This window comes from Pseudomonas sp. PvP100, from assembly GCF_017833055.1.
GTDB classification, from domain to species: Bacteria; Pseudomonadota; Gammaproteobacteria; order Pseudomonadales; family Pseudomonadaceae; genus Aquipseudomonas; species Aquipseudomonas syringae.
Genome location: NZ_JAFIBO010000001.1, coordinates 519,044 through 634,386, shown reverse-complemented (window position 1 = coordinate 634,386; position 115,343 = coordinate 519,044). Strand labels below are relative to the sequence as shown.

Annotated in this window: 81 protein-coding genes, 1 other RNA gene and 1 pseudogene (2 of these 83 running past the window's edge); 41 read left to right on the top strand and 42 right to left on the bottom strand. The window is 60.7% G+C overall.

Going from position 1 to position 115,343, the window contains the following annotated elements; translation table 11 throughout:
• Both eat and JOE39_RS02785 read left to right on the top strand, forming a co-directional pair.
• Positions 1 to 392, top strand: the final stretch of a protein-coding gene (gene eat / locus JOE39_RS02790; RefSeq protein ID WP_003423452.1) for an ethanolamine permease. 973 nt of this gene lie to the left of the window's left edge; 392 of the gene's 1,365 nt are visible here — the last part of the coding sequence; its start codon lies beyond the left edge, outside the window; the stop codon is at positions 390 to 392.
• A gap of 118 nt (positions 393 to 510) precedes the next feature.
• Positions 511 to 678: a DUF2897 family protein gene (locus JOE39_RS02785; RefSeq protein WP_003315162.1), complete on the top strand. Its 168-nt coding sequence runs from the start codon at positions 511 to 513 to the stop codon at positions 676 to 678.
• A gap of 37 nt (positions 679 to 715) precedes the next feature.
• On the opposite strand, the gene JOE39_RS02780 is transcribed toward JOE39_RS02785, so the two are convergent.
• Positions 716 to 1,555 carry a transporter substrate-binding domain-containing protein gene (locus tag JOE39_RS02780; RefSeq protein ID WP_004418445.1) on the bottom strand — a complete coding sequence of 280 codons (840 nt, stop codon included), beginning with the start codon at positions 1,553 to 1,555 and terminating at the stop codon, positions 716 to 718.
• A 252-nt stretch (positions 1,556 to 1,807) separates the two neighbouring features.
• On the opposite strand from JOE39_RS02780, the gene JOE39_RS02775 reads away from it, so the two are divergent.
• Positions 1,808 to 2,350 carry an exonuclease domain-containing protein gene (locus JOE39_RS02775; RefSeq protein ID WP_003315164.1) on the top strand — a complete coding sequence of 181 codons (543 nt, stop codon included), beginning with the start codon at positions 1,808 to 1,810 and terminating at the stop codon, positions 2,348 to 2,350.
• 112 nt (positions 2,351 to 2,462) lie between these two features.
• Positions 2,463 to 2,744, top strand: coding sequence for a pyrimidine/purine nucleoside phosphorylase (locus tag JOE39_RS02770; RefSeq protein WP_003343080.1), 282 nt, complete (start codon positions 2,463 to 2,465; stop codon positions 2,742 to 2,744).
• Between the two features lie 59 nt (positions 2,745 to 2,803).
• On the opposite strand, the gene JOE39_RS02765 is transcribed toward JOE39_RS02770, so the two are convergent.
• Positions 2,804 to 4,573: an ABC transporter transmembrane domain-containing protein gene (locus JOE39_RS02765; RefSeq protein ID WP_003423432.1), complete on the bottom strand. Its 1,770-nt coding sequence runs from the start codon at positions 4,571 to 4,573 to the stop codon at positions 2,804 to 2,806.
• Between the two features lie 287 nt (positions 4,574 to 4,860).
• Here JOE39_RS02765 and JOE39_RS02760 point away from each other — a divergent pair, with 287 nt between their 5' ends.
• The gene (locus JOE39_RS02760) at positions 4,861 to 5,031 is read left to right on the top strand and encodes a PA1571 family protein (protein ID WP_003315168.1); all 171 of its coding nucleotides are present in this window, start codon (positions 4,861 to 4,863) and stop codon (positions 5,029 to 5,031) included.
• 74 nt (positions 5,032 to 5,105) lie between these two features.
• Here JOE39_RS02760 and pdxB read toward each other — a convergent pair whose 3' ends face one another.
• The 4 genes from pdxB to dnaX all read right to left on the bottom strand — a co-directional run bounded on the left by pdxB (position 5,106) and on the right by dnaX (position 9,351).
• On the bottom strand, positions 5,106 to 6,248 hold the full coding sequence (gene pdxB, locus JOE39_RS02755) for a 4-phosphoerythronate dehydrogenase PdxB (protein ID WP_210077927.1): 1,143 nt from the start codon (positions 6,246 to 6,248) through the stop codon (positions 5,106 to 5,108).
• A gap of 89 nt (positions 6,249 to 6,337) precedes the next feature.
• Positions 6,338 to 6,592 (bottom strand): sulfurtransferase TusA, encoded by a 255-nt coding sequence (gene tusA, locus JOE39_RS02750; RefSeq protein WP_003315171.1) that lies wholly within the window; start codon positions 6,590 to 6,592, stop codon positions 6,338 to 6,340.
• A 148-nt stretch (positions 6,593 to 6,740) separates the two neighbouring features.
• Positions 6,741 to 7,067 (bottom strand): YbaB/EbfC family nucleoid-associated protein, encoded by a 327-nt coding sequence (locus JOE39_RS02745; protein ID WP_002552818.1) that lies wholly within the window; start codon positions 7,065 to 7,067, stop codon positions 6,741 to 6,743.
• 61 nt (positions 7,068 to 7,128) lie between these two features.
• Positions 7,129 to 9,351: a DNA polymerase III subunit gamma/tau gene (gene dnaX, locus JOE39_RS02740; protein WP_122335384.1), complete on the bottom strand. Its 2,223-nt coding sequence runs from the start codon at positions 9,349 to 9,351 to the stop codon at positions 7,129 to 7,131.
• A 100-nt stretch (positions 9,352 to 9,451) separates the two neighbouring features.
• On the opposite strand from dnaX, the gene JOE39_RS02735 reads away from it, so the two are divergent.
• On the top strand, positions 9,452 to 10,246 hold the full coding sequence (locus tag JOE39_RS02735; protein ID WP_122335385.1) for an ABC transporter substrate-binding protein: 795 nt from the start codon (positions 9,452 to 9,454) through the stop codon (positions 10,244 to 10,246).
• A gap of 93 nt (positions 10,247 to 10,339) precedes the next feature.
• A complete protein-coding gene (gene acpA, locus JOE39_RS02730) occupies positions 10,340 to 12,025 on the top strand; it encodes an acid phosphatase (protein WP_122335386.1) in 1,686 nt (561 codons plus the stop codon).
• A gap of 5 nt (positions 12,026 to 12,030) precedes the next feature.
• Here acpA and JOE39_RS02725 read toward each other — a convergent pair whose 3' ends face one another.
• The gene (locus tag JOE39_RS02725; protein WP_003343055.1) at positions 12,031 to 13,155 is read right to left on the bottom strand and encodes a mechanosensitive ion channel family protein; all 1,125 of its coding nucleotides are present in this window, start codon (positions 13,153 to 13,155) and stop codon (positions 12,031 to 12,033) included.
• A gap of 321 nt (positions 13,156 to 13,476) precedes the next feature.
• Between JOE39_RS02725 and JOE39_RS02720 the strand changes: the two genes are divergently transcribed.
• Positions 13,477 to 14,142, top strand: coding sequence for a DUF1826 domain-containing protein (locus JOE39_RS02720; protein ID WP_003396356.1), 666 nt, complete (start codon positions 13,477 to 13,479; stop codon positions 14,140 to 14,142).
• A 181-nt stretch (positions 14,143 to 14,323) separates the two neighbouring features.
• Here the strand turns inward: JOE39_RS02720 and ffs are convergent.
• Both ffs and JOE39_RS02710 read right to left on the bottom strand, forming a co-directional pair.
• An RNA gene (gene ffs, locus JOE39_RS02715) (signal recognition particle sRNA small type) lies at positions 14,324 to 14,420 on the bottom strand.
• Positions 14,421 to 14,482: 62 nt separating this feature from the next.
• Positions 14,483 to 14,647, bottom strand: a complete 165-nt coding sequence (locus JOE39_RS02710; RefSeq protein ID WP_154232056.1) for a hypothetical protein — start codon at positions 14,645 to 14,647, stop codon at positions 14,483 to 14,485.
• Here JOE39_RS02710 and JOE39_RS02705 point away from each other — a divergent pair.
• A complete protein-coding gene (locus JOE39_RS02705) occupies positions 14,646 to 15,134 on the top strand; it encodes a GNAT family N-acetyltransferase (RefSeq protein ID WP_003423397.1) in 489 nt (162 codons plus the stop codon). The two genes, JOE39_RS02710 and JOE39_RS02705, sit on opposite strands and share 2 nt — an antisense overlap.
• A gap of 56 nt (positions 15,135 to 15,190) precedes the next feature.
• Here the strand turns inward: JOE39_RS02705 and JOE39_RS02700 are convergent, their stop codons facing one another.
• From JOE39_RS02700 to JOE39_RS02680, 5 genes are all read right to left on the bottom strand, one after another.
• Positions 15,191 to 16,357, bottom strand: coding sequence for a putative zinc-binding metallopeptidase (locus JOE39_RS02700; protein WP_003423396.1), 1,167 nt, complete (start codon positions 16,355 to 16,357; stop codon positions 15,191 to 15,193).
• A 296-nt stretch (positions 16,358 to 16,653) separates the two neighbouring features.
• The gene (gene ligA, locus JOE39_RS02695; protein WP_122335387.1) at positions 16,654 to 19,017 is read right to left on the bottom strand and encodes an NAD-dependent DNA ligase LigA; all 2,364 of its coding nucleotides are present in this window, start codon (positions 19,015 to 19,017) and stop codon (positions 16,654 to 16,656) included.
• Positions 19,018 to 19,146: 129 nt separating this feature from the next.
• Positions 19,147 to 20,010, bottom strand: coding sequence for a cell division protein ZipA (gene zipA / locus JOE39_RS02690; protein WP_003343047.1), 864 nt, complete (start codon positions 20,008 to 20,010; stop codon positions 19,147 to 19,149).
• Positions 20,011 to 20,260: 250 nt separating this feature from the next.
• Positions 20,261 to 23,749, bottom strand: coding sequence for a chromosome segregation protein SMC (gene smc, locus JOE39_RS02685; RefSeq protein WP_003423392.1), 3,489 nt, complete (start codon positions 23,747 to 23,749; stop codon positions 20,261 to 20,263).
• 4 nt (positions 23,750 to 23,753) lie between these two features.
• Positions 23,754 to 24,413 carry a GntR family transcriptional regulator gene (locus tag JOE39_RS02680; RefSeq protein WP_029573233.1) on the bottom strand — a complete coding sequence of 220 codons (660 nt, stop codon included), beginning with the start codon at positions 24,411 to 24,413 and terminating at the stop codon, positions 23,754 to 23,756.
• A gap of 276 nt (positions 24,414 to 24,689) precedes the next feature.
• Between JOE39_RS02680 and xdhA the strand changes: the two genes are divergently transcribed.
• The 4 genes from xdhA to guaD are packed head-to-tail and all read left to right on the top strand — an operon-like array spanning position 24,690 to position 30,823.
• A complete protein-coding gene (xdhA, locus tag JOE39_RS02675) occupies positions 24,690 to 26,144 on the top strand; it encodes a xanthine dehydrogenase small subunit (protein ID WP_122335388.1) in 1,455 nt (484 codons plus the stop codon).
• Positions 26,137 to 28,656, top strand: a complete 2,520-nt coding sequence (xdhB, locus tag JOE39_RS02670) for a xanthine dehydrogenase molybdopterin binding subunit (RefSeq protein ID WP_122335389.1) — start codon at positions 26,137 to 26,139, stop codon at positions 28,654 to 28,656. Before xdhA ends, xdhB begins: the two co-directional genes overlap by 8 nt.
• Positions 28,653 to 29,492 (top strand): xanthine dehydrogenase accessory protein XdhC, encoded by an 840-nt coding sequence (xdhC, locus tag JOE39_RS02665; RefSeq protein ID WP_003415822.1) that lies wholly within the window; start codon positions 28,653 to 28,655, stop codon positions 29,490 to 29,492. The genes xdhB and xdhC overlap by 4 nt, the downstream gene beginning before the upstream one ends.
• A 17-nt stretch (positions 29,493 to 29,509) precedes the next feature.
• On the top strand, positions 29,510 to 30,823 hold the full coding sequence (gene guaD / locus JOE39_RS02660; protein WP_210077929.1) for a guanine deaminase: 1,314 nt from the start codon (positions 29,510 to 29,512) through the stop codon (positions 30,821 to 30,823).
• A 101-nt stretch (positions 30,824 to 30,924) separates the two neighbouring features.
• Here the strand turns inward: guaD and JOE39_RS02655 are convergent, their stop codons facing one another.
• A complete protein-coding gene (locus JOE39_RS02655) occupies positions 30,925 to 31,674 on the bottom strand; it encodes a GntR family transcriptional regulator (RefSeq protein WP_024693061.1) in 750 nt (249 codons plus the stop codon).
• A gap of 111 nt (positions 31,675 to 31,785) precedes the next feature.
• The gene (gene uraH / locus JOE39_RS02650) at positions 31,786 to 32,139 is read right to left on the bottom strand and encodes a hydroxyisourate hydrolase (protein ID WP_024661484.1); all 354 of its coding nucleotides are present in this window, start codon (positions 32,137 to 32,139) and stop codon (positions 31,786 to 31,788) included.
• Between the two features lie 398 nt (positions 32,140 to 32,537).
• On the opposite strand from uraH, the gene puuE reads away from it, so the two are divergent.
• From puuE to JOE39_RS02620, 6 genes are all read left to right on the top strand, one after another.
• The gene (puuE, locus tag JOE39_RS02645) at positions 32,538 to 33,467 is read left to right on the top strand and encodes an allantoinase PuuE (protein ID WP_003343034.1); all 930 of its coding nucleotides are present in this window, start codon (positions 32,538 to 32,540) and stop codon (positions 33,465 to 33,467) included.
• Positions 33,464 to 33,979 (top strand): 2-oxo-4-hydroxy-4-carboxy-5-ureidoimidazoline decarboxylase, encoded by a 516-nt coding sequence (gene uraD / locus JOE39_RS02640; protein WP_065093733.1) that lies wholly within the window; start codon positions 33,464 to 33,466, stop codon positions 33,977 to 33,979. The genes puuE and uraD overlap by 4 nt, the downstream gene beginning before the upstream one ends.
• A gap of 41 nt (positions 33,980 to 34,020) precedes the next feature.
• On the top strand, positions 34,021 to 35,016 hold the full coding sequence (alc, locus tag JOE39_RS02635) for an allantoicase (RefSeq protein WP_003423375.1): 996 nt from the start codon (positions 34,021 to 34,023) through the stop codon (positions 35,014 to 35,016).
• Between the two features lie 201 nt (positions 35,017 to 35,217).
• The gene (locus JOE39_RS02630; RefSeq protein ID WP_003396316.1) at positions 35,218 to 35,730 is read left to right on the top strand and encodes an ureidoglycolate lyase; all 513 of its coding nucleotides are present in this window, start codon (positions 35,218 to 35,220) and stop codon (positions 35,728 to 35,730) included.
• A gap of 5 nt (positions 35,731 to 35,735) precedes the next feature.
• A complete protein-coding gene (locus tag JOE39_RS02625) occupies positions 35,736 to 37,028 on the top strand; it encodes a urate hydroxylase PuuD (RefSeq protein WP_003423374.1) in 1,293 nt (430 codons plus the stop codon).
• A gap of 365 nt (positions 37,029 to 37,393) precedes the next feature.
• The gene (locus tag JOE39_RS02620; protein ID WP_074908245.1) at positions 37,394 to 38,179 is read left to right on the top strand and encodes an outer membrane protein OmpK; all 786 of its coding nucleotides are present in this window, start codon (positions 37,394 to 37,396) and stop codon (positions 38,177 to 38,179) included.
• A gap of 179 nt (positions 38,180 to 38,358) precedes the next feature.
• Here JOE39_RS02620 and JOE39_RS02615 read toward each other — a convergent pair whose 3' ends face one another.
• Together JOE39_RS02615 and JOE39_RS02610 are read right to left on the bottom strand one after the other, a co-directional pair.
• Positions 38,359 to 39,267: a DUF808 domain-containing protein gene (locus JOE39_RS02615; RefSeq protein WP_024662002.1), complete on the bottom strand. Its 909-nt coding sequence runs from the start codon at positions 39,265 to 39,267 to the stop codon at positions 38,359 to 38,361.
• Between the two features lie 146 nt (positions 39,268 to 39,413).
• Positions 39,414 to 39,920 carry an Lrp/AsnC family transcriptional regulator gene (locus JOE39_RS02610; RefSeq protein WP_003315203.1) on the bottom strand — a complete coding sequence of 169 codons (507 nt, stop codon included), beginning with the start codon at positions 39,918 to 39,920 and terminating at the stop codon, positions 39,414 to 39,416.
• A gap of 186 nt (positions 39,921 to 40,106) precedes the next feature.
• On the opposite strand from JOE39_RS02610, the gene JOE39_RS02605 reads away from it, so the two are divergent.
• The 3 genes from JOE39_RS02605 to JOE39_RS02595 all read left to right on the top strand — a co-directional run bounded on the left by JOE39_RS02605 (position 40,107) and on the right by JOE39_RS02595 (position 41,795).
• Positions 40,107 to 41,123: a 1-aminocyclopropane-1-carboxylate deaminase gene (locus JOE39_RS02605; RefSeq protein ID WP_003423368.1), complete on the top strand. Its 1,017-nt coding sequence runs from the start codon at positions 40,107 to 40,109 to the stop codon at positions 41,121 to 41,123.
• 158 nt (positions 41,124 to 41,281) lie between these two features.
• Positions 41,282 to 41,521 carry a CopG family ribbon-helix-helix protein gene (locus JOE39_RS02600; protein ID WP_004418474.1) on the top strand — a complete coding sequence of 80 codons (240 nt, stop codon included), beginning with the start codon at positions 41,282 to 41,284 and terminating at the stop codon, positions 41,519 to 41,521.
• A complete protein-coding gene (locus JOE39_RS02595) occupies positions 41,511 to 41,795 on the top strand; it encodes a type II toxin-antitoxin system RelE/ParE family toxin (RefSeq protein ID WP_122220095.1) in 285 nt (94 codons plus the stop codon). Before JOE39_RS02600 ends, JOE39_RS02595 begins: the two co-directional genes overlap by 11 nt.
• Before the next feature lie 34 nt (positions 41,796 to 41,829).
• Here JOE39_RS02595 and JOE39_RS02590 read toward each other — a convergent pair whose 3' ends face one another.
• Complete coding sequence (locus tag JOE39_RS02590) at positions 41,830 to 42,684, bottom strand: LysR family transcriptional regulator (protein ID WP_122220096.1); 855 nt, start codon at positions 42,682 to 42,684, stop codon at positions 41,830 to 41,832.
• 74 nt (positions 42,685 to 42,758) lie between these two features.
• Here JOE39_RS02590 and JOE39_RS02585 point away from each other — a divergent pair, with 74 nt between their 5' ends.
• A complete protein-coding gene (locus tag JOE39_RS02585; protein WP_122220097.1) occupies positions 42,759 to 43,691 on the top strand; it encodes a DMT family transporter in 933 nt (310 codons plus the stop codon).
• A 33-nt stretch (positions 43,692 to 43,724) separates the two neighbouring features.
• Here JOE39_RS02585 and JOE39_RS02580 read toward each other — a convergent pair whose 3' ends face one another.
• Both JOE39_RS02580 and JOE39_RS02575 read right to left on the bottom strand, forming a co-directional pair.
• The gene (locus JOE39_RS02580) at positions 43,725 to 45,653 is read right to left on the bottom strand and encodes a methyl-accepting chemotaxis protein (protein WP_024665697.1); all 1,929 of its coding nucleotides are present in this window, start codon (positions 45,651 to 45,653) and stop codon (positions 43,725 to 43,727) included.
• A gap of 268 nt (positions 45,654 to 45,921) precedes the next feature.
• Positions 45,922 to 47,049, bottom strand: a complete 1,128-nt coding sequence (locus JOE39_RS02575; protein ID WP_210077931.1) for a saccharopine dehydrogenase NADP-binding domain-containing protein — start codon at positions 47,047 to 47,049, stop codon at positions 45,922 to 45,924.
• Between the two features lie 153 nt (positions 47,050 to 47,202).
• On the opposite strand from JOE39_RS02575, the gene JOE39_RS02570 reads away from it, so the two are divergent.
• The gene (locus JOE39_RS02570) at positions 47,203 to 47,718 is read left to right on the top strand and encodes a GNAT family N-acetyltransferase (RefSeq protein WP_210077933.1); all 516 of its coding nucleotides are present in this window, start codon (positions 47,203 to 47,205) and stop codon (positions 47,716 to 47,718) included.
• A gap of 42 nt (positions 47,719 to 47,760) precedes the next feature.
• Here the strand turns inward: JOE39_RS02570 and JOE39_RS02565 are convergent, their stop codons facing one another.
• From JOE39_RS02565 to JOE39_RS02550, 4 genes are all read right to left on the bottom strand, one after another.
• Positions 47,761 to 48,630, bottom strand: a complete 870-nt coding sequence (locus JOE39_RS02565; protein WP_024665695.1) for a TauD/TfdA family dioxygenase — start codon at positions 48,628 to 48,630, stop codon at positions 47,761 to 47,763.
• Positions 48,631 to 48,725: 95 nt separating this feature from the next.
• Positions 48,726 to 57,908, bottom strand: a complete 9,183-nt coding sequence (locus JOE39_RS02560; protein WP_210077935.1) for a non-ribosomal peptide synthetase — start codon at positions 57,906 to 57,908, stop codon at positions 48,726 to 48,728.
• Entirely contained in the window at positions 57,905 to 62,017 is a 4,113-nt protein-coding gene (locus JOE39_RS02555; protein ID WP_057445511.1) for a non-ribosomal peptide synthetase, read from the bottom strand. The genes JOE39_RS02560 and JOE39_RS02555 overlap by 4 nt, the downstream gene beginning before the upstream one ends.
• On the bottom strand, positions 62,014 to 71,079 hold the full coding sequence (locus JOE39_RS02550) for a non-ribosomal peptide synthetase (protein WP_210077937.1): 9,066 nt from the start codon (positions 71,077 to 71,079) through the stop codon (positions 62,014 to 62,016). Before JOE39_RS02550 ends, JOE39_RS02555 begins: the two co-directional genes overlap by 4 nt.
• Before the next feature lie 624 nt (positions 71,080 to 71,703).
• Between JOE39_RS02550 and JOE39_RS02545 the strand changes: the two genes are divergently transcribed.
• Positions 71,704 to 72,222, top strand: coding sequence for a GNAT family N-acetyltransferase (locus JOE39_RS02545; RefSeq protein WP_032660379.1), 519 nt, complete (start codon positions 71,704 to 71,706; stop codon positions 72,220 to 72,222).
• A gap of 24 nt (positions 72,223 to 72,246) precedes the next feature.
• Here the strand turns inward: JOE39_RS02545 and JOE39_RS02540 are convergent, their stop codons facing one another.
• Complete coding sequence (locus tag JOE39_RS02540) at positions 72,247 to 72,969, bottom strand: haloacid dehalogenase type II (RefSeq protein WP_210077939.1); 723 nt, start codon at positions 72,967 to 72,969, stop codon at positions 72,247 to 72,249.
• 169 nt (positions 72,970 to 73,138) lie between these two features.
• Between JOE39_RS02540 and JOE39_RS02535 the strand changes: the two genes are divergently transcribed.
• Positions 73,139 to 74,134 carry an aldo/keto reductase gene (locus JOE39_RS02535; RefSeq protein ID WP_003315226.1) on the top strand — a complete coding sequence of 332 codons (996 nt, stop codon included), beginning with the start codon at positions 73,139 to 73,141 and terminating at the stop codon, positions 74,132 to 74,134.
• A gap of 266 nt (positions 74,135 to 74,400) precedes the next feature.
• Positions 74,401 to 76,041, top strand: a complete 1,641-nt coding sequence (locus JOE39_RS02530) for a methyl-accepting chemotaxis protein (RefSeq protein WP_210077941.1) — start codon at positions 74,401 to 74,403, stop codon at positions 76,039 to 76,041.
• A gap of 62 nt (positions 76,042 to 76,103) precedes the next feature.
• Here the strand turns inward: JOE39_RS02530 and JOE39_RS02525 are convergent, their stop codons facing one another.
• From JOE39_RS02525 to JOE39_RS02505, 5 genes are all read right to left on the bottom strand, one after another.
• The gene (locus tag JOE39_RS02525; RefSeq protein ID WP_210077943.1) at positions 76,104 to 77,303 is read right to left on the bottom strand and encodes an MFS transporter; all 1,200 of its coding nucleotides are present in this window, start codon (positions 77,301 to 77,303) and stop codon (positions 76,104 to 76,106) included.
• 329 nt (positions 77,304 to 77,632) lie between these two features.
• On the bottom strand, positions 77,633 to 78,925 hold the full coding sequence (locus tag JOE39_RS02520; protein ID WP_024648157.1) for a sorbosone dehydrogenase family protein: 1,293 nt from the start codon (positions 78,923 to 78,925) through the stop codon (positions 77,633 to 77,635).
• The gene (locus JOE39_RS02515) at positions 78,922 to 79,350 is read right to left on the bottom strand and encodes a DUF2231 domain-containing protein (RefSeq protein ID WP_003342934.1); all 429 of its coding nucleotides are present in this window, start codon (positions 79,348 to 79,350) and stop codon (positions 78,922 to 78,924) included. The genes JOE39_RS02520 and JOE39_RS02515 overlap by 4 nt, the downstream gene beginning before the upstream one ends.
• 146 nt (positions 79,351 to 79,496) lie before the next feature.
• Positions 79,497 to 79,640, bottom strand: coding sequence for a DUF2256 domain-containing protein (locus tag JOE39_RS02510; protein WP_003423312.1), 144 nt, complete (start codon positions 79,638 to 79,640; stop codon positions 79,497 to 79,499).
• Complete coding sequence (locus JOE39_RS02505) at positions 79,637 to 81,196, bottom strand: cryptochrome/photolyase family protein (protein ID WP_210077945.1); 1,560 nt, start codon at positions 81,194 to 81,196, stop codon at positions 79,637 to 79,639. Before JOE39_RS02505 ends, JOE39_RS02510 begins: the two co-directional genes overlap by 4 nt.
• 234 nt (positions 81,197 to 81,430) lie before the next feature.
• Here JOE39_RS02505 and JOE39_RS02500 point away from each other — a divergent pair, with 234 nt between their 5' ends.
• Complete coding sequence (locus JOE39_RS02500; protein ID WP_210077947.1) at positions 81,431 to 83,584, top strand: TonB-dependent siderophore receptor; 2,154 nt, start codon at positions 81,431 to 81,433, stop codon at positions 83,582 to 83,584.
• Between the two features lie 55 nt (positions 83,585 to 83,639).
• On the opposite strand, the pseudogene JOE39_RS02495 reads toward JOE39_RS02500, so the two are convergent.
• A pseudogene (locus JOE39_RS02495) lies at positions 83,640 to 83,810 on the bottom strand (ArsR family transcriptional regulator); the annotation flags it as partial.
• 75 nt (positions 83,811 to 83,885) lie between these two features.
• Positions 83,886 to 84,269, bottom strand: coding sequence for a hypothetical protein (locus JOE39_RS02490; RefSeq protein ID WP_210077949.1), 384 nt, complete (start codon positions 84,267 to 84,269; stop codon positions 83,886 to 83,888).
• Here JOE39_RS02490 and JOE39_RS02485 point away from each other — a divergent pair.
• A complete protein-coding gene (locus JOE39_RS02485; RefSeq protein ID WP_002552767.1) occupies positions 84,238 to 84,486 on the top strand; it encodes a hypothetical protein in 249 nt (82 codons plus the stop codon). The two genes, JOE39_RS02490 and JOE39_RS02485, sit on opposite strands and share 32 nt — an antisense overlap.
• Before the next feature lie 59 nt (positions 84,487 to 84,545).
• Entirely contained in the window at positions 84,546 to 87,236 is a 2,691-nt protein-coding gene (locus tag JOE39_RS02480; protein ID WP_057407151.1) for a glycoside hydrolase family 3 C-terminal domain-containing protein, read from the top strand.
• A gap of 90 nt (positions 87,237 to 87,326) precedes the next feature.
• Here the strand turns inward: JOE39_RS02480 and JOE39_RS02475 are convergent, their stop codons facing one another.
• A complete protein-coding gene (locus tag JOE39_RS02475) occupies positions 87,327 to 87,980 on the bottom strand; it encodes a TetR/AcrR family transcriptional regulator (RefSeq protein WP_024684515.1) in 654 nt (217 codons plus the stop codon).
• 560 nt (positions 87,981 to 88,540) lie between these two features.
• Here JOE39_RS02475 and JOE39_RS02470 point away from each other — a divergent pair.
• The 6 genes from JOE39_RS02470 (at position 88,541) to JOE39_RS02445 (ending at position 97,956) form a co-directional block, all read left to right on the top strand.
• Positions 88,541 to 91,396, top strand: coding sequence for a PAS domain-containing protein (locus JOE39_RS02470; RefSeq protein WP_232924166.1), 2,856 nt, complete (start codon positions 88,541 to 88,543; stop codon positions 91,394 to 91,396).
• Positions 91,397 to 91,501: 105 nt separating this feature from the next.
• Complete coding sequence (locus JOE39_RS02465) at positions 91,502 to 92,110, top strand: TetR/AcrR family transcriptional regulator (protein ID WP_003319640.1); 609 nt, start codon at positions 91,502 to 91,504, stop codon at positions 92,108 to 92,110.
• A gap of 351 nt (positions 92,111 to 92,461) precedes the next feature.
• The gene (locus tag JOE39_RS02460; RefSeq protein WP_024648150.1) at positions 92,462 to 94,093 is read left to right on the top strand and encodes a methyl-accepting chemotaxis protein; all 1,632 of its coding nucleotides are present in this window, start codon (positions 92,462 to 92,464) and stop codon (positions 94,091 to 94,093) included.
• A gap of 109 nt (positions 94,094 to 94,202) precedes the next feature.
• Positions 94,203 to 95,024 carry an aldo/keto reductase gene (locus tag JOE39_RS02455; protein WP_003315245.1) on the top strand — a complete coding sequence of 274 codons (822 nt, stop codon included), beginning with the start codon at positions 94,203 to 94,205 and terminating at the stop codon, positions 95,022 to 95,024.
• A gap of 171 nt (positions 95,025 to 95,195) precedes the next feature.
• The gene (locus tag JOE39_RS02450) at positions 95,196 to 96,215 is read left to right on the top strand and encodes a transporter (protein WP_046266049.1); all 1,020 of its coding nucleotides are present in this window, start codon (positions 95,196 to 95,198) and stop codon (positions 96,213 to 96,215) included.
• Between the two features lie 124 nt (positions 96,216 to 96,339).
• On the top strand, positions 96,340 to 97,956 hold the full coding sequence (locus JOE39_RS02445; protein WP_010429677.1) for an inorganic phosphate transporter: 1,617 nt from the start codon (positions 96,340 to 96,342) through the stop codon (positions 97,954 to 97,956).
• Between the two features lie 663 nt (positions 97,957 to 98,619).
• Here JOE39_RS02445 and JOE39_RS02440 read toward each other — a convergent pair.
• Together JOE39_RS02440 and JOE39_RS02435 are read right to left on the bottom strand one after the other, a co-directional pair.
• Positions 98,620 to 99,777 carry an HlyD family secretion protein gene (locus JOE39_RS02440; protein WP_210077951.1) on the bottom strand — a complete coding sequence of 386 codons (1,158 nt, stop codon included), beginning with the start codon at positions 99,775 to 99,777 and terminating at the stop codon, positions 98,620 to 98,622.
• Entirely contained in the window at positions 99,774 to 101,453 is a 1,680-nt protein-coding gene (locus JOE39_RS02435) for an MFS transporter (protein WP_210077953.1), read from the bottom strand. Before JOE39_RS02435 ends, JOE39_RS02440 begins: the two co-directional genes overlap by 4 nt.
• 268 nt (positions 101,454 to 101,721) lie before the next feature.
• Between JOE39_RS02435 and JOE39_RS02430 the strand changes: the two genes are divergently transcribed.
• Both JOE39_RS02430 and JOE39_RS02425 read left to right on the top strand, forming a co-directional pair.
• A complete protein-coding gene (locus JOE39_RS02430) occupies positions 101,722 to 102,819 on the top strand; it encodes an enoyl-CoA hydratase/isomerase family protein (RefSeq protein ID WP_003390608.1) in 1,098 nt (365 codons plus the stop codon).
• Positions 102,820 to 102,822: 3 nt separating this feature from the next.
• Complete coding sequence (locus JOE39_RS02425; protein ID WP_017278086.1) at positions 102,823 to 103,974, top strand: acyl-CoA dehydrogenase family protein; 1,152 nt, start codon at positions 102,823 to 102,825, stop codon at positions 103,972 to 103,974.
• 45 nt (positions 103,975 to 104,019) lie between these two features.
• On the opposite strand, the gene JOE39_RS02420 is transcribed toward JOE39_RS02425, so the two are convergent.
• Positions 104,020 to 109,233, bottom strand: a complete 5,214-nt coding sequence (locus JOE39_RS02420) for a DUF6543 domain-containing protein (protein ID WP_210077955.1) — start codon at positions 109,231 to 109,233, stop codon at positions 104,020 to 104,022.
• A gap of 138 nt (positions 109,234 to 109,371) precedes the next feature.
• The gene (locus JOE39_RS02415) at positions 109,372 to 109,941 is read right to left on the bottom strand and encodes an NADPH-dependent FMN reductase (protein ID WP_010425750.1); all 570 of its coding nucleotides are present in this window, start codon (positions 109,939 to 109,941) and stop codon (positions 109,372 to 109,374) included.
• A 210-nt stretch (positions 109,942 to 110,151) separates the two neighbouring features.
• Between JOE39_RS02415 and JOE39_RS02410 the strand changes: the two genes are divergently transcribed.
• Positions 110,152 to 110,367 carry a hypothetical protein gene (locus JOE39_RS02410; RefSeq protein WP_003342876.1) on the top strand — a complete coding sequence of 72 codons (216 nt, stop codon included), beginning with the start codon at positions 110,152 to 110,154 and terminating at the stop codon, positions 110,365 to 110,367.
• A gap of 45 nt (positions 110,368 to 110,412) precedes the next feature.
• Here JOE39_RS02410 and JOE39_RS02405 read toward each other — a convergent pair whose 3' ends face one another.
• The 4 genes from JOE39_RS02405 to JOE39_RS02390 form a co-directional block, all read right to left on the bottom strand.
• Positions 110,413 to 110,967, bottom strand: coding sequence for a GNAT family N-acetyltransferase (locus tag JOE39_RS02405; protein ID WP_003304334.1), 555 nt, complete (start codon positions 110,965 to 110,967; stop codon positions 110,413 to 110,415).
• Positions 110,968 to 110,987: 20 nt separating this feature from the next.
• A complete protein-coding gene (gene dnaQ, locus JOE39_RS02400) occupies positions 110,988 to 111,767 on the bottom strand; it encodes a DNA polymerase III subunit epsilon (RefSeq protein ID WP_003390621.1) in 780 nt (259 codons plus the stop codon).
• 65 nt (positions 111,768 to 111,832) lie between these two features.
• Positions 111,833 to 112,285 carry a ribonuclease HI gene (rnhA, locus tag JOE39_RS02395; RefSeq protein WP_003390623.1) on the bottom strand — a complete coding sequence of 151 codons (453 nt, stop codon included), beginning with the start codon at positions 112,283 to 112,285 and terminating at the stop codon, positions 111,833 to 111,835.
• 46 nt (positions 112,286 to 112,331) lie between these two features.
• Entirely contained in the window at positions 112,332 to 113,093 is a 762-nt protein-coding gene (locus tag JOE39_RS02390) for a methyltransferase domain-containing protein (RefSeq protein WP_003315257.1), read from the bottom strand.
• Positions 113,094 to 113,174: 81 nt separating this feature from the next.
• Between JOE39_RS02390 and gloB the strand changes: the two genes are divergently transcribed.
• Together gloB and JOE39_RS02380 are read left to right on the top strand one after the other, a co-directional pair.
• A complete protein-coding gene (gene gloB, locus JOE39_RS02385) occupies positions 113,175 to 113,954 on the top strand; it encodes a hydroxyacylglutathione hydrolase (RefSeq protein ID WP_024662021.1) in 780 nt (259 codons plus the stop codon).
• A 99-nt stretch (positions 113,955 to 114,053) separates the two neighbouring features.
• On the top strand, positions 114,054 to 115,343 hold the 5' portion of the coding sequence (locus tag JOE39_RS02380; protein ID WP_024662022.1) for a LysM peptidoglycan-binding domain-containing protein. Its footprint extends 315 nt past the window's final position; 1,290 of the gene's 1,605 nt are visible here — the first part of the coding sequence; its start codon is at positions 114,054 to 114,056; the stop codon falls past the right edge of the window.

Below are 115,343 nucleotides of genomic sequence, written 5' to 3'. Positions count from 1 at the left end.
CACACCGGGCAATCATCGCCGGCGGCCTGATCGGCATCGCCGCGATCTACAGCGACGGGCTGATCAACCTGAGCGGCATGACACTGACCGCTGCAATGATCACCATGGCCGTGTTCGGCGCCATCGTCATGTACATCATGAGCATGCTCAGCCTGTTCAAACTGCGCAAGACCGAGCCTGACCTGGAACGCACGTTCCGCGCCCCCGGTTATCCGGTAGTGCCCGGCATCGCGCTGGCGCTGGCCGTCGTGTGCCTGGTGGCAATGGCCTGGTTCAACGCACTGATCGGTCTGATTTTCCTAGGCCTGATGGCCATCGGCTTCATCTATTTCAGCCTGACTGCCAAATCGCGCGCCGACGCGCCGACCGACGCGATGCTGACCGGGAAGTAGTTGGCAGAATCTTAGGGTTGCGGGCGAATGCTTTCGTACGCACCCGCTTCAGGGCGCATACACTTGAACCATTGGGCAGCTTTGCTGCTCCAACCGGTATCACAACAAGGAGAGCGCTATGCCCTGGTATGCCTGGTTAATTCTGCTCGTAGCCATTGGCTCGGTCGTCGGCGGTCTGATGATGCTGCGCGACACAGCCAAGAAACTGCCCCTCACTGAAGAACAGCTCAAGCGCGTCCATGAGCGCAACGCAGAAATGGATGCCAAGGACGCCAACGACCGTTGAGTGCCTCTGGGTGGCAGGCGCAACACCTGCCCCCCTGCTATTTACCGGGCATCTCGGCATTGACCGCAAGCACCTTGATGTGAAGCGGCTCGAAAATCTTCGCCAACTGCCCATCTGCACGCAACCGCTCCAGTAGCTGTTTGAAGTGCGCCACATCGATGCTGCCATTCGGACGCAACAACGCATATTGACGGTAGGTCTGATCGATACGGTCGGACACCATCAGCTGCGCCGCTTCATCCTTGTTATGCGCCATGAAATCAATCAGGTACGAACGGGTAACAGGTGCAATATCGGCGCGGCCGCGCACCACCATCAGCAAGTTACTGTCGTGGGAGTACGTGGAGGTAATACTGAAGTGCTCGCTCAGGTATTTCTGATCGGTGTTGAAGTTGGCAAATCCATAATGATAGCCACTGAACAATGCCAGACGCTTGTCAGCAAAGGTGTCGAAGTAATCCTGCCCGCGTCCTTCCACCCGGCGCGCCACATAGACCTCGGCATCCTCGAGCCCCATATCGATCTGTTCGTGGGGAATGTCCTTCCAGCCCCAGTCGGGGTTTTCGAAAACTGCAAGATCGAAACGCCCTTCCGTGAAATCACGAAAACGCCGAGGCACCGATGTCGGAATCATCACGAATTCATATTCGTCCTGCTCGCCATTCAGGGCATCGACCAGCTTGGGTAAAAGGCCAGCGTCCTCACCTTTTTCAGGGCGCACCATGTAAGGGGGGAAATGCACTGCGGCCACCCGCACGATCTGCGCGGCAAAGACCTGCGGCGCTGCCATCAACGGAATGAAGAGCATAACGCCGGTCACAAGCTTGCGCGCCACACCGTCAATTAACACTGCAAGTCTTTTCATAAAACACGACATCAATCAAAGCCGTCCAAACTATGCGGTTTCCGTGATTTAAACAACTGTCAAATCGACGGCGTCAGCGCTCTGCGGTGCGCTTGCAGTATTCATCCAGGCACGTGACAGCCGCCTGCGAGGCACCAATGCAATCACCTGTGGTCACTGTAGAGGCCGTTGTAACAACAAGCATGCCGATGCAAAGCCCAGAGTGTGCGCAACGGGTTAATCTGGCTACGCTGAAGCCATTGACTATCGTAAGGAAGCTTGATGATGCCGCACTGGCTGGTGATTGATCTTGAGGCCACGACCGAAGAAGGTGGATGGCCAGTCGCAGAAATGGAAGTCATCGAGATAGGCGCGACACTGGTCAATCAGGACGGACGCGAGCTTGACCATTTCGAGCGCTTCGTGCGCCCGGCACGCAGACCGCTGCTGACCCATTTCTGCCGCGAGCTGACCCACATCAACCAGAGCAGCATCGACAGCGCTGCGCCGCTGACGACGGTGTGGCCGCAATTCGAGCGCTGGTTGAGCCATCACCGTGCACGCATCGTGGGCTGGGCCAGTTGGGGGGACTACGATCGTCAGCAACTGGAAGAGGAATGGCGCCACCATCACCTCGACAGTGCGCTGTCCAGCATGCCGCACGTCAATCTCAAACAGCGTTTCGCCCAGGCCCGTCACTTGCAGAAACCGATGGGACTGAACAGTGCCTTGCAACTGGCAGGCATGCAGTTCAGCGGGCAACAGCACCGCGCCCTGGTCGATGCGCGCAATACTGCCAGGCTGCTGCCGTTGATCCTGCCCAATTGAATGCCGCTGCAGGTCGACGTTTCGTCAGCGTTCACGTGCAAGGGGCGTGACGAGTTTTACCGTGTTGGGCATACTGGCGAGCCATTTTCAGCCCTTTCAAAAGGAACCGCCCATGTTCAAGGTCAACGAGTACTTCGACGGCACCGTCAAATCCATCGCCTTCACCCAGGCCGATGGTGAGGCAACCATCGGTGTCATGGCAGCGGGCGAATATGAGTTCGGTACGGCGCAACGGGAAATCATGCATGTGATCTCCGGCGAGTTGAGCGTGAAGCTTCCGGACAGCACTGACTGGGAAACCTTTGCCACCGGCAACCAGTTCAACGTACCGGCCAACAGCAAGTTCCAGATCAAGGTCAAAGTCGATACCGCCTACCTGTGCGAATATCGCTGAGGCTGAGCGAGTGGGAGGCTTGACCTCCCACGTTCCCCACAAGCCCTTCTCGCCCTCTCCTACTCAACCCCGGCATTGAACTGCAACGCCGCCAGTCGCGCATAAAGCGGGTTGCTGGCGATCAACTGCTGATGGGTGCCCACGGCCACCAACCGCCCCTGATCCATGACGGCAATCCGGTCGGCATTCTGCACCGTGGCCAGCCGGTGGGCGATGACCAGCGTGGTACGCCCCTGCATCAGGCTCGGCAGGGCCTGTTGAATCAAGTGCTCACTCTGCGCGTCCAGCGCACTGGTCGCCTCGTCCAGCAACAGGATCGGCGCATCGACCAGCAAAGCGCGGGCAATCGCCAGACGCTGCCGCTGTCCGCCGGATAAGCCCACACCGCCCTCACCCAGATGCGTACGATAGCCGTCGGCCATGTCGAGAATGAACTCATGCGCATGGGCGATGCGCGCCGCCGCCTCTACCTGCTCAAGGCTCGCGGTGGCGTTACCGTAACGAATGTTGTCTTCGACACTGCCGAAAAACAGTGCGGGCGATTGTGAAACCAGCGCGAAGCAGCGGCGCAGATCATGGGGGTCGAGCTGCGCGATCGGCACGCCCTCGATCAGGATGCGCCCTTTAATCGGGTCGTAGAAGCGCAACAGCAGATCGAGGATGGTCGACTTGCCCGCGCCGGAGGGCCCGACCAGCGCCAGGGTTTCACCGGGCTCGATACTCAGGGTCAGGTCATCCAGCGCGTTGCGCTCGGGACGCGACGGGTAGGCGAAGGTGACATTCTCCAGCGCCAGACGCCCACTGATGCGCTGCGGCAGGCTCTGCAGGTCCGTGGTCGGCACGCTGATCTCACTGCGCGCCTGAAGCAGCTCGCCGATCCTCTCCGCCGCACCGGCGGCGCGCTGCAGATCGCCAATCACCTCGCTCAACGTACCGAACGCCATACCGACCATCAGCGCGTAAAACACGAACGCTGCCAGCTCACCGCTGGAGATGCGACCGCTGATCACGTCCATGCCGCCCACCCACAGCATCACGGCCACCGCACCCAACACCAGGACGATTACCAGCGTGATCAGCCAGGAGCGCTGCAGGATGCGTTTACGAGCGGTCTCGAACGCCTGCTCCACCGTATGCGAAAAGCGCTGCTTGTCCTGCTGCTGATGATTGTAGGCTTGCACCGTCTTGATCTGCCCCAAGGCCTCAGCCACGTAGCTGCCGACATTGGCGACGCGGTCCTGACTCTCGCGCGACAGGTTTCGTACCCGCCGCCCGAACATGAGAATGGGCGCGATGATCAGCGGCAACGCCACCACCACGATACTGGTGAGTTTGGGGTTGGTGATAAACAGCAGCACGATGCCGCCGATGACCATCAGCGCATTGCGCAGGAACATCGACAGCGACGAGCCGATCACCGACTGCAACAGCGTGGTGTCGGCGGTCAGTCGCGACTGGATTTCCGAACTGCGATTGTTCTCGTAGAAGCCCGGATGCAGTTCGATCAGGTGATCGAATACTTTCTTGCGCAAGTCGGCAACCACACGCTCGCCGATCCACGACACCAGATAGAAACGGGCGAAGGTTCCGACGGCGAGGCCGACCGTCAGCAGCATGAAAAACCCGATCGAGCGCTCGAGCAACTGGGGTGAACGGGTCATGAAACCCTGATCGACCATCAGTTTGATGCCCTGCCCGATCGACAGAGTAATGCCCGCAGTAATGACCAGTGCCAGCAATGCGCCGAGCGCCTGCCAGCGATACGGCGCGATGAAACTCGCAGCCAGACGCAAGGCCTGGCGATGACGTCGGGTAATCCGTGAAATCATGAACGATGAACCTGCCTGTCTGCCCGATCTGTCTGAATTGCAAAGCCTACACCGGTGTTGCCGGGCGCGCCGAACATCATTTCGAATGAACTTGCGGCTGGCTTCAAGAGTCAGGTTATGACTGCTTTACAGAGGCCGCTATAAGACATCGATCTAAGCGCCTGCTGGCAGATTTGCATCATATCTGTTGCACTTGGAGCGCGTTTGAGCGGCTGACAGTACCTGTCACGGACCGGTCATCAAGCGCGGTTAACTTAACGCCGTTACCTGATGAAAGGAGAAACACCATGAACCCGCAAGAGCGCAGCAACGAAGTTCAAGTCGTTCGAGCCACGCCCAATCTGCCGGTTGGCGGTGCCGTTCTCGACCAGCACGGGGAAGAAGTCCTGATCACCGAAGAAATGGTTCAGGCTGCCTGCCAGGAATGCGATAAGAACTGGGTAACCCCGGAAAAATAATACCGAGCCGTACCAGACACTTGAAACCCGACCACTTGGTCGGGTTTTTTATTGCCCGATAGCCCGCCTGGCGATCAGACCAGCACCGCACCCAGCGCCCGCACCAATTGCGCCAACGCCTCGGACTCGCCCTCCAGATGCACCTTCAGCCCTTCGATTTCCCGGCGTGGCGGGTACTGCTTGCGCAGTGCATCGAAGGCCAGACGCTGACTGGCGGTGTCACCGGTCAGGCTGCGGCGAAAATCCGCATCGTCACGACGCGGGTCATACACGCCACGGCACAGCATGTTAAGCGCCCAGACCGGGTCGCAGGCCGCGTCGAGACTGACCTGCGCCAGCCAGGGTCTTGGCAGCAGATCGTCCAGCTCGATCGTCGCAGGCTGATCAAGAAGGCCACACAGCGCCTGATAGATCTGTGCCGTACCGCGCTGCCTGCCATCCAGGCTGTAACCGGCGATATGCGGTGTACCCAGAACGCACAAGTCAGCCAGTGCGACGTTGACCTGCGGCTCGCCCTCCCACACGTCCAGCACCGCTTGCAGGTCTTCCCGCTCAAGCAGCACGTCGTGCAGCGCTGCGTTATCCACCACAGCGCCACGGCTGGCATTGATCAGCCAGGCACCCTGCCGGAGCTGACGCAGACGCGCGTCGTCGAGCAGGTGCCAGGTCGGTGACGTCCCGGTTTTGCTCAGCGGCGTGTGCAGGCTGATAACGTCACAGCGCTGCAGGATCTCGTCGAGGCTGACGAAGTCACCGCCTTCGGCAGCCTGGCGCGGCGGATCGCAGACCAGCACGTTCCAGCCCAGAGCTTTCAATACGCTGATCAGCCGGCCACCCACCTGCCCTGCACCGACCACACCGTAGGTGCGTTGCGCAAGGTCAACACCCTCGATTTCAGCCAGGGTCAACAGGCTGCCGAGCACGTAGTCCACCACGCCGCGCGCATTGCAGCCCGGAGCGCTGGCCCACTGGATACCAGCTTGCTGAAACCAGTCCAGATCGAGGTGATCAGTGCCAATGGTGCAGGTCCCGACAAAACGCACCGAGCTGCCTTCAAGCAGTTCGCGGGTCACTGCGGTGACCGAGCGAACCAGCAGGATGTCTGCATCAGCCACGGCGGCTCGGTCCATGGCGCGGCCCGGCAAACGATGAATCTCACCGAAATGAGCAAAAAAGGCGTCGAGCAGGGGAATATTTTCGTCAGCAACAATGCGCATGGAGGACTCTCTGGGTCTGGCGAACAGGGACCTGCTCGAATCGGGAACAGGTGCGTCGTGAACAGGCGCGGGTTGCAGCGATGTGGCGATCAGTCGGACTTCTTGCGGATCCAGTAGAGGAACGTGCCCTCTTCGGCTTGCTCCGCAACCAGCTCATGGCCAAGAAATACACAGAATTTCGGGATATCGCGACGCGTGGACGGATCGGTTGCAGTGACCTTGAGCAGACCGCCCGCAGGCAGATCACGCACCTTCTGGTGCAACATCATCACCGGTTCCGGACAGAACAGCCCGACGGCATCCAGCTCGGCGTCGACAGTGAGGTTTTCAATGGGCTCAGACATGGGGCACTCCAGAGACGGGGGAAGATTGTCGCTCAATTCAGTCGATCAGGCCAAATGCTGATGGTTGTACTGTGGTCGAGTGGCGGCGCATGGCAGACAGAAAAATGCCAGGCACAGGGCCTGGCATTGTTCATAAGCCGGGCGACCGTCAGAACGGCAGCTTCATACCGGGCGGCAACTGCATGCCAGCGGTCATGGAAGCCGTCTTGTCCTGGCTGGCCTGCTCGATCTTGCGCACAGCGTCGTTGACGGCGGCGGCGATCAGGTCTTCCAGCACTTCCTTGTCTTCCTGCATCAGGCTGTCATCCAGATTGATGCGCTTGACGTCATGACGACCGGTCATCACCACGCTCACCAGGCCTGCGCCCGATTGACCGGTGACTTCCGCGTTGGCCAGTTCTTCCTGCATCTTGGCCATTTTTTCCTGCATTTGCTGCGCCTGCTTCATCAGGCCAGCCATGCCACCTTTCATCATGGGATATCTCCTCGAAAATGGATGGTTCGTTTGCGTGGCGCCAGCGGCGCCCTGTGTTCAGTTATTGAGCCGGCACCGCAGGCGCGTCCACCGGTTTGATCGTGTCTTCCCGGATCACAGCGCCAAACTGTTGCAGCATCTGCTGGATGTACGGGTCGGCCTGGATCGAGGCTTCGGCCTGGCGCTGGCGCTCGGCACGCAACCGTGAAGCAGCCTGCGCAGGGGTTTCCTGCTCGGGCTTGATCAGCTCGATACTCAGATTGATCGTGCGCCCATGGTACTGGTTCAACGCATCGTTCAGACGCCGCTGCTGCGTCGAGTTGAACAGCGCGCTGTGCGCCGGGTCCAGGTGCAGCAGCCAGTTGTCGCCATCGACCGAGATCAGTGTGCAGTTGGCCGCGATGCTGCCGGTCATCCCGGAGATCGGCAGCTTGGGAAACACGTCCAGCCACTCGGCCGCAAGACCGGTGGCCGGTTTGGCAGCCGGAGCAGGCTCCGGTTCGACGGCTTCAAGCTCGACGACACTTTCGTGGGCCAACTCATCCAGATAGCTGTAGGACGCCGGGTCTATGTCGATATCCGGCTCGACATAATCGTCGTCCGCTGGCGGCTCGTCGTCACGCCCCATGGGCCCGGAGTCGGAAGGCATCGAATCGGCGTGCATGGACAGATACGCAGAGTCCGGAATGGCTTCGAGCATTGCCGGCGTGACCGGCTGCTCGGCGGCCGGCTGTGCAGGCTCGGCTTCAGGTGCGGCCGGCACCGGGCTGGCGGGCGCAGGCGTCGGCATGGGCGTCAGGTCGGGCTGCTCGGAAACGGTCTCCAGAACCGGCTCGGCTACTGGCTCAGCATCAGATTCGCCCTCAGATTCGGTAGGGGGCGCAGTTTCGGCGGCGGGTTCGGCAGCCGGGGATTTCGGTTCATTCCACGGCAGGTCGAGGTCTTCGACTGGCGCGGCTTGTGGCTCTGGCTTCGATTCCGGCTGTACCGCGGGCTCTGGCCGGGCGGCGGCAGGCATCGCCGGCGCCGCAGGCGGCAGCGCTTCGAAGGCCGGATCGGGCGCAGCCATCACCGGGGCGGTAGACACTGCGGGAGCTGCCGATGCAACAGGTGTCGCATCAGCCACTGCTTTTCGGGAATCAACCGTGGCCTGGCTGATCCCCACTGGCTTTAGCGGCTGCCTCGGCGCGTCTTCGCTGTCGGCAGGACGGAACGCCAGCATGCGCAGCAGGACCATCTCGAAGCCGCCACGCGGATCAGGGGCCAATGGCAGGTCACGACGACCAATCAAGCCCATCTGGTAGTAAAACTGTACGTCTTCGGCAGGCAGGGCCTGCGCCAGGGCCAGCACCCGGTCACGATCACCATGACCGTTGTCGACGCCTTCCGGCAACGCCTGGGCAATCGCCACACGGTGCAGCACGTTGAGAATTTCCGAGAGCACGCCATTCCAGTCAGGGCCCTGCTCGGCCAAGTGGCGTACCGCCTCCAGCACCCCGCGGGCATCGCCTTCCAGCAGTGCGGTCAGTACATCGAACACCTGGCCGTGGTCTAGCGTGCCGAGCATGGCACGTACATCGGCAGCCATGACCTTGCCTTCACCGAAGGCAATGGCCTGATCGGTGAGGCTCATCGCATCACGCATCGAACCATCGGCGGCGCGCCCGAGCAGCCACAGCGCGTCGTCTTCGAAGGGCACGTTCTCGACGCCCAGCACGTGGGTCAGATGCTCGACCACGCGTTCAGGCGTCATGTTTTTCAACGAGAACTGCAGGCAGCGCGAAAGAATGGTCGCCGGCAGCTTTTGCGGATCGGTGGTGGCAAGGATGAACTTGACGTAGGGCGGCGGCTCTTCAAGCGTCTTGAGCAAGGCGTTGAACGAGTGGCTGGAAAGCATGTGCACTTCGTCGATCAGGTAGACCTTGAAGCGACCGCGACTTGGCGCGTACTGCACGTTATCCAACAGCTCGCGCGTGTCTTCGACCTTGGTGCGGCTGGCAGCATCGATTTCGATCAGGTCAACGAAACGGCCCTCGTCGATCTCCTTGCACACCGAACAGGTGCCGCAAGGCGTCGAGGTGATGCCGGTTTCACAGTTCAGGCACTTGGCGATGATGCGCGCGATAGTCGTCTTGCCAACGCCCCGTGTGCCGGTAAACAGATAGGCATGGTGCAGGCGCTGGCTGTCCAGCGCGTTGATCAGGGCCTTCAACACATGAGCCTGGCCGACCATTTCGCGGAACGAGCGCGGACGCCATTTACGTGCAAGAACCTGATAACTCATTTAAAACCGTCGCAACTGGTAAGCGGAAGACCGCCAATGCTAGCCGAGCAGGGGCAAAATTGCATCTGGTGTCCGTCTCTATTGTGGCTAAGCTGTGCAAATGACTCAATTGATGCGCTTTATTCGGGCCTTCACCACACCGCCGCTGCCTTGTGCAGCGGCGCTCTGTTTGCTGTTGCTGTTGCCGCAAACCGGCCGCGCGGCACAGGGAACCTTGAGCTTTGCGGTCAACGAAGGCTGGACCATGCCGATGATGCACATCACCGACTTTCGTCCCGAATCCGGCATTCTGTTCGACATCATGCAAAGCCTTGCGCACCATGTGGGCCTCGAAGCCAGTTATCACGTGATGCCACGCCTGCGCATCCAGTCGGCGCTAGAGCGTAGCGAAGTCGACATGCACTGCTACAGCGCACAGGCGTGGTATCCGGACCTGTCCGGGGACTACCTGTGGAGCCTGCCAATTCTCTATCAGCGCGACTGGCTGGTCGCTTCGGCGGCAACGGCTGCCGGCCCCTACCCCGAGCAGTTCGACAACGAAACCGTCGGCACCGTATTGGGCTACACCTACCCGGCCCTGCAGCATCTTTTCGAGGCGCATAAACTGGTCCGTGAAGATGCACGCACGCAGAACCAGACGCTCGGCAAACTGATGGCCGGGCGCTACAACTATGCGGTGACCAATCAGTTGATCCTCGAATGGACCAACCGGAACCTGCCTGCCGGCAAGAAGCTCATGCCGATATCAATGGTCGCCGAACAGCCGGCCGCCTGCGTGATCCGCAATAACCCCGACCTGCCAGTGGGCAGGATTTTGCGCACGCTGGTGCAGATGCGTCTGTCGGGGGAGATCCAGCAGATCATTGATCACTACACCACGCCCACCGCTCCCTGACCCTTCATCTGCGTTGTCGCAATAGCGTCATATTCCATCGTTACGCTCGCCTGAAATCTTTGGCAACACATTAACCAGCGCGAGTATTTGGCGATGAGCGACAGACCAGACGACGAAGATACCAACGAAAACCCCAGCCGCCGTCGTTTTCTGGGCGGGATGGCTGCCTTGGGTGCAGGTGTCACCCTTAGCAGCTACGTTTCCGCCCACGAGAAGCCGCCCGGCGACAACGAACGGCATCATCACCTTGCCGGACCCGCGCTGGATCGCGCCTTGCGCGAAAATGTGAAAACCATTGTGGTGATCTACGCCGAGAACCGCAGCTTCAATAACCTGTTCGGCGATTTCCCCGGTGTCGAAAAGCCACTCTCCTCGCTCAGGCCTTCCGATTACGAGCAGCGCGACCGCGACGGCACGCGCTTGTCCAAACTGCCACCGGCCTGGGGCGGCGTGCTGCAGGTCGGACCGCAAACCGTCGATGGCGTGACCTATCCGGTGGGCGAGCAGTTTCAGCAAGACCTGCCCAACGCGCCGTTCCCGCTCAAGGGGCCAAACGGTGAAGACCTGCCGCTGAGCCTGGTGACCCGTGACCTGTGGCACGTCTTTTACCAGAACCAGATGCAGATCAATGACGGCAAGAACGACCGGTTCGTGGCCTGGGCGGATGCGGGCGGTCTGACCATGGGCAACTACGCACAGACTCAGTACTCATTGCGCCTGTGGGACGTGGCCGAGGAGTTCGTGCTGTGTGACAACTTTTTTCAGGGTGCTTTCGGCGGCTCGTTCCTCAACCACCAGTACCTGATTTCAGCCACCGCGCCTGTTTACCCGAACGCCGCCGAATCTCCGGCCAAGTCGCAAATCGCCACCCTGCAGAGCTTCAATCCGCTGGACCCGCGTCTCAAACCGCTCGACAAGTCGCCGGCCAGCGCCATGGACGGGCCGCCACAATTCGGCCCCAGCGCCATCACGCCGGACAACTACGCGGTCAACACCATGGCTCCGCCCTACTGGCCAACCTGGCTGCGCGACCCGCAGAACCCTGATTACTCGAAACCGGATCTGCCCAACGTACTGGTTCCACAAAGCCACGAGCACATCGGTGACAAGCTGTCGAAAAGGAATGTTGACTGGGCCTGGTACGCCGGTGCCTGGCAAGTGACGCTGGATGAATTCAAGGACTCCACCGGGATCCCGAAAATCCCCAACTTTCAATACCATCACCAGCCGTTCAACTACTTCAAGCAGCAGGGGCCGCAGCACCCTGAAGAGCGCAAGAAGCGCCTGCGTGACGGCGGGCTGGGTGACGAGTCGAGCACCAATCGCTTCCTCGCCGATGCCGAAGCGGGCAAGTTGCCTGCGGTGACCTTCTACAAACCCCAGGGCAACCTGAACATGCACGCCGGTTATGCCGACGTGGCTGCGGGTGACCGGCACATCGACCGAGTGATCAAGGTGCTGCGCAAGAGCCCGCAGTGGGACAACATGGTAATCGTCGTCACCGTCGACGAGAACGGCGGCTGGTGGGACCACGTCGCGCCGCCAAAAGGCGATCGCTTCGGTCCTGGCACGCGCATTCCCGCTCTGGTCATCTCTCCTTTCGCCCGCAAGGGCAAGGTCGACCACACGGTTTATGACACCGCCTCGATCCTGCGCCTGATCACTCGCGTGCATGGCCTGGAAAAACTCGACGGTCTGAAACGCCGCGACGAGGCCATGATCGCACGTGGCCAGGCACCGATGGGCGACCTGACCAACGCGCTGCAGTTTCCGGCCTGATTCCATCAGGTGGTCGCGTCGGCTGCCTCAAGCGCAGTCGGACGAGCCGTTTTAACCGGTGGCAGGGACGCCACGTACACCGTGCGGGACGGGAACGCGAAACGCACATCCAGTTCGGCAAAGGCTTCCATGATGTCCAGATTGATCGCCTGCTGCACATCCATATAGACGTTGTAGCTGGGGTCGAGCACGATGAAAACGGTCTCGAACTCCAGTGATGTCTCGCCAAAACCCCGAAAATGCGAACGGTCAAAACGCGCCAGCTTCTGCGCGTTGATGATCGCTTCGACTTTCTTCGGCACTTCCCTTATCTGATCGACCGAGCAGTCATAGGTCAGCCTGAATTCGAAGACAATGCGTCGTTCCTGTAAGCGTTTGTAGTTCTGGATGGTGTTGTTGATCATGTCGGCGTTGGCCATCACGATCTGCTCGCCACCCAGGCTGCGGATCCGTGTGGTCTTGAGGCCCACGTGCTCGACCGTGCCGGACAGCGCGCCGACGACGATGAAGTCGCCGACCTCGAAAGGCTTGTCTACTGCGATGGACAGCGAGGCAAACACGTCGCCCAGAATGTTCTGCACCGCCAGCGCGACCGCGATACCGCCGACCCCGAGGCTGGCGACGAACGCGGTGATATTGACCCCGACGTTCGACAGCATCGCCATGACCACCGTGGCCCACAGCAATACTTTCGCGCCCCACAGACTCAACGTGGCCAGCGCACTGCCCTGAAAGGTGCCGCCAGCGTTGTGACGCACGAAGTAGCGCTGCAACGCCAGCGCGATCGCCCGGTTCGCCCACAGCCCGACCTGTAATGCGGCGACCACGAACCACAGACTGCTGACCCGGCCGAGCCAGCGCTCCGGCAGATCGAGCATGCCGATGCCGATCAGAATGGAAGCCAGCAGCAATAAGGTATTACTGGTGCCCGACAGCACCTGCACAATGATGTATCGCATATGCGTGCTGGGCGCATCCGCACGCGAACGCATCTTTCTGAGCACAAAACCGATCACGCCCCGGACCAGAATAAAACTCAGGGTCGAGGCGAAGATAGCCAGTATCCAGTTAGCGAGCGATATGCCCAGAAATTGCGAGTCTGTGAAAAATCTGATGATGTCCTGTTCCATCCGGCCCCCGGCTTCACTGCTGCGAGACGCCTGACCGAAAAGCCCGTGACACCCGCAGCGACTTGAATTGCCCCTTGCCGTAAAACGGTTTCAAGCGACGCGTAAGGGGTTAGGGGATGTGTAAGAGTGAGGGTTCAGTTTGATTTGGCTGCTGGTAGAGCACTGGAAATCACACCACACCCTCTCCTGATTGCCCAGTTGGCCAGCATGGAACCATTCTTCTACTCATCGCCACTCAAACCCCTGCCGTGGAGGAGGGAGACCAAATGGCCACAAGGCTAGCCATGGTTAAAGATCACATCAACTCAGAGGAAAATACCCATGACCTTTAGCATCCGTGGCGGAGCTGGCCCATCGACGTATTACACCCAGCCACAGCCACAGCCCAAGCCCTTTGATGAGCTGAAGCTGGAACCCGAGAAAATTCAACAAAAGACTGCAAAGCTAGAAAAGGAAGGATATTTCAGCGTTCGCATGTCGGAGCACACGAAAAGCTATTTGCTTGAGCAAAGCCGTCTCAGTAACCCTGCATGGCGAAACGAAACCGTCGGTAAAGTCGTTGACCTGCGGACGACCGAGCATGAGCGCTCGGTAACGGCAGTAGCAAAAGACATCGCCGCCTCGCTCACGGGAAGAAAACAACAATTACGCCCCCACGAATTTCAACTGCGGCGCGCGGACAATCCGCGCTCAGAGCAATGGCATCAAGACAGAGCACCGCTAAAAGTCATTTGCATCTCAGCGATAGAAGGCCGCGGCACAGAGTTTGTCACGTCGCCGGATTCAAAAGCCGTGTTTACGAACGGGGAATATGCAGAAATGAACCCTGTGAGCGCCGAGGTGGTCGCACAAAAGACCAAAGAAGCCAAGCAAGACCGCTTCTATTTCTTTGCTGGCAAAGGCATTACCGAAGAAAGCATTCCTAAACTGGTACATCGCTCACCGAGTGAGACCGGCAGGTCCATATTCATGGCGCGATGGAAGTAAGGCAGGCCACGCAGGATTAACCGCCGGGACAGAGACATCCGGCGGTTTTATCTCCGTGCCGGGCAGACTGTTTTTACAGACGCACGAAGTTCTCACCAGCGCAGGGTGCCGTCGGAACAGGAATAAGCTTTCATTTTTACGAGTAGGCCCCTTTCAGAAAGGACCTTGAGATAGGTGGTGCCCCCACCAGCCACACCCCGGCACACAATGTTCCCGCTGTGGCTGCTGCCTTCCGGCTCTGACCAGGTTCACGGGTAATCGTTGCGGGGGGACCGATGGGGTCACCATAACGACACTCACCAGTTGGCGAGCCGCGCCATTGTACCGGTCTTGCGCGAGTTTACAACCGTTGCTGCGGATAAAAATTTCGAGGGGGCTCAAGCACTTGTGTGCCGGGGCTGAAAGGCAACTGCGTATTGCTCCGCGGCGTGACAAATCCTCGAAACGGCCCCATTCGATCCTGTACCCTGCCCGCCTCAACATAATCAGCCAGCAGGTTGCTCATGCAGACTCGATTGGTCGACTACCACGACCTCAGCGCCTCTCAACGCCAGCAGCTCGGATACCTCGAGGTTACGCAGGAACAGATCCAGTTCTCCGGCGACATCTACACAGCGCTCAATACGCTTCTGGTCAGACCCAGCCCGAACATTTGCGGCTTCGTGCTGCTCGGTGACGAGAAGCCCGTCGGTTTTTTCCTGCTCAAGCGCGACGACTGTCTGCCGCACTGGGCTCAGGAGGATCTGACGGCGACACTGCATGCGTTGCAGATCGATCATCGTGAGCAAGGCAAGGGGCTGGGCAAGGCGTGCCTGCAAGCGCTGCCTGCAGCGTTGCGCCTGAAATGGCCGGACATCACTCAGTTGATGCTGTCGGTGGACGCGGACAACTTGGCTGCCATCGGGCTTTATACAGGCCAGGGCTGGGTGGATACCGGTGAGGCGTATCGCGGGCGTATCGGTTTCGAGCGCAGGCTGACCCTGACGCTTTGACCCGCTTTTGAGCAAGTGCCTGACTCGCCGCCAAAGCGTGTCAGGCACGACCCGCGTTACTGGGCCTGCAGAACCTCATCGGCCTTGCCACCGGCATCCTGAATCACCAGATGGATGAAGTGCAGCTTGGCGATGACCGCTGGCGGCAGCACGAACGGATAGAAATCCGGTTGCCCCATGCTGCGTGACAGCTCGTTGAGCATGCTCGCCAGCTCGATCCAGGCATTGACGAACGACAGGAACGCCGGGCCGCCCGGATGCTGAGGGTCGTAGAGCACTTCCAGCGGAAACGGCTGGTAATCGAGCTCCATGTCGCGAGCACTCATGCCAAACCCCAGCGCGGTGTCGACCGCATCCATCATGTGCAGGTAATGCGCCCAGGTTTCGGCCCAGTCTTCCCATGAGTGCATGGTCGCGTAGGCACTGACGAAGCTTTCCTGCCAGTTGTCCGGCGCGCCGTTCTTGTAGTGGTGATCGAGGGCGTCGGCATAGCTGGCGCGCTCGTCGCCGAACAGGTTGCGATAGCTGTCCTGCCAATGGGTATTGGCGATGAGCCGATCCCAGTAGTAATGACCGACTTCATGACGGAAATGGCCGAGCAAGGTGCGATAGGGTTCGTGCATCTGTACGCGCATCGCTTCACGGTGTGCGTCGTCGGCTTCTTCGATGTTCAGGGTAATCAGGCCGTTGGCATGGCCTGTGGTTGGCAAGTTGCCTTCCAGATCGACACCGACAAAATCGAAGGCCAGGCCGGTTTCTTCGTCGACGGTCTTGGGGATGACCTGCAGGCCCAGAGAAATCAACTGCGCGACCAGACGCCGCTTGGCGGTCTCGACCTTGCGCCAGCGCTCGCCGTTTTCAACCACGGACAGGTCGGGAATGGTGTGATTGAGGCTGCAGGCGACACAGAATTCGCCGGCATTGTGCTCTGGAAAAAGCCAGTTACAGGCTGCCGGGGTGCCGAGGTTGGCACAACGCCGATACAGCCCGGCACCTGGCTCATCGCTCAAGCGCCAGGTGGTGGGCTCAGGCCCTGCCTCGAGCGTAGCGACGCGGCCCTGCTCAGGCAGATAGCCCAGCGCTGCAGAACAGGCCAGGCATTGGGTATTAGGGAAAAACACCGACTGGCCACAGGTGCACTGCCAGACCTTGCTGTTACGTTTGGATTCGCCGACAAATGGGGCGGTGATGCGTGAACTCAGCTGCTCGAAGAAGCGATACATGGCGATCTCTCGTTGACCTTGCATGGACTAGATCATGCCGACGCTTCAGGGGTTCAAAAATATTATCGAGCGGCATGAATGATAAGGCTGACGGCGCATTCATGGGCCAAAACGGTGCGTCGCAAGTCGTTGCGATTATCGTTACTCAAGCTCCAGCGTGGGAATGCAATGCGTGACGCACCGCGTCACAGATCTACGCCGCACCCTCACACTCAAGATCGGACGCAGAGCGTCCCGAACTGCCTGCGTCCCGGAGCGTCGCACGATCATCAGGGCATACGGAGCGTCGGCCTTCCTCAATCAACCGCCACGCCCAGCTCGGTCAAGCGTTTGAGCAGTGCGTCTTCGTCCAGCACGGTAAGACCCAGTTCGTTGGCCTTGGTCAGTTTCGAGCCGGCACCAGGCCCCGCGACCACGGTGTGGGTCTTGGCCGAGACCGAGCCGGACACCTTGGCACCGAGGCTTTCGAGTTTTTCCTTGGCGACATCGCGGCTCATGCGCTCCAGCGAGCCGGTCAGAACCCAGGTCTGGCCGGCCAGCGGCAAGCCTTCAACGGTTTTTTTCTCGCTGCGCCAGTGCATGCCGAAGTCCTTGAGCTGGGCTTCGATGGCGCGGGCACGCTCGGCGTTTGCACTGTCGTCGAAGAAATCGCGGACCGACTTGGCCTGTTTCTCCGACAGTGCCTGACGCATGTCCAGCCAGTCGGCGCTGATGATGGCCTCCAGCGTACCGAACCGGTCCGCCAGTTTCTGCGCAGCACCTGGCCCTACCGACGGAATGTGCAGTTTGTCGATCAGCCCTTCCAGTGTGGTGCTGGCCGCGAACTCGGCGCCCAGCTCGCCCTGGTCCTGCAATTGCAGACCGCATTCACCGAGCAGCGCATCGATGACGCTACGGTTGTGCTCGTCCTCGAAGAAGCTGTGAATCTCGTAAGCGACTTCCAGGCCGACATCCGGCAGGTAGGTCAAGACTTCCGGCAAAGCCTGTTTGACACGCTCCAGCGACGCCAGCGAACGCGCCAGGACCTTGGCCGTCTCTTCACCCACATCGGGAATGCCTAAGGCATAGATGAAGCGCGCCAGGGTTGGCTGTCGGCTGTCGGCGATGGCCTTGAGCAGCTTGTTGCTGGAGATTTCAGCGAAGCCTTCCAGGTCGATGATCTGTTCGTATTTCAGCTTGTACAGATCGGCAGGCGAGCCGATGAGTTTCTCATCGACCAGCTGCTCGATGGTCTTGTCACCCAGCCCTTCGATGTCCATGGCGCGACGCGAGACGTAATGGATGATCGCCTGCTTGAGTTGCGCACCGCAGGCCAGACGCCCGACACAGCGATACACCGCGCCCTCGGTGACGGTTTCCTTGCCTTTGCTGCGTTTGATCAACTGCGTGCGCTCGACGTGCGAGCCGCACACCGGGCAGGTCTGTGGAACCTGCACTGCCCTGGCATTCTCGGGGCGGCGCTCGGCAACGACCTGCACCACCTGTGGAATTACGTCACCGGCACGCCGGATGATCACCGTGTCGCCGATCATCAGGCCGAGCCGCGCCACTTCGTCCATGTTATGCAGCGTGGCGTTGGCGACCATGACGCCTGCCACCTTGACCGGCTTGAGCCGCGCGACCGGCGTCACTGCGCCGGTACGGCCCACCTGAAACTCGACATCCAGCAGTTCGGTGAGCTCTTCCATGGCGGGGAATTTATGGGCAATCGCCCAGCGTGGCTCACGGGCGCGGAAGCCCAGTTCGCGCTGCGCTGCCAGGTTGTTGACCTTGAACACCACACCGTCGATCTCGTAAGTCAGCGCCAGGCGTCGCTCACCGATATCGCGGTAATAGGCCAGACACTCCTCGACGCCATTCGCCAGTTTCAGCTCGCGACTGACCGGCATGCCCCATTTTTTCAGCGCTTCAAGCACGCCGATGTGAGTGTCGGCGATTTCCGCCGACGTCTGGCCCAGACCATAGCAACAGAACTCCAGCGGCCGGTTGGCCGTGATCTTGGAATCCAGCTGACGCAGACTGCCCGCTGCTGCGTTGCGCGGGTTGGCGAAGGTCTTGCCGCCGATTTCCAGCTGACTGGCGTTGAGGCGCTCGAAACCGGCCTTGGACATGAACACTTCACCGCGCACTTCCAGCACATCCGGCCAGCCCTTGCCTTGCAGCTTGAGCGGGATGTTACGCACTGTGCGCACGTTGACACTGATGTCTTCGCCGGTGGTTCCGTCGCCGCGTGTCGCGCCCCGCACCAGAGCGCCGTCGCGATACAGCAGGCTGACTGCCAGACCGTCCAGCTTGGGTTCGCAGCTGTACTGCACCTTGCTGCCTTCGCCAAACAGATCGCCGGCCGGCAAGTCCAGCCCCTCGGTCACCCGCCGGTCGAACTCAAGCATGTCGTTTTCTTCGAACGCGTTGCCCAGGCTGAGCATCGGCATTTCGTGACGCACCTGGGTGAACGCCGACAAGGCAGCGCTTCCGACCCGTTGCGTCGGCGAATCAGGAGTGACCAGATGGGGGTTTTCCGCCTCCAGGGCCTTGAGCTCGTGAAACAGGCGGTCGTACTCGACATCCGGAATGCTCGGTTCATCCAGAACGTGGTAGCGGTAGTTGTGCTCATCCAGCTGTGCACGCAGTTCCAGGATTCGGGTTTCGACGGCCTTCATACGGTGTTCTCTCAAAAAGCAAAAAAGCAGCCGAGGCTGCTTAATCTGTTGGCTCTGTTCTGTTCAGGTCAGGCCCCGACAGGGCGTGCCGCAGCACGCTCATGATCGGGGACCTGCCCAAGGGCTTGCTTAACCGCGACGCTGGGTCAACGCACGACGCTCGAACTCGACGATGCGCTGGCGGTAATGCTCGATGGTCTGCGCGGTCATGACGCTGCGCTGATCATCCTTCAGTTCGCCATCCAGCTCGTGAGCCAGTTTGCGAGCGGCGGCAACCATCACGTCGAATGCCTGCTTGGGATGACGAGGGCCTGGCAAGCCGAGGAAGAAGCTGACCGCACGGGTGCTGAAATGGTCGATATCGTCCAGGTCGAACACGCCGGGCTTGACCGCATTGGCCATCGAGAACAGCACTTCGCCGTTGCCAGCCATGCTCTCGTGACGGTGGAAAATGTCCATCTCGCCAAAACGCAGGCCGCTTTCCAGAATGTTCTGCAACAGTGCCGGGCCCTTGAAACCGCCTTCGCTGCGCGAGATCACGCTGATGACCAGTACTTCCTCAACCGGAGGCAGGTCCTTGTCTTCGGTGATGCGCTGGGCAGGCTTGTCATCCGGAAAATCGTCGTCGCGGCCGGTGAACAGGCTCGGGCCGTCGAGATCCAGGTTCAGGTCGCCCTGCTGTGGCTCATCTTTGCGTTTCTTGTCATTGCGCTTGTCGCTGTTGCTGCGCTTGCCTTCACGCGGGCTGGCGCTCATGGACGGCAGATCCTGCTCGTCGAGCTGCGGCTCCTTGTGCGTATCCAGCACACGGGGCGGCCCCAGCACTTCGGCAGACGTGGTTTCTTCTTCATCCGGAAGGTTGGAGAAGCTCCGATCCAGTCTGAATTTCAACTTACCCTTGCTGCCGCGCATACGGCGCCAGCCATCAAAGAGAATACCGGCGATGACTATTATGCCGATGACGATCAGCCACTCGCGCAGACCGATTTCCATGTAATCCAGTGCCTCTAATGAAGAAATCTGAAAATAAGGGCCTAAACCCCTTTAATACGTGGTGCCAAGTCTATGTTCTGACTGGCAATTCGCCCACGCGAAAATAAAAAGTGGTCACTAAACTAGCACGACCAAAGGTAACTTTACACCGTCTGTTACGTCTCTTCGCCGCCCAAATTGCCATCTCATGTACCAGCGTCTCATTTTCAGGCCTCCGGGCGGCCATTTGCCCGCAGAACGAGGCGTCGAATCAGGCATCCACCAGCGCCATCGCCTGCTCCACGTCCACCGCTACCAGCCGCGAACAACCGGGCTCGTGCATCGTCACCCCCATCAGTTGGTCGGCCATTTCCATGGCGATCTTGTTATGGGTGATGTAGATGAACTGCACCGTTTGTGACATTTCTTTCACCAAGCGTGCATAGCGACCCACGTTGGCGTCATCCAGCGGCGCATCCACCTCGTCAAGCATGCAAAACGGCGCAGGATTGAGTTTGAAAATGGCAAACACCAGCGCCAGCGCCGTCAGGGCTTTTTCACCGCCCGACAGCAAATGAATGGTGCTGTTCTTCTTGCCAGGGGGACGCGCCATGATTGTCACCCCAGTATCGAGTAAATCTTCGCCTGTCAGTTCCAAATAAGCGGAGCCACCACCGAAAACTTTTGGGAAAAGTGCCTGAATTCCGCTATTTATCTGATCGAAGGTATCCTTGAAGCGGTTTCGGGTCTCCTTGTCGATCTTGCGGATGACGTTTTCCAGAGTGTCCAGCGCTTCGACCAGATCGGCATCCTGCGCATCCAGATAGCGCTTGCGCTCGGACTGCTGCTGATACTCGTCGATGGCCGCGAGGTTGATTGCGCCCAGACGCTGAATACGCCCGGCGATGCTTTCCAGTTGCTGCTCGGCAGCCTGTTCGCTGGCTTCCGGCGTCAGCGTGGCGAGCACGCCGTGCAGGTCGTAGCCGTCTTCATGCAGTTGGTCTTGCAAAGCTTTGCGACGCACCGTCAGTGCCTGCCACTCCAGACGCTGTTGTTCCAGCTGGCCACGCAGCAGTTGCGATTGCTGCTCGGCCTGGGTGCGGCGTTTTTCTGCCTCACGCAATTCGCGGTCAGCGTCTTCGAGTGCGTTCTTGGCGATGCGCATTTCGTCATCGACCACCATGCGCCGTTCCAGCAACTCTTCAAGCTTGAGGCGCAGCTCTTCGAGCGGTGCCTCGCCCTCCTCCAGATTCAGGCTCAGTTGTTCGCGCTTCTCGGTAAGCCTTTCGGACTGCATGCGCAGGCGCTCCAGCGCCTGACGGGTCGAATCGTATTGCGCCTTGATCGAGCCCAGACGCACCGCCAGTTGATGACTGTGATCCTTGTGCTGCCGCGCATCCTGACGTATCCGGTCCAGACGCTCACGCAGCGCATCACGCTGCGCCTGCAGCACCTCGCGCTGCTCGGTGTCCTGCGCCATGCTGTCCAGCGCGTCCTGCAATTGCAGGCGCGATTCGCCAAGTTGCTCGTGCTCGACTGCGCGCTGCTCGCCCAGCTCGGCCAGTTCCTCATCAAGGCGGGTGCGCCGCAGGGTCAACTGCTCGACTTTTACCCGGACCGCCGACAGCTGCGCTTTCAGTTCGCTTTGCTGACGGGTTTCGTCCTGCACGCGACGGCGCAACTGCTCACGGGCGTCTTCCTCCTGCGACTGCTGCTCGCGCAAGACCAGTAATTGCTCTTCCAAAGTGGCCAGCGTCGCCTCGCGCTCATCGCGCTCCAGACTCAGCCGCTGCAATTCCTGACCGCGCGCCAGCACACCACTCTGCGCTTCGCTGGCGCGGCGTACACGCAAAAAGTGCCGCCCCACCCAGTAGCCGTCACGACTGATCAGGCTTTGTCCGGCGCTGAGTTGTACGCGTCGCGCCAGCGCCTCATCCAGGTTCTCCACCGGAATCACCTGGCCCAGCCAGGCGGACAGATCAACCGTACTGTCGACCTTTTCCAGCAAGCTGCCCGGCGCGCGAACCGTGTCAGCACCCGCGCTGAGCAAGCGCAGGTCGCCCTGCTGAAAACCGGCCAGATCGAGGCCGTCGAAGTCATCCACCAGCACGGCCTGCAAATCAGCGCCAAGCACGGTTTCCACGGCCAGTTCCCAGCCGGCTTCGACGCTCAGCCCCTCGGCCAGACGCGGTCGCTCGGCCAGTTGCTGATCACGCAGCCATTCGGCGGTGCCGGTGTCCGGGTCAAGTGCAGCCTGCTGCAGCGCCTCCAGGGACGCCAGCCGGCCATTGAGACGTTGCAGCTCGCCCTGCGCCTGCTGTTGCGCCTGACTGGCGTGCTGCAACGCCTCGCGCAATTGCTCAAGACGCTCGACCGCCTGCTCTTCGCCCATGTGCAGCTCTTCAAGGGTCATGTCGCGGGTGGCGAGGTCTTCGCTCAATTGCAGAATGGCCGCATCTTCCGGGTCCGCGGCCAGCAGTTGACGCTCTTCGGCCAGACGCCGCTGGCGCTCTGCAAGGCGTTCGATGCTCTGTTCCAGCTGCTGAATGCGTGACTGCTGGACCTGTGCCTGACGCTGCGGCTCGGCGGATTGCTGATTGAACACGTCCCACTTTTCCTGCCAGCCCTGCATGGCCGCTTCGGCGTCTTCCAGAGCGATGGCCGACTCCTCGGCGGCGGCGCTGGTCATTTCCTGCTCGGGCTCAAGCATCTCCAGCTCTTCGCCGAGGGTGGCGAGCAAGGTGGTGTCGTGCCCAAGGTGCGATTCAGTTTCCTGGCGGGCACGCTCAGCTTCTCGCAGGTCATCCTGCAACTGGCGCAGCCGCTGCTGACCGTGCTGAATGCTCTGCTCGACGCGGGCAATGTCGCCGCCGACCGAATAAAAGCGGCCCTGCACCAGGTTGAAGCGTTCGGACAGGTCATGGTGGCCGTCACGCAGCCTTTCGATACTGGCATCGGCACTGCGCTGATCGGCCACCAACGCCTCGAAGCCCACTTCCTGATTGCCGATCACCGCCTCGCGCTGACCCACCAGATCATTCAGCGCCTGCCAGCGCAGGGCCGACAATTGCGCTTTCAACTGGCGCTCTTCAGCCTTGTATTCCTGATACTTCTCGGCAGCCTGAGCCTGTCGGTGCAGACGCTCCAACTGACGCTCGAGCTCTTCACGCAGGTCGGTCAGGCGCGCCAGGTTCTCGTGGGTGCGACGAATGCGGTTTTCGGTTTCCCGGCGCCGCTCCTTGTACTTGGAGATCCCCGCGGCTTCTTCGATGAAGTTGCGCAGGTCTTCAGGCTTGGCTTCGATCAGTTTGGAGATCATGCCCTGTTCGATGATCGAATAACTGCGCGGCCCCAGGCCGGTACCGAGGAAGATATCGGTGATGTCGCGGCGGCGGCATTTGGTGCCGTTGAGGTAGTAACTGTTCTGGCTGTCGCGGGTCACTTTGCGGCGAATGGAGATTTCCGCATATGCCGCGTACTCGCCCACCAACGTGCCGTCGGAGTTATCGAAGACCAGCTCGATGCTGGCCTGGCTGACCGGTTTGCGGCTGGTGGAGCCGTTGAAGATGACGTCGGTCATCGACTCGCCGCGCAGGTTCTTGGCCGAGCTTTCGCCCATGACCCAGCGCACGGCGTCAATGATGTTGGATTTGCCACAGCCATTGGGGCCGACGACAGCCGCCATGTTGCTGGGGAAGTTCACCGTGGTGGGGTCGACGAAAGATTTGAACCCCGCCAGCTTGATGCACTTCAGGCGCACGGCGTCAGCCCGCTGCCAGGGCGGCCAGCACCAACTGGCAGCTGCGCTGACAGTAGCTGACCAACACAACACGAATCTTCGGGATATCCCGTGCCACCACTGCGCCAAGCAGTTCGTCGAACAACGCCAGGTAGTCGCCCATATCGGCCTTGCGTTGCTCGAGCGCGATGAAATAGCTGCGGCTCATGGAAGGCTGCAGATTCTCGACGGTTTCCTCAAGGTACGGGTTGTTGGCAAACGGATAGGCTGCGCGCATCACATTGAAGCTCTCTTCGACGAATGCATTGACGTCCTGCTGCTCGAAACTGGTCTGCAGACGCTGTTGTATCTGCATGAACGGTGCAAGATCCTCCTCGGTCGTCCAGCGCTCGACCACAGCGTTGGCCAGCAGAATGTACAGCTCTCTCATCATGCAGCACAGGCTGGTGACATTGTGTGCGTTGAGCACCGTGACCTGTGCGCCACGACGCGGCAGGATCACCACCAGGTGGCGGCGCTCCAGAATCAGTAATGCTTCGCGCACGGAGCCACGGCTGACGTTCAACGCCTGCGTGACTTTCTGTTCCTGGATACGCTCTCCAGGCTTGAGCTCACCGCGAATGATCCGCTCGGCAAGATGATGAGCAATTTGCTCAGCGAGGCTGTCCGGGGCCTTGAACGTCATGACTATCCTTCAGAAAAAACCAGTTCCGCATGCAAGCCGCGGAGTGTATCTCAACCGGCACCGGTGGCGCAGGGCCATAAACACGGAAACTGGCACGAAATACGCAAAACCTTGAATACAGCCGGCAGGCAATTCAAGAACCAGAGGTTGTTTGATCGGCAGATGGCCGAAAAACTCAATTTCCTGACTCTGAAGTCAGAAACAAATTGACCCAATAAACATAGCTGATAGATTCATCGACATGTCTGATGACAATAAACGTGAGGGCTTTGCGCCGTGATTCAGTTCCTTTTGAACCAAGAGCTAAAAACCGAGCGCAGCCTGAATCCGAACATGACCGTGCTGACCTACCTGCGTGAGCAGGCACACAAGCCCGGTACCAAGGAAGGTTGTGCCAGTGGTGACTGCGGTGCCTGCACCGTCGTGGTAGGCGAGTTGCACAGTGACGCCGACGGCGAGCAAACGCTGCGTTATCGCAGCCTCAATTCATGCCTGACGTTCATGGCGTCGCTGCACGGCAAACAATTGATCAGCGTCGAGGACCTCAAACATCAGGGCCAGTTGCACAGCGTGCAGAAGGCGATGGTCGAGTGTCATGGCTCGCAATGCGGCTTTTGTACCCCGGGTTTCGTGATGTCGCTGTTTGCCCTGCAAAAGAACAGCAGCGAAGCCGATGCCCATCAGGCCCACGAAGCCCTGGCCGGCAACCTGTGTCGCTGCACCGGCTATCGCCCTATTCTGGCCGCCGCCGAGCAGTCTTGCGCGCAGCGCCTGCCGGACCAGTTCGATCAGCGCCAGGCGCAAACCGTCGAACGCCTGCGCGCCATCGCCCCGGCCGGCACCGATGAACTGAATGACGGCGAAAAACGCTGCTTCATTCCGCTGACCGTTGCGGATCTGGCGGACCTCTACGACAGCCATCCACAGGCGCGTCTACTCGCCGGCGGCACCGATCTGGCCCTGGAAGTCACGCAGTTTCACAAACAGTTGCCAGTGATGATTTACGTCGGACACATCGACGAGATGAAGGGCGTGAAGCGTTTCGACGATCGCCTGGAGATCGGTGCGGCAACCCCGCTGACCGATTGTTATACAGCGCTAAAGGCCGAATACCCGGACTTTGGCGAGTTATTGCAGCGCTTTGCTTCGTTGCAGATCCGCAATCAGGGCACGCTAGGTGGCAACATCGGCAACGCCTCCCCCATCGGCGATTCCCCGCCGCTGCTGATCGCCCTTGGTGCGCAGGTCGTGCTGCGCAAAGGCAACAGTCAGCGCACCCTGGCACTGGAAGACTATTTCATCGATTACAAGGTCACGGCCCGTCAGGAAAGCGAGTTCATCGAAAAGATCATCGTGCCCACTGCCTCTGCGCGACAGATTTTCCGCGCCTATAAAGTCTCCAAACGGCTGGATGACGACATCTCGGCGGTCTGCGCTGCTTTTCGCCTGACCCTGGAAGACGGCGTGATCCACGAGGCTCGCGTAGCGTTCGGCGGTATGGCGGCGATTCCGAAACGTGCAGCGGCCTGCGAACAGGCGCTGATCGGGCAGCCATGGAACCATGCAACTGTCGAGCGCGCCTGCGCTGCACTGAGCGAGGACTTCACCCCGCTGTCGGATTTCCGGGCGAGCAAGGAGTACCGCCTGTTGAGCGCGCAAAACCTGCTGCGCAAGTACTTAATCGAATTACAGACCCCAGCGGTTCCAACGCGGGTGACTGACTATGTCTGAGCATTCCCCAAACGCCACCCAGGCCGAGATGCTTGCGGTATTTCAGCAGGGTCTGAACACCGGCGTTGGCCGCAGCGTCAAGCACGACAGTGCCGACAAGCACGTGTCCGGCGAAGCGGTGTACATCGATGATCGCCTGGAATTCCCCAACCAGTTGCACGTCTACGCACGCCTTTCCGACCGTGCCCATGCGCGTATCGTCAGCATCGATACCTCGCCCTGCTACGCCTTCGAAGGTGTACGCATCGCGATTACCCATCAGGATATTCCGGGGCTCAAGGACATTGGGCCGTTGCTGCCCGGCGACCCGCTGCTGGCCATCGACAAGGTGGAGTTCGTCGGGCAACCGGTGCTCGCGGTGGCGGCTCGCGACCTGGACATTGCACGCCAGGCAGCCATGGCGGCAATCATCGAATACGAAGACCTGCAACCGGTGCTGGATGTGGTCCAGGCCCTGCGCCAGAAACACTTCGTGCTCGACAGCCATACCCACAAGCGTGGCGACTCTGCCGCTGCGCTAGCCCGCGCAACCCACCGCCTGCAGGGCAACCTGCACATTGGCGGCCAGGAACATTTTTACCTGGAAACCCAGATCTCCTCGGTGATGCCGACCGAAGACGGCGGCATGATCGTCTATTGCTCGACCCAGAACCCCACGGAAATCCAGAAGCTGGTGGCCGAGGTGCTGGGCGTGCCGATGAACCGCATCGTGGTCGACATGCGCCGCATGGGCGGTGGTTTTGGCGGCAAGGAAACCCAGGCGGCCAGTCCGGCCTGCCTGTGCGCCGTGATTGCCCGCTTGACCGGCCAGCCCACCAAGATGCGCCTGCAACGCTTCGAAGACATGCAGATGACCGGCAAGCGCCACCCGTTCTACATCGAGTACGACGTGGGCTTCGACGATGACGGTCGTTTGCAGGGCATACAGCTGGATCTGGCCGGCAACTGTGGCTATTCGCCGGACCTCTCGGCGTCCATCGTCGACCGCGCCATGTTTCATGCCGACAACGCCTATTACCTGGGCGAAGCCACCGTCAACGGTCACCGCTGCAAGACGCACACTGCGTCCAATACCGCCTACCGGGGCTTTGGCGGCCCGCAGGGCATGGTCGCCATCGAAGAGGTCATGGACTGCATTGCACGCTTCCTCGGCAAGGACCCGTTGCACGTACGCAAGGCCAACTATTACGGCAAGACCGAGCGCAACATCACCCACTATTACCAGACGGTCGAACACAACCTGCTGGAAGAGATGACCGCCGACCTCGAGCAAAGCAGCCAGTACGCCGAGCGCCGCGAAGCGATTCGTGCGTTCAATGCCGGCAGCCCGGTGCTGAAAAAAGGCCTGGCGCTGACACCGGTCAAGTTCGGTATCTCGTTCACCGCCAGCTTTCTCAATCAGGCCGGTGCGCTGGTTCATATCTACACCGACGGCAGCATCCACCTGAACCATGGCGGCACCGAAATGGGCCAAGGTTTGAACACCAAGGTCGCGCAGGTCGTGGCGGAGGTGTTCCAGGTGGACATCGAGCGCATCCAGATCACCGCGACCAACACCGATAAGGTGCCGAACACCTCGCCCACTGCCGCTTCGAGCGGTACGGACCTGAACGGCAAAGCCGCACAGAATGCCGCTGAAATCCTCAAGCAAAGGCTGGTGGAGTTTGCTGCCAGGCACTATCAGGTGAGCGAAGCAGAGGTCGAATTCCGCAACGGCCATGTGCGGATCGGCGAGCTGTACCTGCCGTTCGCCGAACTGGCGCAATTGGCATGGATGGGCCAGGTGTCGCTGTCGAGCACCGGCTATTACAAGACGCCGAAGATTTTCTACGACCGCAGCCAGGCGCGTGGCCGGCCGTTCTATTATTACGCCTTTGGCGCAGCCTGCGTGGAGGTCATCGTCGATACGCTGACCGGCGAATACAAGATGTTACGCACCGACATCCTTCACGATGTCGGCGCGTCGCTGAACCCGGCCATCGATATCGGTCAGGTCGAAGGCGGCTATATTCAGGGCGCCGGCTGGCTGACCACCGAGGAACTGGTGTGGAACGACAAGGGCAAGCTGATGACCAGCGGCCCGGCGTCCTACAAGATCCCGGCAGTGGCAGACATGCCGCTCGATCTGCGCATCAAGCTGGTAGAGAACCGCAAGAACCCGGAAGACACGGTGTTCCATTCCAAGGCCGTCGGCGAGCCGCCGTTCATGCTCGGCATCGCCGCCTGGTGCGCCATCAAGGACGCCGTGGCGAGCTTGGGTGACTATCGTCATCAACCAAACATCGACGCCCCGGCGACGCCGGAAAAAGTGTTGTGGGGCTGCGAACAGATGCGCCAGCACGGCGCTGCGCGTCGCGCATCCAGCGAAAGGGCCGAGCCGACTGTTTCTGCCTCTTCGCGAGCAAATGAAGAGGCGCCAGGCTCGTCTTCACCTATTCAGGATGCCCCCGTGGGAGCGAGCTTGCTCGCGAAGGCGCCTGGCCTGGATCACTCTGTCCTGGAGCAGAAATGAACAACTGGATCAGCGCCCTGGCCGAGCTGCAGGCCCGTGGAGAACCCGGCATTCTGGTGACGATCATCGAGGAGCTGGGCTCCACGCCACGTAATGCCGGATCGAAAATGGTGGTCTGCGCCGAGCACATCCACGACACCATCGGTGGCGGCCACCTGGAATACAAGGCCATGGAAATCGCCCGCGAGATGCTTGCCAGCGGCACCCGGCAGACGCGCCTGGAACGCTTCAACCTGGGTGCAAGCCTGGGCCAGTGCTGCGGCGGCGTGAACGTGCTGTTGTTCGAACCGATGGGCGAGCCCGTCGCGCAGATCGCCGTGTTCGGTGCCGGTCACGTCGGCCGCGCCCTGGTGCCGCTGCTGGCCAGCCTGCCCTGCCGGGTACGCTGGATCGACAGCCGTGAGCAGGAATTCCCCGAGTCGATGCCCGAGGGCGTGACGAAGATCATCAACGACGAGCCGGTCGACGAGGTCGCGCAACTGCCGGTCGGCACCTATTGCATCGTGATGACCCACAACCATCAGCTGGATCTGGAACTGACGGCCGCCATCCTCAGGCGTGGCGACTTTGGTTACTTCGGGCTGATCGGCTCGAAAACCAAACGGGTCAAGTTCGAACATCGCTTGCGGGAGCGCGGTTTCGACGCCAGTCTGCTGCAACGCATGCGTTGCCCGATGGGCCTGGCCGAGGTCAAAGGCAAGCTACCCATCGAGATCGCGGTGTCGATCGCCGCGGAAATAATCGCCACTTACAATGTCAGCTTTGGCCAACACACCGCCAACGCCGAACCTATCGCCAGACTGCTGCCTGCATCGCGCCGCAGTCAGTCGCAATGAGTCCCAACGAGAGTGCCATGAGTTCAGTTTCCCGCCGTAAAGCTTACCGCGCCGCCATCGTTCACAGCCTCGCCGACCCGGCCGAAGTGGCGCTGGAGGCATCCTATGAATACTTTGCCGACGGCCTGTTGCTGGTCGAGGACGGCAAGATCGTTTCGGTGGGTCACGCTGCCGATCTGCTGGAGCGCCTCGACGACGATGTCGAGCTGATCGAATACCCGGACGCCCTGATCACACCGGGGTTCATCGACACCCATATTCACTTGCCGCAGACCGGCATGATCGGCTCCTACGGCGAGCAATTGCTGGATTGGCTCAACACCTACACCTTCCCCTGCGAAAGCCAGTTCGCCGACCCCGCGCATTCGGCGCAGGTGGCCGACATCTTCATAAAGGAACTGCTGCGCAATGGTACGACCACGGCGCTGGTGTTCGGCAGTGTGCACAAGGAATCGGTCGAGGCATTTTTCAGTGCGGCCCAGGCACTTGATCTGCGCATGATTGCCGGCAAGGTGATGATGGACCGCAATGCGCCGGATTATCTGGTCGACACGCCAGAAACCGGGTATGCCGACAGCAAGGCGCTGATCGAACGCTGGCATGGCAAAGGGCGTTTGAGCTACGCAGTGACGCCGCGCTTCGCGCCGACCAGCAGCCCGGAACAATTGAGCCTCGCCGGCCAGTTGCTCACCGAATACCCCGGCCTGTACCTGCAGACCCACATCAGCGAGAACCTTCAGGAGATCGAGTGGGTCAAGGCGCTGTTCCCGGAGCGCAAGCATTATCTGGACGTCTACGATCACTTCAACCTGCTCGGCGAGCGCTCGGTGTTCGCCCACGGCGTGCACCTGTGCGACGAACAATGCGCCCGACTGGCGCAGACCGGTTCGGCGATTGCCTTCTGCCCGACCTCCAACCTGTTTCTGGGCAGCGGCCTGTTCAACCTGCCAATGACCGAGAAGCACAAGGTGAATGTCGGCCTGGGCACCGACGTGGGCGGCGGCACCAGCTTTTCGATTCTGCAGACCCTCAACGAGGCCTACAAAGTCATGCAGATGCAGGGCGCGCGGCTCAATCCGGTCAAGTCACTGTACCTGGCGACACTGGGCGGCGCGCGGGCGCTGCGTCTGGAAGACAAGGTCGGCAGCCTGAAGCCCGGCAACGAGGCTGACTTCCTGGTGCTCGACTACAACGCCACCCCACTGCTGTCATATCGCTTGAAGCAGGCGAAGACTATCGAAGAGATTCTCTTCGTGCTGATGACCATCGGTGACGACCGGACGGTGAAGCAGACCTGGTCGGGTGGCCGATTGGTGCATGACAGAAGCTAGCATCTCGCTCCTCACGCTCCCGCGTGCCAAGAGGACGCGGAGCGTCCGCAACGGCATGACGACACGGAACGTCGCACGAAAGTTGAATTATCCGCGCGGCCTTAACGCTTCGTCTTTTTCCGGCTCATGACATGCGAGAACACTGCATGCAGGTCGTCAGAGGCGCTGTCTTCATCAAGGTTGAGCTTGCTGTCGATGTGGTCCATGTGATGCATCATCAATTCGACGGCCAGCGCTGCATTGCGGGCTTCGATGGCGTCGATCAACTGGCTGTGCTCATCGTAGGAACAATGCGTGCGATTGCCGGTTTCGTACTGGGCAATGATCAGTGAGGTCTGCGACACCAGGCTGCGCTGGAAGCTGATCAGCGGCGCGTTTCTCGCCGCCACGGCCAACTGAAGGTGAAACTCGCCGGACAGACGAATACCGGCGCCCCGATCACCGCGAGCAAAGCTGTCGCGCTCGTCGCTGACCATCTGACGCAGCTCGGCCAGTTGCTCGGCAGTGGCGTGCTCGACCGCCAGTTGCGTGATTGCCTTCTCGACCATGCGCCGCGCGAAAAACACCTGACGCGCCTCTTCAACGCTGGGGCTGGCGACCACTGCGCCACGATTGGGGCGCAACAGCACGACGCCCTCATGCCCCAGCCGCGACAGAGCGCGACGAATGATGGTGCGGCTGACACCGAAAATCTCGCCCAGCGCCTCTTCACTCAGTTTGGTACCCGGCGCCAGCCGCTGTTCCAGGATGGCATCGAAGACATGTTCGTAAACGATATCGTCTTGCGTGACGTTACGGCTTAGGCCAAGCCTGCGCGGCTGTTTCTTGAGAGGCAGAGACTGGTCGTTCATGGGCACTCGTGCGCAGGTGGATGACGGCGTCGGGACTGGCGCATTGTACACAGGGCAAAAGCGCAGACACGCGCAAAAAAAAGCCCGCAGTGTGGGGCGGGCAAGAGGTATTCAGCTGCCCCGGTACGTCGAGTAGCTGTACGGCGAGATTAGCAGCGGGACATGAAAGTGTTCCTGACCTGCATCAATGCCGAAGCGCAGCACCACCTCATCGAGAAAGGCAGGCTCATTCAGAACCACGCCCCGCGTGCGGTAATAATCGCCAGCCTTGAAGTGCAATTGATAGACGCCGGATTGATAAGTCTCACCCTGCAACAGCGGCGCATCGCAGCGCCCATCGCTGTTGGTAAGCGTACTGACAATATGCAGCAGTCGCTGGTCTTCGACCCGGTACAACTCGATGCGGATGGCGCTGCCGGGGCAGCCGTGGGCGGCGTCCAGTACATGTGTGGTCAATTTTCCCAAAACTTCACTCCTCACAGCCGGCCATGGTGAAGCAGTGCACCAATGAAGTGCTCTACATCGTGCGATTGCGACCGATTAAGACACTTTCGGGAAAACCTGTACACAATAAATTCTTCATCGTTCCACAGCCCTTAGCCAGGACGCTAGCTGGGCGCGGGATTGGCCATACAAGAAGGAAGCAGAGGAAAAATATCAGGTTTTTTACGATTAGCTGACCAGTCAGGCAGGTTTCTTGCTTGTTTTACTCTTGCTGAGACGCTTCGGTGCAGAAACGTACAGGGTTACAAGCTGAAAATAAAATTGTATACAATCTTGATCCGACAGTGCCTTGACCGCTATTGGCATTGCACCTGACTTAACGCATCCAACGCACCCCATGGACAAGAAGGAAGCTTGCAGTGAGCGCTGACTACCCACGCGACCTGATCGGTTACGGCAACAACCCGCCTCACCCACGCTGGCCGGGTAATGCGCGCATTGCCTTGTCTTTCGTGCTGAATTACGAGGAAGGTGGCGAGCGCAATATTCTGCATGGCGACAAGGAATCAGAAGCCTTCCTGTCCGAGATGGTTGCCGCGCAGCCACTCCAGGGCCAGCGCAACATGAGCATGGAGTCGCTGTACGAATACGGCAGCCGCGCCGGTGTGTGGCGCATTCTCAAGCTGTTCAGGCAGTTCGATATCCCCCTGACCATTTTCGCCGTGGCCATGGCCGCGCAGCGTCATCCAGAGGTGATCCGCGCCATGGTCGCCGAAGGTCATGAGATCTGCAGCCACGGCTATCGCTGGATCGACTACCAGAACATGGACGAAGCCCAGGAGCGCGAACACATGCGCCAGGCGATCCAGATCCTCACCGAGATCAGCGGCGAACGGCCGCTGGGCTGGTACACCGGGCGCACCGGCCCCAACACCCGGCGCCTGGTCATGGAGGAAGGCGGTTTTCTCTATGATTGCGACACCTACGACGATGACCTGCCGTACTGGGAGCCGAACAACCCGACCGGCAAGCCTCATCTGGTGATTCCGTACACCCTGGACACCAACGACATGCGCTTCACCCAGGTGCAGGGCTTCAACAATGGCGAGCAGTTCTTCCAATACCTCAAGGATGCGTTCGACGTGCTGTATGCCGAAGGCGAAGACGCGCCGAAGATGCTTTCCATCGGCCTGCATTGCCGCCTGATCGGCCGCCCCGCCCGCCTCGCCGCACTCAAGCGTTTCATCGAGTACGCCAAAGGCCATGAGCAAGTGTGGTTTACCCGTCGTGTCGATATCGCCCGGCACTGGCACACTGAACATCCGTTTACCGGCAAGGCCGAGCAATGAGCACGTTCAAGACACTGACACCTTCAAGCCTGGGCCGGGATGCGTTCATCGCGGTCTTCGCCGATATCTACGAACACTCACCGTGGGTCGCGCAGCAAGCGTTCGACCAAAGCACAGGCGCGCAACTCGATCAGGTCGAGACCCTGCACGCTCGCATGAGCGAGATCTTGCTGGGTGCCACACACGAGCAACAACTGGCACTGATCAATGCCCACCCGGACCTGGCAGGCAAGGCTGCCGTTCAGGGCGAGCTGACTCAGGCCAGTACCGATGAACAGGCCGGCGCCGGTATTCACCATTGCACGCCTGAAGAGTTTCAGCGCTTTACCGAGTTGAACGAGGCTTACAAGGCCCGCTTCGGCTTTCCGTTCATCATGGCGGTCAAGGGCAGCGACAGACATAAGATTCTGGCGGCGTTCGAGCAACGCATCCACCACTCGCCCGAGGTCGAGTTCGCTTGCGCCCTGGCCGAGATCAACAAGATCGCACTGTTTCGTCTACAGGCGCTTTGAGCGTCGCAGTCATAACCGTATTCAGAAGGCAGACAAAGAGCATGAAAGTTTACGCCGCACCGTTCGAGAAGTTCGTGAACCTGGCCGACGCGCGTCTGGGCACCAAAATTCTTTCGGTCACCGATGACTGGTTCGCCGACGCCAATCGGCTTTTCCAGCCGACACCGGCCGTCTGGAAAGAAGGCGTGTTCGACGACAACGGCAAGTGGATGGACGGCTGGGAGTCGCGCCGCAAGCGTTTCGAAGGGTACGACAGCGCGGTGATTCGCCTCGGCGTGGCGGGAACCATCAAGGGTGTGGACATCGACACCTCGTTTTTCACCGGCAACTTCCCGCCTTCCGCATCGCTGGAAGCGTGCTTCCTGGCGTCGGGCGAGCCCGATGAAAACACCGCCTGGACCGAAGTGCTGCCGTCTGTGGAGCTGCAAGGCAACAGCCATCATTACCACGAGATCAGCAACGATCAGGCGTTCAGCCACCTGCGCTTCAACATCTATCCGGATGGCGGAGTCGCGCGTCTGCGCGTGTACGGTGTGCCGCATCGCGACTGGTCGAAAGTCAGCGAGGACGAGCAGATCGATCTGGTTGCGGCGCTCAATGGCGGCCGATCGATTGCCTGCTCCGATGAACACTACGGCAGCATGAGCAACATCCTCAACCCTGGTCGCGGTGTGAACATGGGCGACGGCTGGGAAACCGCGCGCCGCCGCACACCCGGCAACGACTGGGTGATCGTGGCGCTCGGGCACCAGGGCGAAGTCGAAAAAGTCATCGTCGATACCCTGCACTTCAAGGGTAACTACCCGGACAGCTGCTCGATCCAAGGCGCCCTGGTCAAGGGTGGCACCGACAGCCAGATCGAAACCCAGAGCCTGTTCTGGCGCGAGTTGCTGCCCAGCCAGAAGCTGACCATGCACGCCGAACACGAGTTCGCCGAGCAGATCAAGGCGATCGGCCCGATCACCCACATCCGCCTGAACGTATTCCCGGACGGTGGCGTGAGCCGCCTGCGAGTGCTGGGCAAGGTGGCCAGGTAACAACGCATAAACTCTCGTTCCTACGTTCGGCGCTCATCATATACATAAGTCCTGGAGCGCCCTGAATAAAAGACTGTCAGGCTTCTGCCCGAAGGGCGTAGGAGCGTCGCCCGGTCCGCTCCTACGGCCTCCGGCCAGAATCCAAAGCGGATGTGTGTATAACGATGAGCGCCCCCTCAAAACCATTGAAGAAGAACCCGCATGCGCAAACTGATAATCGAGCCACTGACCAAGGAAGCCTTTGCGCCATTCGGTGATGTGATCGAAACCGACGGCAGCGATCACTTCATGATCAACAACGGCTCGACCATGCGCTTTCATCGTCTGGCTGACGTGCAGACCGCGCAGCCGGAGGACAAGGCGATCATCAGCATTTTCCGCGCCGAAGCGCTGCCGATGCCGTTGACCATCGGCATGCTGGAGCGTCATCCGCTGGGCAGCCAGGCGTTCGTGCCGCTGCTCGGCAACCCCTTTCTGATCGTGGTCGCGCCGGTTGGCGATGAGCCTGAATCAGAGGCGACCCGCGCCTTCGTGTCGAACGGCAGGCAAGGTGTCAATTACCATCGCGGCGTCTGGCACCATCCGGTGCTGACGATCGAAAAGCGGGATGACTTCCTGGTGGTTGATCGCAGTGGCGAAGGCAACAACTGCGACGAGCATTACTTTGCCGAGAGCCAGTTGCTGGTTCTCGATCCCCACCCACTGGAAGGGTAAACACCGTGCTGGCACATATGATGGAATGGCTGAATCTGGGCGTGCGCTGGATTCACATGATTGTCGGCGTCGCCTGGATCGGCGCATCGTTCTACTTCGTCTGGCTGGAGAACAACCTCAACCGCAGCAACCCGCGTGAAGGCCTGTCGGGTGACCTTTGGGCGATCCACGGCGGTGGCATCTACCACCTGGAGAAGTACAAGCTCGCACCGCCGACCATGCCGGAGAATCTGCACTGGTTCAAATGGGAAGCCTATTCGACCTGGCTGTCCGGTGTCGCGCTGTTGTGCGTGGTGTTCTACGCCAACCCGACGCTGTACCTGCTGGCACCGGGCAGCAGCCTGAGTGGCGCCGAGGGCGTGCACATCGGCCTGGGTTCGTTGTTCGTCGGCTGGTTCATTTACAGCTTTCTGTGTGACTCGCCACTGGGCAAGCGCCCAGCCCTGTTGGGCGTGGTCCTGTTCGTGCTGCTGGTGGCGGCGGCATATGGTTTCAGCAAAGTGTTCAGCGGTCGCGGTGCCTATCTGCATGTGGGCGCGATCATGGGCACCATCATGGTCGGCAACGTGTTCCGCATCATCATGCCGGCCCAGCGCGCGCTGGTGGCCGCGATTGCCGAGAACCGCACGCCGGACCCAAGCCTGCCGGCAAAAGGCCTGTTGCGTTCACGACACAACAACTACTTCACCCTGCCCGTGCTGTTCATAATGATCAGCAATCACTTCCCAAGCACCTACGGCAGTGAGTACAACTGGCTGATTCTCGCAGGCATCGCGCTGCTGGCCGTGCTGGTGCGCCATTACTTCAATACACGCCACGACAGCCATCGATTCGCCTGGACCCTGCCGGTCGCGGCGCTGGGCATGCTGTGCCTGGCGTATGTCACCGGCCCTGCGCAAGCGCCGGCAAAAATTGTCTATCAGCCACTGCCCGGTACGGCGGTCGGCGGGCATCGGGCTGATGAGCAGCCTGCGCAACCCGCCGCTGCACCTGCCCAGGCAGCACCTGCCCAGCCCGAGCCTGCCAAGGTGGCAGGTGCAGACTTCAACAAGGTGCACGACGTCATCCGGCAACGTTGCTCGGTCTGTCACTCGGCCACGCCTACCAGCCAGCTATTCAGCGTCGCTCCGGCCGGCGTGATGTTCGATACGCCTGAACAGATCCAGCAACAGGCGCCGCGCATCAAGGCGCAGGCAATCACCGCGCCGATCATGCCGCTGGGCAATATCACCCAGATGACCCAGCAGGAACGTGATCTGGTAGGCGCCTGGATCGATCAGGGCGCGCACATCAACTGAAGCAACGGGCATTGCCCTGTTTTCGCTCCGGACGCCCTGCTCTGGAGCACTTGAGCACGGCGACGCGAGTCAGTATCCTCCGCCGCCGCTGCCAACCCGCCCCTCTTTTTCCCGATAGCTGAACCTGACCGGGCAGCCCACTGGCTGAACGGCACTCAGAACGCAGTCCATTGAAAAAAACAACCTGAAATCGACACTTCGATATCGGTTTGAAGGGTTACTTAAACTTTTTTTCACTGATTGGCGCAGCTCTTGCTAACAACACAAAGCTGACCAGACAGACAAATTATTGCAACCACCGACAAGGCGTCATGCATAGAACGCCAGTCCGAAAAAATCACGATCGACATCAAGGGGCTCACCGCATGAACCGTACGATTTCCAGTGCATTACTGGCCAGCAGTCTGCTGGTTGCTGCACCCGCCATGGCAGGGGATATCTTCCAGTGGCAGAGTAATAGCCTGACCTATCTCAATGGACGAGACTTTGCTGTCAACCCGGAAAATCAGCAGACCTTCACCTTTGAGCACGCGGACAGCTGGAAGTACGGCGACAACTTCTTCTTCGTCGACAAGATCTTCTACAACGGCAAGAAAGACGCAACCGCTGGCGATAACACCTATTACGGCGAGTTCTCGCCACGGCTTTCGCTGGGCAAGATCTTCGGCCAGAAGTTCGAGTTCGGGCCGATCAGCGATGTGCTGATTGCCGCAACTTACGAGTTTGGTGAGGGCGATAACGAGTCGTACCTGATCGGTCCGGCGTTCGACTTGAAGATCCCGGGTTTCGACTACTTCCAGCTTAACTTCTACCAGCGCCAGACCGAAGGCAATCGCCCGGGCGACGGCGTGTGGCAGATCACTCCGGTGTGGTCCTACACCATTCCGGTGGGCAAATCGGATGTGCTGATCGACGGTTTCATGGACTGGGTAGTCGACAACGACAAGACCTCGCGTGGCACTTACCACTCCAACCTGCACTTCAACCCGCAGATCAAGTACGACCTGGGCAAGGCACTGAATTACCCGGAGCGGCAGCTGTACGTGGGTATCGAATACGACTACTGGACCAACAAATACGGCATCAAGGACACGAGTTCCTTCGACACCGATCAGAACACCGCGAGCTTGCTGGTCAAGGTGTTCTTCTAAACACGATCCGGTTGTGACGCTCGTTCCCGCGCTCAGCGCGGGAGCGCATTTCTGAAGCCTCTGCGCCCAACCCTGAGAGGGAGTTGCTGCGCAGATCTGTGACGCGGAGCGTCACGGGATGCATGCCAACGCGGAGCATTGGCATGAGACTCAACCCCTGCGCGACGCCCCGCCTCCACTCACTCCTTCGCAGCTTTCCAGACCTTGCCAATCAATGTCACAACCAGCACCAGCATGGCACCGGCAATGATCCCGGCAAGCGCATCGATCAGCGTCGGAACGACCATCGACAGACCGCCTACCGCACCCGCTGCCGCTTCGGTCACACCCTCGACCCAATGATGAGCGAACGGCAGGCCGTGGACCAGAATCCCGCCGCCGACCATGAACATGGCGGCAGTACCGACGATCGAGAGCACTTTCATCAACACCGGTGCCAGCCACAGCAGGCCTGCACCGATCTTTTGTGCAGCCGAAGCTGCGCTTTTCTTCAGGTACAGGCCCAGGTCATCGAGTTTGACGATACCGGCGACCAGCCCGTAGACCCCCACGGTGATCAGCACTGCGACGATGACCAGTACGCCGACCTGATCCATGAAGGGTCTGGCCGAGACCACACCCAGTGCGAGCACGATGATTTCCGCCGAAAGAATGAAGTCCGTGCGGATCGCGCCTTTGACGCGTTCCTTTTCGAACGCCACCATGTCCACGGACGCATCCGCCGACGCCTGCTTGCGCTGCTCATGCTCTTCGCCGGTTTCGGGATGCAGCCATTTATGGGCGATTTTCTCGAAGCCCTCGAAGCACAGAAACGCACCGCCGATCATCAGCAACGGCAGAATCGCCCAGGGTGCGAAGGCACTGATCAGCAACGCTGTCGGAACCAGAATGGCCTTGTTGAGCAGCGACCCCTTGGCCACGGCCCAGACAACCGGCAATTCGCGATCCGCTGAAACACCGGTGACCTGCTGGGCATTGAGCGCCAGATCATCACCCAGCACACCCGCCGTTTTCTTCGTGGCCAGCGCCACGTCATCGAGCAGCATCGCAATATCGTCAAGCAGGGTAAGCAAGCTTCCAGCAGCCAAAATGAAAATCCTTGAGCAAGTAAAAAAGAAAACGGCACTGATTGAATCATGCGCCAGAGTCAATCGTATGGCAGTCAGCAACTCTGACCTTGGTCAGGCGTGAACGTTTGACGCTGCATGCAGCAAACAGGCCACGCCAAACCCCATCAGAGAGGTAACTGTGTGGTGGAAACGACCTGACGCAGTCCCATGAACGAACGAATCTGTCTGACACCGGGCAAGTACAGTAACTGTTCGGCGTGCAAACGGTTGAAGCTCTGACTGTCCCTGGTGCGCAACAACATGAAGTAGTCGAACTCGCCAGTGACGACATGAAACTCCATACAGCCGGAAACCTTCTGTGCAGCGGCTTCGAATTGGGCGAATGAATCCGGTGTCGAGCGGTCCAGCACGACACCGATCAGCACCACCATGCCGGCGTCCAGAACATCGCCATTGAGCAACGCCACCACGCCCTTGATCACGCCCGCCTCTTTCAGCCGCTCGACGCGACGCAGGCACGCAGGCGGACTCAGTTTGACCTTCTCGGCAAGTGCCACATTGGAAATGGACGCGTCACGTTGCAAGGTCTTGAGGATGGCGCGGTCAATCCTGTCCAGCAGCGGCGTTACGTCAGCACCGGACTTTTTAGTGCGTTCATTTATTGCTTTCATAATGAAATTCACACAATAAAAGTCTGTTTAGTTGCATTCAGGCTAACGCTTATTTTGTAGATAGGCAATTCTTTGCAACCACGATTATTCGTGGTTTTCCTATGATGGGAGCCATGCCGGGCGGCTCGATAAACATATCGAGACCCACCTTCAATGTCCGGAATAACTTATCAACGGAGACCCGATATGAACCTGAGCAAGTTCAAGCGCTACCCTCTGACCTTCGGCCCCTCGCCCATTACCCCACTGAAACGCCTGAGTGAGCATCTGGGCGGCAAGGTCGAGTTGTATGCCAAGCGCGAGGATTGCAACAGCGGTCTGGCCTTCGGCGGCAACAAGACCCGCAAACTGGAATACCTGGTGCCGGAAGCTATCGACGGTGGCTACGACACACTGGTATCGATCGGTGGCATCCAGTCCAACCAGACCCGTCAGGTGGCAGCCGTAGCGGCGCATCTGGGCATGAAGTGCGTGCTGGTTCAGGAGAATTGGGTCAACTATTCGGACGCGTTGTACGACCGGGTCGGCAATATCGAGATGTCGCGCATCATGGGCGCTGATGTGCGTCTGGATTCGGCAGGCTTCGATATCGGCATTCGCCCGAGCTGGGAAAAGGCCATGGCCGACGTCGAGGAAGGCGGCGGCAAACCGTTCCCGATTCCAGCGGGCTGCTCGGAACACCCTTATGGCGGCCTGGGGTTCGTGCGTTTTGCCGATGAAGTGCGCCAGCAGGAAGAAGAGCTGGGCTTCAAGTTCGACTACATCGTGGTCTGCTCGGTAACCGGCAGCACTCACGCAGGCATGCTGGTGGGCTTCGCAGCCGATGGCCGGGCACAGCGTGTGATCGGTATCGACGCGTCGGCCAAGCCGGAAAAGACCCGCGCGCAGGTCCTGCGTATCGCTCAGAACACCGCAAAACTGGTGGAGCTGGGCCGCGAAATCAGCGCCGAAGACGTGGTGCTCGACACCCGCTACGCCTACCCGGAATACGGCCTGCCGAACGATGGCACCCTCGAAGCCATCCGCCTCTGCGCCCGCCTGGAAGGCGTGTTGACCGACCCGGTCTACGAAGGCAAATCCATGCACGGCATGATCGACATGGTGCGCAACGGCGAATTCCCCGAAGGCTCGAAAGTGCTCTACGCCCACCTAGGCGGCGTGCCGGCGCTGAATGCCTACAGTTTTCTGTTCAAGGACGGTTGAGCCACCCCGAAAGCTGCTTGAATGGCCCGCGAATTCGCGGGCCATTTTGCACCCGATAAAAAACCGACAAACCAGAAATGGAAACGGCATCTACAGGCGTATTCACATGTATTACACTGCACCCTCATGTAATACAAATAACTACGTGTGAGGTGTATATGTCCACAATGTCTCTACGTCTGCCGGACGAAATGGCAGATACCCTTGCACACCTTGCAAAGGCGACCGGGCGCAGCAAGTCATTTTTGGCCCTCGACGCGCTCCGCGAATACCTGACACGCGAGGCTTGGCAGATTGCCGAAATTCAGCGTGCCATCGAAGAAGCCGACGCCGGCGAGTTCGCAAGCCCAGACGACGTAAAAGCTGTCATGGACAAATGGTCAGGCAATGCAGGTTGAATGGCTCAAAACAGCACTAAAGAATCTGGATGAGGAGGCAGTGTATATCGCACTGGACAATCCAGCTGCTGCCGCTGCTTTCGTGAAAGCCATTCAATCAAGCGTAACGCAGCTCGCGAGCTTTCCCGCCATGGGCCGGGAAGGACGGATTGCCGGAACCAGAGAATGGCCTCTGCCAGACCTGCCTTACCTGATTCCATATCGCATCCGTAGCGGCCGACTACAGGTTCTACGGATTTTCCACACCAGAAGACAATCGCCACCCGTGTGGTGAACCGCAAAGACGTTTACTGCACACAGCTTCGCTATCAAACCCGAAAATACTTCTGCAGGGCCTGCGCCAGCAGGCTCACCGCCTCGTCGTTCTGTGACAACGGCGAGCGCAGGAAGACGATTTCGTGCTCGGCTATTTCAGGCAGGTCATCGAGAATCTGCATGGCGTCCGTGACCCCGCTCCGATCGATGAGGCTGATCGCAAGGCCCGCTTCCACACAGGCTTTGATCGCCTGATTGGACGGGCTTTCGAGAACTACGCGGACTTTGCGGCCGTTGTCTTTGAGTGACGCCAGCATGGCTTCACGATAGGGACATTGGGCTGCGTGAATCGCCAGCGGCACCGGGTCAGCGGATGCCAGTGCAACGCTGGCCGGCCCGACCCAGACCGGTTTGGTCGATACCAGAAACTGCGTATCAGCACTCAGTTGCCCTTTGGGTTGCGCGATCACTGCTGTCTGCAACTTGCCACGCGCAACCTGCTCGCGCAGTGCGTAGCTGGGTGCGGATTTCAATTCCAGCACGACATTGGGCCACGCGGCCGCGAACACCGGCAGGATGTCGCGAATGACATGCACGGCGTATTCATCCGGAACACCCAGCGTGATGCGTCCGGCCAGATGAGTGCCTTGCAGATCCGCCAGCACCCGGTCATGCGTGGACAGCAGCTCTGTCGTCGACAGCAGCAGGCGCTTGCCCAGCGCCGTCAGCGACACTGCCTGGTTGTCCCGATTGAGCAAGCGCCCGCCCGCCACGGCCTCGAGGCGCTGGACATGCACACTCACTGCTGCCGGGCTTTTATGAAGTTGCTCGGCGGCGGCTGAAAACTTTCCTATCCGCGCCACCGCATGGAAGGTGCGCACCAGTTCGATGTCGAGAATGGCCGTCATGATTCATTATTCCTGAACAACTCATGCATTTAATTTTGATTTATTAGACTACGCCGGTTTCGTAACCTGTGTCCATGAACCCATACCTGTCGATTGCTCCTAACGTCTCGCGGCCTGCCTGGCATCAGGCCATTCCCCTTCCTCTGCTTGAAGCCGCGCTTATTCTGACTTGGAGTTCAGGCTTCGTCGGCGCACGCTTTTCGCTGGAACATGCGCCGCCGCTGCTGGTGGTGTTCTGGCGCTGTGTGATGGTTACCCTGATCCTGCTGCCTTTTGTTGCCAGGCAACTGAGGTCGATCCCGGCTGCGACGCTGCTGAAAAACGCGGGTATCGGTTTGCTGGCCATGACCGGCTACGTCGCCGGTGTCACGCAGGGTATTGCGCTGGGCGTGCCAGCCGGCCTCGCTGCGCTGTTTGCCGATTTGTTGCCGATGGGCATGGCACTCCTGGCGGCAGTAGTGCTCGGACAACGGCTGGCCTGGCAAATCTGGGCGGGGCTGTTTGTCGGGCTGATCGGCGTAGTGCTGGTGACCTACAGCGCGCTTGCGGTGGGTGACGCACCGTTGTGGGCCTACGGCCTGCCGCTGCTGGGCATGTTGTCACTGGCCATCGCGACGCTGTGGCAGAAACAGTCCGGCACCGCAGAGCCTATGGCACTGCTCCCCAATCTGTGGCTGCAATGCGCTGTCTCCAGCGTCGCCTTCGCGATCATTCAGGGCACACAGGGCAGCCTGGCGCCTGTAGCCAGTACCGGCTTTGCGCTGAGCGTGCTATGGACGGTGGGGCTGGCAACCCTGGGCGGTTACGGACTGTATTGGGTGTGTCTGCGCCGCGCGACAGCCACCCGCGTCGCCAGCGTGCTCTACCTCAGCCCACCGGTGACGATGCTCTGGGCCTGGGCGATGTTCGACGAACCGCTGTCCTGGCAGATGGCGTCAGGCATGGCGGTGTCAGGTATCGGCGTGTGGATGGTGGTGCGAGCGGAACAACAGCAGTCGGCCGACTGATGGGCTCAGGAGGCCGACCTGGCTTTGCGCAGGTTAAATCTTGAAACGCGCGACCATGCTCTGCAAATCGCTGCCCAGACGGGCCAGCTCGACGGTCGATGCTGCGCTTTGCTCGGTGGCTGAAGCCGACTGATCGGCGATGTCGCGCACGCTGAGTACACTGCGGTTGATTTCTTCGGTCACAGCGCTCTGTTGCTCAGCTGCGGCGGAAATCTGCTGACTCATCTGTTCGATGGTGCCAATGGACTGGTTGATTTCCACCAGCGCCTGTTCGGCCTGACGAGCCAGCACCACGGTGCCTTCAGTGCGTTGCAGGCTGGCGTCCATCAGGCCCGAGGCGGCGCCTGTACCTTTTTGCAACGCTTGGATCAGCGCTTCGATTTCGGTTGTGGAATTCTGCGTACGCTGAGCCAGCGAGCGGACTTCGTCAGCCACCACGGCAAAACCACGACCCTGCTCGCCTGCTCGTGCAGCCTCGATGGCTGCGTTGAGCGCCAGCAGGTTGGTCTGCTCGGCGACTGCCTTGATCACGTCAATCACGCTGCCGATCTTGCCGCTGTCTTCGGTCAGGCGCTGCATGGCTTGGCCCAGTTGCTGCACTTCACCGGCCAATTGACCGATTTCGCGCGTGGCATGCTGCACCACACTGCTGCCGTGAGCGGCGCGCTCACTGGCCTGTTTGGCGGCTTGCGAAGCGTCTTCGGTGTTGCGCGCCACTTCCTGTACGGTAGAGGCCATCTCGTTCATGGCGGTGGCGACCTGGTCGACTTCGTTTTTCTGCAGGGTCACGCCCGCGCTGGTCTGCTCGCTGACGGCAGACAACTGTTCGGCCGCCGTGGCGATCTGCGTGACACCGTTGCCGATCCCACCGATCAAGCCGCGCAGCGAAACAGTCATGTGCTGCATGGTGTTCTGCAACAGGCCCAGTTCGTCCTGGCGGGTGGTGCTGGTGTCATGGGTCAGATCGCCGTCGGCGATCCGGCGCGCCGCAATTACGGTGCTACTCAACGGCACGGTAATCTGGCGCGTGATCAGGAACGCAGCAAAGATGCCGACCAGCAGCACGACCAGCGCTACGCTGAGCAATTGCACCACAGCGGTTCCCTGTTCCTTCTTGGCGCTGATGACCTGCAGCGCCGCCAGATCATCGGCACGGGCTGCGGTCGCTACGGATTGCTGTTGCAGGTCATTGCGGATCTGCTCGGTCTGCTGAAGCATGTCCGAAATCGACGTCATCAGCACCTTGTACTGTTTCAACGCCACCAGCGCGGCATCCACTGCGGCATTTGCCTCGACAGGCAACTGGCTGCGGGCGGCGTCCACTTGCGCGATCAGGACGTCGGCGGCCTTATAGGTGGCCTGACGGTTGTCGGCATTCGGAACGCTCAGGTAGCGGCGAAACACCAGGCGGAAGTTGGTCATGCCGTTACGCAGGTCGCCAGCGATCTTGACCTGCCTGATGCCGGTTTCATTCGGCGCGCGCAAGGTGTCGTCAATGGTCTTATTCAGCAGATTCTCGAAGGTCGCGCTGACGTCATCGGACACCTTGATGATCGGTTTCAACGCCTCGTCGACTTTCTGATTGATGCCGACCAGCTGGTCGAACGTCTGCTTCAGACCGCCCACCTGCTCCTTGATCTCGCGCAGCTTGGCCAGGTTGCTCGAGATCACGAACACCTGCAGGCCTTGATCGACACTGCGGCTCAAGGTATCCAGGGCGCTGGCGTAATTCTGCACACCTGCGGCGGTAGGACCGGTCGCATAGGCTTGCGCAGCGATCCGGGCACTCAGGACGTCAGCCTTGATCTCGGCGACCTTGCTGCTCTTGCCCATGCGCTCGATCAGCAGGTTAGTACTGGAGTAGCCGATGACGGTGACGGTCAGTACTCCGAGCAAAATAGCGGCAAAGCCCAGCCCGAGCTTCTTGCTGACGTTTAAATTGTCCAACCATTTTGCGCTCATTACGTGTGTGCCTTTAATTTTTGCGGAATACCCGTGAGTCGGCGCTGAAAGATTTAACTTGATAGTTAATGTGTCTGGAATAACGGACCGGTCGAGAGAGAGGACCTCGCACCCCATGAGTTACGGGGTCAGGGATCGATGATTAAGATTTATTTAAGTTGCCTGAGCAGAATTTTCCGATGATTGGTGCTGTAGAAAACAGCAAAAAAGTGCAATCAAAAAGCCACATAAGCCGCCTGTACAGAGCCATCGGACATCTGCTGCTGCGTCAGGCGTTGTGGTTATTGAAATGAACATCCAGCCGGATGTTTTCCGGCTCATCAATCGCCGCCAGGTACTCGTCCACGGTGATTTCTCCGACGCAGGCCCGAGCACCGGGCTGTGGACGATAGCCACCGGCCATTTTGCTGCTCAGCGCGACGGCGGCACTGCCGGGAATCTCCGGCCCCTTGTCGTTCAGTGCAGTCAGTTGCGCACGCATGTGCAACGGCTGGCCGTCGAGGTCGACGCCATCGACATCGAGGTACATCGCGCTCTTTCGATCACCCCACTGTTCAAAGCGCGCGCCCCAACGGTACAGGCGCTCCGCCCACGGCGCAGGATCGCGCAGCAGCCCGCAGCGAATCGCCAGCGCCAGCAGCCAGGTCGCGATGCCGCCGGCCTTGAGCGCGGAACCGGCCTTGAAGCTCAGATTCTGCGCGGCGTAGCGTGCAGCAAATACATCCAGGTCCGGGACGTCGACATTGGCCACCAGCCGCGTGCCCATGCCGGGCATCCGGCGCAGGGCCAGGCCCATCCAGCCGTAAACGTCGTGTACCTTGCCGTTGCGCAGTTGCCTGATCGGCCGCCCGGCATTGGCCAGCACGCCGCGCACGGTCGACAGACCGGGCATTTTCGCTGCCGAGGAGATGCCATGCTCTATCGAATCGATGCGCAGAAAACGCTGGCGATGCTGATCGATGATCGCCGCCGAAAGCGTCGGCACCGAGCTGCACCCGCTCAGCACGCTGACACCTGCCTCGCGCGCTCGGGCATCGAGGGTGGCGATGCCGGCGACAAACGCCCGGCAATCCGCCAGGTCGCAATAATTCACACCCGCCTCAATGCAATGCCGGGCCACGGCATACGACTGGCCCTGAAAAGGCCCCGCGGTGTGGATAAGCAGATCGATGGCCAATTCACCCAGCTCACTGCCCGCGCCATCCTGCATGATGTCCACGCACCAGCTCTCGCAGAACCTGCCCCCCAGCGTTTGCAGTGCGGCGACCTTTTCCGCCAGCTTGCGCGGGTCACGACCGGAAATGACCAGTTCGATGTCCGGCATCATCACCAGATGATTACAGATGAGGCTGCCGAAGTTACCGTAGCCACCGATGACCAATACGCGAAATGCCATTGACTCGTCCCTGACCTGCCGAAGGATGTGATCCTGCCTGGTTGCGTCACGATTACCGTGAGCAACGGCGATGAAATACGCGTGCATTATTGATCATTGGCCGCAGGCCGGGTACAAAACCCGATGCCTTTTTGATTGCCCCGGGAGCAACGGATGCTGGAACTACACACCGAACGGCTTTATCTGCGGCCCCTGCTCGCCAGTGACTGGCCGTTGTTTTTCAGGCTGCACTCCGAGCCCGAGACCATGCAGTACGTATTCGGAAAAATCGAAGAGCCGCAGATCCGCAAAGGCTTCGATCATCGCCTGCCCGAGTGGACGCCGGCGTCCGATCACTGGCTGTGCCTGGTGGTCATGGACGCCCAGAGCCATGCCGAACTGGGGGTCAGCGGCTTTCGCATCCTGTCGCCGGGGCACGCCGAAGTGGGCTATCTGTTACTGCCGGAACATCAAGGCAAGGGCTTCGGCACCGAGTCATGTCGCGCAATCATCGACTACGCCGCCGCCATCGGCCTGGATTCACTGGAATCGACCGTGACCGACGGCAACATCGCCTCCTGCAAGGTGATGGAGAAATGCGGCTTCACCTTCGAGCGCCGCGTCCCGCAGGCCTATCAGATCGGCGATCAGTGGTTCGACGATCTGATATACCACCTGCCACTGCGCTGATGAAGCGACAGACCTGCGTTCGCCAGTCAATCGCAAGCGCCTTCAGGCCTGGGGCCGTCCACCCAGAATCGTCACCCGCTCGCCATAGCGCGAGTGCGGGAAGTAATCCCACACCGCGTGATGCTGGGTGCAACGGTTATCCCAGAACACCAGGGTGTTCGGCTCCCAGCGAACGCGGCAACTGAGAGAAGGTTCGCGGGCGATCAGATCGAACAGCATGTTCAGCACCGCGTGGCTCTCGCCGGGCGAGAGTTGCACGATATGCGAGGTGAACCCGGAATTGACAAACAGGCTGCGACGTCCGGTTTCGGGGTGACGAACCACCAGCGGATGCTCGCTTTTCGGCAGGCCGGCAGGCGGCTGATAGCCTTTCCACGGAATCTCGCCATCGTGAATGGCCGTCAGCCCACCGAGAAACTGCTGCATCGCTGGCGAGAGCATTTCAATGGCCAGGTGCATGTTGGCAAACAGCGTGTCGCCGCCGGTGCCGATGGCGGGTGTCTCCTTGACGTACAGCATCGAGCCCATCGACGGCTCCAGATCAGCGGTGCCGTCGGTGTGCCATAGCTCGCCCGCAGCGAAACGCGATTGGGCGTTGGCGCGCACCACGACCAGTTCCGGGTCATCGCCATCAATGCTGTCCACCGGCAAGGCGCGCAAAGGACCGAACAGTCGGCCGAATGCCTTGTGCTGTTCGACCGTCAGGTGCTGATCGCGAAACACCAGCACGTGATTTTCCAGAAAGGCCCGGCGGATTTCCGTCAGCTGCTCGGCGCTGAGTGGTTGCGACAGATCGACACCGCCGACCTCGGCACCGATGATCGGTGTCAGGCGGTTGACCGTGATGCTCTGATACGGCGCACGCACGGCGCCTGCGATGCCTTCTATGGCCTTGAGTGCCATTTGATCCATGATCCCTCACCTTCAGTTGTTGGCATGGCCGGTCACCATGCCCGTGGTTCGTCTGCGGGTACTTCAGCCCCGCCTGAAAATCCTGTCGTTAACGTTCAGCCCTTTATCGACGACAGGTCGGCATTGATCATCTCGGCAATCACCTGCGCCCAGGGCGCTGCGACAATACCGTAGTGATCGGTGTCCAGTGCTTGCCAGCTCGACATGTGCGGCAACAGTACTTGCCAGGCCCGCTGTAGATCGACGATCCGCCAGGCGCTGCCCATGCCATAAGGATTGGGCTGCGTGGCGATGAACAGCCGCACTGGAGTGCGCAACAGCGCTTCGGGCTGATGGCCGGCCATGCTCGCCATATTGTTCTGGCAGCAGACAATCAGGCTTTGCAGGTAACTCGATGCATCTTCGCTGGCCGTGCTGGTGGCCGTGTTGACGCCGCGCCGTGCAGAAAACTCGCGCTGGAAAACTTGCTGAATCTGCGCTTCGCCAATCTGCGCCAGCTCGTGACCCGCATCCGGCGCGGGGGGATCGATCAGGTACAGCAATGGCTGCTCGCAATCCTCCGTCAGCAGGCTGCACATTGCCTGTGTCACCCAAGCGCCGAACGACCAACCGGCCAGACGCCATGCCGTGCCGTCGGGGTGATGGGCCTGCAACGCTTTGAGATACAGCTGCGCGCGCTCACCCACGCTGATGTTCGGCAGGTCGGGCAGGCGCAAGGCCGGATCGGCGATCACCCACACGCCCAGATCAGGGTGCAGCGCCAAGGCCAGCTCGCGATACGCCTGCACGTCGCCACCCACAGGGTGAATCAGATACAGGCGCTCGCGGCCCGCGCCCGCATGCCACTGATCGATCCTCACCGCATCGACCCACTGGTTTTCGTCCGCAGGCGTTACGGCCCCTGACGCCTGCACCAACGTCAACACCTCGGTCAGGCTGACCTTGTGGCTGAACTGCGACAACTGGAAGACCACGCCGGTCGCGGCCTGCAGTTCGTCGATCAGGTCCAGCAGGGTCAGGGAATCGGCGCCCAGCTCATAGAGCGAGGCATCCGGCTGCAGCGCACTCACACCGAGCCATTTGCACAGGCAGTCATGCAGATGCTCGGGCAGACGGTCCGGCGCTTCAGTGTCTGCCGTCAGCGCTGGCGCAGTATCGGCCAGCGTCGAGCCCGCGCTGTGGCGAACCGGGTAAAACTGTCGCGCCGTCTCTGGATCGGTGGTCGAGATCAGCAACTGCGGCAGTTGCGCCGTCATGGCCGCATCGAATACCCGGCAACCCTCCTGCGCCGACATGCCGACCGCCAGGTGCCGTTGGTGCGCATCATCCCCGACGCCACTGGCAGCGGCCATGCCGACATCGCGCCAGATGTCCCAGTTGATGCCCAGACGCACACAGCCCTTTTCGGCATGCGGGCGGTAGTGGGTAAAACCGTCAAGCACGGCACTGGCGGCGGCGTAGTCCAGGTGCCCGGCGCCACCGAACAGTGCCGACATCGAAGAGCAATACAGGACGAACCCCGGAGTCATCTGCTCGATCAACGCTTCGACCGCCAGCATGCCACGCGTCTTGCTGGCCATTGCCTCAGACAGCACCTGAGCATCGCGCTGACGGATCAGACTGCCCGCTCCGGTGCCGGCGGCGTGAATCACGCCGTCAAAGTGCCCATAACGCTCACGTAAGTATTCAAGCACCGTGGGCCAGCGCGCCAGGTCGGCGATATCCGCAGCGATGCTATCGATGCGCGAAGCATAGGCGTGCAGTTGTTTCGGACACTCGCCACCTCGCGACAGCATCACGACCCGCCGCTGGCTGGATTGCAGCAGGTGTTCACACAAGGTACGCCCGATGCCGCCTGTACCGCCGAGCACCAGAAACGTGCCGTTCGCCGGCAGCAGATTCGAATCAGCCATCGGATTCGCCAGCGGACTGGCCAACAGCTGAGGCTGCCACAGATAACCATCACGAATGGCCATGCGCCGCGGCAGCGACGCCGGTTCGGCCAGCAGCGCCGCAAGGTGCCGAGCCTGAACGCTCAACTGCGCCGTAGGCAGGTCCAGCCAATGACAGCGTATCGGGAACTCCTGCGGGGCCACTTCGGTGATACCGGCCAGCGCCGCCAGTTCAGGGCGCATGACCTGGCCGTTCACCGGGCACGCTTGCCAGGACAACAGCCAGAGCCGCAGGGTGCTCTTCTGTGCGTTCTGCCCCCAGGCCTGCAACAACGCGCTGAGCGTATCCAGACAGGCCCATTGCGCGGCCGCCAGGCTTTGCTCGTCAACCGCTCCGCCCACCGACAGCGGCAAGGCATGCAGCCAGTCCAGTTCGCTTGCCGTCTGCCCATTCTGATCGAGCGTAGCGATCAATCGACCGAACGCCACTGGGTCCAGCGGGTCGAGTTCATAACGATTCGGGCCAAGCTGCTGGTAGCCATTGCCGGCCTGCACCTCGATGACGTGCCGATAGACACCCTGCAGACTGCCAAGCGTGGTGGCATCCAGACGCTCATGGCTACACACCACCAGCACGTCACGACCCTCACCAGTCGGTTTTGTACGCAGACGGTTTACCCGCTGCCACTGACGCTGATAGAACCAGTCCGCCAGCGGCTGGCGCTCGACGGCTGACGAAGGCTGCAGTTCGGCACGTGCGGCGGGTTTGAAGCGGAAGGTCTGCAGATCGAATGCCGACGGAGGCAAGTCCCAGGGGGGCGGCGTCGAACCGGTCGACCCTTCGATGCTGGCCCCCGCATACCAGGCGTCCAGCACGGCCTGGGGCGAATGCTCGCTGGCGTTCACTCGCACGTCCGAAAGCGTCACCTGCTTGATCGACGCGGCTTGCAGGCGCGGCGTCTGACCGGGCTGGCAGATCATTGCGAAGCGCCAGGGCAACGCGCGTCGACCGTTTTGCAGGTAACGCAGCAGCGCAGCCTGCTGCTCGGGAAAGGCGTTGAGCCAGGCTTCAATCGCCAGCATGTCCCGCTCCAGGGCAGTGCGGCTGTGCGCCGACAGCAGCAGGCACGCCGGGCTATCCTCGACGCGCGCTGTCTGCTGCGGCGCGGCGCCGACAATCACATGCGCGTTGGTGCCACCGATGCCGAAACTGCTGACCCCGGCCAGACGCCGACGCCCTTCCGGCCAGGGCCGTGAGGTGCCGGGTATGTAGAACGGCGAGTGCTGCAGATCGATTTGCGGATTGATCCGGGTAAACCCCAGGTTGGGTGGGATCACCCCGTGAAACACGGCAAGCGTCGCGCGAATCAGCCCGACCACGCCGGCAGCCGCGCCCAGATGACCCACCTGACTTTTCACTGAGGCCAGCGCGCAACCGGCGGCTGGTGCCGCGCCGAACGCTTTGGTCAATGCCGCCACTTCAATCGGGTCGCCCAACAGCGTGCCGGTGCCGTGAGCCTCGATGTAGCCCATGTCGGCGCCATTGATCCCGGCCTTGCGCAGCGCCTCGCTGATCACTGCGCTCTGCCCCGACACCGACGGCGCGGTGTAACTCATCTTGGCGCGGCCATCGTTGTTCAGCGCAGAGGCTTCGACCAGCGCGTAGATCCGGTCGCCGTCGGCCTGGGCACGGTCCAGCGGTTTGAGTACCACCACCCCGTAACCGCTGGCACCGATGGTGCCGCTGGCGTCGTCACTGAACGGACGGCATAAACCGTCGCGGGAAAAAATGTGCTGCGGGCGATAACGATAGCCATCGGTCAGGGTCGGGTCGATCAGCACCCCGGCGGCCAGCATCACATCACTGTCGCCCTGACGCAGCATCGCCGCCGCCAGGTGCACGGCAATCAGCGAACTGCCGCACGCCGCCTGAACGCTGAGTGCCGGCCCGCCGAGGTCGAGGTGGTAAGCCGCCTTGGTGGCCAGAAAGTCCTTGTCGTGGTGCAGCGCCATCTGAAAACCGTCGGGCAGATCGCCCCCGGCGGTTTCGCGCAGCATTTGTTGGAAATACGTGGTTTCGCCGCAACTGGCGATCAGGCCGATGCGCGGCCCGTCGGCTTTGGGTGTCAGCCCGGCATGTTGCAGCGCCTGCACGCAGCCCATCAGCAGGTGCCGCTGTTGCGGGTCCATCAACCGCGCTTCCTGCAGACTGATGCCGAAATAGTCGGGATCGAAATCCAGCAGGCCGGTCAGTTGACTGCGCGCACCGACCAGCCCCTCGGCAGCGTCGAACCGCTCGATGCCCAAGCCATTTCCTTGAACCATCGCCCAGAACTCGGCAAGGTTGCTCGCCCCGGCCACATTCACCGACATGCCGATGATCGCCATGGGTTGTTCGCCAGCCTTGGCACCTCGCTCACTGCCCTTCCCTGCACCGGACAGTTGCCCTGCCGGTATGGATAGATGCTGTGCCAGGCGGCGTACGCTGACATGCTCGAACAACGCGGCCATTGCTACTGGCTGCGGCAGCACCTCGTTGTAACGGGCATGCAGGCGCATCAGGCCGAGGCTGGTGGCGCCGGCTTCGAAGAAAGTCTGATCAGGCTCGATGTCGCGACCGATGACCGCCACGAACAACTCGCTCAGTTGCTGTTCAAGTGCGCTCAACGGTGCCTCTGGCAGCCCGGTGCGTTGCCGTTGCAATACCTCGCCGAGATCCCCCAGTGCCCTGCGATCGATCTTGCCGCTCGGCGTGCGCGGCCAGGCGTCGACCCGCCGGTACTCGTCGATACGCACATGCGCCGGCAGGTGCAGGCTGATCTGGCGGTCAAGCTGCTGTGCATCGGGCAGCGTGCCTTCGCTGCGCAACCAGGCCACCAGACGGGGCGGCTCAGCCTGCATGGCCACCACCGCGTTGCTCACCTGAGCGACCTGCAACAGCGCGGCCTCGATCTGCCCCAGTTCTATACGCTGACCACTGATTTTGATCTGCTGATCGTCCCGGCCCAGGTAGTGCAGACAGGCGTTTGCATCAGCCCGCGCAAGGTCGCCGGTGCGATAGAACAGGGTCATGCCCTCTGGCTGCGGCAACTCGACAAAGCGCGCAGCATTCAGCGCCGGGTCAGCGAGGTAGCAGCGCGAAATCATCGGCCCTGCCACCAGCAGATAGCCCTGGCTGCCACGCGGCACCGGCCGGTCGTATTCGTCCACCAGCAGCAGGCGTGCATTGCTCACTGCCCGCCCGATCGGCGCGCGCAGCGGCCAGTCCTGAACCGCCGCAGGCAAACGCCAGGCGCTGACCACGTGGGTTTCGGTCGGGCCGTAATGATTGAACAGCCGTGCCTGCGGCATGCCGCCGAACCAGTTGCGCAATGCCTCGGTGCACAGCAGTTGCTCGCCCGCCGTGATCACCTCGCGCAACGCCTGCGGATACACACCCTGGCTCACAGCGGTCTGCGCCAGATGCTGCAAGGCCACGCACGGCAGGAACAGCCGTTCGATGCGCGTCTGTACCAGATAGCTCAACAATGCCTGAGCATCCTGCCGCCAGCGCGGGTTGATCAGGTGGTAACAGCCCCCGCCGCAGAGGGTGCTGAAAATCTCCTGAAACGACACATCAAACGACAGCATGGAGAATTGCAGGGTCACTGACTTCGCGGGCAACTGCCCTTCGTTGCGCTGCCAGTGCAACAGATTGCAAAGGGTTCGGTCCGGCACCTGAACCCCTTTTGGTGTCCCCGTCGAACCGGACGTGAACAGCGTGTACAACGGTCGTTGACCCGCATGACGGCGACGCTCGAACGGCCGTGCCGCAGCGCTCAGGTCGACCCGATGACAGACCTGTCGGTCTGCGTTCAACTGTTCCAGTGCCACCTCAGTGGTCGCGCTGTACAGCACGCAGCCGGGTTGTGCCTGCTGCATGACCTGACGCTGCACCGCCAGCGGATAGCCAGGATCGACGGGTACCGCCGTCAGGTTGAGCCTGGCCAGCGCCAGTAAGGCCACGATGTGCTCGACCGACGCTTGGAGGTACAGGACCACTTGCAGCGGCGCATCGCTATCCTCCGGCAGCGGGCACTGCTCGATCAGGGTGGCCGCCAGCGTATCGGCCAGTGCATCCAGTTCGGCGTAGCTGATGCACTGCTGATTGTCGACCAGTGCCGGAGCATCCGGTGTGCAACTCACCTGGTAGGCGAACCAGTCGGCCACGGTGTTGAACGGTGGCTCAGCGCTGTCGCCCTGACTGGCGGGCGGCAGGTTGAAGCGGTAAGGCGTGAGCAGCGCATCGAGGGTCGCCGACGGTTTCTCCAACAGCAGATCAAGCCCCTGCTGCAAGAGCTGATTGACGGCGACCATTTGGCCCGCATCGAAATAACTGCACTGGTACTCCCACCAGCATTCCAGCTGTAACCCGGCATCGACCACCAGCAAGGTCAGCGGACATTTGGCCTGCACCGTCTCGTTGAATTCCAGCGTGGCCCGCAGGCCGGTATGGGCCAGCCTGGCGTAGTCGGTGTTTTCCAGCACGAACATGAAATCGAACAGTGCACTGCTCGACGACAGCCGCAGGTCTTCCACCAGGTCCGCCAGCGCGACGTCCTGCAAGGCCAGCACCTCACGCACCGTGGCGGTCTGCTGATGCAGTTGCTGGTCGAGCGCCTTGTCGCCGTCGAACGCCGTGGGGATCAGCACGGTATTGGCGAACATACCGATTGCGTCTTCGAATTCGCTCAGCGGACGGTTGGATACCGGGCTGGCGATGCGTGGCCGTTCACAGCCGGTCAGGGCGTAAATGCTCCAGGCATAAACGCTGAACAGCACCTCATAACGCGTGACGCGCTGTCGGCTGCAAAACCGATCCAGTGCAGCACTGCGCGTGGCTCCCAGCGGCTGACGATAAAGCCGTGCCTGCGGGCCAGGCTCGCGAACCGGCAGCAGCGCGGGCGAAGACGCCGGGTGCTGACGGTGCAACCCGGCCAGGGCGCGACGCTGATCGCGGTAACGCGGGTCGACACGCCATTGTCGTTGCCAGAGGGCAAACTCCAGCGTGCCCAGACCCGGCGAAGGCTCGGCACTCGGCCGCCCCTGCAGCGCATCGTCGTACAGCTGCACCAGGTCATCGAACAACAGGTTCATCGACCAGCCATCGATGGCCACGTGATGCAGGTTCAGCAGCAAGCGGCAGCTGCCATCGGCAAACGGCAACAGCCAGGCCTTGCACAGCGCCGACGTCGTCAGATCGAAAGGTGTGTCGAAGACCAGGGCTGCAAAGCTGCGCCAGGTCTGTTCACTGAATGCTCCTGTGGCAAAGGTCTGGCACACCGCGTCCCGTTGGTGAACCTGCTGATGCAGCCCGTCGGCAGCGGACACAAACGCCGTACGCAGCCCGCTGTGCCGAGTCAGCAGGCGCTGCACGGCGTCGGCCAATGCGTTCAGCTCCACGCCCGCTGCCAGGTGCAGGATGATTGGCACGTTGTAGGCGGTCGCCTGTGGAGTGCGCTGCTGCATCAGCCATAGGCGACTCTGCTCGGCAGTCGCCGGCGCACGCCCTGAACGGTTGACGGGCGGCGCGGGCGGATAGGCAGACGCCGCACCCTGCTCATCACCAAGGCGCTCGGCCAGTGCCGAAAACGATTCGCTCAGCACCGCACCCAGCGTGATTTCCCGCTGCCAGTGGGTGCGAATTGCCGAACGCAGACGCATGGCCTTGAGCGAGTCGCCGCCGCTGCCCAGCCAGTCATCCTCGCCGCTCAGCTCAGGTTGCGCCAACAACCTGCGAGCCTGAGTCAGCAGCCATTCAAGCGTGGGCGAGTGTTGCTCGTCTGCACGCGAACCCGCCAGCGGTCGCCACGGCTTCAAGGGCTGCTCCAGCAGCGCACGCTGATCGATCTTGCCATTGGCAGTCAGTGGCAGGCGCTGCAGCACAAACAGCTGATGCGGGCGCATCCATACCGCCAGGTTGTCACGCAGGTGCTGGTCGAAATCGCGATAGTCCAGCGCCTCGCGCGGCACGATGAAGGCCAGCAACTGGTGGTCTTCAGCCGCCTGCCGGCGCGTACAGACGTGCACCTGCGCCACCTGCGGGTGCTCCAGAATACGCTGCTCGACCTCGCCCGGCTCGATGCGAAAACCGCGGACCTTCACCTGACGATCAATCCGCCCCAGGTACTCGATCAGCCCGTCGGCATTGACCCGCACCTGATCGCCGGTTCGGTAATGCAGCACGTCCCCGGCATCGATTGTCGGCAGGCGCAGGAAACGCTGTTGAGTCTCGGTCGGACGGTTGCGGTAACCGCGTGCGACCCCGCTGCCGCTCAGGTAAAGCTCACCCGCCTCGCCACTGGCAACCGGGCGTTGTTGCGCATCAAGCACCTGCACGCCGGTGTCAGGCAATGGCCGACCGATCGGCACCGCGTCCCCGGCAAAGTCGCGGGGGATCGGATAGCACACGGCGAAGGTGGTGCATTCGGTGGGTCCGTAGGCGTTGAAAATCCGGCAACGGCTGTCGGGATTGGCCTGATACCAGGCACGCACCGCCGCGGCGCTGACCTGCTCACCGCCGATCAGCACTTGGCGCAGGCTGGCGAAACAGGCGGGGTTATCTGCGCTCAAGGTGTTGAACAGCGAAACGGTCATGAACAGGCTATCGACCTGCTGCGTTTCCAGCACTCTGGCCAGTTGCTGTGCGTCCTGCAGGTCTGCGTCGGCAATGATGACGCAGCAACCGCCGTTGAGCAGCGGCGCCCACAGTTCGAAATTACAGGCGTCGAACGCCGGGTTGGACAGGCAGGCCACGCGCTCGCCTGCGCGAGTGTCGAGGCAACTGTCGGTCCGGGCCAGACGCAACAGGCCGCGCTCCCCTACGTCCACGGCCTTCGGGGTACCGGTGGTGCCCGAGGTGTAGAACAGGAAGCTCGACGCGGCGAAGTCCTCGGGCAGCGGCAGTGCCGGTTGATCAGGGAATTCCAGCAGGGCTTCGACGCTGACGTACCAGCCACGTTGTGGCGCTGCCAGGCTGTCCGCGTCTTCGCCGAGGGTCACCAGCCCGACGCAACCTCCGTCGTCGAGCATCAGCTGTCGACGCCGGGCCGGACTGGCCCGATCCAGCGGCACCACCACAGCCCCGACTTTCAGCACGGCCAGTATCGTGGCGACCCATTGCCAGCAGCGCGGCATGCACAGGGCAATCGGATCCGCAGGGCCGGTGCCTTGTGCCAGCAGCCCTTTGGCGATTCGTTCACTGGCGCTGGCCAGTTGCGCGTAGGTCAGCCGTACCTGTCGGTCGATCACGGCCAGCGCCTGCGGATCACGGCGTACCTGCTCGGCGAAACGCGACAGCAGGGTCTGGGGGTTGCGGGCGTTATTTTCCGCGTGCCGGTTCATCATTGCGCCTCCTGCGTGTCGAAACGTTGCAGCTCTTGCCTGAGCGTCTGCGAGACCCGATGCACCTCGGCGCTTTCCAGCATGTCCCAGTGCCCGCCATGTACCAGCCGGGCCTTGTAACCATTGCCCGCGCGACGACGCCAGAAGCTGCGCAGCTCATGCAACTGCGGGCGGGTAAAGCCTTCGCGAGCCTGAATCAGCACGATGCGCCCGGCTTGCGGCGCGCACTCGTATGCGGCCATGGCCAGGCGGTTGTGGTTGTAGAGGTGGAAATATCGCTCGACCTGCGCGTCTTCGATGCCGGGGTACATGCCGTTGAAGCGCACCAGCTTGTCGCGAAACTCCGCCATGTCCACGGTCCCGATCTGTTGCCGAAACCCCGGATCATCCGAGCCTTGGGTGTCGAGCAGCACCACCGTCACCTGACGATGGCCGGCAGCCGTCAGACGGCGGGCCATTTCGTACGCCACCAGGCCACCGAACGACAGCCCGGTGAGCACCAGCGGTTGTGAGGTCAACGCCGCGATCCGCCGCAAATAGGCGTCGGCCATCGCTTCGACGCTCGGCTCGGTGCTCTCTCCGGGGTTCAACCCTGGCGATTGCACACCGTACACACCGATGCTTTCCGGCAGTTCCTTGGCCAGCGACAGATAGCAGAACGCTGTGCCCCCCGCCGGGTGAATGCAAACCACGTTGCGTTGCCCGGCACCGCGCCGGAATTCGATCAGGTTGTCCTGTGCCGCGGCCAGGCTGGCCCCGCTACGCAGCCAGCCGCCCAACGCCTCGATGGTCGGGTGGCCGAGGATCACGCGCACAGGCACCTCGACGCTGAACGCCCGGCCAATTTCGTAGGCCATCTTGATCGCCGCAATCGATGTCCCGCCGACGTTGAAGAAGTTGTCGCGAATGCCGATCTGCGGCACTAGCAGCAGGTCTTTCCATATCTGATACAGGGTCAGCTCGATATGGTCACGTGGGCTGCCGAGATTGACCTGCCGGTCGGCCAGATCCTGATCGGCCAGTGCCGCAAGGGCGGCACGGTCGACTTTGCCATTGACCGTCAACGGTAAGGCGTCCAGCCACAGAAACGCGCTGGGCATGACGGCGCTGGACAGGGTCGTTGCCAGGTGCGCACGCAGTGCGGATTCGTCCACCGTGCTGTCGGTAACGCAGCACGCCACAAGGCGCTGGTTCTGCGCCGTATCACCGACGATCAACGCCACACTGGTGCGAATACCGGGGAACAGGTCCAGCCGCGCTTCGATTTCACTCAGTTCCAGGCGAATGCCGCGCAGCTTGACCTGAAAGTCGTTGCGACCGAGAAACTCCAACTGACCGTCCGGCCGATAACGCGCCAGATCGCCGCTGCGGTACAGCCGGTCACCGGCAACGAAGGGGTTGTCGATAAACCGTTCGGCGGTGAGCTCGTCCTGCCCCAGATAACCCCGTGCAACGCCGACACCACCAATGTGCAACTGACCGGTGACCCCGGCCGGCACCGGCGCATCACGCTCGTCGAGCACGTAAAAACGGGTGTTGGCAATGGGTCGGCCGATGGGCAATTGGCGTGGCGGAACGTCAGCACCAGGCTCCAGCGTCCAGACACTGCTGATCACTGTGGTTTCGGTCGGACCATAGACGTTGTGCAGGCGGGCATGCGGCAGACGCTCCTGAAACAGCCTGGCGACTGCGGGCGACAGCTCCCCACCGCCACTGAACACATCCTTCAGGGAGAGACAGGCGCTGACCTCTTCGACCTCCAGAAACAGTTGCAACATGGCCGGCACGAACACCATCGCGGTGACGCTTTGTTCGCGCACCACCTGCGCCAGGTAGCCGGGTTCGAAATGCCCGCCGGGACGGGCGATGACCAGCCTGCCCCCGGTGAGCAACGGCCAGAAAATCTCCCAGGCCGAGGCGTCGAAACCGAATGGAATCTTGTGCAGCATGCTCCCGTGTTCGCCGCAGAATTGCTGACACCACAGCAGCAGGTTGCTCAGCCCGCGATGCGTGACCATCGCCCCCTTGGGCAGCCCGGTGGTGCCGGAGGTGTACAGCACATACGCCAGGTGGTCGGCGTTCACACCGACACGCTGCGGCTGCGGATTGTCCGACGGGCACTCGGCCCAAAGCACGGCATCGGCCTGCACGTCGAGGATCGGCACTTCACAGTCCGCGCCTTGCAGGGCCTCGCGCAGGATCTTGCGCGTCGGCCCTTGGGCCAGCAGCACAACCGGGGACGTGTCATCGAGAATATGCCGCAGGCGACCCGATGGATAATCCGGGTCCAGTGGCACATAGGCGCCCCCGGCCTTGAGCACCGCCAGCACGGCCAACGGCAGTTCCAGCGAACGTTCGATACACACCGCCACGCGCACATCCGGGCCGACGCCGAGGGTGAGCAAGTGATGCGCCAGGCGGTTGGCCTGACTGTTGAGCTGGCTGTAGCTCAGCGATCGACCTTCGAAGATGACCGCACACTCGGCCTGCCGACGCGCGACCTGAGCTTCGATCAGGCGATGCACGCAATCGACGGGCTGGGCCAGCGGTGCCGGGCTGTTCCACGCATGCAGTATCTGTTCGCGTTCGGCATCGCTGATCAGCGTCAGTGCGCCGACAGGCTGCTTGGGGTTCAGCGCCACCTGTTCCAGCAGCTGACGATAATGCCCGCTCAGACGCTCGATGCTGGTCTGGTCGAACAGGTCGGTGTTGTATTCCACCAGCAGGCTCAGCACACCGTCGCGCTCGACCCATTCGAACGCCAGGTCGAACTTGGCCGTGGCGCTCCCGGTGCCGTATGGGGTCATGCTCAGGCCCTGCATCTGTGCGGCGTTGCCTGGCGTGTTCTGCAACACCATCATCACCTGAAACAGAGGCGAATACGCGGTATCGCGTTGCGGGTTGACGGCTTCCACCACGCGGTCGAAAGGCACGTCCTGATGCGCATGGACATCCAGCAGAGTGGCGCGCACTTCGCGCAACAGCTCGGCAAAGGTCTGCTGCGGATCGAGACGCTGGCGAATCACTTGAGTGTTGACGAAATGGCCGATCAGCGGCTCGATTTCTGGACGGCTGCGGTTGGCGAATGGCGTACCGATGCACAGGTCCCGCTGACCGCTGTGGCGCCAGAGCAGGACCGACAGCGCGCCGATCAGCACGTTGAACAGCGTGCCTTGGGTCTGTCTGGCCAGCGCGTTAAGCGCACGCAGGGTGGTGCCGTCGACCGTCGAGCTGAAGGTCGCCCCGACGTAGCGCTGCACGGTCGGACGTGGCCGGTCGGCAGGCATGTCGAGCAGCGGCGGCGCGTCGGCCAGCGTGCGCTTCCAGAAGTCCAGTTGCCCGGCCAGCGCCTCGTCGCTCAGCCGCTGTTGCTGCCAGCAGGCGTAATCGGCGTACTGCACCGCCAGCGGCGCCAGACTGGACGCCTGACCGCGCAGAAAATCGCCATACACGGTAGTCACTTCCTGAAGGATCACGCCCATCGACCAGCCATCGGCGATGATGTGGTGCACGCTGTACAGCCAGAGGTATTCCTCATCGGCCAGGCGCAGCAGCGAGGCCCGCAGCAACGGGCCGCTGGCCAGGTCAAACGGCGCTTTGGCCTCCTGCTCCACCGCCATGCTGACGTGCGCATCGCGCGCTGTCGGCGACAGGTCACGCAGGTCGACACCTGGCATCACCAGCGGCATCGCCGGGTGCACGAGCTGCCGTGGCTCGCCGTCGACGCTGGCAAACGTGGTGCGCAATATTTCATGGCGCATGATCAATTCGTTCAGCGCCCGCTCCAGCACCGGCACATCCAGCGCGCCTTTCAGCAGCACCGCAGTGGGCACGTTATAGAACGCATTGCCCGGTTCCATCTGATCGAGAAACCACAGCTGGCGTTGTGAAAACGACAGCGGAACAGCCGTTTGCCCGGCGGCACGCCGAGGGATCGCGGCGGGGTCGGTGCCGCTCAGCAAGGCAATCAGTTCTGCCTTGTGCTGCTTGAGCGCCTGCAACATCTCGTCATTCAGAAACCCGCGCGGCGCCTTGCAGCGCAGTTTGTCGCCGTCCACTTCAAGCACCACCGCGTGGCGACCGAACAACTCCAGCAATTGATAGGCATTCATATCTCTATCTCCTCCATGTCGCTGGCGTCGTCCGTTTGATCGGCGGCAGAAGCGAACGCCTCGACCTGCGCGCGGCGTTGTTCGTCGGCAGTGCGCAGGCCGCCCACCATCGAGTAGATCAACTGATGATTCGGTCCCAGGTCGAACAGGGCCGACAATTGCTGCTCCTCGAGCGAGCCCATGCCACACAGGCCAAGGCCCTGCTCCACCGCCGTCATGGTCAGCAATTGCGCCATGCCCCCGGCTTCGATATGACAGAAGTCGCGACTGCGCTCGCCGTACAGCGGCCGGATCGCGGCCATGTCGGCGATGAAGAACAGCGAGAACGCAGCGTTTTCATACACCGGGCGGTTGACGAAATAATCGTAGGTGTCAGGGTCGAGCGGCTCGCTGTCGAGCATCAGCAGGCGGTGCTCAACCGGGTCGTAGTAATAGGCGCCGGCAGCAACGCCGGTGACCCGCTGCGGTTTGACATACAGGTAGCACTGGATCGGGTATAGACCGCCTGCGGACGGGAACTGGTATTTGACCTCGCCGTGCAGTTGCCCCTGCGCCAGGCTGGCCAATAACCCGGCAAACGCTTCGGTCGGAACGGGCCCCTCAGCGAATTGGCGTACCGAGCGGTAATCGCTGAAGCGTCGCGCGAACGCCGGATCATCCGGACGCGCAAGATTCAGCGCCGCAACCTCTGAGGTGAAAGTCCGCCGACCGCGCTGGTCGGCCTTGAAGCGCGCCCGCTGCTGCGGATCCTCGATCACCTCCTCAGGCGAACCCGCGCGCTGCCGAACGCTGTCGACCACACTGCCGTTGGCCAGATTCCGGCGGTACATGCCGAGCAGATTGAGCAGCGTCGGCTGCGCCAGCAGTTGCGCAACGTTGGGACGGAACTGCAGTTCGCCGGACAGCGCATTGCTGATCCTGACAATGTCGATCGAGGTGGCGCCCAGGTTGAGCAAATTGGCGTCGGCAGCGATCGACGGGCGCTTGAGCACGCCCTGCACGATCATCACCAGTTGTTGCTCCTGTGGCCCCTCCACTTCCAGCGCAGGACCGGCATCCTGAACCTGCGCTGGCTCCGGGAGGCGCTTCTTGTCGACCTTGCCGTTGGCCGACAGCGGCCATTCCTGCACGAAGGTAAACGACGTCGGCACCATGTAGGCCGGCAGTTTGTCTGCCAGGTACTGGGTAAAATCACTGGCCTGTAACGAGGGATCGGCCTTGAGTACGTAGCCCGCAAGCCGCTTCTCGCCCAGCGCTTCGCCGAGCACCCGCACCACGGCGCTCTGCACGCCGGGATGGCGATTGAGCGCCGCTTCGATCTCGCCCAGCTCGATGCGGTGCCCCTGGACCTTGACCTGGGTGTCTTCACGCCCGAGAAACTCGATATTGCCGTCGGGCAGCCAGCGCCCCAGGTCGCCGGTCCGGTACAGACGTTCGCCGGTCAGCGGGTGGGCGAAGAAACTGCCGGCACTCAGGGCTTCATCACGCCAATAGCCCTTGGCCAGGCCGACACCGCCGATATACAACTGGCCAGCCACCCAGGTCGGGCGAACCTGCAAGGCGTCATCCAGCACATAGAAGCGCTGGTGATCCAGCGCCTTGCCATAGGGAATACTGCGCCACGCGGGGTCGACCTGCTGCAGCGGATACTGGATCGACCAGATGGACGCTTCGGTCGCCCCGCCAAGGCTGACCAGTTGCAACGTCGGCTGCAGCGCCCAGGCACGCTCGGGCAGCGTCAGGGGAATCCAGTCGCCTGACAGCATCGCCACGCGCAGGCACGACGGCAACGCGCTGCGCTCGCTTTGCACATACTCCAGCAACATGCCGAACAAGGCTGGCACCGAATTCCACAGGCTGACCTGATGCCGCTCGATCAGCGTCAGCCAGTGCGCCGGGTCGAGGGCTTGCTGCGGTTCGAGCAGCACCACCGCTGCGCCAGCGGCCAGCGTGCCGAAGAAGTCATAGACCGACAGGTCGAAACTCAACGACGAAACCGCCAGCACCCTATCCGCAGCGCCGACGGCAAAGCGCCGGTTGATATCGAGCAGCGTATTCACCGCACCGCGATGATCGATGACCACGCCCTTGGGCAGGCCGGTCGAGCCCGAGGTGTAGATCACATAGGCCAGATCGTCCGGAGTGAGATGCACGGCGTGTAATTCGGATTGATCGGAAAGGCCATCGTCGGCAACGATCGGGTCGCTCACGCTGATCACCTGGACCTGCGCGGGCCACTCGACACGTTGCAGCAGTGCCGGCTGAGTCAGCGCCAGGCTGGCTTCGGCACGTTGCAGGATGTGCTCCAGACGCTCGGTCGGCAGCGCCGGGTCGAGCGGCAGGTAGGCCCCGCCGGCGTACTGGATCGCCAGCGTCGCGACGACCTGTTCCCAGCCACGTTCCATGACCACCGCGACCAGTTGATTAGGCACCACGCCGCGACGCTGAAGCAGCGCCGCCAGTTGCCGCGCTTCGGCTCGCAGCTGGCGATAACTCAACTGCCGCTGGGTGCCGATGACCGCCAGCGCATCCGGGGCAGCGAGTGCCTGGCGATCGAACAGTTCGTGCATCAGCGCCGAGTCAACGGGGCTGGCCTCGGGCACCGGCAAGCGTGCCAGCGGTATCAGCTCCACCGTGCCAGCGTTCCAGGCATCGGCGTCCAGCAGGCGATCCAGCAGCGCGTTGTAGGCGACGAACATCTGCTCGATCAGGCCTTGCGGAAACAACTCGTCGATGCTGTCCCAGTTGAACAGCAGGCGCCCTTCCAGCTCCAGCAACGTGTGGTCAAGCCAGACCTGCGGGGTTTGGGTGATGCTGTGCATATGCTCGGCATTCAATGCGTCGGCAAGGTTGAATTCGGCCAGTTCAGGCGCGGCTTCCGACAGGGTGCTGTTGAACACGATCGGCATGGCGGTCTGCTGCACGCCTCGGGCCTGGGACAGTTCACGCAGCACCCGCACGCCGCTGACCACCGAATGGTCGATGTCTTGCCACAACCGTGCCTGCACGGCACGCGCCTTGTCGATGAAACTCGCGGCCCCGTCGAGACTGACTTCAAGCAAGACCAGCGAGGTGAAGTCACCAATGATCTCATCAACATCCGGGTGCAGCGGCATGCGATTGAACAGCGGCAGGCTCAACGTGAAGCGCGGCTGCCGGCTCCACAGCGCCAGCACCTCGCTGAACGCGGTCAGCAGCATCACCGATGGCGTCACGGCAAATTGCCTGGCGAGTTCCTTGAGCCGTGACCACTGCGACGCTGAAAGCTCGCGGTCGCGGCGGGTAAAGTGCGGCTGGCTGATGCTTTCCGGCTGGCACACCAGCGGCAGGTCCGGCGCAGGCGCCAGCGTGGCAACCTTCTCGCGCCAGTAGTCCAGCGCCTGTGCGTAGCGGCTGTCATTGCGCAAGCGCTGCTCGGCCAGCACGTAATCTCTAAATGTCAGCCCAGGTTCGGGCAGTTGCAACTGCGGGTCGGCATAAAACGCCATCAGCTCGCGCGCCAGAATCTGCGTACTCGCGGCGTCGACGATCAGGGCGTCAAGGCTGATGTGCAGATGGCTGATGCCCTCATCGAGCAACGACAGACTGAACTCGAACAACGGCCAGCGACTGGCGTCCAGCACCTGATGGGACTGACGTTCGCGGGTGACTTGCAGGGCCTGCTGCGCGGCGGCGGCAGACAGGCCGCGCAGATCGTTGCGTGGCATATGATAGGTCGGCACGCTGTCGAGAACCTGCTGCGTGCCATCGCCAAGGAACACCACGCGCAGCATGTCGTGCCGCAGGATCATGCGGTTCAGCGCCTGCTCGAAACGTGGCACGTCGAGGCCGGGGATGCGCAGTTCTTCATAGCCATGGGCACTGACCCCGCCGAGGCTGACCGACGCTTCGCGGCCAAACCAGTACGCCTGCTGGATATCGGTCAGCGGAAACGGCGCGTAACGTGCGCTGCGATCGGCTTCAATCGGGGCAAAGGGTGTGTCGAGCGAAGGCCCGTCACTCCGCCCGAGCCGCACCTGCTCGGCCAGGTCCATCAGCACCGGCGTCTTGAACAGGCTGCTCAGGGACAGCTGCGCGCCCATGCGCTGGTTGATCATGTAGATCATTCGCGTGGCCAGCAGCGAATGCCCGCCCAGTTCGAAAAAGTTGTCGTGAATGCCGACCTGCTGGCACTTGAGCACCTCGGCCCAGATACACACCATCTGCTGCTCGGTCTCGTCGCGCGGTGCCACATAGGCACTGGCGGCCTGTCGCTCTGGCACTGGCAGCGCCTGACGGTCGAGCTTGCCGTTACGGGTCAGCGGCAACTGCGCCAGCGCCACCCAGGCCGTCGGCACCATGTGTTCCGGCAGGTGGCGGTGCAGCTCGGCACGCAGTGTTTCGGCGGTTGCAGGCCCTACCACATAGGCCACCAGACGCTTGTCGCCCGGCACATCTTCGCGCAGCAGCACCACCGCTTCCCGCACACCGGGTTGCTGGTGCAGAAGGCTGTCTATCTCGCCCAGTTCGACGCGAAAGCCGCGCAACTTGACCTGCTGGTCGATGCGTCCCAGGTAGTGAACGTTGCCGTCAGCCGCGAACCGCGCCAGGTCACCGCTGCGGTACATACGCGCACCGGGCTGCGAGTTGAACGGGTCCGGCATGAAGCGTTCGGCGCTCAAGTCTGGACGATTCAGATAACCACGGGCCAGGCAGGCTCCGGCGATATACAACTCGCCCGCCACACCGACCGGTACCGGGTTCAGGTCGCCGTCCAGCACATACAAACGCGCATTGGCGATGGGCCGGCCAATCGGCGGCGCGTCCGGCCACTGCCCGGCCTGATCACAGTTCAGGCTGAACTGGCTGACCACGTGGGTTTCGGTCGGGCCGTACTGGTTGTGCAGTTGCGCACCGCCAAGGCCGCAGACAAAGGCACGCAGTTCGTCATTGACGAGCAACGCCTCGCCAGCAGTGATGATTTCGCAGCCGCCCTTTGGCAAAGGCATCGGCACCGACGCCTCGGCTTCAGTGAAGCTGGCCAGTTGCTGAAGCACGGCAAACGGCAGAAACGCCCGTTGTACATCTTCGGCCACCAGCGTCGGACGCAGCGCGGCGAGGTCTTTGCGGCCGGCTTCGCTCATCAGCACCAGGCTGCCGCCCTGGCACAGCGTGCTGCAGATTTCCTGAAACGACACGTCGAAATTCAACGACGCGAATTGCAGCACGCGTTGTGCAACAGGCGTCTGTTCCAGTTGCCAGGCGATCAGGTTATCCAGCGCCGCACGGCTGTGCGCCACGCCCTTGGGCCGCCCGGTCGAACCGGAGGTGTAGAGCACGTAAGCCAGGTTGCCGGGGCTGACGGGGACTTGCGGGTTGGCCTCGGAATACTCAGACCAGCGCTGCGCTTCCACGTCGTGGCAGCAGATCGGCAGCGTGTCGGGCAACGGCGGCAGACCGGCAAGCAGTGCAGTCTGGGTCAGCAGCAGGCTCGGTGCGGCATCCGCGAACATGAACGCCAGACGCTCGACCGGGTATGCAGGATCGAACGGCACGTAAGCGGCGCCGGTCTTGAGAATGGCCAACAGGCCGATGACCATCTGCGGCGAGCGCTCCAGACACAGTCCCACGCGCTGCTCGGGCCTCACGCCCTGCTCGATCAGGTAATTCGCCAACCGGTTGGCAGACTGATTGAGCTCGGCGTAAGTCAGCGCTCGCTCATCGGCCAGCAACGCCACGGCATCGGGTGTGCGCTGCGCCACGGCTTCGAAGCGTTTGACACAATCGGGCTGCGCCGAGGTATCGCGTTCGGTGCGGTTCCAGTCGTGGACAATCCGTCGGTGCTGCGCGGCGTTGAGCAGGTCGAGCGTCGCCAACGGCTGTTCGCTGTCCTCGACCATCTGCATGAGGATGCGGCGCAGGTATTCGCCCATCTGCACCACGGTCTCCGGCTCGAACAGCCCCGACGCGTATTCCAGGCCGCCGACGATTTGCCCGTCGCGTTCGCTGAGTGCCAGTTGCAGGTCGAATTTGGCCACTGGCTGGACGCTTTGCAACACGCTGACCTCCAGCCCGGACAACTCCAGATCCGAATCCTGATGCTGCTCCCAGGCGAACAGCACCTGAAACACCGGGCTGTAAGCCAGACTGCGCGGCGGGTTGAGCAACTCCACCACTTGATCGAACGGCAAGTCCTGATGTTCCTGAGCGGCAAGCGCAACGCTGCGCGCCTGTTGCAGCCAGCTGGCCACCGTCGGGCTGCCGGCGCGGGTCATGCGCAGGGCCAGGGTATTGACGAAGAACCCGATCAGCCCTTCCAGCTCCTGCTGGCTGCGGTTCGCCGAGGGCACACCAATGACCACGTCATCCTGCCCCGACAGGCGCATCAGCAACAGCGACCAGGCCGCCAGCAGGTTCATGAACAATGTGGTGCCCTGCTGCGTAGCCAACATTCGGAGCCGTGCTGTCAGCGCACGGTCAAAGACCAGCGGCACGAAGCCGCCGCGGTAATCCTGGGCCGCCGGACGTTTGTGATCGGTGGGCAACTCCAGCAATAGCGGTGCACCGCTCAGGGTTTCACGCCAGTAGCGCCGCTGCGCATCCAGTACCTCGCCGGACAGCCACTGGCGTTGCCAGGCCGCGTAATCCACATACTGAACAGCCAGCGGCGGCAGTGGCAGGGACTGCCCGTGCGCGGCCGGTTGCTGAATAGCCGCCTCATAGAGCAGCCCCAGTTCACGGGTCAGCACGCCCATTGACCAGCCATCCGAGACGATGTGGTGCTGGGTCAGCAGCAACACATGATCGTCGTCGGCCAGCCTGACCAGGCTGACGCGCATCAACGGCCCCACCGCCAGGTCGAACGGCTTGCTGCCCTCTGCGTCGATCAACGCCAGCAGACGCGCCTGGGCATCGTGCTCGCCACGCAAATCGGTGACTGGCAACGGAATGATCGTCTCCGCAGCGCAAACGCGTTGCCGCCCCTCGCCCTCGACCGCGAAGAAGGTGGTGCGCAGAGCCTCGTGGCGGGCCACCAGCTGATTGAAACTGCGCTCCAGCGCGGCCACTTGCAACGGCCCGCGCAGGCGCAGATTCAAGGGCATGTGGTAGGCCGCATTGCCGCCTTCCATCTGCGCCAGAAACCACAGGCGCTGCTGGGCAGACGACAATGTGTGTGCCCCGCTACGCTCTACAGCCGTGATCGGTGGGCGAGCGTTACCCTGCTGCGCGGTGCTCAGTCGTTCGGCGAACTGCTGCAGCACGGGGGCGGTAAACAGGGATGAGGGTGACACCTCAAGATGCAGTGCCTGCCGAACCTTGGCCAGCACACGCATCACCAGCAGCGAGTGACCGCCGAGTGCAAAAAAGTGATCCTGGCGACCGACTCGCTCGACGCCCAGCACCTCCGCCCAGATGGCCGCGAGGGCCGTTTCCAGCGCGCCTTGCGCGGCTTCGAAGACATGCCGATCGAACGCGTCATCCCCCGGCTCGGGCAGTGCGATGCGGTCCAGCTTGCCATTGGCGGTCAGCGGCAGCGCGTCCATGCGCACGAACGCAGCAGGAATCATGTAGTCCGGCAGGCTGCGCTGCAGATGCTCGCGCAGGCCTTTGGGCGTCAGCGCTGCGCCGCTTTGTTCGCGAAAGTAGGCAATCAGCCTGGGTACGCCGGCGTTGTCCTCGCGCAGCACCACCACGTTGTCACGCACACCGGCAACCTCGGCCAGACGCGCCTCGATTTCTCCCAGTTCCAGGCGCAGGCCGCGCAGCTTGGCCTGCGAGTCGTTGCGCCCGAGGAATTCCAGATGGCCGTCAGCCCGATAGCGGGCCAGATCGCCAGTACGGTACAACCGCTCACCGGCCACGAACGGGCTGTCGATGAAGCGCTCGCGGGTCAATTCCGGCAAATTCAGGTAGCCACGCGCAACCCCCGCGCCGCCGATGTACAGTTCGCCGGTCACACCCTGGGGAACCCTCTCGTCAGCGGCATCGAGCAGGTAAATCCGCGTGTTGGCCAACGCCCGTCCGATGGGCAGCACCGCATCGACGTGGCTGTCGGGCTCGAACTCGAAACAGGTGCTGTCGATGCTCGCTTCGGTAACACCGTAGGCCTGGACGATCTGTACCTGCTCGCCACACAACCCACGCAGTTGGCGCGCACTGTGCGCTGTCCAGATGTCCGAACCGCAAACCACCGTGCTCATGAACGACAGGTCGCGCCCTGCCTCCTGCGCCCAGACCAGCAAAGGGTTGAGCACCGCAGGCACGAAGTCCGCGAAATCGATGCGCGCCTCGCTCAACAGGCGATACAGCGCAGGCGGGTCCATCAGCGTGTCACGCGGGCAGAGCACGAGCGTGCCGCCAAAACCTAGCGCGCGGATCAGGTCGGCGCTGAATACATCGAAGGAAAACCCGGCCATTTGCAGGTGATTGAGGGGTTTGTGCAGCGCATACAACCGCTCCCAGGCAGCGCTCACCGCGATCAGCCCACGGTGCTCGACCATGACCCCCTTGGGCGTCCCGGTGGAGCCCGAGGTGTAGATCACGTACGCCAGATGGCGGGACGTCAGACCAACCGCGTGCGGGTCAGGGTTGTGCGTCGGCTGCGCTGCCCATAGTCGGCTATCGGCCAGATCAAGCACTTGCGTTGCGACCTCACCTTGCTCCAGCGCCGCCAGCAACGCCGCGCGCGCCGGGGCGTGGCTCAGCAGCACGCGTGGCGCGCTGTCTGCCAGCATGTGGGCCAGACGGGCTTTCGGGTACGTGGGGTCCAGCGGCACGTAGGCACCGCCGGCCTTGAGTACCGCGAGCACGCCGACCAGCATGTCCAGCGAGCGCTCCAGGCAAATCCCGACACGCACATCCGGCCCGACACCAAGACTGCGCAGGTAATGGGCCAGGCGGTTGGCTTGGGTATTGAGCGTCGCATAGTCAAGCGTGTCCAACCCCAAGCGTGCCGCGATAGCGTCAGGATTAAGCTGCACTTGTGCTTCGAAAAGGCCATGCACACACTGGGTTTGGTCAAAGGGTTGCTCTGTATCAGGATGAGCGAAGCCCGTCCCGCGCGAGGAAGATTTGTCGACCATCAGGAATCACCGTCCGTGAGCAGATTATTTTTTTATGAGCAGACGGGAGCGCAGAGCAGCAAGCCCGTCAGGCACGGCATGAGCAATGCCGGATGAACATCGAGATTCAGGGAGAGGGTGCGGCGCGGGCTCTCGGGCTCATGCCATGACCTGACATGCAAGCGCGCGGGGGGATCGCTGAGGGATGACAGGCGAACGCGGCACGGCGCGAATCGCATACAGAAAGGGGGTTGGCTGGCTCGTTGACGAGACTGATCGCTCTACCCTTGGAACTGACGTTTGCATACCGCGTGGCCAATTGAAACCTCACCTTCGGTTCGAGGGTCAACGACGGGGAACGGCCTGCGCCGGGGTGTCAGCGCCAGGGTGGACCCGATCGGCTGTGACTGCGGAGTCTGTGGACCCATGACAGTCATTGGCGCTGGGTTTTTGGCCCTGAGCGCCGGGGATAATAACCACGATTTTTGGCGATGAGGCAAACAAAAAGTTACAAACCGCGAAAGTGTCCGTCAAACGGCACGGCCGTCCAGCCGCCGGATCTGTTTCAAATTCCAGTGTCAGGCGACGACTTTTCCAGGCATCCGATGCAATACTCGAAACCTGATTCACATGAGCCCGGCCTCCATGACCCTGAACTACCGACGACTGACCCCGGCCGATGCGCCTGCCTATCGCGCCTTGATGCTTGAGGCCTATGAACGTCATCCAGACGCCTTTACCTCTGACGTGAAAGAGCGCGAGGTGCTGCCTGCGCAATGGTGGGAGAAAAGGCTCGATGACAGCGCTGGCGCAAGCGAAGTAGTGTTTGCCGCCGTTGAAAACGGTCACCTGCTGGGCGTCGCCGGCCTCTGCGTCGAAACCCGAAAGAAGGCCCGACACAAATCGACCCTGTTCGGCACGTACGTGCCACTGGTACACAGGAACAGGGGCATCGGCGCTCGATTGGTGCGCAGCGTGCTCGACCATGCCGGAACCCGGCCCGAGCTTCTGGTCGTCCAGCTCACTGTCACGCAGGGCAACACCGAAGCAGTCGGACTGTACGAGCGAATGGGCTTCGTGACCTTTGGCCTCGAACCCCTTGCAGTCGCTGTAGGCACCGGGTTCGTCGCCAAGGTGCACATGTGGAAAGACTTGCGCGGGTGAACGGCCCGCCCGGGTAATGGCGCTTCAGCAATCGAGCGCGTCAGCCGCTTCGGTCAGGGAATCAACGATCACGTCCCAGTCCTGTTCGGCGGTCAGATCAGACGTCTGGCCTGGCCCGTGCTCGGCGGGACGTCGGACGAAAACGGTCTTGAAGCCATTCGCACGTGCGGCAGTCAGGTCGGCGTTATGCGCAGCCACCATGGCGACGCAATGCGGCGCCAGACCCACTGCTTTTGCAGACTTCAGGTAGGCCTGGGGCATCGGTTTGTAGGTGCCGGCGATCTCCGCGCCGACGATGACGTCCCAGGGCAGTCCGCCGAACTTTGCCAGGTTGAGCATTCCGGCGATGTGTCCGTTCGATAGCGTACCGATCGAGAATCTGCGCGTTAATCGGGTCAGGCCTGCGACCGAGTCGGGCCATGGATCGAGCCTTTCCCAAGCCTTGTTCAGCTCGGCGAGCTCGGCGTCGGAGATGCTGCCGAAATCCAGCTCGTGGCGCGCCAGCACGGTTTCGAGATTCTCCCGGTTGAGCACGTCGAGTGTCACGTACGGGCGCTCACCCGCACGCACGCGCTGCATGGAAGGTTGATAAAGAGCGCGCCACTGATCGGCAAAATCAAGGGGGTCGACGTGCATGCCATGCCGCTGCAGAAATGGCGCAGCGGCCCGCGCCACGCCGTTTCGCCAGTCGACAACGGTGCCGAATACATCGAAACCGAGAAACCCTATCTGTTCCAGTCTGGCCATATTGCTCTCCCGAATCGTGCACAGTCGCTTATAGTTCTACAGAACTAGAACTATAGAACCAATCGCGCCAAAGCGAGTTGTTCCGGGCAGACATTACCCCAACTGTAAATGTTATGGACGGCACCGACACGGCTCGGCGGCTGATCAATCAACGATAGACGGAGGATTCATGGACTACGTAAAGCTTGGCAACACAGGGCTGGATATTTCCAGACTGTGCCTTGGATGCATGACATTCGGCGAGCCCGATGCCGGAACGCATCCCTGGACACTGGGCGAAGAAGCAAGCAGGCCGATCATCAAACACGCCGTCGAGCAAGGCATCAATTTTTTTGACACGGCCAACAGCTACTCGGCTGGTACTTCGGAAACCATCGTCGGCAAATTGCTCAAAGAGTTCACCCGTCGCGACGAGACCGTCATCGCCACGAAGGTGTTCTTTCCGGCGAACATGTGGGAAGGCTCGACCCGTCCTAACGAAAAGGGGCTCTCGCGCAAGGCCATCATGTCCAGTATTGATGCGAGCCTGACGCGACTCGGCACTGACTACGTCGACCTGTACCAGATCCATCGCTGGGACTATGACACGCCCATCGAAGAAACCATGGAAGCCCTGCACGATGTGGTCAAGGCCGGCAAGGCCAGGTACATCGGCGCGTCCTCAATGTACGCATGGCAGTTCGCCAAGGCCCAGCAGGTCGCGACCGCGCATGGCTGGAGCAGGTTCGTCTCGATGCAGAACTACCTGAACCTGGTGTATCGCGAAGAAGAGCGCGAGATGATCCCGCTGTGTATCGATCAGGGTGTCGGCCTGATGCCGTGGAGCCCGATGGCACGCGGCAGGCTGACCAGGCCCCATGGTCAGCAGACGGAGCGGACCAGAACCGACGTTTCCGGCCAGTCGTTTTACGAGGCGACGGAAAAGGAAGACGGTCGGGTGATCGATACCGTGGAACAGCTGGCCGCAGAGCGCGGGGTGCCGATGGCGCAAATCGCACTGGCTTGGGTATTGGCCAAGCGCGGTGTATCCGCGCCCATCGTCGGCGCTTCCAAGGCCACGCAACTGGACGATGCCATCGCAGCGCTGCAACTGGTGCTCAGTGATGAGGACATCAAACGCCTCGAGGCTCCGTACGTGCCCCATGCAGTGACCGGATTCGTCTGACCGACGCAGCAAAACACCCGTAACCGGCGAACGACATGAGCGTCGCCGGTTACCCGCGGCACACAGCGACGACGAGGACCCTAAAGATCGCACCCCACGCTTTCGTAACTGTCATACAGTTCTGAAATAACACCTGTCTATGTCACCGTGCGCAAATATCTATTGGGCAGCGAGTCGACTGGACGGTATTGTCAGGCCATTCTGAATAAAGGCTCTTTGCCATTATTTAATTCGACTTCTTCTCTTGCCTCGCTCGGGTTCATTTCATGAAAAATCAGGTTTCTCTGGCTACGCGCATCGGCTTGGGATTCGCCGCTGTCGTGTCGCTGCTCATCTTGATCACCGCCGTTGGCATTCAGCGGGTCGGGTTCATCGACAGCACCCTGGAAGACGTAGGCGAAAATGCCGCCAAGGTGCAACGCTATGCGATCAACTTTCGGGGCAGCGTGCATAACCGTGCGATCGCCCTGCGTGACGCCGTGCTGGTCAATAACGACCAGGACCTGGCGCTGCATCTGGCAGAGATGACCCGCCTTGAAAAGGACTATGTCGACTCGGCCGTACCGATGGAGCAGTTGTTCACCAAGCCCAATGTCAGTGCCGAAGAGCGCCAATTGCTGCGCGGCATCAAGGAGATCGAACAGCAAACGCTCAGCTCTACCAAGAGCGTGATTGCCTTGCGCCGTGCTGGAGACATCGCCGGTGCGCAGGCCTTGTTGCTCAGCCAGACGTCCGGTAACTACAGTGAATGGCTGAAGCGTATCAACGCGCTCATCGATAATGAGGAAGCCTCGATCAGGGTTCATCTGGATAACGTGCAGGCAACCGCCAGCCAGTTCCGTGGCCTGATGCTGCTGGCCACAGCGTTCGCCGTGCTGCTGAGCATCGTGCTGTCGGCGTTCATCATCCGCTTCGTGAAAAAGACCCTTGGCGCAGAACCGGTTGACGTTGCCGAGGCCATTCGCCGACTGGCAGCGGGCGATCTGCAGCAAACCATCACCACGGCGTATCCCGACAGCGTCATGGGCGTACTGAGAACAGCGCTAATCCGTCTTTCGGAAACCATCACCGACGTACGAATGGCCGCTCAAGAGGTCAGCCAGTCCTCTACCGTGCTGTCGGCGGCCTCCTCCGCCAACAATGCGCAGATCATGGTGCAGACCCGTGAAGCCGAACAGGTAGCCACCGCCATCAGCGAGATGGCCGCGACGGTCAGTGAAGTGTCGGGCTATGCAGCACAGGCCGCAGACGCTGCACGTCTGGCTGACAGTGAGGTGGCGAACGGCAACACGCTCGTCGAAGGCACGACCACTGCCATCGAACAACTGGCGGCCACGCTGACTGAAACGACCAGTACCGTGGAGCAGGTCTCACGGCACGGCGAGGAGATCGAAAAGGTGATCGAGGTGATCAACTCGATTGCCTCACAAACCAATCTTCTGGCGCTCAACGCGGCCATTGAAGCCGCCCGCGCGGGCGAGCATGGCCGAGGTTTTGCGGTGGTGGCCGATGAGGTTCGTTCGCTGGCCAATCGCACTCAGCTGTCGACCCAGGAGATTCAGAACATGATCAGCACGCTGCAGGGCGGTACTGAAACTGCGGCACAGAACATGCGCGACAGCTGTGAACTGGTCAATCGTGCCGTGGAACAGACACGCAATGCCCAAAGCGCCTTGTCGAGAATCAATCAGGAAGTGAGTGCGATCAATCACATGAACGCGCAGATCGCCAGCGCGTCGGTTCAACAGAGTGCGGTGGCAGAAGACGTTGCGATAAACATCACCAGCATCCACGACTCGACACTCGAATCTGCCAATGGATCGCAGCAGGTGGCAACCGCCAGTGAGGAGCTCGCACAGCTTGCGGATCGCCTGACCCGCAAGGTCGCGTTTTTCAAGGCAGGCTGAGGGTGTGATGAGTTATCGCGACGATGCATTCAGCGTTGCCGCGGTATCCCATTATCGGCAGATCAGTCTATGCAACTGACCGGCTTTGAGCTGCGCATCGCCAGTATCACGGTGAACATGGACAGCGCGGCACATACCGCGCCGATCACGATGGCAGCGGTAAAGCCGGCCCGACCGGACACCACACCACCAATGAACGCCCCGCCGCCAATCGACAGATTCACCACACAGACCAGCAACGCCTGAACGCCTTCGACACGATCATTGGAAGCCTCGAAACACCAAATCTGTGTGGTGATGGGGATCATCCCGAAAGCGAACCCCCAGACCAGAATCACCGGCCAGAGCAGCCACGGGTTACCGACGAACATCAGCAGCGTCGTTAGCGAGCCCAGCATCAGCAGGGTCATGATCAGCACCGAGGACTGCGCGCTCCTGGCCGCCAGGGCTCCGCCGGCCAGATTGCCTGCAACCGCTGCCAGGCCGAACGCGAAGAGCAATGCCCCCAGCGCCTGACCCTGGATATGTGCGAATTCCTGCACGAAGGGCGCTAGATAAGTGTAGGCCGCGAAGTGCCCGACATAGATCAACAGTGCGGCAGCGAACATACGACGAATGCGCTGCTCGCCAGCCAGCGACAACATCTGGCTGATGCCGGCGGAACGTTCGCCCGGCAACGCAGGCAGGAAGGTTGCGATCAACAACCCCACTGCAACCGTGACCACTGCCGCTGTTTCAAAAGCTGCCCGCCAGCCGAAGGCTTCACCGATCAACGTACCGGCCGGAATCCCGGCGACAGTGCCAATCGAGACGCCCGCCAGCACATAAGCAGTGGCCTTCACGCCCTCCTTGCCGGGCCTCAAGCGCGGCCCGAGTGACCCGGCAATCGTCCAGAATCCCCCCAGCGCGAAGCCGAGCAGGACCCTGCCTGCGAGTGTCAGCCAGAAGTGCGTAGACAACGCGACGATCAGGTTGGATGCCAGCAATATCGACAGCAGCCCGAGCAACAGGCGCTTGCGGTCGACATGACTGAACAGGGCAATACAGGACGGTGCCGAGATGGCCGCAAGGATGCCGGGAACGGCCATCATCAAGCCTGTCTGGCTGATGCTGGTTCCCAGGTCGCGAGCGATATCGGGCAGCAGCCCGACCGGTAGAAATTCAGTGGTGACGGTGGCGAACGACCCAAGCGATACGCTGCCAACGGCCCACCATGAAGCGGGTTTTGTTTTTACGTTTCCAGCGGTTTCAAAGCGACTCACAGCGGTTCCAGAATTCAGGGATGTCAGCGACCGGCCGCTCGGGCCAGCGCGTGGAAGCGGCCAACCCTAACGTGTAAGTCCGTATCGAAGCCACCTTGCGAAAGAATTTTGTGTGGATGACGCAAGGTAAGCCCAGCGAAGGCTGGCCATCAGGCCGATGCCCCGCGTCGAGGTTGCATGGGTGACGCAGAGCGTCAAGAACGGCATTCCCACGCGGAGCATGGGAACGATCAATCACCGACTATCGTACCGACGCTCTGCGTCAGGAACGGCGTTCCCAAGCAAAGCTTGGGAACGATCATTCAACAACGACTTCCGGCTATCGTGACCTACTTGTTGCGGGTCACTCTCCAGATGGTGTTTGCCAGGTCGTCAGCGATGATAAGTGCGCCTTTCGGATCAACTGTCACACCGACCGGCCGGCCACGAGTCTTGCCGTCAGCTCCGCGGAAACCGGTTGCGAAATCCACAGGCTCGCCCGCAGGACGTCCATTGCTGAACGGCACAAAGATCACCTTGTAACCCACCGGGTTATCGCGGTTCCAACTGCCGTGCTCACCAACGAACACGCCGTCGGCAAACTTGTCGCCCATGGCCGGGATCGAGAACGACACGCCCAGTGCGGCGACGTGCGAACCAAGGCTGTAATCAGGCTTGATCGCCGCAGCGACTTTGGCCGGATTCTGCGGCTGGGCGCGCGTGTCGACATTCTGGCCCCAATAGCTGTAAGGCCAGCCGTAGAACGCACCCTCCTTCACCGAGGTCAGGTAGTCCGGAACCAGATCAGGCCCCAGTTCGTCACGCTCGTTGACCACCGTCCACAACTGCCCGGTGCCCGGCTGAATCGCCAGCGCTGTCGGGTTGCGCAGACCGGTCGCATAAGGCTTGTGAGCACCGGTGGCGGCGTCGATCTGCCAGACCATCGCCCGATCGATCTCGACCTCCATGCCGCGCTCGGTCACGTTACTGTTCGAGCCGATACCGACATACAGGTAGCGGCCATCAGGGCTTGCCGTCAGCGCCTTGGTCCAGTGGTGGTTGATCGCCGCAGGCAAGTCGGTGACCTTGGTAGGTTCACCGCTGGCCTTGGTCTGGCCTTCCTGATAATCGAAGCTGACTAGCGCATCCTGGTTGGCTACGTAAAGCTTGCCGTTCGCGAAGGCCAGGCCATAAGGCGCATTGAGGTTCTCGGCAAAGACCGTCTTCAGCTCGTACTTGCCGTCGCCGTCCGCGTCCCGCAACAGTGTCAGACGATTACCGCTTTTGACCTTGGTGTTGCCCTGGGCCTTGATGACGCTGGCAATTACGTCCTTGGGTTTGAGCTTGGCAGCGCTGCCGCCGCGTCCTTCGGCAACGATGATGTCGCCATTGGGCAAGACGATGGACTGGCGCGGAATATTCAGGTCACTGGCAATCGCCGTGATGCTGAAACCCTCAGGCACGGCAGGCTTCTGATCGCCCCATGCGGTCGGTTCGGCAATCTTCATGCTCGGCAACAGGCCGCGTTGCGGATCCGGAAGTTTCGGATCCGGTCCGCGCGCCTGAGTGCTGTCGGCTTCACCACCGCAGGCGCTCAGCAGCAGCGCCATGCTCAATGCAGTCAATGCGTGGATATTTCTCATTCTGCACCTCCGGAACGCAGGCTGGTGAGCCCGGTCCACGTCGCAACGCAGGCCAGAACAGTGACGATGACCGACAGGATCAAGCCAGACGGCATGACCGCCCAGGCGTCTTTCGCATGCTCGAAGGCATTGACCAGACCCAGCACCCAGGTAACCAGCAACAACAGGAAGTACACCACGGGACGACCGGCCTTGTGATCGGCGCGAACCAGATTGACCAACGCGAACAGCAACGCCAGCCCGCAGAACAACAGGCCTCCGGCAATCAGCCAGGCGGCAAAGTTGCTCCACTGAATCTGAAAGGTCTGGTAGTAGGCAATATCACTCAGCAAGCCGCCAAGAAACAAAGGCACGGTTCCGGCAAGCAAGGTCGCGTGTAGCGGGCCTGGCGTGTAGCGGTAGACGGGATGGGTGGTTACGGTCATGACGGCTCCTTTTCGTTCGGCGACCCTGGATCAAAACTCAGTGCGGATGCACTGGCAGGTCGGGGTCGCGCTGAATGCGCATAAGGAAGGATCATGCTGAGCAAGCGATAGTTCAGCGCTTTTCATTTCGAAATATGTTGAAGACGCTACTCGCGTGCCGTGCGCTTGTTTCGCCGGCAACGCTCAGAGCAATAAAGCACCTCATCCCAGCAGCGCGCCCACTTCTTGCGCCAGGTGAACGGCAGCCCGCAGACCACACAGGTTTTGACCGGCAACTCACTCTTTTTCAAAGCGCTTCTCCAGCATCCAGCCTGGCCAGCAAATGCTCGCCCCGCTCCCACAGCGCCTGTTGCTTGGGCTCAGCCATACGATCAAGGTTCTTATAGATAATCGCCATGCGCTGATTGCGACGTAACAGGTCGCCGTGGCGCATCAGGAAATGCCAGTAGAGCGCATTGAACGGGCAGGCATCCTCAGTGGTGCTTTCAGTGACCTTGTACGCACAGCCGCGGCAATAGTCAGACATGCGCTTGATGTACTGGCCGCTGGCGCAATAGGGCTTGGAGCCCAGATAGCCGCCATCGGCATGCATGACCATGCCCAGCGTATTGGGCAGCTCGACCCAGTCGAAGGCGTCCATGTAGATCGCCAGATACCACTCGCAGATCTGCTCCGGCACGATGCCGGCAAGCAGGGCAAAGTTGCCGGTCACCATCAGGCGCTGAATGTGGTGGGCGTAGGCGTGCTTCAGGCTCTGGCCAATCGCCTGACTCATGCAGTTCATCTTGGTTTCGCCGGTCCAGTAAAACTCGGGCAGCGGCCGGCTGTTACCGAACAGATTGCCGCTCGCGTAATCGGGCATTTTCAGCCAATAGACGCCACGCACATATTCCCGCCAGCCGATCAGTTGGCGAATGAAACCTTCGGCGGCATTCAGCCCCACCCTGCCCGACCAGTATGCGGATTCAACGTCACTGCACACCTGGCGTAAATCCAGCAGCCCGATGTTCAGCGCAGCACTGATGCGCGCATGAAACAAAAACGGCTCATCAGTGGCCATAGCGTCCTGATAATCACCGAAACCGGCCAGGCCATAGTCCAGAAAGTATTCCCACAGCGCCTGAGCGTCGGCGTGCGTAACCGGATAGTCGAAATTATCCAGCGAGCCGTAATGACTGGCAAAGCGCTCGCCCACCAGCGTCAGCACCTGACGGGTGATGGTGTCGGCGGAAAAGCGCAGCGGATAAGGCGCGGCCATGCCCTTGGGCAGCGCCTTGCGGTTCTCGGCATCAAAGTTCCAGGCACCACCGACCGGCGTACCGTCGCCGTTCAACAGCAGCCTGCTTTTGCGGCGCATCTCCCGGTAAAAGAACTCCATGCGCAACTGCTTCTTGCCTTGCGCCCACGACGAGAACTCGTCACGGGAACAGAGAAAGCGCGTATCCGCGTGCCACCGGATGGGCAACCCGCAGTCCTTGATCGACTGCTCCAGACGCCAGTCGCCACACTCGGTAACGTGCAGCTCTTCTGCTCGCAACAGGGCCTGCCAACGCTGCAACTCACCGGGCACCGACCCGGTGTTCTGCGGATCATCGAGCATGACGTACTGCACCCGAACACCACGCTCACGCAGCGCCTCGGCAAAATGTCGCATGGCGCTGAAGATCAGCACGATCTTCTGCGGGTGATGCGGCACATGACTCGCCTCTTCCATGACCTCGACCATCAGGACCGTATCGCGCTCGGGGATCAGACTCGCCAAGGATGCGAGATCGAAGGAAAGCTGATCGCCGAGGATCAGGTGGAGACGAGAGGCTTGGGTCAAGGGAAGAGGCTCCGCGGCCATAAAACTTGTACCAATGTAATTTCATGTACAAGATTTTCATAGCGTTTTTCGATGGGATACCTGCCCGACCCGCAGGGCGACCCACGCCCGGCCTCAGCATGGAAATGTGAAAATTTTGTTAACTATTTGTTCGCAGTATCTTTTTCTGATCGAAACAACCTGTCACACTAATGCGAACCATTATCACCATTATTATCATCCTGCCATGGAGGGCGTCGAGGGAGTGTCGGGTTCATGTCGGGGCAACAATCGCAAAGCCGTAATCGTTTCACACCGGGTCTGCTGGCCATGGGCATCTGGGCTGCCACCACACAGGCAGCCTTTGCCGCTGAGGAACAGCCCGCCACGACCATGGAGCTGGGTGCCACGCAGATCAGCAGCGATCAACTTGGCTCCACAACCGAGGGCAGTCAGTCCTACACCACCGGCCCGATGCAGACCGCGACCAAGTTGCCACTGACCATTCGTGAAACGCCGCAGGCCGTGACGGTCGTCACCCGCCAACGCATGGACGATCAGGCCATGACCAGCATCAATGACGTGGTCAGGTATACACCGGGACTGTTTTTGGACCAGTCCAGCGGACCGGGTCGGCAAACCTACACGTCCCGCGGTTTCGACATCGACAACATCATGTACGACGGCCTGCCCGCCTCGTACTCGGGCTACACGGCAGGCGTTCAACCCAATCTGGCCATGTTCGATCATGTCGAGGTGATCAGGGGCGCGACGGGCCTGGCGACAGGGTCTGGCAATCCTTCGGCAGCGATCAATATGGTGCGCAAGCGCCCTACCGCCGTGCCACAGGTCACCCTCACCGGCACGGTCGGGAGCTGGGACGATTACCGTGGTGTATTCGATGCGTCCGGCCCACTGAACGACAGCCGCACGGTTCGCGGCCGCATAGTCGGCTCCTACCAGGATGCCAACAGTTTCCGCGACAAGGAAAAGAGCGATCACGGCGTGTTCTACGGGGTGGTCGAAGCCGATCTGAGTGACGCGACGACCGCCACCCTGGGCCTGTCTCGTCAGGAAGATCAGACCAACTACTTCTGGGGCGGCCTGCCCCTGGGCGTCGATGGTCACCACCTGAACCTGCCGCGCTCCACCTACTCAGGGTCGGATTGGGAAAACAAGAAAATCCAGATAGACACCGTGTTCGGTGAGCTGGAGCACCGTTTCGACAACGACTGGAAGCTGCGCGTAGCAGGCTCGAGCTCGTCGCTGGACGGCCTGTTTTCGGGGACTTATCTGTCTCGCTACAACGGCCCGCTGGAAACCACGGCCTACCAGTCGAAGCCGGAAGAGCAGCAGACCGCCTTCGATGCCTACGCCAGTGGGCCGGTCGAGGCCTTCGGCCGCACTCATGAAGTGGTGGTCGGCACCAGCCGGCGCGTGTACGACCAGACCAGCAACGAGTACAGCCCCTACGACACCGGCCTGCCCATCGGCGCGCCAAAGCCGGACTTCGTTCGCAATGGCAAGACGCATAGCATCGCTACCCAGGATGCGGTCTATCTCACCACACGCCTGAGCCTGGCCGATCCATTGACCCTGATCCTCGGCGGCCGTCTGGACTGGTACGACTACGATGACCGCGTCGGCGATGAAGACTACAAAGTCACCCGTAACCTGACGCGCTACGCAGGGCTGATCTATAAGCTGGATGAACACCACTCGCTTTACACCAGTTACACCGACGTCTTTCAGCCGCAGAGCGCACAGGACCTGTCCGGCAAGGTGCTCAAGCCGGTGGTGGGCGAAAACTATGAAGTCGGTATCAAGGGTGAATACTTCAACGGCGCGCTCAACACCTCCCTGGCGGTGTTCCAGATCGACCAGAAAAACCTCAAGACCCAGTCGCCGACCCAGGCGGGCTGCGCGGTTCTGACCTGTTACGACGCTGCCGGTCTGGTACGCAGCCAAGGCATCGAGATGGAACTGCAAGGCGCGCTGACCGAGAACTGGCAAGTCGGCGCAGGCTACACCTACGCCCGCACCCACTACCTCAAGGACGCCGATCCGGCGAACAAGAACCAGCAATTCAACACCGACACACCCGAGCATCTGTTCAAGGTGTCGACGGTCTATCGTCTGCAGGGTGCACTGGAGAAAATGCGCGTCGGTGGCAACGTTTACTGGCAGAGCCGCATGTACAACGACATCGCGCTTACCGATGGCAGCTATCGCCTGGAACAGGGTAGCTACGCCGTCGCCGACCTGATGGCAGGGTATCAGGTGAGCAAAAACCTCGACGTGCAACTGAACGCCAACAACATCTTCGACCGCACCTACTACACGGCAATTGGCGCAAGTTCGGTATGGGGCTCCACCGACGTGTACGGCAACCCGCGCAGCTATGCGTTGACGGCCAAGTACAGCTTCTGAACCTGAGCCACGCTGCTACCGGGCATGCCCGACAGCAGCGTGGTTACCTGAGCGGTTACGCACCGCCTTCCAGACCAAACGCCTTTGCCATCCCGCCTGCCCCTTTGGGCGTCAGCTGCAGTGCTCTGGAATCCAGATGGCGGCTTACCCAACCTCGTTTGAGCATCAGCTCCAGCAGCGCCGCCGATGTGAGGAGACGCTCACTCCAGTCCAGACAAGCGTAGGCACTCTTCGGTGGTGTCCGGACTTTATTCGACGGGCCTGACAGCGACGTGGTGATACTGGCACTCACTGCCAGTATTCAGGCGTCAGCAATACTTTCACTTATCAGCACGCGACCCCATGGAAAACCATCTAAAAACCAAAAAACAGAGTGATCACTCTGTTTTTTAAAAAGAAGATTAATGCCTGTAAAAACACAAAAACTAGAAAAATATTGCCTATTAAATATATATTTTGAAATTAAAACAAAACCAAAACCAAATAGCTGCCATTGAATTTTACCCAATCTCAAATATATAAAATTACATTCGTGTATTTTACCTTTCAGCAATTTTCTGTTTGTCACGCACGCCTTGAATGAACTGTCAGCGGCCCTGAGCTGCTGACTTGCCTGTCTGCCTGTTTCATATTTCTGTTTGGAGATTCTCCCGATGGCCAGCCCCCTGCTGCCTGTTGTTGCCACTTTACTGATGTCCCTTGCCGCCCTCCCGGTGTCTGCCGCTGACAGGCAGAACCCGCTGCCATCCACGTCGAGCGAGCGCCGCGCAGAAGTCGACGCCCAGCGTGAGCAGATCACCGGTGCCGACGCTGCCGTACAGAAAACGCCCAATGGCGCGCAAACGGTGGTGGATGCACCGATCGACACTGCTGACGCCCCTGCCGGCAATGAAGACCACTGAGTGACCCACTGACTGCAACCGATCAACCTATGAATGACGTAAGGAATAACTCCGTGTCCATGATCAAACAAGGCCTGGGCCTGAGCCTGTTGGCGCTCGGTATCGCCCAGGCAGGCAGCGTATTCGCTGTCACGCCGATGACCGGCAATGAAGTGGAAGCGCGCGTAGGCGCGATGCTGGACAACATGACGCAATCGGAAAAAATCAATTTTTCGCGCGTTGACGACGGCCGCATGATTCCCAAGCTGGACAAGTTCAACCTCCAGGGCACGGTCGCCTATGACTCGGCCATGGGCGTACTGGTCGGCGGCAAGACGTTCGGCGCGCAGTACCCCTCGCCATCCGCCCTTGCCGCAACCTGGAGCATTAACCGTGCCAAGGAATTCGGTCTGGCCATAGGCTACGAAACCCGCATCGCAGGCGGTCAGCAGATGCTGTCACCAGCCATCAACCTGTACCGCACGCCGTTCAACGGCCGGGCGGCTGAGTACATGAGCGGCGAAGATCCGTTTCTCGGCGCAGTACTGGCACCTGCCGTCACCAACGGTATCCAGGTTCAAGGCATCCAGGCGGCCGCCAAGCATTACCTTATGAACGAGCAGGAAGCGAACCGTCATTATCTGGATGTGAAGATCGACGAACGAGCGATGCAGGAGCTGTACCTGCCGGGCTTCGAATCGCTGGTCAAGAACTCGAATATCGCCTCGATCATGTGCGGCTACAACAAGATCAACGGCGAATACGCGTGTGAAAACCACCACCTCATCACCGATATCCTCAAAGGCCAGTGGGGCTTTCAGGGTAACGTCATGAGCGATTTCAACTCGGTTCAGGACGCCTTCAAGGGTGCCTGGGCGGGCACCGATATCGACATGCCCAGCGGCCTTCAGTTTACCGAAGCCAAACTGCTGCCTTACGTCTGGAATGGTCAACTGCACCAGAACGTGATCGACGACAAGGTGCGCAGGAACCTGAGAGCGCTGGTCAGCTACGGCTTTGACAAAGGGATCAACAAGGCGCAGCCACTGGAGCATCGTGAATACGGTCAGCTGGCGGCCTTGAACGTCGCCAGAGAATCGATCGTCCTGCTGCGCAACGAGCCAGTAGACGGGCAGAAACCTCTGCTGCCGTTGTCCAGAAACGCAAAGATCGCCGTGATTGGCGATATGGCCATGCAGCCGCCGACCGCGCCGTTCGGCACCGCTTATTCGGCGCCGGCCAGCTATGTCACCGAAGTGAGCGGACTCAAGCAACTGGCGTCTAGCCCGTCGAATGTGGACTACCTGCCACAGATGAGCCTGAACCCTAAATCATCGGTCTGGTATCAGCCAGGCAGTGACCAGCAGGCGATCAGCAACACCGGCGTAAAAGCCGAGTACTACGCCAACACCTCGCTGTCCGGCGACCCGGTGGCAACCCGCATCGAGCCGGGCGTCAACCTGGACTGGATTACCAGTACCAACGTGACCGATAACGGTGCCAGCACAGTCAACGGTTATACCCCTGCGCCAGGCGCGTTCTCTGCCCGTTTCACCGGCAAGATCAAACCGACGATCACCGGGCCCCAGGTGTTCAAGGTGCGTGCCGACGGCCCTTACAAACTCTGGATCAACGATGAGCTGGTGCTTGAAGATGAAGGCGCGCAAGTCTCGTTCGACCTGATTCCAGTCGTGCCGCGCACCGTCAAGACACCGAATCTCAAGGCCGGCAGCGAATACAACGTGCGCCTCGAATACCGCCGGCTCAAGGGCAACTTCACCCCGGTACTGGGCGGCATGAACGGCGTGCAGATGAGCTGGGCATCGTTGCGTCCACCGAAGAACCTGGGGGATTACGACGCTGTCGTGGTAGCCGCCGGCAATAACTTCGAATACGAGGGTGAGTCGCTCGATCGTCCGTTCGAACTGCCGCAATTCCAGTCCGAGCTGATCGGTTTCATTCAGAAAGCCAACCCGAAAACCATCGTGGTACTGCACGGTGGCGGTGGCATGGACATGCAGCCGTGGGCTGACAAGGTAGGTGCGTCTCTGCACGCTTGGTATCCAGGGCAACAGGGCGGCCAGGCACTGGCTGAAATCCTCTTCGGCAAGGTCAATCCGTCGGGCAAGCTGCCGATCACGCTGGACAAGAAGGCGCAGGACAATCCGAGCTATGCATCGTACTCGAACCCGGTGCCTTACTATTTCAGCAGCCCTAACCCGCCTGTCGAGATGAGCTACAGCGAAGGCCTGTACCTGGGCTATCGCGGTTACGACAAGAAGCACACCAAACCGCTGTACCCATTCGGTTTCGGGCTTTCGTATACCACCTACGCGTACAGCGACCTGAAGCTGTCGAGCAATGTGCTGGCACCGGGCGCGACCATTCAAGCGTCGTTCACGGTTACCAACACGGGTGACAAGGCCGGTTTCGAAGTGGCTCAGTTGTACGTGCAGCCTTCCAAGCCGCTGGTTGATCGTCCAGAGAAAGAGCTGAAGGGCTTTTCCAAGGTTTACCTGAAGCCTGGCGAAAGCAAGACCGTGACCATTGCGCTGGACTCGCGCTCGTTCGCGTACTACTCAGCCAACTCGGTGAGCTGGAACGTTGACCCTGGCAAGTTCAAGGTGCTGGTAGGCAAGGACTCGGAAAACCTGACGCTCGACCGCACGGTTGTAGCGTTGTACCCGGAGAAATTGACCACTCGCGACTCCAACCCGCTGCCGATTCCCCTGCGCAAGGCCGTACAGGTCAAGGCAGAACAGGCTTACTAAGCGACATTCATCCCAAGCAACATTCATCACACGCCAAAGGCATCGGTGGTCGACAGGACCACCGATGCCTGCCTGGCAAATGCTCGCAGCTCAGCGTGCAGCCAGATCCCGCGCCAGTCGTTCGAGAAACCTGGCAAACCCCTCCTCTATCTGCACATCCCCTGGCGATCGAAGCCATTGAATCTGCATGCCATCCATCATGGCGGCTATCTCCAGGCTGATCTGCCTTGCGTCAATATCCGCTCGAACTTCGCCTTCCTCGACCAGCAACTTCAGATGCGCCTGAAGATGACCGTGCACAATTGCAAAACGCTCGCTGAACCAGCGGTGTGCAGGATGCGTGACCGACAGGCTTTCAGTGTTGATGATCATCAGCGCCTGGCTGACCGCGGCGTCTTCGATACTGAAACTCATGACCTGCTTCAGAAACGACAGGAACCCCTGCAGAGAAGCGACCTGATCGGCATCCTGCAGCCGGCCGGCAATGTACTGGTCGCGATGTTCGAGAACAGCTTGCAGCAGCACCAGTTTGGTCGGGAAGTGGTGCAGCAGGCCGACCTGAGAGAGACCTGCCACCTTGGCAATGTTGGTCAGCGAGGCGCCGGCATACCCATCCCGAGCGAAGAGGGTCATGGCCGCCTTGATGATTTCGGCCTTGCGCACCTCGCCCTTGGGCAGGCGACGTTTGGCTGCAGGCTGCTTGGCTGGTGCAGGTGTACCGGAACTGTTTGCATCGATGGACATACGAAGGGCACGTTTCGCATAACGAAAGGGTAAATCCTAGCATGTGCTCCGCAGAACCCCTGAAAAAAGGCTGCTCCGCAAGCACAATTCGCATCAGGTCATGAGCGATGTGCGCAGCCTGCGAACAAAGTTGTTCCCCTGGCCTGACGCCCTCTAAAGAAAGCCGCCCAAAGGCCGATGAATACCCGGGCAATTCGCCGCGCCTTGAACATGTGCCCTGAACCAGCCGAAGACGCGATGGCTGCTTTAAATGCCTGATCCGTCGAAAACCGATTCGTCGGCAGGTGTCCACTGACACAGCCACTGCGGTGCAGTCAGGAAGGGAAGTGAGTTCAAGCGCGGCAATGACTGTATGGTGATCGACATAGAACGACGCACATCAGGTGCAGCCTGCCGAGGGCGAACGGGCAAATGCAGAGCTTACTAACGAGCGGATTTCAACGTGCAAAGCAGGCCACCGACAAGTGCCCGCCCATGCCAAACATAACGTGTGAGCGGGAGGCGCTCTGAAAGACCTGACAAGAGAAGAGCTTGAAACGCAGATCGTGGACCTGCGCAGAATGCTTGAAGAAGCCGGCATCGACGCCGCAACGAATACCTGTCGACCCGCAGCCATCGGCCGCGAGGCACGCCAGCGTGCAGTCTTTGACAGTGCGATGGATTTCGCCATGATCCTGACCGATCGCGACGGCATCATTACCGACTGGAACCCGGGCGCAGAGCAGGTTCTGGGCTGGACTCAGGATGAGATGGTTGGCCAGAGCGCCGAACGTTTCTTTACGCCCGAGGACGTGGCCAACGACCGGATCGAGCATGAAATGCAGCTTGCGCTGAGTGTAGGCCGGGCGTCGGACGAGCGCTGGCACCTGCGCAAGGACGGCCAGCTGTTCTGGGCATCAGGCGAGATGATGCCGCTTTACGATAAAAAGCATACGCACCTCGGCTTCGTGAAGATCCTGCGCGACCGCACCCCCGAGCATCTGGCGGGCCGCGCGACCGAAGAAGCCCAGGAACGACACCGGCTCGCCGCCAAGGCGACCAATGACGCGATCTGGGATTGGGACTTTGCAGCCAACCTGGTGCTCTGGAACGACGCGCTGGAAGAGGCCTACGGCTACCCGCTGGCAACCCTGGACAACTCCGGTGACTGGTGGATGGGCCAGATCCATCCCGACGACCGTACCCGCGTGTACAACTCCATTCATGCCGTGATCGACGGCAATGGCACTGCCTGGACGGACGAATACCGCTTTCGTCGTCTGGACGGGGCCTATGCCGACGTGCTGGACCGCGGCCATGTGATACGCGATATCGACGGCCAGGCGGTGCGCATGATCGGCGCAATGCTCGATATGTCGCAGATGCGCAAGGCCGAGACCGCGCTGCGCCAGAGCGAAGAGCGCTCAAGGGCCATGCTGGAGACCATCGAAGCCGCATTCGCCATCATTCAGGTCAAGTTCGATGCCGATGACAGCCCGGTGGACTACCGCTTCATCGAGGCCAACCCCGCCTTTGAACGTCAGGCCGGCGTCGATCTGCGCGGCAAGTGGGTGACCGAGTTCGCGCCAGACCTGGAGCGGTTCTGGTTCGAAGCCTATGGCAACGTCGCCAAAACCGGTGAGCCAGCCAACTTTGAAAACTATGCCAAAGCTTTCGAACGCTGGTTCGAAGTCAAGGCGGTGCGTGTCGGTGAACCGGCTGATCGGCAGATTGCGGTGATCTTCAGCGATGTGACCGCGCGACGCGACGCCGAGGAGCGCTTGCGCACCAGCGAGGCCGTCGCACGTGAAAACATCGACCGCGTTCAGCTCGCCCTGGCCGCAGGTGCAATCATCGGCACCTGGCACTGGGACTTGCCGACCGATCGCTTTACCGTCGATGAAGCCTTCGCCAAGGCATTCGGCCTGGATGCCGCGCTGGGCCGTGAAGGCCTGAGCCTGGAGCAAGTCATTGCCACTGTTCACCCAGAAGACAAGCAAGGCCTGATCCATGCGATCAATGCGGTCATCACCAGCGGGCGTGTTTACGCCCACCAATACCGTGTTCGTCGTAATGATGGCATTTACTACTGGATCGAAGCCAACGGCCGGGTCGACCGAGCCGAGGATGGCACGCCACTGAGCTTCCCCGGCGTGCTCATCAACGTCGACGAACGACGCGCCGTAGCAGCCGAACGCGACCGTGCCACCGCAGCGCTGCGTGCCCTCAACGACACGCTTGAGCAACGCGTGGCAGCGCGTACCACCGAGCTCATGCAGGCCGAAGAGAAGCTGCGCCAGTCACAGAAAATGGAAGCGGTCGGGCAACTGACCGGTGGCCTGGCCCACGACTTCAACAACCTGCTGGCAGGTATTTCCGGCGCGCTGGAATTGATGGGTACCCGGATCGAGCAAGGCCGCTGGGGCGAGGTCGACAAGTACATCGTGACCGCCCAAGGCGCGGCCAAACGTGCAGCAGCCCTGACGCATCGGCTGCTGGCCTTCTCTCGACGCCAGACCCTGGACCCGCAGCCGACCGACGTGAACAGGCTGATGAAAGGCATGACTGACCTGATCCAGCGCACGGTCGGCCCCAGCATCGTGGTCGAGACCATCGGTGCCACGGGGCTGTGGCCAACCCTGGTCGACGCCAGCCAGCTGGAAAACGCGCTGCTGAACCTGTGCATCAACGCCCGCGATGCCATGCCGGACGGCGGACGCATCACCATCGAGGCGAGCAACCGCTGGATAGACGGCGATGTGGCACGCGCACACGATATGCCTGAGGGCCACTATCTGTCGCTGTGCGTGACCGATACCGGCACCGGCATGACACCTGATGTCATCGCCAAGGCATTCGACCCCTTCTTCACCACCAAGCCCATTGGCCAAGGCACAGGGCTGGGTCTGTCGATGATTTACGGATTTGCCAATCAGTCTGGCGGACGGGTGCTCATTCAGTCGGAGGTCGGCAAGGGCACTGCGATATCACTGTACCTGCCCCGCTACGAAGGTACTGCGGCCAGGGACGAAGGCGATGTGCACAAGGCACCGTTCGAGTTCACCCAGTCCGGGGAAACCATCCTGATCGTGGACGACGAACCCACGGTGCGCATGCTGCTCACCGATGCCCTCGGTGACCTGGGCTATACGCTGATCGAAGCCGCCGACAGCCTGGCCGGCCTCAAGCTGCTGCGTTCGGATGTGCATATCGATCTGCTCATCACTGACGTGGGTTTGCCGGGCGGCATGAACGGACGACAAATGGCCGATGCCGGACGCGAGGTCCGCCCGCATCTGAAGACCCTGTTCATCACCGGCTACGCGGAAAACGCCGCCATCGGTGACGAACAGCTCGGGCCAGGAATGCGCGTGCTGACCAAGCCGTTTGCAATCGATGCCCTGGCCGCTAGAGTCCAGGAACTGATGAGCGTTTGAGTAAACGGCCCGCTGCAACCCTGCGCCGGGCCGTCAACATTGAGCGCTGCGCAAACCCGGTGCTAACATGCGCGACCGCCATGCAGGCAAGGGAATAACCGGGTCATGAGCAGTATCCGCGAGCGCAACAAAGAACTCATCCTGCGCGCTGCCAGCGAGGAATTCGCCGACAAGGGCTTCGCCGCCAGCAAGACCAGCGATATCGCGGCCAAGGCCGGTGTGCCCAAGCCCAACGTCTATTACTACTTCAAATCCAAGGAAAACCTCTATCGCGAGGTGCTGGAAAGCATCATCGAGCCCATTCTGCGTGCCTCTACGCCCTTCAATCCCGAAGGCGTACCTGCCGAAGTTCTCAGCCGCTATATCCGTTCGAAAATCCAGATTTCCCGTGACCTGCCCTTCGCCTCGAAAGTGTTCGCCAGCGAGATCATGCATGGCGCCCCGCACCTGACAGCGCAGCAGATCGAACAGCTCAATGGCCAGGCACGGCACAATATCGAATGCATCCAGGCCTGGATCGACAGCGGACAGATCGCCCCGCTCGATCCTCACCACCTGATGTTCACCATCTGGGCGGCGACCCAGACCTACGCCGATTTCGATTGGCAGATCGCTACGGTCACCGGCAAGGCAAAACTGCAGGATGCCGATTACGAGGCGGCAACGCAGACCATCCTCAGGCTGGTGCTCAAGGGCTGCGAGCCGGACCGCTGAGCCCACCCTGCTTTCCTGCAGACGCAAAAAACCCGCCGAAGCGGGTGGTTTTGCAACATGACCATTCCGACATCCTGTCAGTAGCCTCCTGGCAATGGTCGATCGTCCCTGATCACTGCAGCGTTCCTTTGCTGCAGCTGTTGAATTGGATCCTACATTCACTGAGGGTCAGTCGATAGAGCCAATCGCGCCTGTTGCTGTAAGCCTTTTGCCATACCCGTGTACGCCGCTAAAAAATGTGACCGACCGCTCATGTTTGGACGTGACGCGCCGAGATGCTTGAAAGACCCTGAATCGCGCGCCGCGCGAGCCAGAGTCATCAGAAGAAAAATAATGCAAGGGATGCCGATCATGAGTATGCGCAGTTTGTCCATCAGTCGCCGTCTGTGGCTGATTCTTGTGGTTTCAGTGCTGATGCTCTTTGTCCTCTCGGCGACACTGCTCAGACAGCTGCATAACGACCTGTATCAGGCCAAGGCCGAGAAAACCATGCACGTGGTGCAGACGGCCAGCGGCATCCTGTCGTTTTATCAGGGGCTGGAAGCCGCCGGCGGCATGACCCGCGAGGCTGCGCAACAGCAGGCCCTGAAAGAGATAAAGAGCCTGCGTTACAGCCAGAGCGACTACTTCTGGATCAACGACCTGCGCCCGGTGATGATCATGCACCCCACCAACCCCAAGCTCGAAGGCCAGGATCTGTCGACCATCAAGGACCCGGACGGCTTTGCGGTGTTCAACGAAATGGTCACGCTGGTCAAAGCCAAAGGTGCCGGGATGGTGAATTATCGCTGGCCCAAGCCCGGTGCCAGCGAGCCGGTGAAAAAGACCTCCTACGTGCAACTGTTTCAGCCATGGGGCTGGATTCTGGGTTCCGGCGTATACGTCGATGACGTCGCGGCTGAGTTCAAGACCCAGCTGTGGAATGCCGGGATGTTCATCGCCGGCATCGTGCTGATCATGGTTTTGCTGCTGGTCACGATCGTGCGCAGCATCGTGCGCCCTCTCAGAGCGGCGGTCGGTGCGATGGCCAGCATTGCCAGTGGCGAGAGTGATCTGACCCGCACGCTGGAAACCCATGGCCAGGATGAAATCACTGAGCTGGGTACGCATTTCAATGCCTTCGTCGCCAAGTTGCGCAATGTCGTCGGTCAGTTGCAGCACTCAGCCGTGGCGCTGGGCCAGGCCTCGACCGATCTGGGCAGCGACGCCGAACAGGCGCAGAGCCGCAGCGAGAAGCAGTCGCAGCAAATGGACCTGGTTGCCACTGCGGTCAACGAAGTGACCTACGGCGTGCAGGACGTCGCCAAGAACGCTGAACATGCCGCCAGCGAAATGCGCGATGCCGAGTCGCAGGCACAGCAGGGTCAAATCAACATCGATAACAGCCTGCGCCAGATCGAACACCTCTCGAGCACCATCGGTCAGGCCGTGGAAGTGATGCAGAGTCTGGCCAGCGAGAGCACGCAGATCGGCAGCGTGCTGGAAGTGATCAGTTCGATTGCCGAGCAGACCAACCTGCTAGCGCTGAACGCCGCCATCGAAGCAGCGCGGGCCGGCGAACAAGGCCGCGGCTTTGCCGTGGTGGCAGACGAGGTGCGTCTGCTGGCCCAGCGCACGCAGAAGTCGACCGCAGAAATCCAGTCAATGATCGAACGCCTGCAAAAGCATTCCGATGCGGCGGTCAAGGTGATCGGTGACAGCAGCCGTTCTTCGCAGATGACCATCGAGCAGGCCAATCAGGCCGGCCAGAGCCTGACCTCGATCAGTCAGGCGCTGCGCAACCTCAACAGCCTGAACGCCTCCATCGCCAGTGCCACCCTGCAGCAGACGCACGTGGTGGATGACATCAACCAGAACGTCACCCAGGCCGCGCAACTGTCTCAGAGCACAGCACTGGCCGCCGAACAATCGACTTCGGCCAGTCTGCACCTGCGAGGGTTGAGCGAAGAGTTGAACACCTTGCTGAAGCAGTTCCGGGTTTAAATCTGCAACGCGATTTTGGGGGGTGGTACGGAACCTCGTGCGCCTCTTGTTGCCTGAGACCTGCTTATTCAACCGCTCATTAGCTGCTTATTTAACTGCAGGGGGTCACATGCGCACACTGGAACTGGCAGGCAGAACCGTACCAGTGCTGGGTCAGGGCACCTGGCACATGGGTGAAAAAGGGCATCAGCGCTCGGCAGAAATCGCCGGCCTGTGCCTCGGGATCGAACAGGGCCTGACCCTGATCGATACCGCCGAGATGTACGCCGATGGCGCTGCCGAGGAAATTGTCGGGCAAGCCATTGCCGGACAGCGGGACAAGGTATTCGTGGTCAGCAAGGTCTACCCGCACAACGCCAGCCGCGCCGGTATTCCGACCGCGTGCGAAGCCAGCCTGCGGCGCATGAACACCGACTACATCGATCTGTACTTGCTGCACTGGCCCGGCCAGTATCCGCTGACCGAGACGGTCGAGGCATTCGAGCGTCTGCGTGAAGCGGGCAAAATCGGTGCCTGGGGTGTTTCCAACTTTGATGTGCCGGACATGATCGAACTCAACAATCCGCGTTGTGCCACCAATCAGGTGCTCTACAACCCGGAGCAACGCGGTATCGAGTTCGACCTGATGCTGTGGAGCGCGGACCGCCACCTGCCGTTGATGGCGTACTGCCCGATCGGCCAGGCTGGCGATCTGCTCTACCACCCTGCCCTGCACGAAATCGCCAAACGCCACGATGCAACACCGGCGCAGATCTCCCTGGCGTGGGTGCTGCGTCAGGACAACATGATCGCCATTCCCAAGGCGACCAACCCGGAACACATTCGTCTGAACATCGCTGCCGAGCAGATTCGCCTGACCGAGCGCGATCTGGCCGATATCGATCTGGCATGGCCTGCGCCCACTCGCAAAGTGCCGCTGGCGATGGTCTGACCGCTGTCAGTGCGATAGCGAGCTGTCGATTGACTGAACGGCTGCCCACGCAGCCGCTTCCTGACATGACAGATGACACACCCGGCAACAAGCTGTCACAAATATGAAATAACGCCTTGTCATCATGCGGCCTTCGCCTCCCTGCCTGGGCCAGGCCGCACGTGGACAGCCATGAACCACAGTATCGCTCACCACCATCAGGACTCCGACCTTTTCGGCCTGCTCTACGGCTTCCGTTTTCGCCATGGTGAAAGTGGCCAGGAAATCGGTTCGGCAGCCGCGCTGGATTACCTGCAAAACCCTCCCCAAGAGAACGACTTCATCTGGCTGCACCTGAACCTCTCGCATGCGGCCTGCGAGCGCTGGATGAAAACCCAACTGGATCTTCCGGAAGAGTTTTTCGAAGCATTGCACGAGGGCTCGCGCTCGACGCGGATCGAGCACGTGGACGCCACGTTGATGGCGGTGGTCAACGATGTGGTGTTCGACTTCAACAGGCTCTCGACTGACATCTCCACTTTATGGGTCTGTGCCCGACAGCGTTTGCTGGTCACCGCCCGGCTGCAGCCGCTGCGCTCGGTGGACAAACTGCGCTCGGCGGTCAAGCGCGGCGAACAATTCGACTCACCGCTGGAGCTCCTCGCCCACCTGCTGAGCGACCAGGGCGAAGTGCTGACACAGTTTCTGCGCAAGACCAGCGTCAACGTCGACCGCATTGAAGACCAGTTGCTTTCGCAGCGACTGAGCAACAATCGCTCCGAACTCGGCGCCATGCGCCGGGTACTGGTACGTCTGCAACGCCTGCTGGCGTTGGAACCCGGTTCGTTGATGCGCCTGTTGCACAAACCTCCGCAATGGCTGCGCGAACAGGATGTTCAGGCATTACGTCAGTCTATCGAAGAGTCCTCACTGGTGATCAACGACCTTACGGCGCTGGGCGAGCGCATCAAACTGTTGCAGGAAGAAATTGCCGCCAACCTCAACGAACAGAGCAGCAGAACCCTGTTTACCCTGACCGTGGTGACTGTTCTGGCCTTGCCGATCAACATCGTTGCCGGCTTTTTCGGCATGAACGTCGGGGGCGTGCCGCTGGCGTCCGACCCTGAGGGCTTCTGGATTCTGGTGGCACTGGTCGCGACCTTCACGCTGGTCGCCGGGCGTTGGGCGTTCCGCAAACGCGGCGATTACTGAATCAGCAGCGTACACGCCGGTTGTCAGAAAACCGGCGCAAAAGCGCAATCAATTGTTACATGTCTCACCGCTGTCACATTTTGCAATGACCATGTCAATATTCTTTCAATCCAGGATTGCGAACATGGCTACAAACGCACTGTCTCCGGACGCTCTCGGCAAGGCGAGCCTGTCAGCGAGTCAATTCGGTCGCAAGCCCAGCCGAATGACCATGATACTTTTCTTCACGATACTCATCGCAGGGTTGCTGTTCACTGGCTACAGCCTAAAACAGGACGTTGACGACATGGGCACGGTGGTCACCACCTGGACCCCGTTCGTGCTGTTGGGCGTAGCGTTGCTGATCGCCTTGGGCTTCGAGTTTGTCAACGGCTTTCATGACACGGCCAACGCGGTCGCCACCGTGATCTACACCCACTCCCTGCCGCCCGGCTTTGCCGTGGTCTGGTCGGGCTTTTTCAATTTCCTCGGCGTGATGTTTTCCAGCGGTGCGGTGGCATTCGGCATCATTGCCCTACTGCCGGTGGAACTGATCCTGCAAACCGGCTCATCGGCGGGCTTCGCGATGATCTTCGCGCTGTTGATCGCGGCGATCATCTGGAACCTCGGCACCTGGTGGCTGGGTTTGCCTGCGTCGTCTTCGCATACACTGATCGGCTCAATCATCGGGGTCGGCATCGCCAACGCCCTGATGCACGGCCGCGACGGCACCAGCGGTGTGGACTGGTCGCAGGCCACCAAGATCGGTTACTCACTGCTGCTCTCTCCCTTGGTGGGTTTCGGTTGTGCCGCGTTGCTGTTGCTGGCCATGCGCATGTTCATCAAGAACCGTGCGTTGTACAAAGCCCCGGAAGGCAACGCGCCGCCACCGTTGTGGATTCGCGCCATGCTGATTGTGACCTGCACGGGCGTTTCGTTCGCGCACGGCTCCAACGACGGGCAGAAAGGCATGGGCCTGATCATGTTGATTCTGGTCGGCACTCTGCCGATGGCTTATGCGCTGAACCGCACCATGCCCGCCGAACAGGCTACCCAGTTCGCTGCGGTGGCTGAAGTAACCCAGCAGGCGCTGATCCGCAGCGTCCCTCAACCGGCCCCCGGGGATGCGCGCAAGACGCTGTCGGATTACCTGGTCAGCAAGGAAGCGAGTCCTGAGCTGATCCCTGCGCTGGCGGTCATGGCTGGCAAGATCGGCGATCAGGTCGCCAGTTATGGCTCGCTGTCTAAGGTGCCTGCCGAAGCCGTGACCAACGTGCGTAACGACATGTACCTGACCTCGGAAAGCATCCGCCTGATGGAGAAAAACAAGGTCGGCGATTTCGACGCGGACACCAAGACCAAGCTTGAGGCGTTCAAAGGGCAGATCGACAGTGCCACGCGCTTTATTCCGACCTGGGTCAAGATTGTCGTGGCCATCGCCTTGGGGCTGGGCACGATGGTCGGCTGGAAGCGTATCGTGGTGACTGTGGGCGAGCGCATCGGCAAGACGCACATGACTTACGCCCAGGGCGCGTCGGCAGAGGTCGTGGCGATGTTCACGATCGGGGCGGCGGACATGTATGGGCTGCCGGTATCCACTACGCATGTGCTGTCGTCCGGCGTGGCCGGTTCGATGGTCGCCAATGGCTCGGGGCTGCAAATGCGTACCCTGCGCAATCTGGCCACGGCCTGGGTGCTGACCCTGCCGGCGGCGATCCTCTTGTCAGGTTCATTGTATTGGGTGTTCAGCAAGCTGTTCTGATGCCTGTTGCGTCCGCCCCCGCTTTGACTATCGTGCCGACGCTCTGCGTCGGCATGCAGTTCGTGACGCTCTGCATCACACAGCGGTTCTGTGACATCAGGTGAATTAGAGTTCGACTCAAGTCACCTTTTCGCCCCTCGGCGACCTACTTTGATGGGGCCAAAGTAGGCAAACCCCCAAGCTCCGTTTCCGGCCCGACTTCGTCGGGTTCCTTCGCCCTGTCACTGATCCGGGGGTCGCCGCAACGGGCCATCCATGGCACAGACTGTGTAAAAACGTCACGAGCGAAGGCAAGACAAGGCAAAAACAGGCGAAAAAGCGGAGTCTAGGTGTTCTAAATGAGCATTTTTCGCCTGTTTTTAACGCAGTATTGCCAAGCGCAGTAGTTTTTACACAGTCTGGGCCCGATGCGGCTAGCCTGGCGTCATGCCAGGCTACCCCCGGATCAGCGCCAGGACTCAGCCGTCACTTACGTCGCACTCTGCGTCGTCTGTGCCATCGAGGTTGAAAAGCACTGCGTTGGCAGAACGCCACGAGTAAGGCATGACATTGTTTCGCGTCAGAGGTGGATGACGCAGAGCTTCATGAACTGCATGCCGACGCGGAGCGTCGGCACGATATTCAAAGTGAGCAACGTTACAGCTGTCAGGTTCTTCCAGAGGTTCAGCGCACCGCCGGATCAGGCGGCACGTCGCCGTCCGCGCTGGTGTCGATGCTCACGACCACCGACATCCCTGGCCGCAGGTGCTCAAGCATGGGCTGATCGGCATCGACCACGATGCGTACCGGAATGCGCTGGGAAATCTTCACGAAGTTGCCGGTGGCGTTGTCGGCGGGCAACAGGCTGAATTCCGAGCCCGCGGCGGGCGAAATTCTTTGTACGTGGCCGTGCATCTCATGGCCGTCCAGCGCATCGACGGTAAAGCTCACCGGCTGGCCCAGGCGCACGTTGGCCATCTGGGTTTCTTTCATGTTCGCCACGATCCAGCGCTGCTCGGGCACCAGCGCCATCAGTTGCGCACCGGAATTGACATAGGCACCAAGACGCACGCCGATCTGCCCCAACTGCCCGTCACGCGGGGCAACAATACGGGTGTTATCCAGGTCGATGCGCGCCAGCTCGATGGCCGCTTGCGCATTGGCGACCGAGGCTTCCAGCGAGCCACGGTTGACGATGACCGTTTGCAGATCCTCACGGGCGATCTGCAAGACAGCCCTGGCTTCGGCAACGGCGGCATTTGCCTGCGCGTCGGCGGCACGCGTCACATCCAGCTCGCTTTTCGAAACCGAACCGTCGGTCACCAGCGCCTGATTGCGCCGCAGATCGGCAGCGCTCTTGCGGCTCTGGGCGATGCTGTTCTGCAATTCGGCCTGGCGCTGGCCGATGGTGGCCTCAGCACTGCGCCGTTGTTGCAGATTGTTGGCCAGCGAGGCCTTCTGCACAGCCAGTTGCGCCATGGCCTGGTCCAGGCGCTGACGATAGATACGGTCATCCAGACGCACCAGCAAATCACCGGCCTTGACGAACTGGAAGTCCTGCACCGGCACTTCGTAAACATACCCACTCAGTTGCGGCCCGATCAGCGTGGTCTGGCCCTTGACCTGCGCGTTCTCGGTGCTCTCGATCGGGCTGGCAAACGGAGGCAATTGCCAGGCGTACAGCACCACCAGCACTCCGGCCAAGGCAACGACGCCGAAAATCACGGAAGACACGACACGCTTGCGGGTCGAGCGCGGCTTGCTGGTCACCGGGGACGTCAACGGTGCCGGTGGCGGCGAGTTGCGGGGGGCTTCGGTATCTGGGGTCTTGGATTCGTTCATGAAGATTTAACGCCGGAGTTGGATATGGTGGGCGAAGCAGCAGGTGCAACGGGTGCCAGCGCCAGAGGTTGAGTGGTCATTTTCAGCCACAGGACCCTGGCTGAAATCCAGATCATGGTCAGCACGGCAATCAGCGCGATCAGCATGAATACATCGTTGTAGGCCAGCACGTTGGCTTCGCGGGTCGCGGCCGTGGCCATCGCGCGGATACCCTGACTGTTGCGCAACGAAGGGTCGGCAATCACCGAGCTGTAACTGGCGCTGTAGCTCTGCAGCCGCGCCTGAACCAGCGGGTCGATGAGGGTCAAGTGTTCGACGACGTGGCTGGAATGAAACTTCTCGCGCACCACTTGAAAGGTGCCCAATGCAGCAGACCCGATCAACCCGCCGATATTCTGGGTGATCCCGAACAACACCGAAAAGCTGACCATGTTGCGCGGGTTCGCCAACACCCCGCTGATTCCCAGCACCAGGGTAGGCCCGAGGAAAAACGTGCCACCGAACGCCAACAGAAACTGGCTGAGGTACATGTTCGATTGGCGGGTCAGGTTGGTGGAATGACTGTCCATCCAGGCACCGATTGCCATCATCGCCAAGGAGATCAGCAAAGGTTTGATCAGATGCGCGGGGTTGATGGTCAGCGCACTGACCGCCAGCCCCGAAACGCTGCCGAGCAACATCACCAGATACAAGGTGTGCAACTGCTGACTGCCCATGTTCAGCGCCTGAAGAAAACCGACAGCGCCGACCGACTGTTCGGACAGCACCACGCGAAAAAGGATAACCGCCAGGCCCAGACGCAGGATCGCGCCACTGCCCAGCCAGCGCGTGATCAGCAACGGATTGCTGCGGTTATGCTCGATAGCCAGTCCGGCACAGATCAGCGCAATCGATGCTGCTGAGGCAATACCAATCCACTGCGCTTCCAGCCACCATTCGATACGCCCCAGCGACAGCACCGCACAGAACAGCGCGAAGCCGGTGGCCAACAGGCCAAAGGTCAGGAAATCGAGCTTCTCGAACGCCTTGAAGCGATCGCCCGGCGGCAGTTTGAGCATCAGCACGCAGCCCAGCGAGAGCAGCGCCATGCCCAGTTCGAACAGATACAGGCCACGCCACTGGGCAATCTGCAGCAAATCCTCCGACACCAGCCGGGCCAGCGGCGTTGCCAACTGGGCGGTGCCAATCCCCAATACCAGCGCCTTGAGCCGCCACTTCTGCGGGAAAGCCTGAATCATGTAATACAGGCCCAGAGTGCTGAGCGCAGCGCCGACCATACCGTGTGCCGCACGTACAGCGATGGCCGAATCGATGTCGTTGACAAACAGATGTGCCAGCGTCACCAGCGCATACAGCAACAGAAACAGCTCGGTGAACGCACGCAGACCAAATTGCTGACGAAACTTCACCAGCAGCAGATTCATCGACACGTTAGTCATGATGTAGGCCGCCGGCAGCCAGGCGATGTCTTGCGAGGTCGCCCCCAATGCGCCCTGCAGATATGGCAGGTTGGCGACTACCAGCGCGTTGCCGAGCCCGCCGGTCAGCGCGACGATCACCCCTACGACAGCAAACGCCCAACGCCGCGCAGTCGAATGCAGCGGCGTCGACGGTGAGCCTGGCATGGTCGGACGCTCGTGGGCGGCCCACTCGCGCGGGGCATACTTATCGCTCATAAACGACTGACACGGGGACTTTCATGGGGGACACCTGAGGAATTCCCTTTTGTGACATTAATGACAGTCATAATACTCATCTACCTGGCAATGATTCGCGTCGGTCAGTGCAATACAGCAACGATCGGGCACTTGCGAAGGCGTTGAACAGTGGCTATCTGAAACTTCAGACTATGCTTAAACGCAGTTTTGCTTTGCACATTTGCACTGCTAGGATCTTCTGCGACGCTCGAATAAGAAAAAAGCGCAACCGAACAAGGAGTTCAGAATGAGTTCACAGGTTTCATCCGCCCGCCCGGTTCGACCGTCCGCCAGCCGGGATTCGATCGTTATCGGCGTGCGCAACCACATCGGACACTTGACCCTCAACCGTCCGGAAGGCCTGAACGCAATCGATCTGGACATGGTCCGCACACTTCGCCAGCAACTTGAGCGCTGGGCCGACGATCCCTCGGTTCATGCCGTGGTCCTGCGTGGCGCTGGCGGCAAGGCGTTCTGCGCCGGTGGCGATATACGTTCCTTGTATGAAAGCCACCAGAACGGCCAGGATCTGCACCACACATTTTTTGCCGAAGAGTACGAACTGGACCTGGCCATTCACCGTTACCGCAAGCCGGTACTGGCCCTGATGGACGGTCTGGTGCTGGGCGGCGGCATGGGGCTGGTCCAGGGAGCCGACCTGCGCGTGGTCACCGAACGCAGCCGCCTCGGCATGCCGGAGGTGGCCATCGGTTATTTCCCTGATGTCGGCGGCAGTTATTTTCTTTCTCGGCTGCCGGGCGAACTGGGTACCTGGCTGGGCGTGACCGGGTCGCAGATCGGTGCCGCCGATGCGTTGTACTGCGGCCTTGCCAACTGGTCCATGAACAGCGAACTGCTGCCGCGCCTCGACCACATGCTTGATCACCTGAAGTGGAAGTCAACCCCACTCAAGGACCTGCAGGGTGCGCTGGCCAAGCTGGCTACCCAGCGTCTGCCCACCCCGCCGCTGGAAGCCCTGCGCCACGCCATCGACCACTTTTTCGGGCTCCCGGATGTCCCCAGCATGCTCGAACAACTGCAACAGGTGGTCATCGGCGACACACGCGAGTGGGCGCTGGACACCGTCAGCCGAATGAAGGCTCACTCGCCACTGGGTATGGCCGTGACCCTGGAGATGCTGCGCCGTGGTCGTCATCTGTCGCTGCCGGCCTGCTTCGCCATGGAGTTGCACCTGGACCGCCAATGGTTCGAACGCGGTGACCTGATCGAAGGCATACGCGCGCTGATCATCGATAAAGACAAGAAGCCGCAATGGAAACACGCCAGCGCGCAGGATGTCAGTGCCGCGCAGGTGCAGAGTTTCTTCAGCGGTCTGGAGAATTGAGCCGTGCACGACCTTGAATTGAGTGAAGAGCAGGTAATGATTCGCGACATGGCGCGCGACTTTGCGCGTAATGAAATTGCGCCGTACGCCCAGGCCTGGGAAAAGGCCGGCTGGATCGATGACGCGCTGGTCGCCAAACTCGGTGAGCTAGGCCTCTTGGGCATGGTAGTGCCTGAGCAATGGGGCGGCACCTACATCGATTACGTCGCCTACGCCCTGGCGGTTGAAGAAATCTCCGCAGCCGACGCGGCCACCGGCACGCTGATGAGCGTTCACAGCTCGGTAGGCTGCGGGCCGGTTCTCAATTACGGGACCGATGCCCAGAAACATGCCTGGCTGGAAAAACTGGCCACAGGCCGTGCCATCGGCTGCTTCTGCCTTACCGAACCGCATGCAGGCTCTGAAGCCCACAACCTGCGGACTCGTGCCGAGTTGCAGGGCGATGAGTGGGTCATCAACGGTGCCAAGCAGTTCGTCAGCAATGGCAAACGGGCACAACTGGCTATCGTGTTTGCCGTGACCGACCCGCAGCTTGGCAAAAAAGGCCTGTCAGCCTTTCTGGTGCCGACCGAGAACCCCGGTTTCGTGGTGGATCGCAGCGAGCACAAGATGGGCATCCGCGCATCGGACACCTGCGCGGTCACCTTGAATAACTGCCGAATCCCGGCTGCGAATCTGCTGGGTGAGCGTGGCAAGGGCCTGTCTATCGCCCTCTCCAACCTGGAAGGCGGGCGTATCGGCATCGCCGCGCAGGCACTGGGCATCGCCCGCGCTGCCTTCGAAGCAGCGCTGGCGTATGCCCGGGAACGCGTGCAGTTCGACAAACCGATCATCGAACATCAAAGCATTGCCAATCTGCTGGCCGACATGCACACCCGCATCAACGCCGCGCGCCTGCTGACCCTGCACGCCGCGCGGCTGCGCAGCGCCGGGCAAGCGTGCCTGTCGGAAGCGTCTCAAGCCAAGCTGTTCGCGTCGGAAATGGCCGAGTGGGTGTGCTCCAAGGCGATCCAGATTCATGGTGGCTATGGCTATCTGGAGGACTACCCGGTCGAGCGTTACTACCGGGACGCGCGCATCACCCAGATATACGAGGGCTCCAGCGAGATCCAGCGTCTGCTGATCGCCCGGGAACTGCGTCATTATCTGGTCTGATGCAGATGCAACGGCCGGGCAATGCGGTATGCAGGGGGCAGCGCGTCAGGGCTTCACAAATCGCTCTCGCCCCAGCAACGTGACCAGCAAGGCCACCGAATCGGCATTTTTGAGCATAATGTCGGCCCGTTTGTGAACGTCTTCGTAAAATACGTCACGCGCTTTTTCCAGCGTGCTCTTGCCAGAGATGCGCAGAATGGTCTGTTTTCCGTTGCCGTCCGTGCGCCTCAGGTCGCGCCATGAATCCTCTTCCAGCTGCTTGAACAATTTGTCGCGATCAGTCTGAAAGGACAGCGTCTTTTGCTGCTGATAAATCAGTTCATTCCTGATCCGCAGTCGATAGGTCGGGGCATCTTCAAGCAAGTCAATGAACGGGGCCTGTGAGTCCACATAAGCAATGTCGTCCGTTTTCAGCACCATATGCGATAACTCATGAATCAGGATCGCGGCCCGGTAATGCTGAGGAAACTTGAATTCCCCGGCACGTTGCGCGCTGAGCTTCAATCGATAGGTCGGCAGTCGAAAGAACTGCTCTGTCAGAAAAATCCGTCGCGCCGGGTCTGCTTCAAACATGAACGCGCTGGCCGACTCGTTACCCATTCGATTGACGCCGATTACATAGCGTTTCGAGTCGATGGGCGACATCGAAGGGTCAATCAACTCCTGATACAGGTCGGTGACCGCCTTTTTAGTGACTTCACGCAGTCGATCGTCGGGCACCTTCTGTGCAAAAAAATCGCTTAATATTTTTTCCGCACGCGGATCCAGCGTGTTGTCCGGCAAGCGTCTGGTCAGGTTGTCCAAGGCGTTTTCCAGATAGCTCCGCGCCTGCAGGCAGGCATCCTCGATAGACTGGGCCATATCCCGGTGACGATGACGAATCTCGGGCATGCCTCGAGCGCTGACAACCATGATCTCGTCAACCAGGTCGTCGACCAGGCTGCCTTCCATTCGGGTCAGCGCCCCACCTCCGCCGCGCAGCCCGCCCGGGATGTCCAGCCTCCATTGCTGATCCGCATCCAGGCTCACCGAGGGACCGATTTTGCTGCCCGACACGATGAACCAGCCATCTTCATCGGACTGCAACTCATAGGTTTTCCCACCGATGGCTGCGTACGCCCTGCCGGTAACAGGATCCCGGTAGACGCTTAACAGCTCATCGCGCTGCAGCGTGTACAAGGCTATGTCGTGAACTTCGAACTCGCGTAAGCGCTCCCGTATCTGTTGTGTCAGGGAGCTGTTCCCCCAAGAGAACTCGAACGTATCAGCGCCCTCAATCAATTGCACCAGCGGGTCGGGCGACGTGGCGTCATCCACCAGGGCGCCGTTCTCAAGAGCCGTCAGGGATGCGACTTCCGCAGGGCTCTGTCCGGAAGAAATCATCACGCTCAGGGCCGCCATGAACTCCGAAATGGCCTGCCCCCATTGCTGATCCGTTGCCGAGATGAGTGACAGATTCAACAATGTCTGTCCCTGAATGATGCCAATCAGTGCCCCCAGGCGTCCGGGCATGAGCGCCATGAATTGCTCTGCGCCCAGCGTGAACAGGTACTGCGTCGCCGCGCGGCGATGTTCGGCATTGGTGACGCTGTACTGCTTGACCTGCAGCTTCAGGATATCCAGCGCGCCTTTGAACATCAGCAACAGGCAGTTGCCCTCATAAGGGTCGATTTGCACGGTGACAGGGGCTGGGCGCTCCAAAGGTAAATCGAAAGAGGACTCGGTGCTGAAAGGCAGATGCGGCTCCACAAAACCGCCCTTGTCGTAAATCTTGCGCAAATCGGGGTCGATACGGTCCAGAATGTACGCTTGAAAATAGGCTGAAGTGTGAATATCAAGCACCAGCGCAGCCTGGTCGGGATACTCCTTGAACACGAACTCGTCGTGCAGGGGCGCGTAAAGCACCCACGGTCCCGGCTGATTTTCCTTTGGCCCCATCACGTAGGTATTAAGTACCGCAGTCGGTTCCCAGCCCTCCTTGGCCGGTAGCAGTTTCAAGGGGCTGATGATTATCTGGCAGCCATTGACTGGCAGGCGCGCGACCGCATCAGGCATGGTCAATACGTTTTCGACAATCCGATACGCCTGCTCGGACAGCTCGTTTTTCAGCTTGAAGGTGAAGGCTCGCAGAATATCCAGCGAAGGAACCTGTTCGACGAACAGTTTGCGGCGTTCGATATAATCCGGCGTCGTCTCTGACAGCACCGAGTTCAGCATCCTGCGGTAACTCGCGGCGATGTCCAGCGACGTCACCAGTTCGCGCAGATACGCCGGTGTCAGGGCCGCGTGCAGCGGCGTGTCGTCCCTCGAAGAAAGCAGAATGACCCCGTCCTGCCTGGACAGAAAGCGGTTGATTGCGAACTCCACCAGGTTTTCGCTGACGCTTTGGGCTGCCGCCGGCACCGACTGCGGCACCTCGCCTGGTGCTACCGGGGCGGGAACATAGTGCGTCAGGGAAACACACACATTTTCAGGATCAGGACGGGGCTCTGCGAAGTCCTTGTCGAACCTGTGTTTGAGCTGCTCGAGGGAATAATCATAGAAGCTTGGAATATCGAACAGAAAGTCCTTCTCGCCGACACAGGTCACATAAAACCGTCGCAGGACCTCGACCAGAATGACCTGATCACGCTTCGACGCATCGCTGACCCATGAAGGTACGAGCGCCTTGTAAATGATGAATTGAATGGCGACTCCCAAAGAGTTGAGGGCCTGGCGATTTCGGTCATCCCGCTCTGCAGCACTCAGCAGGTTGACGAACAGTTCCGATGGCACCTGCCAGGCTATGGACTGCCGATAAAGATCCGCCACCGTGCGCTGCTGGCGCTCGACCTCGTCGCGCTGCAATGCCTCGATGAAATGCCCTTCAATGGGTTGCAGGACGACCTTGAGCTCAAGCGTCCCTCGACGGGTACGCTGGTCGAGTAACATGCGTCGGTCAGGTTCGGCGATTACCCCTGATACCTGCGAGCCCAGTTCTATCCCTGCCAGTCGCCCGGCGACATACACTTCCAGTAACTGCCGGGTTTCGAAACAGATGATTCCCTGCTCCAGTATCCACAGGACGGGCTGGCTATCGGGACGCCTGCCAGTGACCACAAAAGCATTGGGTACCTTGATGGCAGGCGCCTGCGGGTCATACTCGACCGTCACCCGGAATGCATCGACGCGCGCCTCGCCCAGCCCCTCCCGAAGTGCCGGCAACGGCCTGTCGATGACCTGCTGTATGTTGTCGATGAAAACCACAGGCAGCGTGGCCGTACGCCTTTCAACCAGCAATTCGAGGCGCAGCGAGTACTCCCGAACCAGAGCGGATATCACGCCGGGATGCATGCTGGTGTCCCGTTGGCGAATCGTGCGTGCGTAGAACTCGCCGATCTGACTCTCGAAACGATGGGCGAAATCTGCCTGCACGCAGATCAGTATCTGCTCAAGCAAAGCCAGGGACAGACGTTGCACAGGTTGACCCGCCACCGGGGTGATCTGTCCTGCAAGAACGACGCTGTCAGTCAGAGGAGCGCTTGTGTAACCGCACACCCGGTCCAGCGCCAGCGTCAGCACTGGCACCGGCTTGGCCTCAGCGACATCCGCCAATACCCAGAGCTTGCGGGCATCCAGAAGCGGACCGCCAATCAAGGCCAGATAAAGGTTGAGTGCGCGATGCATGCAGCCATCTGCACCGGCATGCATGGCATCGACGTGGCCAAGCAAGGCGTCGAGCTTTTTCAGCTTGCCCACCCAGTTATAGGACGGGTCTGAAATCATGTTCGGCCGTTCACTGATACTGCTCTGGGCCGCTGCCCCCCAGACGCTGTCGAAGCTCAGCCGGTCCTGACGCCAGCGCCCTGCATCGTGCAGGTTCAATAATCGACCATCGAGCAGCTTGCGGATGTCCAGTGCATCGTCAATCCGCGCCGGATTTTTTTCCGAATGAAGGGCTGGCAGGTCAAGTACGTAGCGCAGGTCGCGCGCTTGCAAGGCGATCAGGGCATCGATGAACTCGCTGAAAAAGTCCTCGGTGAGCGTGTCGTGACGCAGCTTGAGCTGCCCCCCCAGGCTGATCGCGGAATGATCGTTCAGCGATGAATAAAACAACAGCCCGGCGCGTGAAGGCCCCCTCAGCACATGCTCGATGGCCTGAGCCTGATCACCAAAGCGCAGGAAGCCCGGCTGTGACGAATAGAGAAACGCCGCCGATGACGCTTCTCCGGGGAAGTCGATGAGGAATACACCGACCAGCTTGACGGGGTCCTCGCCGGCCACGACCACTGATAACCTGCGTACCCTAGGCACCCGCGCAGCGGACGCGCCAGGCTGCGAAGGCAACAGGGTCAGCAGCCAGCGGTATTCGGCATCGGTCATGGTGCGGTGTGCCCTGCTCAATAACAGATGCTGGCGAAAGCACTCTGCAAGCGCATCAGCGCCAAGATCCCGCAGCGTGCGTCCACCCTGCCACTGAGACGTCCAGTAGTCAGACAGCAATTGCTCATACGCGGTGCCGACTGAAGCAGCCGAGTCGGCCAGCGCCTGATCGAAAACGATCGCCTGTGCCTCGGGCAACGCCGCCCCCTTGGTATCCAGATAGCGACGTGTCTGGCCTTGCGGCAGGGCGTCGTAGGAAAACGCCTGCATGGCGGCCTCGGCAAGGTATTGAGTCCCGACGACTGTTGACGCTGCAGGTGCAGCACCGGGGGGCGTGTGCACAAGCTGGACAGTCTGGGCAACGACATCGATGCCCCTTTCTACCAGCACATCCTGCAAGGCCTTGCCGGCCGCCTCTCGAAGATCGGGCAGCACCTCCAATCTGGCCGCCAGACGCTGCAGATGCCCGGCCTGCTGACGCATGACCGTCTGCGTGCAGGCGTCAAACAGCGAGCCCTCGATGCGCTCGCTCTCGACGATCGACAAGGCCGTGATATCGTCGAATCGTTGCTGCAAGGCGCTGAACAGCGCGCTGCGACTCTCGAATTGCTCGATGCCGAAGGTCAGGGTAATGAGAAAGACCCGTGCCGAGGGGTTGGCGGCATCGCTGACGAACAAGGCCGCGGCCAGTTCCGCATTGACGGGCAACTGGTCGTTTATCAGCAGTCTGTCGACTCGGGGAAGCGCATCGTTGGCTGGCTCGGTGCTTTCGGCAGCCAATAGCTGCAACCACGCGCCGTCGTCACGGCTGATTCGAGACTGTGCTACGGCGTCCTGAATGTCTTGTGTGAATCGCGCGCGCAGCGCGTCGCTGGAAAAATAGGGAGCGGCTGACATGTACTGTTTCCTTTGGAGGGCGCCTCTGCGCACGGCGCCCAGGCGCGTGGCAGAGAAAAAGGAAACAGCTTATGGGGATGGATCGACGCGCCTGCGTTACATAAAGCAATCCATCGGCAGACGCGCTTCGTTAAAAAATCAGTTGTCGGCAGCCCTGCCGTTCTTGTCGACCCAAGCGGCGAAGGCATCGATGAACTTCTGCAGGAAGGGCCTGGTTTTATCGGACAGTGCGCCGGACTCGTCGAAAAAGCTCCCGGCACCGCCCAGGTAGGCTTCGGGCTGCTGAAGGCACAGCACGTCCAGAAACACCAGCGATTGGCGCAGGTGATGGTTGGCACCAAAGCCACCGACAGCACCCGGCGAGGCACTGATCACTGCGCCCGGCTTGCCGCTGAAGGCACTTTTGCCGTAGGGGCGCGAGCCCACGTCGATAGCGTTCTTCAGGGCACCCGGCACCGAGCGGTTGTACTCCGGGGTAACAAACAGCACGCCGTCGGCAGCGCCCAGTTGCTCACGAAAGGTGGTGTATGCAGGCGGCGGTGAGTCGCCATCGATGTCTTCGTTGTACAACGGCAAGTCACCAATCTCGACGATATTCAGTTTCAGGCTGGCAGGTGCCAGTTCTGCCAGAGCAAGCGCGATCTTGCGGTTGATGGACTCTTTTCGCAGACTGCCGACCAATACGGCAATGGTGTGAACCTGGCTCATGGAAATATCCGTCATCTGATTCAAGGGAAGGTTAGGTATAGAACAGAAGCCGGGTTTAGACGACCTGTGCGCCAGTCAATTCCCTACGCACTTGAACAGCAGGGATTATTTTTTCCCTCAAAGGCAAACTCACCTATAGATCAGTGGTCTACTAGCCTCGATGGATTCGTAAACCAGCAGTTATATTCAGTTTCAGAGGTTACAGAGCAAATGGCTTCAGTTCTCGTCGGACAATTTCATGCCAGGGACGCCGAAGGTCGCGTTTATCCGGTTCATGAGTTCCAGGAATCGCAGCCGAATGAGGCGCAGGGCGGGCAGCCGGTGATCACCTACAGGCTGGCAATCGGCGACCGGGTCAAGCATTTGGGTGGTGAGGACTTCGAGCTGGTGCAATCGGGCATAAAAATTACCCGTACACCCACGTAATAACGGCAGCATTCCCGCTTTGGCTACACCGCCAGCGGGAAGCTGTTAGTCCGAAAAGATCAGATACCAGAAGATCGCTGTTTCACGAGTGTTCGGATCAATGCCTCGATAGCGCATGTGATCCACCCCGCCAACCACGTACCCGCAACTCTCGTACAGCCTGCAGGCGCCCAGATTATTGTTCTGCGTTTCCAGAACGATACCCGGCAGACTGCGCTTGCGAGTCCAGAATTGCGCGGCATCGAGCAATGAACGTGCGACGCCATGACGGCGCGCCGACTCGTCTACCGCCAGTTCATCGATGTAGGCGAAGCCGCTCCAGTGAGTGCTCATCACAATATGGCCGACGGGGTGGTCATCCAGCCAGGCGACCATCACCGAACTGGTGGCGGCGTCACGATGATCGGCAAACTCCTGAGAGTCGATACCATAATTCTTGCTGTAGGGCTCGACCAGCTCGACCGGCCATGAATCCACGCACTCGCCGATGATCGGCTGGGCATAGCCAAGCACTGTAAACGTGAATTCGCTATTGAGGATGTAGTCCTCGAAGCATTCGTCTGCAACCCGAATGCTCAAAGCAGGATGTGCCACGTTCATTTCACCTTTGCCGCTTGCTGTCAGGAAGATGCCTGTGCTCCGGCTTCCAGCATCTGTACCCAGAGCGGAGGAGCACCGCAAGCCTTGGCGATGGTGCTCATACGCACTTCGTGCTCGGCCAGTTCACTTTCAGAGGCGCGAATAATGCGGCAAGGCTTGCGATCTGCCGGCAGACGGCGAATTTCGCTGGCACGGTTGCCGGAGCCTTCGCCCGAGCCATTGCCATCGGAGGCATTACCAGCCAGCGACAGGCTGGTCTGCCCGCCGGTCATCGCCAGGTAGACGTCTGCCAGAATCTCGGAGTCGAGCAATGCGCCGTGCAGCTCACGGCCCGAGTTATCGACGCCGTAGCGCTTGCACAGTGCATCCAGACTGTTACGCTGCCCCGGGTGGCGCTCTCGCGCCATCATCAGGGTGTCGAGAACCGAACAGTGCTGAGTGATATCAGCCCTGTCCTGCGACCCCATCAAGGCAAATTCGTTGTTGATGAAGCCAACGTCGAACGCTGCGTTGTGAATGATCAGCTGCGCGCCCTTGATGAACTCGAAGAATTCATCGGCGACTTCGGCAAACCGCGGCTTGCCGACCAGAAATTCGTTGGTGATACCGTGAACACCGATCGCGCCTTCGTCACTTTCGCGATCAGGTTGCAGGTAAACGTGAAAATGCCGACCGGTCAGGCGGCGACCGATCAACTCGACACAACCGATCTCGACGATGCGGTGACCATCCGTCACCGGCATACCGGTGGTTTCGGTATCGAGGACGATGGATCTGTTATCCAGGTTTTGCAATGCCATTGACTGTTGCCTCATGTACAGGCCGCGATTCTAGCACGCAGCGGCCGTTGCAAGCCCGTGCGCGTCTAGCCGTGCCGGATGCCGCGCACTTCGTCGACGCCACGGTTGGCGAGCTGGTCGGCACGCTCGTTGCCAGGGTGGCCGATATGCCCACGCACCCACTGCCATTTCACCGTATGGCGACTGACCTGTTCATCCAGGAGCTGCCACAGATCGGCATTTTTGACCGGCTCCTTGGCGGCGGTTTTCCAGCCGCGCTTCTTCCAGTTGACCATCCACTCGGTAATGCCTTTCATCACGTACTGAGAGTCGGTCACCAGTGTCACTTCGCAGGGGCGCTTGAGTTCTTCAAGCCCGCGAATCGCACCGGTCAGTTCCATCCGGTTGTTGGTGGTATTGGCTTCGCCACCCCACAACTCTTTTTCGACGCCCTTGCATATCAGCAGGGCCCCCCAACCGCCCGGGCCCGGATTACCCTTGCAGGCACCGTCGGTGAAGAGTTCAACGCTATCGCTCATTACGACCTTTCCAGAATGATGGGCTTCATGTGCAGCAAGGCGTTATTCAAGCCTGGTCCTGAATGTTGCGGCTGACCTTGGCCATCGGCATGGGGATCAGCTTGCCGATAGGGTCACGGCGCACCTGACGCAAGGGCCTGAGGCCTACCACCAGTTTGCGCGCCACCAGTACATAGAAGCCGCCACCAGGACTCTGACGTCCCTCGCCAAGGCGTTCAAGCCCTGCAAGACGCGACTGCCATGCTGCTGAAGCAAGGGGCGGACGATAGCATCCGAAGCGTCGTTTCTCCAGCGCGAAGCCCAGCAGGTTCAGCCAGTCAGCGACTCGCGAGGATGAAATGCAGCGCGCCTTGCGCAGCGCATCCCGAGCGAAAACGTGGCGTATGCCCCAGGTGCTCCAGGGGTTGATGCCGATAATCAGCAAGTGCCCGCCCGGCCGCACGCTGCTGGCCGCTTCACGCAACAGGCCATGGGGCGACAGGCAGAAATCCAGGCCATGTTGCAGTACCACGACATCGGCCGCGTGCTCACTCAATGGCCACGCCTGTTCCTCACAGACGATCTCGACACCCGGTAACGGCGCACCAAGACGTACATTGCGCTGCACTTGGGGAGCCACCGGCGGGCTTTGCGCCGATGGGCCGTAATGCACCAGATAGCCACCGAAATACCGCCCCAGTTCTTCGTCGAGAATGCGCCGCTCCTCTTCGAGCAGAAGCTGCCCGAGCGGCCCGGAAAGCCATTCACGGGCAGCGCGGATCAATGCAAGCCACTCAGGATCAGCCTGAGCGAACGCTTCATCGGTCATGAGTTCTCCTCCAGAGGTGCTCGCATACAGCGGCAACAGACTCTAAGATGCACCATTGTCTGCCGCTATGCGAACTGCGCCATGATACAGATCCACGCCCTTCCTGCTTTCAATGACAACTACATATGGTTGTTACAAGACCTTTCGAGCCAGCAGTGCGCTGTCGTCGATCCGGGCGACGCAAAGCCGGTGCTGGGCTGGCTGGCGCAGAATCCCGATTACCGGCTGACCGATATCCTGATCACGCACCACCACAATGATCATGTGGGCGGTGTCGCGGAACTCAAGCAGTTGACCGCGGCGCGTGTGCTGGGTCCAGCGGCCGAGAACATACCGGCGCGCGACATCGCGCTGGTCGACAATGACCGACTGACCGTGCTGGGCCTGGAATTTGTGGTGCATGCGGTTCCAGGCCACACGCTGGGGCATATCGCGTTTTATCATGAGGATGCCACGCCCCCCCTGCTGTTCAGCGGCGACACGCTATTTGCAGCCGGCTGTGGACGGCTGTTCGAGGGTACGCCGCAACAGATGCATGATTCTCTCGGCCGCCTGGCCGAACTGCCGGACAGCACACTGATCTACTGCGCTCACGAATACACGCTGAGCAATCTGCGCTTTGCACAGGCTGTCGAGCCGGACAATGTCGATATTGCCGAACGCCTGGCCGAAGTGACCCGCTGGCGCAGCGAAAATCGCATCAGTCTTCCGTCGAATCTGGCACTGGAAAAACGCACCAATCCGTTCCTGCGTACCGGGGAAACATCCGTTAAAGAAAAAGCGGACGAACGGAGCGGCGGGCAAAACACCTCGCAGAGTGCGGTCTTTGCAAGCCTGAGGGCATGGAAAGATAAGTTCTGACCCGACCCTAAAACCGCAATAAAATTCTGAAAGGTTGACCGACGGCAGGCCGCTTCCTAGAATCGCCCGACATTTTCGTCTGGATGTACCCCCCGAACAATGTCGTCATCTACCAGCAAGCCTTCACATTCGGACGCATTGACTCGGTTGGCTCAGGCCATGGCCGTCACCGCGAGTGCCCTTCTGGCCGGTTGCCAGAGCACCGCCAGTGTCGACCCGGCCAGCAATCATCGCGCGCCTAACCTGGCCGCCGGAATCAAGCAAAAACCGATTTTCCTGTCGCACAAGCCTGCCACCCCTCTCGCACCTCCACAGGATGTCTGGGAGCGCATGCGTCAGGGCTTTCAACTGCAACAAGGCAACGATCAGAACCCCCGCATCGATCAACAGCGCCTGTGGTTCGCCAACAACCCTTCCTTTCTGGAAAACGCTGGCGAGCGCGGCAGCCTGTACATGCACTACATCGTCGAGCGCCTTGAAGAACGCAACATGCCGCTGGAGCTGGCGCTGCTTCCGGTCATCGAAAGCGCCTATAACCCGATGGCCGTTTCGCGCAGTCAGGCGGTCGGCCTCTGGCAGTTCATCCCGTCGACCGGTCGTTACTTCAACCTGCGCCAGACCAGCTTTTATGACGGACGTCGCGATATCCAGGCGTCGACCGTTGCGGCACTGGATTACCTGACCCGCTTGCATGACATGTTCAACGGTGACTGGTTGCTGGCCCTGGCAGCCTACAATGCCGGCGAAGGCACGGTGAGCCGTGCCATCGAGCGCAATGACAAGCTCAACCTGCCGACCGACTACTGGAACCTGCCGCTGCCGCAGGAAACCCGCGATTACGTGCCCAAGCTGCTGGCCCTGTCCCAGGTGGTGCTGTCGCCGGAAGCTTACGGCGTCAATCTGAACCCGATCGCCAACCAGCCTTACTTCGAAGTCGTCGAGCTCAACAAGCGTGTCGACCTGTCCAAGGTGGCCAGCGCCGCCGATATCGACGAAGACGAGCTTATCCAGCTCAACCCTGCCTACAAGAAGCGCCTGACCGTCGATGGCCCACAGCACCTGCTGGTGCCCACCTCCAAGGCGCAACTGCTGACGGCCAGCCTGCTAACCATGAAGCAGGAAGAACTGGTCGCCTGGCAGCCTTACCGGGTGCGCAAGGGCGATACCCTGGAAAGCCTGGCCAGTCGTTACCAGGTCACGGTCAGCTCGCTCAAAGGCAATAACAAGCTGTCCGGCAACCGTTTGAAGGTCGGTCAGTCGCTGAGCATACCGGTCAAGCCGGGCATGCAGAATTCACAGCCCGTGTTCGAAGCGCTGGCCAGCAACGACAGGCCGTCACGTACCCGTAGTTACAAGGTACGCAGCGGTGACAACCTGACCAACATTGCG

Coding starts and splice junctions, on each gene's coding strand:
- JOE39_RS02595 (WP_122220095.1), top strand. CDS start 41,511: ATGCAGGTTGAATGGCTCAAAACAGCACTAAAGAATCTGGATGAGGAG.
- rnhA (WP_003390623.1), bottom strand. CDS start 112,285: ATGAGCGATAGCGTTGAACTCTTCACCGACGGTGCCTGCAAGGGTAAT.
- JOE39_RS02410 (WP_003342876.1), top strand. CDS start 110,152: ATGGCTTCAGTTCTCGTCGGACAATTTCATGCCAGGGACGCCGAAGGT.
- JOE39_RS02745 (WP_002552818.1), bottom strand. CDS start 7,067: ATGATGAAAGGTGGCATGGCTGGCCTGATGAAGCAGGCGCAGCAAATG.
- JOE39_RS02565 (WP_024665695.1), bottom strand. CDS start 48,630: ATGGATCAAATGGCACTCAAGGCCATAGAAGGCATCGCAGGCGCCGTG.
- JOE39_RS02610 (WP_003315203.1), bottom strand. CDS start 39,920: ATGAAAGCAATAAATGAACGCACTAAAAAGTCCGGTGCTGACGTAACG.
- JOE39_RS02760 (WP_003315168.1), top strand. CDS start 4,861: ATGAACCCGCAAGAGCGCAGCAACGAAGTTCAAGTCGTTCGAGCCACG.
- dnaQ (WP_003390621.1), bottom strand. CDS start 111,767: ATGGCATTGCAAAACCTGGATAACAGATCCATCGTCCTCGATACCGAA.
- dnaX (WP_122335384.1), bottom strand. CDS start 9,351: ATGAGTTATCAGGTTCTTGCACGTAAATGGCGTCCGCGCTCGTTCCGC.
- JOE39_RS02455 (WP_003315245.1), top strand. CDS start 94,203: ATGCGCACACTGGAACTGGCAGGCAGAACCGTACCAGTGCTGGGTCAG.
- JOE39_RS02770 (WP_003343080.1), top strand. CDS start 2,463: ATGTTCAAGGTCAACGAGTACTTCGACGGCACCGTCAAATCCATCGCC.
- guaD (WP_210077929.1), top strand. CDS start 29,510: ATGAGTTCAGTTTCCCGCCGTAAAGCTTACCGCGCCGCCATCGTTCAC.
- JOE39_RS02775 (WP_003315164.1), top strand. CDS start 1,808: ATGCCGCACTGGCTGGTGATTGATCTTGAGGCCACGACCGAAGAAGGT.
- JOE39_RS02545 (WP_032660379.1), top strand. CDS start 71,704: ATGACCCTGAACTACCGACGACTGACCCCGGCCGATGCGCCTGCCTAT.
- JOE39_RS02535 (WP_003315226.1), top strand. CDS start 73,139: ATGGACTACGTAAAGCTTGGCAACACAGGGCTGGATATTTCCAGACTG.
- gloB (WP_024662021.1), top strand. CDS start 113,175: ATGATACAGATCCACGCCCTTCCTGCTTTCAATGACAACTACATATGG.
- JOE39_RS02470 (WP_232924166.1), top strand. CDS start 88,541: ATGCTTGAAGAAGCCGGCATCGACGCCGCAACGAATACCTGTCGACCC.
- JOE39_RS02505 (WP_210077945.1), bottom strand. CDS start 81,196: ATGGCCGCGGAGCCTCTTCCCTTGACCCAAGCCTCTCGTCTCCACCTG.
- alc (WP_003423375.1), top strand. CDS start 34,021: ATGAAAGTTTACGCCGCACCGTTCGAGAAGTTCGTGAACCTGGCCGAC.
- JOE39_RS02680 (WP_029573233.1), bottom strand. CDS start 24,413: ATGACGTTCAAGGCCCCGGACAGCCTCGCTGAGCAAATTGCTCATCAT.
- JOE39_RS02465 (WP_003319640.1), top strand. CDS start 91,502: ATGAGCAGTATCCGCGAGCGCAACAAAGAACTCATCCTGCGCGCTGCC.
- JOE39_RS02485 (WP_002552767.1), top strand. CDS start 84,238: ATGGCCAGCCCCCTGCTGCCTGTTGTTGCCACTTTACTGATGTCCCTT.
- JOE39_RS02585 (WP_122220097.1), top strand. CDS start 42,759: ATGAACCCATACCTGTCGATTGCTCCTAACGTCTCGCGGCCTGCCTGG.
- JOE39_RS02475 (WP_024684515.1), bottom strand. CDS start 87,980: ATGTCCATCGATGCAAACAGTTCCGGTACACCTGCACCAGCCAAGCAG.
- JOE39_RS02785 (WP_003315162.1), top strand. CDS start 511: ATGCCCTGGTATGCCTGGTTAATTCTGCTCGTAGCCATTGGCTCGGTC.
- JOE39_RS02405 (WP_003304334.1), bottom strand. CDS start 110,967: ATGAACGTGGCACATCCTGCTTTGAGCATTCGGGTTGCAGACGAATGC.
- JOE39_RS02725 (WP_003343055.1), bottom strand. CDS start 13,155: ATGGAACAGGACATCATCAGATTTTTCACAGACTCGCAATTTCTGGGC.
- acpA (WP_122335386.1), top strand. CDS start 10,340: ATGAGCGACAGACCAGACGACGAAGATACCAACGAAAACCCCAGCCGC.
- JOE39_RS02630 (WP_003396316.1), top strand. CDS start 35,218: ATGCGCAAACTGATAATCGAGCCACTGACCAAGGAAGCCTTTGCGCCA.
- JOE39_RS02520 (WP_024648157.1), bottom strand. CDS start 78,925: ATGAGAAATATCCACGCATTGACTGCATTGAGCATGGCGCTGCTGCTG.
- JOE39_RS02605 (WP_003423368.1), top strand. CDS start 40,107: ATGAACCTGAGCAAGTTCAAGCGCTACCCTCTGACCTTCGGCCCCTCG.
- JOE39_RS02735 (WP_122335385.1), top strand. CDS start 9,452: ATGACTCAATTGATGCGCTTTATTCGGGCCTTCACCACACCGCCGCTG.
- JOE39_RS02700 (WP_003423396.1), bottom strand. CDS start 16,357: ATGTATCGCTTCTTCGAGCAGCTGAGTTCACGCATCACCGCCCCATTT.
- JOE39_RS02390 (WP_003315257.1), bottom strand. CDS start 113,093: ATGACCGATGAAGCGTTCGCTCAGGCTGATCCTGAGTGGCTTGCATTG.
- JOE39_RS02555 (WP_057445511.1), bottom strand. CDS start 62,017: ATGAATGCCTATCAATTGCTGGAGTTGTTCGGTCGCCACGCGGTGGTG.
- JOE39_RS02765 (WP_003423432.1), bottom strand. CDS start 4,573: ATGATTTCACGGATTACCCGACGTCATCGCCAGGCCTTGCGTCTGGCT.
- JOE39_RS02415 (WP_010425750.1), bottom strand. CDS start 109,941: ATGAGCCAGGTTCACACCATTGCCGTATTGGTCGGCAGTCTGCGAAAA.
- JOE39_RS02620 (WP_074908245.1), top strand. CDS start 37,394: ATGAACCGTACGATTTCCAGTGCATTACTGGCCAGCAGTCTGCTGGTT.
- JOE39_RS02550 (WP_210077937.1), bottom strand. CDS start 71,079: ATGGTCGACAAATCTTCCTCGCGCGGGACGGGCTTCGCTCATCCTGAT.
- JOE39_RS02500 (WP_210077947.1), top strand. CDS start 81,431: ATGTCGGGGCAACAATCGCAAAGCCGTAATCGTTTCACACCGGGTCTG.
- JOE39_RS02480 (WP_057407151.1), top strand. CDS start 84,546: ATGATCAAACAAGGCCTGGGCCTGAGCCTGTTGGCGCTCGGTATCGCC.
- JOE39_RS02450 (WP_046266049.1), top strand. CDS start 95,196: ATGAACCACAGTATCGCTCACCACCATCAGGACTCCGACCTTTTCGGC.
- zipA (WP_003343047.1), bottom strand. CDS start 20,010: ATGGAAATCGGTCTGCGCGAGTGGCTGATCGTCATCGGCATAATAGTC.
- JOE39_RS02580 (WP_024665697.1), bottom strand. CDS start 45,653: ATGAGCGCAAAATGGTTGGACAATTTAAACGTCAGCAAGAAGCTCGGG.
- JOE39_RS02430 (WP_003390608.1), top strand. CDS start 101,722: ATGAGTTCACAGGTTTCATCCGCCCGCCCGGTTCGACCGTCCGCCAGC.
- JOE39_RS02575 (WP_210077931.1), bottom strand. CDS start 47,049: ATGGCATTTCGCGTATTGGTCATCGGTGGCTACGGTAACTTCGGCAGC.
- JOE39_RS02655 (WP_024693061.1), bottom strand. CDS start 31,674: ATGAACGACCAGTCTCTGCCTCTCAAGAAACAGCCGCGCAGGCTTGGC.
- JOE39_RS02600 (WP_004418474.1), top strand. CDS start 41,282: ATGTCCACAATGTCTCTACGTCTGCCGGACGAAATGGCAGATACCCTT.
- JOE39_RS02560 (WP_210077935.1), bottom strand. CDS start 57,908: ATGATGAACCGGCACGCGGAAAATAACGCCCGCAACCCCCAGACCCTG.
- JOE39_RS02720 (WP_003396356.1), top strand. CDS start 13,477: ATGACCTTTAGCATCCGTGGCGGAGCTGGCCCATCGACGTATTACACC.
- JOE39_RS02540 (WP_210077939.1), bottom strand. CDS start 72,969: ATGGCCAGACTGGAACAGATAGGGTTTCTCGGTTTCGATGTATTCGGC.
- xdhB (WP_122335389.1), top strand. CDS start 26,137: ATGTCTGAGCATTCCCCAAACGCCACCCAGGCCGAGATGCTTGCGGTA.
- JOE39_RS02530 (WP_210077941.1), top strand. CDS start 74,401: ATGAAAAATCAGGTTTCTCTGGCTACGCGCATCGGCTTGGGATTCGCC.
- JOE39_RS02710 (WP_154232056.1), bottom strand. CDS start 14,647: ATGAGCAACCTGCTGGCTGATTATGTTGAGGCGGGCAGGGTACAGGAT.
- JOE39_RS02705 (WP_003423397.1), top strand. CDS start 14,646: ATGCAGACTCGATTGGTCGACTACCACGACCTCAGCGCCTCTCAACGC.
- xdhC (WP_003415822.1), top strand. CDS start 28,653: ATGAACAACTGGATCAGCGCCCTGGCCGAGCTGCAGGCCCGTGGAGAA.
- pdxB (WP_210077927.1), bottom strand. CDS start 6,248: ATGCGCATTGTTGCTGACGAAAATATTCCCCTGCTCGACGCCTTTTTT.
- JOE39_RS02440 (WP_210077951.1), bottom strand. CDS start 99,777: ATGAACGAATCCAAGACCCCAGATACCGAAGCCCCCCGCAACTCGCCG.
- JOE39_RS02460 (WP_024648150.1), top strand. CDS start 92,462: ATGAGTATGCGCAGTTTGTCCATCAGTCGCCGTCTGTGGCTGATTCTT.
- JOE39_RS02435 (WP_210077953.1), bottom strand. CDS start 101,453: ATGAGCGATAAGTATGCCCCGCGCGAGTGGGCCGCCCACGAGCGTCCG.
- JOE39_RS02590 (WP_122220096.1), bottom strand. CDS start 42,684: ATGACGGCCATTCTCGACATCGAACTGGTGCGCACCTTCCATGCGGTG.
- uraD (WP_065093733.1), top strand. CDS start 33,464: ATGAGCACGTTCAAGACACTGACACCTTCAAGCCTGGGCCGGGATGCG.
- JOE39_RS02420 (WP_210077955.1), bottom strand. CDS start 109,233: ATGTCAGCCGCTCCCTATTTTTCCAGCGACGCGCTGCGCGCGCGATTC.
- JOE39_RS02515 (WP_003342934.1), bottom strand. CDS start 79,350: ATGACCGTAACCACCCATCCCGTCTACCGCTACACGCCAGGCCCGCTA.
- ligA (WP_122335387.1), bottom strand. CDS start 19,017: ATGAAGGCCGTCGAAACCCGAATCCTGGAACTGCGTGCACAGCTGGAT.
- JOE39_RS02570 (WP_210077933.1), top strand. CDS start 47,203: ATGCTGGAACTACACACCGAACGGCTTTATCTGCGGCCCCTGCTCGCC.
- tusA (WP_003315171.1), bottom strand. CDS start 6,592: ATGTCTGAGCCCATTGAAAACCTCACTGTCGACGCCGAGCTGGATGCC.
- JOE39_RS02445 (WP_010429677.1), top strand. CDS start 96,340: ATGGCTACAAACGCACTGTCTCCGGACGCTCTCGGCAAGGCGAGCCTG.
- JOE39_RS02780 (WP_004418445.1), bottom strand. CDS start 1,555: ATGTCGTGTTTTATGAAAAGACTTGCAGTGTTAATTGACGGTGTGGCG.